The sequence below is a fragment of the Arthrobacter sp. KNU40 genome (genome assembly GCF_051515115.1).
Taxonomy (GTDB): domain Bacteria; phylum Actinomycetota; class Actinomycetes; order Actinomycetales; family Micrococcaceae; genus Arthrobacter.
The window spans coordinates 3,363,223-3,473,100 of the sequence record NZ_CP195850.1; the positions used below are offsets into that span (position 1 = coordinate 3,363,223).

Annotated in this window: 127 protein-coding genes, 3 tRNA genes, 3 pseudogenes and 1 riboswitch (1 of these 134 only partly in view); of the genes and pseudogenes, 43 read left to right on the forward strand and 90 right to left on the reverse strand. The window is 58.7% G+C overall.

Translation table 11 applies throughout. The features are described 5' to 3' along the window. The 3 genes from ACSKT0_RS15485 to fabF form a co-directional block, all read left to right on the forward strand. Positions 1 to 78, forward strand: partial view of a beta-ketoacyl-ACP synthase III gene (locus ACSKT0_RS15485; protein WP_437770587.1) — the 3' portion only. It extends 984 nt beyond the left edge of the window; 78 of the gene's 1,062 nt are visible here — the last part of the coding sequence; the start codon falls outside the window, past its left edge; the stop codon is at positions 76 to 78. Positions 79 to 188: 110 nt separating this feature from the next. Beyond that, entirely contained in the window at positions 189 to 434 is a 246-nt protein-coding gene (locus tag ACSKT0_RS15490; RefSeq protein ID WP_028267518.1) for an acyl carrier protein, read from the forward strand. 140 nt (positions 435 to 574) lie between these two features. Next, positions 575 to 1,810, forward strand: coding sequence for a beta-ketoacyl-ACP synthase II (fabF, locus tag ACSKT0_RS15495; protein WP_241710849.1), 1,236 nt, complete (start codon positions 575 to 577; stop codon positions 1,808 to 1,810). A gap of 110 nt (positions 1,811 to 1,920) precedes the next feature. Here fabF and ACSKT0_RS15500 read toward each other — a convergent pair whose 3' ends face one another. From ACSKT0_RS15500 to ACSKT0_RS15520, 5 genes and pseudogenes are all read right to left on the reverse strand, one after another. Next, positions 1,921 to 2,424, reverse strand: coding sequence for a DUF3145 domain-containing protein (locus ACSKT0_RS15500; RefSeq protein ID WP_078108617.1), 504 nt, complete (start codon positions 2,422 to 2,424; stop codon positions 1,921 to 1,923). 260 nt (positions 2,425 to 2,684) lie between these two features. Then, on the reverse strand, positions 2,685 to 3,611 hold the full coding sequence (locus ACSKT0_RS15505; RefSeq protein ID WP_437770588.1) for a tyrosine recombinase XerC: 927 nt from the start codon (positions 3,609 to 3,611) through the stop codon (positions 2,685 to 2,687). 56 nt (positions 3,612 to 3,667) lie between these two features. Continuing rightward, positions 3,668 to 3,859 (reverse strand): hypothetical protein, encoded by a 192-nt coding sequence (locus tag ACSKT0_RS15510; RefSeq protein WP_437770589.1) that lies wholly within the window; start codon positions 3,857 to 3,859, stop codon positions 3,668 to 3,670. A gap of 63 nt (positions 3,860 to 3,922) precedes the next feature. Then, a complete protein-coding gene (dprA, locus tag ACSKT0_RS15515; protein ID WP_437770590.1) occupies positions 3,923 to 5,149 on the reverse strand; it encodes a DNA-processing protein DprA in 1,227 nt (408 codons plus the stop codon). Between the two features lie 11 nt (positions 5,150 to 5,160). Next, positions 5,161 to 5,772 (reverse strand): annotated as a pseudogene (locus ACSKT0_RS15520) (ATP-binding protein); the annotation flags it as partial. Positions 5,773 to 5,892: 120 nt separating this feature from the next. Here ACSKT0_RS15520 and ACSKT0_RS15525 point away from each other — a divergent pair. Beyond that, on the forward strand, positions 5,893 to 7,263 hold the full coding sequence (locus tag ACSKT0_RS15525) for a recombinase family protein (RefSeq protein WP_437770591.1): 1,371 nt from the start codon (positions 5,893 to 5,895) through the stop codon (positions 7,261 to 7,263). On the opposite strand, the gene ACSKT0_RS15530 is transcribed toward ACSKT0_RS15525, so the two are convergent. Next, a complete protein-coding gene (locus tag ACSKT0_RS15530; RefSeq protein WP_437770592.1) occupies positions 7,226 to 7,804 on the reverse strand; it encodes a hypothetical protein in 579 nt (192 codons plus the stop codon). The two genes, ACSKT0_RS15525 and ACSKT0_RS15530, sit on opposite strands and share 38 nt — an antisense overlap. 239 nt (positions 7,805 to 8,043) lie before the next feature. Here ACSKT0_RS15530 and ACSKT0_RS15535 point away from each other — a divergent pair, with 239 nt between their 5' ends. The 6 genes from ACSKT0_RS15535 to ACSKT0_RS15560 all read left to right on the forward strand — a co-directional run bounded on the left by ACSKT0_RS15535 (position 8,044) and on the right by ACSKT0_RS15560 (position 11,471). Continuing rightward, positions 8,044 to 8,217: a hypothetical protein gene (locus tag ACSKT0_RS15535; protein WP_437770593.1), complete on the forward strand. Its 174-nt coding sequence runs from the start codon at positions 8,044 to 8,046 to the stop codon at positions 8,215 to 8,217. A 2-nt stretch (positions 8,218 to 8,219) separates the two neighbouring features. Then, complete coding sequence (locus ACSKT0_RS15540) at positions 8,220 to 8,420, forward strand: hypothetical protein (protein WP_437770594.1); 201 nt, start codon at positions 8,220 to 8,222, stop codon at positions 8,418 to 8,420. Then, on the forward strand, positions 8,413 to 8,715 hold the full coding sequence (locus tag ACSKT0_RS15545; RefSeq protein ID WP_437770595.1) for a hypothetical protein: 303 nt from the start codon (positions 8,413 to 8,415) through the stop codon (positions 8,713 to 8,715). Before ACSKT0_RS15540 ends, ACSKT0_RS15545 begins: the two co-directional genes overlap by 8 nt. Next, entirely contained in the window at positions 8,699 to 8,890 is a 192-nt protein-coding gene (locus ACSKT0_RS15550) for a hypothetical protein (RefSeq protein ID WP_437770596.1), read from the forward strand. The genes ACSKT0_RS15545 and ACSKT0_RS15550 overlap by 17 nt, the downstream gene beginning before the upstream one ends. A 90-nt stretch (positions 8,891 to 8,980) precedes the next feature. After that, the gene (locus ACSKT0_RS15555) at positions 8,981 to 11,185 is read left to right on the forward strand and encodes a type IV secretory system conjugative DNA transfer family protein (RefSeq protein WP_437770597.1); all 2,205 of its coding nucleotides are present in this window, start codon (positions 8,981 to 8,983) and stop codon (positions 11,183 to 11,185) included. A 16-nt stretch (positions 11,186 to 11,201) separates the two neighbouring features. Beyond that, positions 11,202 to 11,471, forward strand: a complete 270-nt coding sequence (locus tag ACSKT0_RS15560) for a hypothetical protein (RefSeq protein ID WP_437770598.1) — start codon at positions 11,202 to 11,204, stop codon at positions 11,469 to 11,471. Between the two features lie 63 nt (positions 11,472 to 11,534). Here the strand turns inward: ACSKT0_RS15560 and ACSKT0_RS15565 are convergent, their stop codons facing one another. From ACSKT0_RS15565 to ACSKT0_RS15650, 18 genes are all read right to left on the reverse strand, one after another. After that, positions 11,535 to 11,864 (reverse strand): histone-like nucleoid-structuring protein Lsr2, encoded by a 330-nt coding sequence (locus ACSKT0_RS15565; RefSeq protein ID WP_437770599.1) that lies wholly within the window; start codon positions 11,862 to 11,864, stop codon positions 11,535 to 11,537. Positions 11,865 to 11,978: 114 nt separating this feature from the next. Continuing rightward, on the reverse strand, positions 11,979 to 12,188 hold the full coding sequence (locus ACSKT0_RS15570) for a hypothetical protein (RefSeq protein WP_437770600.1): 210 nt from the start codon (positions 12,186 to 12,188) through the stop codon (positions 11,979 to 11,981). Positions 12,189 to 12,199: 11 nt separating this feature from the next. Further along, positions 12,200 to 12,688, reverse strand: coding sequence for a hypothetical protein (locus tag ACSKT0_RS15575; protein WP_437770601.1), 489 nt, complete (start codon positions 12,686 to 12,688; stop codon positions 12,200 to 12,202). 102 nt (positions 12,689 to 12,790) lie between these two features. Then, a complete protein-coding gene (locus tag ACSKT0_RS15580) occupies positions 12,791 to 13,702 on the reverse strand; it encodes a M23 family metallopeptidase (protein ID WP_437770602.1) in 912 nt (303 codons plus the stop codon). Continuing rightward, entirely contained in the window at positions 13,702 to 14,058 is a 357-nt protein-coding gene (locus ACSKT0_RS15585) for a hypothetical protein (RefSeq protein ID WP_437770603.1), read from the reverse strand. Before ACSKT0_RS15585 ends, ACSKT0_RS15580 begins: the two co-directional genes overlap by 1 nt. A 43-nt stretch (positions 14,059 to 14,101) precedes the next feature. Further along, positions 14,102 to 15,430, reverse strand: coding sequence for a hypothetical protein (locus ACSKT0_RS15590; protein WP_437770604.1), 1,329 nt, complete (start codon positions 15,428 to 15,430; stop codon positions 14,102 to 14,104). 19 nt (positions 15,431 to 15,449) lie between these two features. Next, positions 15,450 to 15,875, reverse strand: a complete 426-nt coding sequence (locus tag ACSKT0_RS15595) for a hypothetical protein (RefSeq protein ID WP_437770605.1) — start codon at positions 15,873 to 15,875, stop codon at positions 15,450 to 15,452. Next, entirely contained in the window at positions 15,876 to 16,370 is a 495-nt protein-coding gene (locus ACSKT0_RS15600; protein WP_437770606.1) for a hypothetical protein, read from the reverse strand. It abuts the gene before it with no gap. Beyond that, complete coding sequence (locus tag ACSKT0_RS15605) at positions 16,370 to 16,891, reverse strand: hypothetical protein (RefSeq protein WP_437770607.1); 522 nt, start codon at positions 16,889 to 16,891, stop codon at positions 16,370 to 16,372. Before ACSKT0_RS15605 ends, ACSKT0_RS15600 begins: the two co-directional genes overlap by 1 nt. Continuing rightward, positions 16,891 to 18,003, reverse strand: coding sequence for a hypothetical protein (locus ACSKT0_RS15610; protein ID WP_437770608.1), 1,113 nt, complete (start codon positions 18,001 to 18,003; stop codon positions 16,891 to 16,893). Before ACSKT0_RS15610 ends, ACSKT0_RS15605 begins: the two co-directional genes overlap by 1 nt. A 2-nt stretch (positions 18,004 to 18,005) precedes the next feature. Beyond that, positions 18,006 to 18,854: a phage distal tail protein gene (locus ACSKT0_RS15615; RefSeq protein ID WP_437770609.1), complete on the reverse strand. Its 849-nt coding sequence runs from the start codon at positions 18,852 to 18,854 to the stop codon at positions 18,006 to 18,008. After that, positions 18,851 to 21,127, reverse strand: a complete 2,277-nt coding sequence (locus ACSKT0_RS15620; protein WP_437770610.1) for a phage tail tape measure protein — start codon at positions 21,125 to 21,127, stop codon at positions 18,851 to 18,853. The genes ACSKT0_RS15615 and ACSKT0_RS15620 overlap by 4 nt, the downstream gene beginning before the upstream one ends. A 319-nt stretch (positions 21,128 to 21,446) precedes the next feature. Then, on the reverse strand, positions 21,447 to 21,797 hold the full coding sequence (locus ACSKT0_RS15625) for a hypothetical protein (RefSeq protein ID WP_437770611.1): 351 nt from the start codon (positions 21,795 to 21,797) through the stop codon (positions 21,447 to 21,449). A 75-nt stretch (positions 21,798 to 21,872) separates the two neighbouring features. Further along, positions 21,873 to 22,847, reverse strand: a complete 975-nt coding sequence (locus ACSKT0_RS15630; RefSeq protein ID WP_437770612.1) for a phage tail tube protein — start codon at positions 22,845 to 22,847, stop codon at positions 21,873 to 21,875. Continuing rightward, entirely contained in the window at positions 22,834 to 23,004 is a 171-nt protein-coding gene (locus ACSKT0_RS15635; RefSeq protein WP_437770613.1) for a hypothetical protein, read from the reverse strand. The genes ACSKT0_RS15630 and ACSKT0_RS15635 overlap by 14 nt, the downstream gene beginning before the upstream one ends. 14 nt (positions 23,005 to 23,018) lie before the next feature. Next, positions 23,019 to 23,519, reverse strand: a complete 501-nt coding sequence (locus ACSKT0_RS15640; RefSeq protein WP_437770614.1) for a hypothetical protein — start codon at positions 23,517 to 23,519, stop codon at positions 23,019 to 23,021. Positions 23,520 to 23,556: 37 nt separating this feature from the next. After that, positions 23,557 to 24,009, reverse strand: a complete 453-nt coding sequence (locus tag ACSKT0_RS15645; protein ID WP_437770615.1) for a hypothetical protein — start codon at positions 24,007 to 24,009, stop codon at positions 23,557 to 23,559. 2 nt (positions 24,010 to 24,011) lie between these two features. After that, entirely contained in the window at positions 24,012 to 24,905 is an 894-nt protein-coding gene (locus ACSKT0_RS15650; RefSeq protein WP_437770616.1) for a hypothetical protein, read from the reverse strand. Between the two features lie 67 nt (positions 24,906 to 24,972). Between ACSKT0_RS15650 and ACSKT0_RS15655 the strand changes: the two genes are divergently transcribed. Next, positions 24,973 to 25,908 carry a hypothetical protein gene (locus tag ACSKT0_RS15655; RefSeq protein WP_437770617.1) on the forward strand — a complete coding sequence of 312 codons (936 nt, stop codon included), beginning with the start codon at positions 24,973 to 24,975 and terminating at the stop codon, positions 25,906 to 25,908. A 47-nt stretch (positions 25,909 to 25,955) separates the two neighbouring features. Then, complete coding sequence (locus tag ACSKT0_RS15660) at positions 25,956 to 26,666, forward strand: hypothetical protein (RefSeq protein WP_437770618.1); 711 nt, start codon at positions 25,956 to 25,958, stop codon at positions 26,664 to 26,666. Positions 26,667 to 26,765: 99 nt separating this feature from the next. Here the strand turns inward: ACSKT0_RS15660 and ACSKT0_RS15665 are convergent, their stop codons facing one another. The 14 genes from ACSKT0_RS15665 to ACSKT0_RS15730 form a co-directional block, all read right to left on the reverse strand. Next, complete coding sequence (locus tag ACSKT0_RS15665) at positions 26,766 to 27,182, reverse strand: hypothetical protein (RefSeq protein ID WP_437770619.1); 417 nt, start codon at positions 27,180 to 27,182, stop codon at positions 26,766 to 26,768. Then, positions 27,182 to 27,496: a hypothetical protein gene (locus ACSKT0_RS15670; RefSeq protein ID WP_437770620.1), complete on the reverse strand. Its 315-nt coding sequence runs from the start codon at positions 27,494 to 27,496 to the stop codon at positions 27,182 to 27,184. Before ACSKT0_RS15670 ends, ACSKT0_RS15665 begins: the two co-directional genes overlap by 1 nt. Before the next feature lie 109 nt (positions 27,497 to 27,605). Then, positions 27,606 to 28,070 carry a hypothetical protein gene (locus tag ACSKT0_RS15675; RefSeq protein WP_437770621.1) on the reverse strand — a complete coding sequence of 155 codons (465 nt, stop codon included), beginning with the start codon at positions 28,068 to 28,070 and terminating at the stop codon, positions 27,606 to 27,608. A 2-nt stretch (positions 28,071 to 28,072) separates the two neighbouring features. Further along, positions 28,073 to 28,339 (reverse strand): hypothetical protein, encoded by a 267-nt coding sequence (locus ACSKT0_RS15680; RefSeq protein WP_437770622.1) that lies wholly within the window; start codon positions 28,337 to 28,339, stop codon positions 28,073 to 28,075. A 4-nt stretch (positions 28,340 to 28,343) separates the two neighbouring features. Beyond that, entirely contained in the window at positions 28,344 to 29,282 is a 939-nt protein-coding gene (locus ACSKT0_RS15685) for a hypothetical protein (RefSeq protein WP_437770623.1), read from the reverse strand. Between the two features lie 17 nt (positions 29,283 to 29,299). After that, positions 29,300 to 29,674: a hypothetical protein gene (locus ACSKT0_RS15690; protein WP_437770624.1), complete on the reverse strand. Its 375-nt coding sequence runs from the start codon at positions 29,672 to 29,674 to the stop codon at positions 29,300 to 29,302. Positions 29,675 to 29,676: 2 nt separating this feature from the next. Next, complete coding sequence (locus tag ACSKT0_RS15695; protein WP_437770625.1) at positions 29,677 to 30,891, reverse strand: phage protease; 1,215 nt, start codon at positions 30,889 to 30,891, stop codon at positions 29,677 to 29,679. Between the two features lie 414 nt (positions 30,892 to 31,305). Next, positions 31,306 to 32,115 (reverse strand): hypothetical protein, encoded by an 810-nt coding sequence (locus ACSKT0_RS15700; RefSeq protein WP_437770626.1) that lies wholly within the window; start codon positions 32,113 to 32,115, stop codon positions 31,306 to 31,308. Beyond that, positions 32,090 to 33,496, reverse strand: coding sequence for a phage portal protein family protein (locus tag ACSKT0_RS15705; RefSeq protein WP_437770627.1), 1,407 nt, complete (start codon positions 33,494 to 33,496; stop codon positions 32,090 to 32,092). Before ACSKT0_RS15705 ends, ACSKT0_RS15700 begins: the two co-directional genes overlap by 26 nt. 16 nt (positions 33,497 to 33,512) lie before the next feature. Beyond that, complete coding sequence (locus tag ACSKT0_RS15710; RefSeq protein ID WP_437770628.1) at positions 33,513 to 34,823, reverse strand: PBSX family phage terminase large subunit; 1,311 nt, start codon at positions 34,821 to 34,823, stop codon at positions 33,513 to 33,515. After that, positions 34,798 to 35,283, reverse strand: a complete 486-nt coding sequence (locus tag ACSKT0_RS15715; RefSeq protein ID WP_437770629.1) for a hypothetical protein — start codon at positions 35,281 to 35,283, stop codon at positions 34,798 to 34,800. The genes ACSKT0_RS15710 and ACSKT0_RS15715 overlap by 26 nt, the downstream gene beginning before the upstream one ends. 124 nt (positions 35,284 to 35,407) lie before the next feature. Next, a complete protein-coding gene (locus ACSKT0_RS15720; protein WP_437770630.1) occupies positions 35,408 to 35,950 on the reverse strand; it encodes a hypothetical protein in 543 nt (180 codons plus the stop codon). Positions 35,951 to 35,963: 13 nt separating this feature from the next. After that, complete coding sequence (locus tag ACSKT0_RS15725) at positions 35,964 to 36,104, reverse strand: hypothetical protein (RefSeq protein WP_437770631.1); 141 nt, start codon at positions 36,102 to 36,104, stop codon at positions 35,964 to 35,966. Between the two features lie 318 nt (positions 36,105 to 36,422). Further along, positions 36,423 to 36,935 (reverse strand): hypothetical protein, encoded by a 513-nt coding sequence (locus ACSKT0_RS15730; protein ID WP_437770632.1) that lies wholly within the window; start codon positions 36,933 to 36,935, stop codon positions 36,423 to 36,425. Here ACSKT0_RS15730 and ACSKT0_RS15735 point away from each other — a divergent pair. Then, complete coding sequence (locus ACSKT0_RS15735) at positions 36,934 to 37,056, forward strand: hypothetical protein (protein WP_437770633.1); 123 nt, start codon at positions 36,934 to 36,936, stop codon at positions 37,054 to 37,056. The genes ACSKT0_RS15730 and ACSKT0_RS15735 overlap by 2 nt on opposite strands. Positions 37,057 to 37,704: 648 nt before the next feature. Beyond that, the gene (locus ACSKT0_RS15740) at positions 37,705 to 37,887 is read left to right on the forward strand and encodes a hypothetical protein (RefSeq protein WP_437770634.1); all 183 of its coding nucleotides are present in this window, start codon (positions 37,705 to 37,707) and stop codon (positions 37,885 to 37,887) included. A gap of 635 nt (positions 37,888 to 38,522) precedes the next feature. On the opposite strand, the gene ACSKT0_RS15745 is transcribed toward ACSKT0_RS15740, so the two are convergent. Continuing rightward, the gene (locus ACSKT0_RS15745; RefSeq protein WP_437770635.1) at positions 38,523 to 38,969 is read right to left on the reverse strand and encodes a DUF7255 family protein; all 447 of its coding nucleotides are present in this window, start codon (positions 38,967 to 38,969) and stop codon (positions 38,523 to 38,525) included. Between the two features lie 226 nt (positions 38,970 to 39,195). Here ACSKT0_RS15745 and ACSKT0_RS15750 point away from each other — a divergent pair, with 226 nt between their 5' ends. Together ACSKT0_RS15750 and ACSKT0_RS15755 are read left to right on the forward strand one after the other, a co-directional pair. Next, positions 39,196 to 39,822: a DUF6932 family protein gene (locus ACSKT0_RS15750; protein WP_437770636.1), complete on the forward strand. Its 627-nt coding sequence runs from the start codon at positions 39,196 to 39,198 to the stop codon at positions 39,820 to 39,822. Further along, a complete protein-coding gene (locus tag ACSKT0_RS15755; protein ID WP_437770637.1) occupies positions 39,819 to 40,754 on the forward strand; it encodes a hypothetical protein in 936 nt (311 codons plus the stop codon). Before ACSKT0_RS15750 ends, ACSKT0_RS15755 begins: the two co-directional genes overlap by 4 nt. A gap of 60 nt (positions 40,755 to 40,814) precedes the next feature. On the opposite strand, the gene ACSKT0_RS15760 is transcribed toward ACSKT0_RS15755, so the two are convergent. The 3 genes from ACSKT0_RS15760 to ACSKT0_RS15770 form a co-directional block, all read right to left on the reverse strand. Then, positions 40,815 to 41,537, reverse strand: coding sequence for a PaeR7I family type II restriction endonuclease (locus ACSKT0_RS15760; RefSeq protein WP_437770638.1), 723 nt, complete (start codon positions 41,535 to 41,537; stop codon positions 40,815 to 40,817). A 12-nt stretch (positions 41,538 to 41,549) separates the two neighbouring features. Beyond that, the gene (locus tag ACSKT0_RS15765) at positions 41,550 to 43,244 is read right to left on the reverse strand and encodes an Eco57I restriction-modification methylase domain-containing protein (RefSeq protein WP_437770639.1); all 1,695 of its coding nucleotides are present in this window, start codon (positions 43,242 to 43,244) and stop codon (positions 41,550 to 41,552) included. A gap of 116 nt (positions 43,245 to 43,360) precedes the next feature. After that, positions 43,361 to 44,308: a hypothetical protein gene (locus tag ACSKT0_RS15770; protein ID WP_437770640.1), complete on the reverse strand. Its 948-nt coding sequence runs from the start codon at positions 44,306 to 44,308 to the stop codon at positions 43,361 to 43,363. A gap of 125 nt (positions 44,309 to 44,433) precedes the next feature. On the opposite strand from ACSKT0_RS15770, the gene ACSKT0_RS15775 reads away from it, so the two are divergent. From ACSKT0_RS15775 to ACSKT0_RS15785, 3 genes are all read left to right on the forward strand, one after another. Beyond that, entirely contained in the window at positions 44,434 to 45,360 is a 927-nt protein-coding gene (locus tag ACSKT0_RS15775; protein ID WP_437770641.1) for a hypothetical protein, read from the forward strand. A gap of 177 nt (positions 45,361 to 45,537) precedes the next feature. After that, a complete protein-coding gene (locus ACSKT0_RS15780; protein ID WP_437770642.1) occupies positions 45,538 to 45,822 on the forward strand; it encodes a hypothetical protein in 285 nt (94 codons plus the stop codon). 87 nt (positions 45,823 to 45,909) lie between these two features. Beyond that, positions 45,910 to 46,908: a hypothetical protein gene (locus ACSKT0_RS15785; protein WP_437770643.1), complete on the forward strand. Its 999-nt coding sequence runs from the start codon at positions 45,910 to 45,912 to the stop codon at positions 46,906 to 46,908. Here ACSKT0_RS15785 and ACSKT0_RS15790 read toward each other — a convergent pair. Both ACSKT0_RS15790 and ACSKT0_RS15795 read right to left on the reverse strand, forming a co-directional pair. Next, the gene (locus ACSKT0_RS15790) at positions 46,846 to 47,259 is read right to left on the reverse strand and encodes a YopX family protein (protein ID WP_437770644.1); all 414 of its coding nucleotides are present in this window, start codon (positions 47,257 to 47,259) and stop codon (positions 46,846 to 46,848) included. The genes ACSKT0_RS15785 and ACSKT0_RS15790 overlap by 63 nt on opposite strands. A gap of 474 nt (positions 47,260 to 47,733) precedes the next feature. Continuing rightward, entirely contained in the window at positions 47,734 to 47,895 is a 162-nt protein-coding gene (locus tag ACSKT0_RS15795; protein WP_437770645.1) for a hypothetical protein, read from the reverse strand. A 927-nt stretch (positions 47,896 to 48,822) separates the two neighbouring features. Here ACSKT0_RS15795 and ACSKT0_RS15800 point away from each other — a divergent pair. Beyond that, the gene (locus ACSKT0_RS15800) at positions 48,823 to 49,629 is read left to right on the forward strand and encodes a hypothetical protein (protein ID WP_437770646.1); all 807 of its coding nucleotides are present in this window, start codon (positions 48,823 to 48,825) and stop codon (positions 49,627 to 49,629) included. Between the two features lie 388 nt (positions 49,630 to 50,017). Further along, positions 50,018 to 50,533: a hypothetical protein gene (locus ACSKT0_RS15805; RefSeq protein WP_437770647.1), complete on the forward strand. Its 516-nt coding sequence runs from the start codon at positions 50,018 to 50,020 to the stop codon at positions 50,531 to 50,533. A 352-nt stretch (positions 50,534 to 50,885) separates the two neighbouring features. On the opposite strand, the gene ACSKT0_RS15810 is transcribed toward ACSKT0_RS15805, so the two are convergent. Both ACSKT0_RS15810 and ACSKT0_RS15815 read right to left on the reverse strand, forming a co-directional pair. Then, positions 50,886 to 50,958 (reverse strand) — tRNA-Cys (locus tag ACSKT0_RS15810). 1,051 nt (positions 50,959 to 52,009) lie between these two features. Beyond that, on the reverse strand, positions 52,010 to 52,723 hold the full coding sequence (locus tag ACSKT0_RS15815) for a replication-relaxation family protein (RefSeq protein WP_437770648.1): 714 nt from the start codon (positions 52,721 to 52,723) through the stop codon (positions 52,010 to 52,012). A 294-nt stretch (positions 52,724 to 53,017) separates the two neighbouring features. Here ACSKT0_RS15815 and ACSKT0_RS15820 point away from each other — a divergent pair, with 294 nt between their 5' ends. The 14 genes from ACSKT0_RS15820 (at position 53,018) to ACSKT0_RS15885 (ending at position 61,073) form a co-directional block, all read left to right on the forward strand. After that, a complete protein-coding gene (locus ACSKT0_RS15820) occupies positions 53,018 to 53,335 on the forward strand; it encodes a hypothetical protein (protein WP_437770649.1) in 318 nt (105 codons plus the stop codon). A 114-nt stretch (positions 53,336 to 53,449) separates the two neighbouring features. Continuing rightward, the gene (locus tag ACSKT0_RS15825; protein ID WP_437770650.1) at positions 53,450 to 54,370 is read left to right on the forward strand and encodes an ERF family protein; all 921 of its coding nucleotides are present in this window, start codon (positions 53,450 to 53,452) and stop codon (positions 54,368 to 54,370) included. Next, a complete protein-coding gene (locus ACSKT0_RS15830; RefSeq protein ID WP_437770651.1) occupies positions 54,367 to 54,828 on the forward strand; it encodes a hypothetical protein in 462 nt (153 codons plus the stop codon). The genes ACSKT0_RS15825 and ACSKT0_RS15830 overlap by 4 nt, the downstream gene beginning before the upstream one ends. Positions 54,829 to 54,885: 57 nt before the next feature. Beyond that, positions 54,886 to 55,539 carry a recombinase family protein gene (locus tag ACSKT0_RS15835; protein ID WP_437770652.1) on the forward strand — a complete coding sequence of 218 codons (654 nt, stop codon included), beginning with the start codon at positions 54,886 to 54,888 and terminating at the stop codon, positions 55,537 to 55,539. Positions 55,540 to 55,849: 310 nt separating this feature from the next. Then, entirely contained in the window at positions 55,850 to 56,671 is an 822-nt protein-coding gene (locus ACSKT0_RS15840; protein WP_437770653.1) for a prohibitin family protein, read from the forward strand. 81 nt (positions 56,672 to 56,752) lie between these two features. Further along, a complete protein-coding gene (locus ACSKT0_RS15845; protein ID WP_437770654.1) occupies positions 56,753 to 56,962 on the forward strand; it encodes a hypothetical protein in 210 nt (69 codons plus the stop codon). Next, a complete protein-coding gene (locus ACSKT0_RS15850; protein WP_437770655.1) occupies positions 56,959 to 57,099 on the forward strand; it encodes a hypothetical protein in 141 nt (46 codons plus the stop codon). Before ACSKT0_RS15845 ends, ACSKT0_RS15850 begins: the two co-directional genes overlap by 4 nt. 211 nt (positions 57,100 to 57,310) lie before the next feature. After that, positions 57,311 to 57,628 (forward strand): hypothetical protein, encoded by a 318-nt coding sequence (locus ACSKT0_RS15855; protein ID WP_437770656.1) that lies wholly within the window; start codon positions 57,311 to 57,313, stop codon positions 57,626 to 57,628. After that, positions 57,618 to 58,115: a WhiB family transcriptional regulator gene (locus tag ACSKT0_RS15860; protein WP_437770657.1), complete on the forward strand. Its 498-nt coding sequence runs from the start codon at positions 57,618 to 57,620 to the stop codon at positions 58,113 to 58,115. Before ACSKT0_RS15855 ends, ACSKT0_RS15860 begins: the two co-directional genes overlap by 11 nt. 191 nt (positions 58,116 to 58,306) lie before the next feature. Beyond that, positions 58,307 to 58,759: a hypothetical protein gene (locus tag ACSKT0_RS15865; RefSeq protein ID WP_437770658.1), complete on the forward strand. Its 453-nt coding sequence runs from the start codon at positions 58,307 to 58,309 to the stop codon at positions 58,757 to 58,759. A gap of 80 nt (positions 58,760 to 58,839) precedes the next feature. Next, a complete protein-coding gene (locus ACSKT0_RS15870) occupies positions 58,840 to 58,965 on the forward strand; it encodes a hypothetical protein (RefSeq protein WP_437770659.1) in 126 nt (41 codons plus the stop codon). A gap of 329 nt (positions 58,966 to 59,294) precedes the next feature. Next, the gene (locus tag ACSKT0_RS15875) at positions 59,295 to 59,696 is read left to right on the forward strand and encodes a VRR-NUC domain-containing protein (protein WP_437770660.1); all 402 of its coding nucleotides are present in this window, start codon (positions 59,295 to 59,297) and stop codon (positions 59,694 to 59,696) included. A gap of 55 nt (positions 59,697 to 59,751) precedes the next feature. Further along, entirely contained in the window at positions 59,752 to 60,252 is a 501-nt protein-coding gene (locus ACSKT0_RS15880) for a DUF3846 domain-containing protein (protein WP_437770661.1), read from the forward strand. Between the two features lie 140 nt (positions 60,253 to 60,392). Then, entirely contained in the window at positions 60,393 to 61,073 is a 681-nt protein-coding gene (locus ACSKT0_RS15885) for a hypothetical protein (RefSeq protein WP_437774048.1), read from the forward strand. A gap of 45 nt (positions 61,074 to 61,118) precedes the next feature. Here ACSKT0_RS15885 and ACSKT0_RS15890 read toward each other — a convergent pair whose 3' ends face one another. The 21 genes and pseudogenes from ACSKT0_RS15890 to ACSKT0_RS15990 form a co-directional block, all read right to left on the reverse strand. Then, positions 61,119 to 61,256 (reverse strand): hypothetical protein, encoded by a 138-nt coding sequence (locus ACSKT0_RS15890; RefSeq protein ID WP_437774112.1) that lies wholly within the window; start codon positions 61,254 to 61,256, stop codon positions 61,119 to 61,121. Positions 61,257 to 61,394: 138 nt separating this feature from the next. Further along, a pseudogene (locus ACSKT0_RS15895) lies at positions 61,395 to 61,610 on the reverse strand (hypothetical protein); the annotation flags it as partial. Between the two features lie 180 nt (positions 61,611 to 61,790). Next, a complete protein-coding gene (locus ACSKT0_RS15900) occupies positions 61,791 to 62,081 on the reverse strand; it encodes a hypothetical protein (protein WP_437770662.1) in 291 nt (96 codons plus the stop codon). Positions 62,082 to 62,312: 231 nt separating this feature from the next. Continuing rightward, positions 62,313 to 63,050 (reverse strand): DUF349 domain-containing protein, encoded by a 738-nt coding sequence (locus ACSKT0_RS15905; RefSeq protein WP_437770663.1) that lies wholly within the window; start codon positions 63,048 to 63,050, stop codon positions 62,313 to 62,315. 185 nt (positions 63,051 to 63,235) lie between these two features. Continuing rightward, positions 63,236 to 64,171: a toll/interleukin-1 receptor domain-containing protein gene (locus tag ACSKT0_RS15910; RefSeq protein ID WP_437770664.1), complete on the reverse strand. Its 936-nt coding sequence runs from the start codon at positions 64,169 to 64,171 to the stop codon at positions 63,236 to 63,238. Between the two features lie 47 nt (positions 64,172 to 64,218). Beyond that, positions 64,219 to 64,944, reverse strand: coding sequence for a hypothetical protein (locus ACSKT0_RS15915; protein WP_437770665.1), 726 nt, complete (start codon positions 64,942 to 64,944; stop codon positions 64,219 to 64,221). 51 nt (positions 64,945 to 64,995) lie between these two features. After that, positions 64,996 to 65,811, reverse strand: coding sequence for an ETEC_3214 domain-containing protein (locus ACSKT0_RS15920; protein WP_437770666.1), 816 nt, complete (start codon positions 65,809 to 65,811; stop codon positions 64,996 to 64,998). 106 nt (positions 65,812 to 65,917) lie between these two features. After that, a pseudogene (locus ACSKT0_RS15925) lies at positions 65,918 to 66,856 on the reverse strand (YifB family Mg chelatase-like AAA ATPase); the annotation flags it as partial. Beyond that, entirely contained in the window at positions 66,857 to 67,213 is a 357-nt protein-coding gene (locus ACSKT0_RS15930) for a YraN family protein (RefSeq protein ID WP_437770667.1), read from the reverse strand. 113 nt (positions 67,214 to 67,326) lie between these two features. Further along, positions 67,327 to 67,671 (reverse strand): DUF2469 domain-containing protein, encoded by a 345-nt coding sequence (locus tag ACSKT0_RS15935; RefSeq protein ID WP_028267525.1) that lies wholly within the window; start codon positions 67,669 to 67,671, stop codon positions 67,327 to 67,329. A gap of 78 nt (positions 67,672 to 67,749) precedes the next feature. Further along, entirely contained in the window at positions 67,750 to 68,487 is a 738-nt protein-coding gene (locus tag ACSKT0_RS15940; RefSeq protein ID WP_437770668.1) for a ribonuclease HII, read from the reverse strand. After that, complete coding sequence (gene lepB / locus ACSKT0_RS15945; protein WP_437770669.1) at positions 68,487 to 69,434, reverse strand: signal peptidase I; 948 nt, start codon at positions 69,432 to 69,434, stop codon at positions 68,487 to 68,489. The genes ACSKT0_RS15940 and lepB (ACSKT0_RS15945) overlap by 1 nt, the downstream gene beginning before the upstream one ends. After that, a complete protein-coding gene (gene lepB / locus ACSKT0_RS15950; RefSeq protein ID WP_437770670.1) occupies positions 69,435 to 70,112 on the reverse strand; it encodes a signal peptidase I in 678 nt (225 codons plus the stop codon). It abuts the gene before it with no gap. A gap of 78 nt (positions 70,113 to 70,190) precedes the next feature. Further along, positions 70,191 to 70,550, reverse strand: a complete 360-nt coding sequence (gene rplS, locus ACSKT0_RS15955) for a 50S ribosomal protein L19 (RefSeq protein ID WP_234752061.1) — start codon at positions 70,548 to 70,550, stop codon at positions 70,191 to 70,193. A gap of 287 nt (positions 70,551 to 70,837) precedes the next feature. Continuing rightward, the gene (gene trmD / locus ACSKT0_RS15960; RefSeq protein WP_437770671.1) at positions 70,838 to 71,683 is read right to left on the reverse strand and encodes a tRNA (guanosine(37)-N1)-methyltransferase TrmD; all 846 of its coding nucleotides are present in this window, start codon (positions 71,681 to 71,683) and stop codon (positions 70,838 to 70,840) included. 1 nt (position 71,684) lies between these two features. After that, positions 71,685 to 72,248, reverse strand: a complete 564-nt coding sequence (gene rimM, locus ACSKT0_RS15965; RefSeq protein WP_437770672.1) for a ribosome maturation factor RimM — start codon at positions 72,246 to 72,248, stop codon at positions 71,685 to 71,687. A gap of 129 nt (positions 72,249 to 72,377) precedes the next feature. Continuing rightward, positions 72,378 to 72,620 carry an RNA-binding protein gene (locus ACSKT0_RS15970; RefSeq protein ID WP_028267532.1) on the reverse strand — a complete coding sequence of 81 codons (243 nt, stop codon included), beginning with the start codon at positions 72,618 to 72,620 and terminating at the stop codon, positions 72,378 to 72,380. Position 72,621: 1 nt separating this feature from the next. Next, positions 72,622 to 73,044, reverse strand: coding sequence for a 30S ribosomal protein S16 (gene rpsP / locus ACSKT0_RS15975; RefSeq protein WP_059387673.1), 423 nt, complete (start codon positions 73,042 to 73,044; stop codon positions 72,622 to 72,624). A 195-nt stretch (positions 73,045 to 73,239) separates the two neighbouring features. Further along, positions 73,240 to 73,683 carry a hypothetical protein gene (locus ACSKT0_RS15980; protein ID WP_437770673.1) on the reverse strand — a complete coding sequence of 148 codons (444 nt, stop codon included), beginning with the start codon at positions 73,681 to 73,683 and terminating at the stop codon, positions 73,240 to 73,242. A gap of 70 nt (positions 73,684 to 73,753) precedes the next feature. Beyond that, positions 73,754 to 74,632 (reverse strand): VOC family protein, encoded by an 879-nt coding sequence (locus ACSKT0_RS15985; protein WP_437770674.1) that lies wholly within the window; start codon positions 74,630 to 74,632, stop codon positions 73,754 to 73,756. A gap of 78 nt (positions 74,633 to 74,710) precedes the next feature. Beyond that, a complete protein-coding gene (locus tag ACSKT0_RS15990; protein WP_437770675.1) occupies positions 74,711 to 75,805 on the reverse strand; it encodes an amidohydrolase family protein in 1,095 nt (364 codons plus the stop codon). A gap of 92 nt (positions 75,806 to 75,897) precedes the next feature. Continuing rightward, a riboswitch (TPP riboswitch) is annotated at positions 75,898 to 76,005 on the forward strand. Between ACSKT0_RS15990 and thiC the strand changes: the two genes are divergently transcribed. Further along, positions 76,001 to 77,806: a phosphomethylpyrimidine synthase ThiC gene (thiC, locus tag ACSKT0_RS15995; protein WP_437770676.1), complete on the forward strand. Its 1,806-nt coding sequence runs from the start codon at positions 76,001 to 76,003 to the stop codon at positions 77,804 to 77,806. Its footprint overlaps the riboswitch before it by 5 nt. 24 nt (positions 77,807 to 77,830) lie before the next feature. Here the strand turns inward: thiC and ACSKT0_RS16000 are convergent, their stop codons facing one another. Together ACSKT0_RS16000 and ffh are read right to left on the reverse strand one after the other, a co-directional pair. Then, on the reverse strand, positions 77,831 to 78,580 hold the full coding sequence (locus ACSKT0_RS16000) for an alpha/beta fold hydrolase (RefSeq protein ID WP_345449956.1): 750 nt from the start codon (positions 78,578 to 78,580) through the stop codon (positions 77,831 to 77,833). A gap of 103 nt (positions 78,581 to 78,683) precedes the next feature. Then, the gene (gene ffh, locus ACSKT0_RS16005) at positions 78,684 to 80,249 is read right to left on the reverse strand and encodes a signal recognition particle protein (protein ID WP_437770677.1); all 1,566 of its coding nucleotides are present in this window, start codon (positions 80,247 to 80,249) and stop codon (positions 78,684 to 78,686) included. 151 nt (positions 80,250 to 80,400) lie between these two features. Here ffh and ACSKT0_RS16010 point away from each other — a divergent pair, with 151 nt between their 5' ends. Then, positions 80,401 to 81,801 (forward strand): glucose-6-phosphate dehydrogenase, encoded by a 1,401-nt coding sequence (locus ACSKT0_RS16010; RefSeq protein WP_437770678.1) that lies wholly within the window; start codon positions 80,401 to 80,403, stop codon positions 81,799 to 81,801. Between the two features lie 87 nt (positions 81,802 to 81,888). On the opposite strand, the gene ACSKT0_RS16015 is transcribed toward ACSKT0_RS16010, so the two are convergent. Both ACSKT0_RS16015 and ACSKT0_RS16020 read right to left on the reverse strand, forming a co-directional pair. Then, entirely contained in the window at positions 81,889 to 82,227 is a 339-nt protein-coding gene (locus ACSKT0_RS16015) for a P-II family nitrogen regulator (protein WP_028264639.1), read from the reverse strand. Next, positions 82,224 to 83,558 carry an ammonium transporter gene (locus ACSKT0_RS16020; protein WP_345449953.1) on the reverse strand — a complete coding sequence of 445 codons (1,335 nt, stop codon included), beginning with the start codon at positions 83,556 to 83,558 and terminating at the stop codon, positions 82,224 to 82,226. Before ACSKT0_RS16020 ends, ACSKT0_RS16015 begins: the two co-directional genes overlap by 4 nt. A gap of 225 nt (positions 83,559 to 83,783) precedes the next feature. Here ACSKT0_RS16020 and ACSKT0_RS16025 point away from each other — a divergent pair, with 225 nt between their 5' ends. Further along, the gene (locus tag ACSKT0_RS16025) at positions 83,784 to 85,019 is read left to right on the forward strand and encodes an MFS transporter (protein WP_437770679.1); all 1,236 of its coding nucleotides are present in this window, start codon (positions 83,784 to 83,786) and stop codon (positions 85,017 to 85,019) included. Between the two features lie 76 nt (positions 85,020 to 85,095). Here ACSKT0_RS16025 and ftsY read toward each other — a convergent pair whose 3' ends face one another. The 7 genes from ftsY to coaD form a co-directional block, all read right to left on the reverse strand. Next, positions 85,096 to 86,319, reverse strand: a complete 1,224-nt coding sequence (gene ftsY / locus ACSKT0_RS16030; protein ID WP_437770680.1) for a signal recognition particle-docking protein FtsY — start codon at positions 86,317 to 86,319, stop codon at positions 85,096 to 85,098. Positions 86,320 to 86,339: 20 nt separating this feature from the next. After that, complete coding sequence (gene smc / locus ACSKT0_RS16035; RefSeq protein ID WP_437770681.1) at positions 86,340 to 89,933, reverse strand: chromosome segregation protein SMC; 3,594 nt, start codon at positions 89,931 to 89,933, stop codon at positions 86,340 to 86,342. Between the two features lie 97 nt (positions 89,934 to 90,030). After that, positions 90,031 to 91,023, reverse strand: a complete 993-nt coding sequence (mutM, locus tag ACSKT0_RS16040; RefSeq protein WP_437770682.1) for a bifunctional DNA-formamidopyrimidine glycosylase/DNA-(apurinic or apyrimidinic site) lyase — start codon at positions 91,021 to 91,023, stop codon at positions 90,031 to 90,033. 6 nt (positions 91,024 to 91,029) lie between these two features. Continuing rightward, positions 91,030 to 91,761, reverse strand: a complete 732-nt coding sequence (gene rnc / locus ACSKT0_RS16045) for a ribonuclease III (protein ID WP_437770683.1) — start codon at positions 91,759 to 91,761, stop codon at positions 91,030 to 91,032. Positions 91,762 to 91,784: 23 nt separating this feature from the next. Further along, on the reverse strand, positions 91,785 to 91,988 hold the full coding sequence (gene rpmF, locus ACSKT0_RS16050; protein WP_028264646.1) for a 50S ribosomal protein L32: 204 nt from the start codon (positions 91,986 to 91,988) through the stop codon (positions 91,785 to 91,787). A gap of 32 nt (positions 91,989 to 92,020) precedes the next feature. Next, positions 92,021 to 92,548, reverse strand: a complete 528-nt coding sequence (locus ACSKT0_RS16055; protein ID WP_059387665.1) for a YceD family protein — start codon at positions 92,546 to 92,548, stop codon at positions 92,021 to 92,023. A gap of 146 nt (positions 92,549 to 92,694) precedes the next feature. Beyond that, positions 92,695 to 93,180, reverse strand: coding sequence for a pantetheine-phosphate adenylyltransferase (gene coaD / locus ACSKT0_RS16060; RefSeq protein ID WP_284984588.1), 486 nt, complete (start codon positions 93,178 to 93,180; stop codon positions 92,695 to 92,697). Between the two features lie 105 nt (positions 93,181 to 93,285). Between coaD and ACSKT0_RS16065 the strand changes: the two genes are divergently transcribed. After that, positions 93,286 to 94,515, forward strand: a complete 1,230-nt coding sequence (locus ACSKT0_RS16065; protein WP_437770684.1) for an aminotransferase class I/II-fold pyridoxal phosphate-dependent enzyme — start codon at positions 93,286 to 93,288, stop codon at positions 94,513 to 94,515. Between the two features lie 2 nt (positions 94,516 to 94,517). After that, the gene (locus tag ACSKT0_RS16070; RefSeq protein ID WP_437770685.1) at positions 94,518 to 95,306 is read left to right on the forward strand and encodes a spermidine synthase; all 789 of its coding nucleotides are present in this window, start codon (positions 94,518 to 94,520) and stop codon (positions 95,304 to 95,306) included. A 20-nt stretch (positions 95,307 to 95,326) separates the two neighbouring features. Here the strand turns inward: ACSKT0_RS16070 and rsmD are convergent, their stop codons facing one another. The 4 genes from rsmD to thiL are packed head-to-tail and all read right to left on the reverse strand — an operon-like array spanning position 95,327 to position 100,296. Beyond that, a complete protein-coding gene (rsmD, locus tag ACSKT0_RS16075; protein WP_437770686.1) occupies positions 95,327 to 95,893 on the reverse strand; it encodes a 16S rRNA (guanine(966)-N(2))-methyltransferase RsmD in 567 nt (188 codons plus the stop codon). Positions 95,894 to 95,944: 51 nt separating this feature from the next. Beyond that, positions 95,945 to 98,224 carry an ATP-dependent DNA helicase RecG gene (locus ACSKT0_RS16080; RefSeq protein WP_437770687.1) on the reverse strand — a complete coding sequence of 760 codons (2,280 nt, stop codon included), beginning with the start codon at positions 98,222 to 98,224 and terminating at the stop codon, positions 95,945 to 95,947. Then, entirely contained in the window at positions 98,214 to 99,260 is a 1,047-nt protein-coding gene (locus ACSKT0_RS16085; RefSeq protein ID WP_437774049.1) for a DAK2 domain-containing protein, read from the reverse strand. Before ACSKT0_RS16085 ends, ACSKT0_RS16080 begins: the two co-directional genes overlap by 11 nt. A gap of 22 nt (positions 99,261 to 99,282) precedes the next feature. Beyond that, the gene (gene thiL, locus ACSKT0_RS16090; protein WP_437770688.1) at positions 99,283 to 100,296 is read right to left on the reverse strand and encodes a thiamine-phosphate kinase; all 1,014 of its coding nucleotides are present in this window, start codon (positions 100,294 to 100,296) and stop codon (positions 99,283 to 99,285) included. A gap of 97 nt (positions 100,297 to 100,393) precedes the next feature. Between thiL and ACSKT0_RS16095 the strand changes: the two genes are divergently transcribed. Then, on the forward strand, positions 100,394 to 100,909 hold the full coding sequence (locus tag ACSKT0_RS16095; protein ID WP_437770689.1) for a DUF3515 family protein: 516 nt from the start codon (positions 100,394 to 100,396) through the stop codon (positions 100,907 to 100,909). A gap of 54 nt (positions 100,910 to 100,963) precedes the next feature. Here the strand turns inward: ACSKT0_RS16095 and ACSKT0_RS16100 are convergent, their stop codons facing one another. The 6 genes from ACSKT0_RS16100 to leuC form a co-directional block, all read right to left on the reverse strand. Continuing rightward, positions 100,964 to 102,130: a D-alanine--D-alanine ligase family protein gene (locus ACSKT0_RS16100; RefSeq protein ID WP_437774050.1), complete on the reverse strand. Its 1,167-nt coding sequence runs from the start codon at positions 102,128 to 102,130 to the stop codon at positions 100,964 to 100,966. A 17-nt stretch (positions 102,131 to 102,147) separates the two neighbouring features. Continuing rightward, the gene (locus ACSKT0_RS16105) at positions 102,148 to 103,200 is read right to left on the reverse strand and encodes an NAD(P)H-dependent glycerol-3-phosphate dehydrogenase (RefSeq protein ID WP_437770690.1); all 1,053 of its coding nucleotides are present in this window, start codon (positions 103,198 to 103,200) and stop codon (positions 102,148 to 102,150) included. Then, entirely contained in the window at positions 103,197 to 103,973 is a 777-nt protein-coding gene (locus tag ACSKT0_RS16110) for a lysophospholipid acyltransferase family protein (protein ID WP_437770691.1), read from the reverse strand. Before ACSKT0_RS16110 ends, ACSKT0_RS16105 begins: the two co-directional genes overlap by 4 nt. Positions 103,974 to 103,984: 11 nt before the next feature. After that, positions 103,985 to 105,310 carry a UDP-N-acetylglucosamine 1-carboxyvinyltransferase gene (gene murA, locus ACSKT0_RS16115; RefSeq protein WP_437770692.1) on the reverse strand — a complete coding sequence of 442 codons (1,326 nt, stop codon included), beginning with the start codon at positions 105,308 to 105,310 and terminating at the stop codon, positions 103,985 to 103,987. A gap of 380 nt (positions 105,311 to 105,690) precedes the next feature. Then, positions 105,691 to 106,293: a 3-isopropylmalate dehydratase small subunit gene (gene leuD, locus ACSKT0_RS16120; RefSeq protein ID WP_078108589.1), complete on the reverse strand. Its 603-nt coding sequence runs from the start codon at positions 106,291 to 106,293 to the stop codon at positions 105,691 to 105,693. A 9-nt stretch (positions 106,294 to 106,302) separates the two neighbouring features. Further along, a complete protein-coding gene (leuC, locus tag ACSKT0_RS16125) occupies positions 106,303 to 107,757 on the reverse strand; it encodes a 3-isopropylmalate dehydratase large subunit (RefSeq protein WP_437770693.1) in 1,455 nt (484 codons plus the stop codon). A 112-nt stretch (positions 107,758 to 107,869) separates the two neighbouring features. Between leuC and ACSKT0_RS16130 the strand changes: the two genes are divergently transcribed. After that, positions 107,870 to 108,589, forward strand: a complete 720-nt coding sequence (locus tag ACSKT0_RS16130) for an IclR family transcriptional regulator (protein ID WP_437770694.1) — start codon at positions 107,870 to 107,872, stop codon at positions 108,587 to 108,589. A 58-nt stretch (positions 108,590 to 108,647) separates the two neighbouring features. Beyond that, on the forward strand, positions 108,648 to 109,205 hold the full coding sequence (locus ACSKT0_RS16135; RefSeq protein WP_437770695.1) for a DUF1697 domain-containing protein: 558 nt from the start codon (positions 108,648 to 108,650) through the stop codon (positions 109,203 to 109,205). Positions 109,206 to 109,398: 193 nt separating this feature from the next. On the opposite strand, the gene ACSKT0_RS16140 is transcribed toward ACSKT0_RS16135, so the two are convergent. Then, a tRNA-Glu gene (locus ACSKT0_RS16140) sits at positions 109,399 to 109,471 on the reverse strand. A gap of 139 nt (positions 109,472 to 109,610) precedes the next feature. Next, positions 109,611 to 109,682 (reverse strand) — tRNA-Gln (locus ACSKT0_RS16145). Positions 109,683 to 109,878 lie beyond the last annotated feature (196 nt).

Consider the following 109,878-nt stretch of genomic DNA (forward strand, 5'->3'; position numbering starts at 1 on the left):
CTCAGCGGTGGCCTCTCCTTGCAGATCGGCTTCGGTGCCGGTCTTGTGTTTGGTGCCCAGGTAATCGTTCTTCCGTAGTTTCGGACCGCGCCTACCTTCCAATTGAATAGTGCTTTGAAACCCAAGCCGTAACCGCGGTTTGCCCCCATTTCCGGCAATAGCCGGCACAACAAGAAAAGGAGCCAACAATGGCTAGCAACGAAGAAATCCTGGCCGGCCTGGCTGAAATCGTGAACGAAGAGACCGGCCTCGCCACCGAAGCCGTGGAGCTGGACAAGTCCTTCACCGAGGACCTGGACATCGACTCCATCTCCATGATGACCATCGTCGTCAACGCTGAAGAGAAGTTCGGCGTGCGCATCCCGGACGAAGAGGTCAAGAACCTCAAGACCGTCGGCGACGCCGTCAACTTCATCTCGAACGCACAGGCCTAGCCTGGCCTCAACTGTGCCGGACTTCGGGTGCGCCCTGTTGCATCCGAAGCCCGGCACAGCTGCTATATCTCCCAGAGTTTTTTCCTGCCTCCCCAGTGAGAACAGCACGTGGGTTGGCTGATCCGACAGAGAGTGATCTCATGGCACGCAAAGTAGTCATAACCGGTCTGGGCGCCACAACGCCCATCGGCGGCGACGTCCCCACGATGTGGAAGAACGCGCTCAAAGGGGTCTCCGGTGCCCACACACTCGAGGACGAGTGGGTTGCCAAGTATGACCTTCCGGTCCACTTTGCCGCCCGGTGCTCGACGCCGGCCCTCGAGGTTCTGAGCCGCGTTGAAGCCAAGCGCATGGACCCGTCCACGCAGTTCGGTGTCATCGCCGCCCGCGAGGCCTGGGCGGATTCCGGTATCACCGAAATCGACCACGACCGCCTTGCGGTGGCTTTCGCCACGGGCATAGGTGGCGTCTGGACGCTCTTGGACGCTTGGGACACGCTGAGGGAAAAGGGCCCCCGTCGGGTTCTTCCCATGACGGTCCCGATGCTCATGCCGAACGGCGTCGCCGCCGCGGTCAGCCTTGACCTCGGCGCCCGCGCCGGTGCACACACTCCGGTTTCTGCTTGCGCTTCCGGCACCGAAGCGATGCACCTCGGCCTGGATCTCATCCGCTCGGGCAAGGCCGACGTCGTCGTGTGCGGTGGTGCCGAAGCCGCCATCCACCCGATGCCCCTCGCCGCGTTTTCCTCGATGCAGGCCCTCTCCCGCCGCAATGACGATCCCGAGCACGCTTCGCGGCCGTATGACCGCGACCGAGACGGCTTCGTCATGGGTGAAGGCGCCGGCGCCCTGGTCCTGGAAGCCGAAGAGCACGCGATCGCCCGCGGTGCGCGCATCTATGCTGAGCTCGCCGGTACTTCGGTCACAGCCGACGCCTACCACATCACGGCACCGGACCCGGAAGGCCTGGGCGCTACCCGCGCTTTGAAGGCTGCCATGTTCGATGGCCGCATCCAGGCCGAGGACGTTGTGCACGTCAATGCCCACGCCACCTCGACGCCTGTCGGTGACAAGCCCGAGTACACGGCGCTCCGTGCCGCACTGGGTGCCCACGTCGACAATGTGGCGGTCTCCGCCACGAAGTCGCAGATGGGCCACCTGTTGGGCGCTTCAGGGGCCGTAGAAGCAGTGCTGACTGTTCTTGCCGTCTACGAACGCCAGGCTCCGTTGACCATCAACCTTGAGAACCAGGATCCGGAGATCCCGCTCGACGTCGTCACTTCGGCACGCACTTTGCCTGCCGGCGACATCGTCGCTTTGAGCAACTCCTTCGGTTTCGGCGGCCACAACGCCGTCATCGCCATCCGCAACGTCTGACAGTCGCTGCAGGTTCGAGGCACAAGAGGAGGGCCCCACCGTGGTGGGGCCCTCCTCTTTGCTATGGAAAACAGTCTCGGTACTTTGTTCCCTGTCCGAGATGGTGTTGCCTAACCGACCTGGTGGAGCCAGCGCACAGGGGCGCCTTCAGCGGCGTGGCGGAACGGCTCGAGCTCTTCGTCCCAGGCTTCACCGAGCGCCAAGGATAGTTCGTGGTAGACGGCGGCAGGATCTCCAGCACCCGACTCGTAGGCGTAGCGGATTCGGTCCTCTGTCACCATGATGTTGCCATGGACATCCGTGACGGCATGGAAAATTCCCAGCTCCGGTGTGTGCGACCAACGCGCGCCGTCCACGCCCTGGCTCGGCTCCTCGGTCACTTCGTAACGAAGGTGCGCCCACCCACGCAGAGCCGAAGCCAGCTGCGCGCCCGTTCCAGGGACTCCCGCCCAGGAGAGCTCAGCGCGGAACATTCCGGGCGCGGCAGGTTGAGGGGTCCACTCAAGATCGGTCCGCTTGTCAACGACCGATCCGATGGCCCACTCAACGTGAGGGCACAACGCGGTAGGGGCCGAATGCACAAACAAGACACCGCGGGTTATTGCAACAGACATTCCATCCTCCATAGCTGTAGGTACGTCTTCCCCAACGACCTCTGCCTGGATGAAATTTTGCTGCGCGGGTGCCGCGCTGTTCTGGTTTCCCTACCTATCTATGATTTTTTCCGCAACGGAAGAACATTCAAGTTTTGGTTGAAAGTTTCCCCACAGTGCTTTCATTTTGCCGTACAGACCGGAATTACGCCAGTGCGATTCCCGGACAGACGGATTTCCTTCCTTGGGACTCCTCGAAGTGTTGCACGGTTTCCAGGTCTCTAAGCGCGGGGATGGGCCTGCTGATAGCTCTTGCGAAGCCGGTCCACTGACACATGGGTGTAGATCTGGGTTGTTGCGAGGCTGCTGTGTCCCAGAATTTCCTGCACGGCACGCAGGTCCGCCCCGCCGTCGAGCAAATGGGTTGCGGCAGTGTGACGAAGGGCGTGGGGTCCGGTTGCCGCGGTATCCCCGAGGGCCGCCAGGAGGTCGTTGACGACGCTGCGGGCCTGGCGCTGATCGATGCGGTTACCCCTGGAACTGAGGAAGAGTGCCGGTCCGCTACGCTCTGTTGCGAGCCGTGGACGGCCGCGACGGAGCCAGTCGTCGACGGCGAGGGCGGCCGGGACCCCATAGGGCACCGTCCGTTCCTTGTTGCCCTTGCCGAGGACGCGGAGAGTCCGGCGGTCCGCATCGAGATCGTCGATGTCCAGGCCGGCGAGCTCGCCGACGCGGATCCCCGTGGCGTAGAGCAGTTCGACGAGGGCGCGGTTTCTCAACGGCATCGGAAAGCCGTCCGCGGCTGACTCTGACAGGTTTTCGAAGATCCTGGCGACCTGCTGCTGGTGAAGGACTCCAGGGAGCGTGTGGTCCCGCTTGGGGGCCTGAAGGCGAAGAGCAGGGTCTGAGGCGATGAGTTCTTCGCGCAGGGCCCAGGAGGTGAATGCGCGGGCCGTCGCGGCATGCCGGGCGAGTGTTGCCCTGGACTTGCCGGATTCGCTTTGCGCCCCCAGCCAGCGCCGGAGGGTGCCGAGTTCCAGTTCTGCGAGCTGCCCTACGCCCTCCGCCACAGCGAAGCGCAGCAGGCTCTCGACGTCTGCGATGTACGCCCGCACCGTGTGGGCGGACCTGGCCCGTTCACTTTCGAGGTAACGCCGGAAGTCCCGAACGGACCCGGCGAGTGCTTCGGGGAGCGGATTCTCTTGCACACTTCCACTGTGCCAGCCGCGGGGCCCGGTGGCTGGCATTGCCACGTCGGCCACGTTCACCTATGAGCGATGGACCTGTACATCCTGTAGTACTGCCACAGGAGCAACCCCTGCCAGACGGCGAAAAGAACCCAAAGCCACACCGGACCACGGCCGCCTTGGACGAACAAGACTGCTCCCACGATCAGCAAGAGCCCGATTTGCTGTCCAATCACGAACTTCGCGGGTTGCGCCATTGACTTCATCATGTCCACATCATCCTCATCGAAGCTACGTCAACCTGCGCTAACTGATAGTCGACTATCTATAGTTTATTCCTGTTTCCCCGCCCTCTTCCAGGCGCCGCTCACTGATACCGCCAAGCCCAACAAACTGAGGCGCCCAAGACCTGCCCTGACAGACTCGGGGCTGAGTCCCGCAACGATCGCGAGCTTCTCCACCGAGCTCGTCGAGCGGACGGGCAACGCGTCGAGCAGGATCAGGTCCTCGAGGGTGAGCCCGTCGTGGTCCGAGGCTGCCGTTTCCTTGTCCCCGACGAGCCCCTCACCGCTCGACCCCGCCAGTTCAGCGATCTCCCCGACGTCCGTGACGCAAACAGCCCCGCCATCCCGGAGGAGCCGATGGCAGCCGGCAGAGTTGGCGCTGTGGATGGACCCCGGGACCGCGGCGACCGACCTGCCGATGGATTCAGCATGATGGGCCGTATTCAGTGCACCCGAACGCCATCGCGCTTCCACTACCACTGTCACGGATGCCAAGGCCGCGATAATCCTGTTCCGCTGGAGGAACCTGTAACGGGTGGGTGCCGAGCCCGGAGGAACCTCGGCGATGACCGCACCTTGGTTTGCCACGGCACGCAACAGATCCTCATTTCCGGATGGATAGTATCGGTCCACTCCCCCGGCCATCACCGCGATGGTCGGCATGTCGTTTGTGCCCCCGGCCAAGGCCCCGCGGTGTGCGTGGGCGTCGATCCCGTAGGCCCCTCCGGACACGACCGTGCAGCCACGCTGACCCAGCCCATAGGCGAAATCACCCGTGACGGAGGCCCCGTAGCTCGTACTGTCCCGCGAGCCGACAAGCGCCACGACCCGACGTACGGGTGGGAACTCCAATTCGTGTCCCCGCCACCACAAGCACAGCGGTTCATGAAGGCCCAGGTCTGCCAACTGCGCGGGCCACAGCGGGTCCCCAGGGATGATCATGCGGCCACCGAGGCGTTGCATCGTGGCAAGATCGCGTTCCGGGGCAAGGTCCGGGATCCGGGGCGCCCACCGGAGCAACGCAGCGGCCAATCCGGCCCCGGCGGAAGAAACCCCGCTGTCCACCAACAAGGAAGCCACTTCCTGCTCAAGCCCGGGTCCGGGAGCGAGCTCGCCGATCGCGATTCTGAGGCCATCAACGGCCCCGGCGGCCTGCACCAGCGCGAGTCCGGCGGCATCCTGCGGTTCCATCAGCCGCGATAGCGCTGCCCGGGCAAATCGCTCCCTGCTCCGGTCTGGAACATCAGAGGTGAGCTGCTGGCCGAGTTCAGTCATGGCGTGTCCTTTCATGCGGCCGCAACCGCCTGCCGCAAGCCGAGGGCCTGTCCTATGTCGTCGCTGTGAGGTTGGTCCCTGTGGCCCAGATCAGCAAGGGTCCAGGCGAGACGCAAGACGCGGTCATAGCCTCTGGCCGTGAGGATTCCACGTTCCAGGGAAGTATCCAGAATCTTCGTGGTCGCGGAAGGGAGTCGCAGTTCGCCGCGCAGTACACGCCCGGGAACCTGCGAGTTGGTCTCCATCCCTAAACTCCCCAAGCGTTCGCGTTGCCGCGACCGGGCGGCATGGACCCTCCCGGCGACAGTAGCTGTGTCCTCCTCCGCACCGGATTGCCCAAAGTCCGCGAGGGAAACACGTTCCACCTGGAGCTGGATGTCTACCCTGTCCAGCAACGGCCCGGACATGCGCCCGAAGTAGCGGCGACGCATCACCGGGGTGCAGGTGCAATCGACTCCCTTGCCGGTGGCCTTCCCGCACGGGCAAGGATTCGCCGCGAGGACCAGCTGGAAACGGGCCGGATATGCGGCCGTGCCTGCGGAGCGATGGATGACGAGTTCTCCGCTTTCCAGAGGTTGCCGCAGGGCGTCCAGGACCCGGCGTTCGTACTCGGGTGCCTCATCGAAGTCTTGACGACACACCCCACTAGGCGCATAATCATGCACAGTAACGCATATATGAATAGTCCACGTTTTGCCATCTACGCCAGAATCAGCCGCGACCGAGTAGGAGCGGGCTTAGGCGTGGACCGTCAGACCAGGGATTGCACAGACCTCGCAGACCGCCTTGGCGGCACCATCGTTGCGACCTTCACAGACAACGACATTTCGGCATATTCCGGGAAGCACCGGCCCGGATACAAGTCCCTTCTTGAGACTATGCAGTCGGGGGAGATCGACGGCGTTATTGCCTGGCACACCGACCGCCTCCACCGTTCCATGGTTGAGCTGGAGAGCTACGTGTTGGCCTCCGAGGTGCATAGTGTTGCAACTCATACCGTCAAGGCCGGCGTGATTGACCTGTCCACACCAAGCGGCCGTCTGGTAGCTCGCCAGTTAGGGGCAGTGGCTCGTTACGAGGTCGAACATGCTATCGAGCGACAGAAAGCGGCCAAGCTTCAAGCTGCCAAGGCGGGCCTTCCAAGCGGTGGCAACCGCGCCTACGGCTACGAACAGAACGGCATGGTCATCATCGAGCATGAGGCTGCCGTGGTCCGCGAGGCCATCGATCGCTACGTAGCAGGTGATTCATGGCGCACCATTGCCCTTGATCTAAACCAGCGCGGCATCCGGACGGCCAAGGGGAACCTCTGGACTCCTATCAACGTGCACAACGTCGCTAACAGGAAACGCAATATCTCCATCAGGGTCCACAACAAGGATGAGTACCCGGCTCAATGGCCAGCACTCGTCAGCCTTGAGACATGGGAAGAATTGCAGCTCGCCATAAGGAGAGGTCAGGCCCTCTACGGACGGCGCACCTATGCTCGCAAGCACCTGCTAACTGGATTCGTCTTCTGTGGGCTCTGCGGCAACCGCATGACCATCGTCAACGCTCAGCAGCGAGACGGCAGCTACTCCCCTGCTTTTAATTGCCGGAAGAAGGACGTGCACGGTCGGCCAACCGGCTGTGGCAAGGTCAAGCGCAAGCAAGCTCCGGTTGAAAGCTTGGTCACGGAATGCCTGCTCTACCGCCTGGATACGCCGGACCTGACTGAGCTGATCAATCACAAGGACTCGTCTCCAAAGCTCAAGCAACTGCTCCACGACCAAGAGGCTCAAACCATTCGGCTTACTGAGATTCTGAACCTCTATTCAACCGGCGCAATGGACCTAGCTGAATACCAGACCGCCAAGACCATTGCGAAGGGCCACCTAGACTCCCTCAATAAGCAGGTCGATGCACTCACGTCAAAGGCGATCTTGGCTGGCGTGCCGGTTGGCAAGACTGTCGAAGATACGTGGAACAAGGCTGACCTTGAGTGGAAGCGTCATCTTCTAGACACGGTTATCGAGGGCGTCTACATCTACCCGAAGCAACCCGGCGACGGCAAGGCTCGCTACAAACAGTGGATTTTCAATCCTGATCGGGTGGAGATCCGATGGAAGTCATGAACGCCTTCTTGAGCCAATCTAGCTCGCTCCTAAGTTCCTTCACTTCCTTGTCGGTCTGATACAACCGGTCATTCAACTCCGACTGAAGGTGTCGTGCTAGCGCATCAAACTTCTCGTCAGTTGAACCGTACTCGTCCGCAAACAACTTATTGCGAAGAAGCAAGTTCTCCTCTCGCGACTGTTTGATGATGTGGCGCGCGAACGTCTTCATTGCGCGACGCTCCCAGCGACGCAGCGTGTCCTCCGAAACCGCGAAACCATCCACCGTCATGAGCTGCGCCCGACGCTCAGTCAAAGTCGAGGTGTTTGATGTTGGGCTGTAGACGCTAAGGGCATACTGCAAGGCAGTCGTGTACTTGTCTTTTGGCATATCAAGCATGGCGTACTTGACCTCTTGGTCGACGAAGCTGGCGCTCTTTACGCCGAACAGCATGATGATGTTCTTTCCGTACGCTTCAAGCCGCGTTGGCGTAAGGCCTTCGTCCTGGATCAGCCCAGCTAGATCTTCCTCAATGAGTTCAAGTTTCTCTTCGTCATTCATGCGTTCAGTGTAGAAGCCCGAACTGCAAAAATGCTACCTAGTTGCAACCTTGCTGCAAGGTGGCTACGATCTTGCTAGTAGCAAGGATCACCCGGGAGTAACCAGATCATATGCGCGGAACTTGATAACTAAACAGAGGCACCAAGCAGGACACCACGGGATCGGTAACCAACGCACCATCCAGCGAAAGGCACTCAGTGGACGCCAAGAAGCAGAGAAGTAGCTAGGGCGCGCGTCAAATGGACAGCGAACGCATCGCCTACGAACTCGGGTATCAATTCGCCGAGTTTCTTGAGCAGAAGATAGCCGCAACTCAGCGGTCCGACACCGCGCAATTGAAGCGCACAATCTACCGGCGTCACCCCAACGGCGACGTCGAGGTCATTGAAATCATCATGCAAAGCGGGAGGTAATTATGTCTATTCAGGAGCAATTGGAAGTTCTAAAATCAGCGCTCAACATCGTTCTGTTCGTTTCGTTGCCGGCCATCATTATCGGCTGGTACACCGTAGCGAAGTGGGTCCTGGGTAAGGCCGACCTCATCGCTGAAGATGCCAGGGCCACGCGGCGCTTCAAGGAGATCTACAGGTACGAGCGCGGTGATGATCGTGTCTGATTCCCTCTACACAGCATGGGGAGCCTTCCTCTTCATGATGATCGTCGCCACTCCGTTCGTGATCCTCATCTTGACATTCGTGATCGTCAATCGCCGTCGGATGAGGCTTCAGTACGGACGGGACAAGGCGTCCGCCAAAACGGCAATCATGCAAGGCATGTATGACCAGCAGGTCAACCGTGAAGCCATTGAAGAGCTCCTGGCAGAAGGATCTGTCTATATGGAAGAGGAGCTACGCATTCAGCAAATAGCGAAGCACCTCAAAAGGAAGCAAGGCGGTGAGCTCGATGCTTAAGAAGGTCTGGGAGCTCATGCTGGTGATCGTTCTTTTGGTCGTCGGCTTGACGATCGCATCAGAAGCAATCAAACCGTACCTGCCACTACTCGGCATCGGGATCGTGCTAGTAATCCTCGCCGGATCTATTTGGGCAGTCATAAGGATGCTGAACGGTCGCGGTATCAAGGGCTAGTCGAAAAGGCCGTGTCGTGTCACAGTAATAGTGATATGGCACGGCCTTTTCATTGCATCCAACTTTTCATTCTCAAGTGGAGGCTTTGAAATGGCGCTATTCAAACAGAAATCCTACGATCAAGACCGGGTAACCTACCGCCTGATCTTCCCTGCCGGTCTGGCCGAAGAACGTGTTCAGGCTTGGCTATCCTCTATTACCGGCACGATGAGCATCGACCATTCGCGCTTGCGGGGCGTCCCCTCGATCGTGTTTGAAACTGTGGCGACTGACGCCATCATCGAACACTATGTACGACTGCCAAAGAAGGACGCTTCGTTCATCGTTGGTCACCTTGAGAGCCTGGTGCCCGGCATTCACGCCGAAAGCGTGAGCGCCCGGGATCAGTTCGAGTACAAGGTCGGCATTGAACTCGGCATGACGACCGCTTCGCGCCAGTTGCTTATTCCTAATGGAAAGGATTTGTCGGCCAGCATCTTGGCGTCCATGCAAGGACTCCGTGAGGAAGAAGCAATTGTCACGCAGTGGTTGATCACGCCCGCACCACATAAGCCGAAACCTCATCACCAGGCTCCCCCGAAGTCGGATGACTGGAAAGCTTGGCGCGTGATGACGGCCAAGGACCAGGCGACCGCCGATGAAGTTGATGACCGCCGTAAGAAGCTTGAACTACCGAACATGCAGGCCATCGGGCGCATCGCGGTCGCGGCACCTCACGAAATTCGCGCTCAACAGATTATCCGTTCCGTCTACCAGGCTTTTACGGCCATCGGCAGCGCTGCAAACAGGCTGAAGGGTAACCACATAGATACGAAAACTCTTGCGGAAACCATGAACTCGGCAACGACTCCATTCTTCTTCAAAGCGCAGGTTAACATCGCTGAGCTGGCGCCTCTTGTTAACTGGCCGCTGGGTAGTCCATACATCGCTGGGCTTCCCCAGTCGCGCACCCGCCACATGCACGTAACCAATAGCGTGCCGCGCGAAGGGACAGTCATAGGGACGTCAACAGTGCCGGGGAGCACGCGCAATATCGCCATCGATCACGTAAGCCGGCTGCAACACACGCACATCATCGGACCTACGAAGTCAGGGAAGACGTGGCTTGCTACGAACGAAGCAGTGCAGGACATGAAGGACGGATTCGGTGTTGTGCTCATTGACCCGAAGGGTGATCTTTTCAGGCGCGTTCTTGAGCGTGTCCCGCCTGACCGAATTCAGGACGTCATCGTGTGGGATCTTGCAGACCTAGATCACCCCATCGGCTTCAACGTCCTACGCCAGGGGTCAAGCAAAGCGGCTATCGACGAGCTGAACAATCTCGTCACAAACCTATTCCCAGAGACGCTTTCAGTACCTCAGTTGATGTATCACGGTCTCCATGCCCTGGCAGAAACGGGCACGCTCGTTGATCTACCGAGCTTCATCAAGCCGAATGAAGATGAAGTTCAGTGGCGCAAAAAACTTATCCAGGGAATCGCAGACCCGCACATCAAAAAGTTCTGGGTCGACTACTTGGAATCTTCGACCAAGAAAGACAACCGTGTCGACATCGACTTGGCTACCCTTGTGCGCCGCATCTGGCCCTTTGTTTCGCGAGCCGAAATCCGGAACTCGCTTGGCCAGGCCGAGTCCACGTTCACCATGCCGGATCTCGTGGCCTCCGGGAAGATCCTCTTAGTCAACTTGAACGGTGTGCGCATCGGCAAGCAGGCATCCAGTCTCATGGGAACGCTCATTCTCAACGCCCTCTGGAGCGCCGTACGCACGGTGCCCAACCACAAGCCAGTGATGTTGTACATGGACGAATTTCAAAATTTTGTGACGATGCCCACAGATCCTGGCGACATGCTCGCTGAGAGCCGCTCATTCGGGTTGGGAATGACTCTCATTCATCAGAATCTCGATCAACTAACTGACCGCGGATTGCGAGCGGCGATTTCAGCTAACTGCCGGAGCAAGATCGCATTCCAGCTGTCGAACGATGCAGCCGCAATGGCGCGTGAGTTCGGAGACAAAGTAGGTGCATCGGACCTGCAGAACCTCCAGGCTCGCGAGGCTATCGCCATGGTTGCAACAGAGAGCGGAGTATCAAGCCCCTTCACGATGCGAACCATCGAGGGTTACGGGGAAGCCAAGACCATCCAGGCAGTGCTGGCTCAATCACGAGCGAAATATGGGCGACCCGTCAGCGAGGTTGAACGCGAAATCGAGCTTCGAAGGACCGGCTCCATCGATGCAAAGGATCGCTCGCCGTACGGCAAACGCCCGCACGTAAATTCAGACAACCAGTAGGAAAGCAGGGTAAGCAATGTTTCGCAACCCAGATGGAGTCGAAGACATGCGGCTCCACGCAGTCAACATCCACACGTCAGCATCCCTGGCCATGAACGAGGCGGAGAATCTATCCAACGCCGTCGAGCACTACCGCACCACGATGTACCAGCTACTCAATACACACGATGTTCTTGACCGGCAGGACAAGCTTGCCGCGGTCAACCGGAAGCTTAACGCTCTCAACCTGAAGATATGCGAGGCGGTAGATGACCTCTCAGAGATAGTTGCCGAAATCCAGTCGTAGATCTTTCAACAGAAGAAGCCCCGACTCTCTCATATAGGGTCGGGGCTTCTTCACAGTTGAACTCTAGTGAGCGGCTTCGTAAGCCTTAATCACATCACCGCTGATTCGGCCGCGCGGCGAGACGTTGAGTCCCTGCCCCAGCGCCCATGAACGGATTTTCTGAAGTTCTTCTCTGTTGCTCTTAGGAGCAGGTGATCCAGCTGAGCGAGGGAGGCGTGCCGTTACCTTAGCGGCAACACCGATGTACTTGCCAAGAAAGTCCTGCAGTTCCTTAGCGTTCTTTTCACTCAGATCGATCTCGTACTGGTTGTCTCCCCAGCCAAACTTGTACGACTTCGCGTTTTCGGAGCCATCAAGGTCATCACGAATTATGGTGATCGTTTCTTTTGCCATGAAAAAAGACTATAGCCTAAAAAGCTCTCTGACAACGCAGAGAGCTTTGAGTGGTTAAATCGCTCGTCTATGAGTCCAGGACGCGTCAGAACGGCTCTCAAACAGCCCTAAGGGCTATTTTCCAAGCTTGTTGTAGACGTAAGTGACTATCGCGATCGTTGGGGCGAGCAGCGGAAGAATCCATCCTACGTTGTTTGCGATATACTGCTGGACTTCCGGCAGGGCGACGATACCCAAAAACAGCGGAGCTATCACGATGAACGCCTGCTTGAATGTTCGCACTGCCTTGCCGAGTGGTGTGTCTTTGAATTGAGTTGTTTCCATATGCCTCCTTCTTAGTTATTTGCCGTCTGCCAGTTGGTAGCGATTCGCTGCTGAGCTGTCGCTAGCGACATGGCTCCCGAACAAACCTTGGCTCTCAGCTGGCCTTCAACAGCATCTTTTGGGTTCGGAGCTGCATCCGGTTGGGGCCACAGGTTCTTCGGGTCGGTCGGGTGTCCCCCAATGGACAAGGGGATGAGATGGTCTTCTTCGTGAGCGTTGATGCTATCGGTGAAGCCGTACTCTTTCATCTGTTTCTGCTTCAAAGCGTTGGTGTAGCTCACTAGAGGACGAATCGTTGTTGTCCACCCGCTCACGCAGATCGTCGAGTGGATATTTGACTGGGTGACGTTGGGATTGGTCACGCCTTGTGTGCAGAGCGGGTCCGGTAAAAGACCACGCATCTGGCAAACACCCCCGGTTGAGGCGGGTACTGGCTGGATAAACAGAACCAGCAGGAGCAGTGCGCAGCTCGCCAGTCCAATGATGATGAGCGCTCTCATGAGCATCTATAAGTGTTCGCTAGCACGACCGGTACATCGATAGCCTGCGCGCACTTTCCTGCATAGCCCTAGTTTGTGTAGAAAATTCTGCATTGATCCCTCCTATTTGATTAGTCCCAACAACTGCCCCAGCCTTCGCAACAAGCTCTGCCCGGCTGCTTGATCGGCTTGTTGCTGTTTGATGAGCTGCTGGTTCTCACTCATAGCCGCATCGAGCTTCGTCTTGGCCTCGCTTGCCTGCTTGACCGCCTCGTCGGCCGCGACTTGTAAGGCGGCCAGCGTTTCGGCGGTTGGTCGCTTTCCAAGGGCCTCAATCTGGGCCTGAAGCTCCCCGATCACCCGATTGGCATTGTTCAAGTCATTAGAGAGCTGATCAAAATAGACGACAGCGTGATTTTGGTGCAGCCACTCCTCGGAACCTCGGACGTTGGCCAGGGCTTCGCCGGCCTTCAAACCAACGTTGCCTTGAATGACCGAATCTGATTCTGGTTCTCGGTGTAGTCCAGTTCTATACAGTTCGCGTACGTCGTTTGGGTCCATTTTGTCCTTAGCTCCTGGTGCCTTTGCACCTCCTACATTGAAATTGTTTGGGTTGACTCTTCCGGCGTATCCGTTGCTCCAAGCCGGTGGTTTGCTGATGAATTCGAAGTGTGTGTGGGGTCCACTGGCGTCACCGCTTGATCCGACGTGGCCAATGAGATCGCCCTGCTTCACCTTGTCGCCAGCACTGACAACGGTGTCTAACTGATGTGCGTAGCCGGTGTAGCAATCACCGTGATCTATGAGTGTCCAGATCCCAGCCGGATCGCCTGCCCAGCCTGGGTAGCCACTGCCGAATTTGCCCCAGCCTTCAAAGATGACCGTGCCGTCCGCTGTTGCGTAGATCGGCGTACCCTCCGCTGCAGCAATGTCCCAGCCGTTGTGTCCAAGTTGACCGTACTGCCGGTAGTAGTCAGGATTGCTCCCAAAGCCTTGAGAAACCGAGCCTTGTACTGGCAGGTTGAAGCGGGCCACTACTGACCCTCCTGAGTCACCACCGTCTGGTGCTCGACGTGTTGCTCTCGAACAGTTTGCTTGTTGACGATGGCATCATGATTTCGATCTGCCTTCGCACCAAGCTCATCCAACTTTTTGATGACAAGCTCTTCGAATTTGCGTTGCTTGCTGGCCTGATCACGTGACTGCTTTATCTGTTCGTTTGATGCTTCAGCAAGCTTATCGATGGACGCTGCGAGCTTGAGGTTGACTTTGTTTCCTTCTTTGACTGTTGTGTCGTTCTGCGTAAAAAGCTTCTTCAAAAGCCAGACCAGGGCGCCGACGATAGTTGCCATGATGCCAAGGGCAGCAAGGATAACGGCGCTGTCGTTCATCCTTCTGTCTCCTTGATGATTGTTTTCGTTCTCTGACTCATGGTTATGCCGCTTCGTAGAACCCTTCCGCTACGAACATGTCACCAGATCCCCACGTGAATGGTTGGGTGGCATTCGCAGTTGCCTGTGCGACAAACGTTGCTGCTGCACCCTCGGCGATCAAGAATGCACTCGTGGCGTTGTTGACCTGTACGCGACCTTGATATGCGTTCGTGAACTGATCAAGTAGCTTCGCTAGGCCTATTTCGTAACCTTCAGTGATCGAGTTGGCCAGCTCAGCATTAGCAGTGACAGGCAAGGAAAATGTGATTGTCCCGCTCACAGACTGCCCGGAAGTTCCGAGGGTGCTACGGATACGGTAGAAGACCGTTTTTCCGATTTGCTTGTACGTCGCGACCGTCCCTGCGCTACCGCCCGTTCCAGTGTTCCAGTTGGTGAAGGTTGGATTCCAAGGGCGCCAGGCTCCTTGGCCGTTATCTGGGTAGATGGGTACTCCCACGGCAGCCTCGCCCCACTGCTTGACAGAGGTAATAGCGCTCGCGCCACTAATAGCGACATTGATCCAGACTGAGTTAGCGGGCAACGTTGGCGCTGCACCACCATTGGAGGCATCTGTCGCAGCCTGAATTGTGTTGTTGCCCAGGGTCACGTAGAAGTAGCGATCCTTGCTGGCAGCCATCGTGAAGTTGAGGCTATTGAATGGCTGGGGTACCAGGACGCCTCCGACGCTGATCCAAGCCAGGCCAGCAGCAATAGCACCGTTCAAGGTACTCGCAGTGAAGCTCGCAACGCCACCGCTTTCGATGAAACTGCCTTGGCCTAGAGCTCGTGGATTAGTTGGAGCCGCGAAGACGCGTGTATCGGTGCATTTATCCTGCGACAGTGCGGTGACACCGGCATTGACGCGCCAGTTGGAGATGATTGTATACGGGTAACTTGTCGACCCAATGGCCGTTTGAATCGCTGCTATGGATGGAGCCGTTGGACTCGCGTTCGGCGTTCCCGAAACGTATTTGACCTTGAAGACCCCCAGGCCGTCCAGGTTGGCAGCGGTCGGGGTCCCACTTGGAAGAGAGACACTCGTATCCACATAGAGCACGATGGCGTCGATACGTGGGTTACTAGCGTCTGCTGTAGCGAGCGTACTGGTGAAGTCCGCTATCAAAGAGGCGATATGAGCACTGGCATTGCCGCCTGAGCCGTTCCTGATGATTGTATTGCCTGGCTTGACTGTAACTTGAAGACCAGTTCCGATAACTGTTTCAAACCCATTGATGATGTCTCCACTGAGAAAGAAACTTTCATGCCTTCCATATCCTTCAGGAGAGACGAGTGACTTTGAGTAGTTATAGAGTTTGAAGTTATCGTACATGCATTTTTGTTCCTACTTCCTAAGTTACAAGACTTGCCGTAAATGTGCCAGAGCCAATGCAGAGAAATAGGAACTTTAGGTTTATGGCAGTGCCACCCGACCCATTGAAATACTGAATTCGCCACTTCTGCACGTTATCGGAGCCCACTCTTAGCCGCTGAGAGACATTTATCTCGTTGAAGTTCAAGCCGCCATTTGTGCTCTGATAAGCCCGATAGACAAGTCCGCCACCAAACGCGGTATCTGCTGGCGTGTATGAGAGCAATACATCCCGCGCGTCACCAGCTGGCACAGTGACGTCGATCGGGTTCCCGCTCGTGACGATACCCATCATGACGCCGCTACTGCCGATAGGCTGCGGTGACTTTATCTCTCGCTGCGACGCGTCAAGCTCTCGGGTGAGCCGCTGCAGTTCTCCTTCAGGTAGCTGATCCAGGACCGACATTCAGAGCGTCCTCGTCAGACTGATCGAGACTGGATCACTGGTGAGCGCTTGGATCTTGAAGCGTCGGTAAGCGTTGAGCGGGCCACGCAAGAATAGGTCGTACTTGGCATTGAAGGCCTCAGTGTTCACAACGCCGGCATCCTGAACTTGCCAGTCGAAGCCTCCAACAGGAGAGGTTGACCAAGGTAGTGGCGTCCACGTCACGCCGTCAGTACTCTGCTCTACCTCAACGACAATTGAGGACATGAAGGCCTCGTTAGCTGATGACGTGAAGTTCACCAGGAAGCGAGCAAGCCCGGTGGTCGAACTTTGGGCCGACACAGTGTCGAGCCGACCGGACCAGGCATAGGAACCCGCGTTATTTGTCCGGTAATAGCGAAGACTCGAACCGCCGATGCGCTGCATCGCCTTACGTTCACTTGCCGTCTGAGCCGCTTCACGCAGCGTGTGAGCCGCCTGATTCTCCAAAAGGGAGTCGTAGTTGGTTACGCCCATCAAAGCGTCCTCATGAGCGTCATGTTGCCCCCACACGACGATCGAATGGTTGCCTTGGCGTAATACGTGATCGTGCCCTTGTAGAAGAAATCCATCGTCCAGGTGAACGTCTTCGTGTTCGGGTTGTAGGCGCGAGTCATGTTGCCGTGTGTGATGCGGTTGGTCCCGTCACTCCAGCCGAGAGCGCCGGCGTAAGTAGTTCCTGCGTACATGCCATTGAGGTAGGTGAACTTGTTGGCGTCGGCTGTTCCATTTGCCCGTATGTCGAGAGAGAGCAGCGCCTCAGGCCAGTCTTGCGTGCCATCGCATGGCATCGTCACCACGAGCGTCATCTGTGTTGTGACTGCAGCGGTAACGGTCTCGGTTCTGTCCCATGTGTTAGTCGAACTGATCTCATAGTTGAGCTGGCCACTGGCGCCACTGATGCGTTGGGCCGCTTTGAATTCGCTATTCTTCTGCTGGACCTGGCGTAGGGCTGTCTCTAAGCCCCGCTCTGGAAGCAGGCTTATGAGATCGCCCATCAGCCGGTGTACTCCCCTGTCTTCTCGAAGAAGAGTGTCATCTCCGTTATGAAGTGGTTTTCATCGACATGGACCTCTTTGCGTTCGACGCGGTGGAGCCCCGTCATGTCCTGGATCAACTTTCGGCCGGTAAACCTGACCGGCAAGATGTCCCCGACCTCAATTCGAGTGGCCGGAAGGTCAGCGCCGCTAAGGGTGATCTGTGGCATTCGAAGCAGTGACTTCACCTTATTGAGTCGGGCCAGAGTGCCGTCATCGAGGTTCGCTTGATCCTTCACTTCATTGAACTGAACTGTGGCTTGTCGAAGGCCGAACTCAAGCTGTGATGCTGAGTCGTTCTTTACGGCGGGCAGATAGTCCGCGCCAAAGCCACTTCCTTGCCCAATGACCTGATTAAACAGATTGTTGGCACCGCGAGCCAGAGTTGCCCTGCTGAAGGTGGAACGCTTCTTACTGCGGTCGTAGTCGATCAAGAAGTCAGTACGCGGTGAGCCGATCTGAGCGTAGGTCATCAACGTCTTGTCCGCTAAGAACTTGAAGTCAAAATTGCCGTCAGTCAGATTCGTGAGCCGCTGCATGTTGAGCTTGGTCGAGCTGGTGTAAAAATCGTAGGTACGGTCGCGCAGCTTTCCGGTGACGTAGTAGCCGCTGCCAGGAATGACGACGCCGTAGTTGCCGTAGGTCACGGTCTGGGCCCTGCGTACGAGGTCATAGAAGATCTCCACGCTCTCGGTGTTGCCATAGCTGATCGTTGGGTCTGGATATCGGGAGTTGAAGAAGTTCAAGTAGCCCTGGGCCGTTACCGTGATGGTGGCCGAGCCATCCATGTTGAGGTCAATCGGCGCGTAGTAGAGCTGTGTCCCAAACAGATACTCACCGTTCTCTTTGATCTTGATCTCTGTCTGTCCCTCACGGAAGTTGGAGAGAACGTCTGCTTTGACGTTGCTCTCCATGTAGCTCTCAAAGGCATCGAGGTCCATGCTGAACTGAAGCACCTCAGCTTCGTTGCGCTCCTCAGACCAGTAGAGATTGCGGACCAAATGAGTGATCTCACAGATGCGGACACCTGCGGCGCTCCAAAGCTCGACGGCGTATGTGGTCTTGTACGCCATCCTTAGATACCCCTATAGCCAGGTCGCCAGGTCATCACCCCTGAAGTGACGTCTGAGCCGCTGCCTGATGTGAAATCAATCGTGTTGTCGCCCGGTTGCAAGCCCCACCACTGAGCGGTCAGGGGCACGTAGCCAAAGGCATTGCCGCCGTTCAAAGTGACGGTGTGGTTTGCCATGTCGATGACAGTGACCGCGCTGCTGTCTACCGCGTACCCAGTAAGACTGAAGCTCTCCCCCGTTGCCTTGTTGGTGATGACCGGGTTGGTTAGCTTGCCCGTGATCGTGATGACTGGGTATGCGACGTTTGGACTCGAGTTGTTGATCACGCTGATCGCCTGAGCATCGGTGAAGTAGAAACTGCCGAACTGTGGCGTCGTGGTGGTGAATTGGAAACCGCCAGGGATGGCCTTCTGGATGATGCCGTTCAGCGCTGAGCCGGCGGTGGTGTCATAGATGATCGGATCAGGTGCTTCGAGGTCGATCTTGAAGATGTGCTTGAAGCGCGAACCCTCGATCGGCATCTTGAAGTCCACATATTGAGCCGCCAGCTCATAAGTGCGCCCATCATCGTCCTGAATTCGAACCGTGATCGTTTCCGGGTAAAGAGGCAGCGCCTCTTGGATGTCGCGCCGCTTCTGCTTTGCCTCGGTGACGCTAGAGCTGTAGATGTGACCGTTAAGCGTGATGAAGCGAGCATCATCAATCTGAGCGCCAATGTAGCTCCCTGCCTGGCCTGAGCGAGTACCGCGACTGGTCCGAACGCCAGGCAACTCCAGGCCGGTGGTCGGCTCATTCAAGTAGACCCGATTGGTCGAGTCGTTCAAGAGAAAGTCGTTGAGCCAGATCCTCATGAGGCCAACCTCAGAGCGAAGCCGAAATCGCTCAGCATCTTCTTGTAGTCGGTCTCGGTGTAATTGTTGACCGTCACGTTAAACACCGGGCTATTCCCACGGTTGGTGAGCTCGTTACGAGTCCTGTAGGCAGGAGTTACCTGCGATCCACGCGGCAGATTGACGATTTCCGGTCCGTGCTCATTGAGGATCGTCGGACCACCGGGAGCGTAAGTAGTGCCGAGCGCATGCCGTGGAACATTGAAGAGGGCGTTGGTCTGGTTCTTGCCACCAAAGCCAGCATTCACCCCTGTCTTCTTATCCTCGTCTGCAGCTTTGCGAATGTTGTCTGCGAGCAAGGCATATCCACCGGCAGCACGATAGGCGGACTCCTTGACGGCATCATTCGCTTTGACTACTTCGGCGGCTGCATCCTTCTTATCTTGTTCTGCCTTCTTAGCGTCATTCGTTCGATCCGTGACCTCTTGGTTGGCGCGGGCAAGATCGTCATTCGCCCGCTTCAAATTGAACGCCGCTTCTCGCGCTTCGAGTGAGTTGGCTCCGTACGTCGACACAGCATCGTTGTAGGTACGCTGAGCCCGCTCCACTGCGAGTGCTGCACCCTCTTGAGTCAGATATGCACCGCTCAGACGATCCTGAGCATCCTTAGCCGCGTTGGTTGTGGCAGTAAGTCGTTCCTGGGCGGCGCGGAGTGCATCCGTTGCGATAGTCGTTCGATCAGAAGTTGAAACAACCTGCACATAGGCAGCGACGATGCCTACGGCAGCACTAGCGGCTAAGACGAAGGGGTTAAGTCTCATCGCCGCGTTGAGGGCGAGTTGAGCAGTCGTCATAGCGGCTGTTTTGAGTGCGGCACCGCCCATAATCAGGTTGTAAGCCACAATCGCGGTTGTAGCAGCGACGACTATGGACGTGGCAGAACTTAGTTGGCTTGCCAGGCTGCTGACAAAACGGATGGCTCCCTCGATGACGCGAATGGCGGCATAAACGGCGACGACTAGGGCACCACCGATGTACTTCACGATGTCGCTCTTAGCCACATCCTTCAGAGCGGGAATGAGTGCGTTTTTGACGGCATCACCGAGCCCTTCAAATGCAGGCTTCAGGAAGTCCCGGACCTGGCGTCCCACATTGAGTAGCGTCTCAAAAGCTGGCTCTACTTTGCTCCCTAGCGTCGTCGCCAAAGAGGTCAGCGTTGGAAGCATCTTCGTCCCAACGTCGATGGCCACGGTTTCAAGCGAACTCTTGAGCGCATCTACAGCGCCCTTGAATCCGGCGTTTTGGGCAGCGGCTAGCTCGACGGCTGCGCCTTGCTTATTGACGGAGGCAGACATCTTGTCGTAACCGGCAACGCCTTCTTTGATGAGGATATTTGCGGCACGAGACGAGTCAGTTCCGAAGATAGTTTGGATCGCAAGCGCCTTTTGCTCGTCCGTTAGGTTCTTCGTCCCGTCCTCGAGTTGCCGGATCGCCTCGCGAACCCCGACGAAGTTGCCCTTGGCGTCATAGAAGTCCAGGTTGAGTTGCTTCATTGCAGCTCTGGCGTTGTCGGTAGTTGGGATCAGGTTCATGAACATCGTCTTGAGCGACGTACCTGCATCCGAGCCTTTGATGCCGTTGTTGGCCATCTCGGCGATCATCGTGGTCAAGTCCTCGATCGGGACCTTTACAGCGGCGGCACTGGCGCTCGACATTTGGAGGCTGTAGGCCATGTCTTTGACGTCGGCACTTGATGCGTTGGCAGCAGCGGCTAGCAGGTCCGCAACTCGTCCAGCTTCGCCGCCAGCTAGCCCGAATGAGTTAAGTGCGTTTGCGGCAACCTCGGCTGCGGCAGCCGTATCCATCTGACCGGCTTTCGCCAGGCTCAGCACACCCTTCGAAGCGGCCATGGTGTCGTTGACCGACAAGCCGGCCTTTGCTAGCTCAACCATCGCCAAGGCAGCATCCTTAGCGCTGACGCCGGGGAGTGAGATGTCCTTGCCGAGGGCGCGGGCGGTAGTAGCGACCATCAGCATCTGGTCGCTTGTGGCGCTTGAGACGGACTTGAAGATGTTTAGCGACTGCTCATAGTCGGCAGCGCTTGTAACGGCGAACTTCGCGGCCAAGACACCGGCTGCACCTGTGGCGAGTGCAGCAACCTTGGCGGTGGAGAGTAGCGAGTCACGGAATTTGTTCGCTTTTGAGCTGGCCGAATCCATTTCATCAGCAACACCTCGAATAGGCCCTCTAGCCTTTTCTTCTGCGGTGATGACGATATTTATCTTGTTGGCCACGCGGTATTGCTCAATGACAGGATTTTAGCGTCTGTCTATATTTTCAATTTAACATCAAAAACGACTGACTCCTATAGCCAGTCGTCCTCGCTGTGTTGTTCAGTTTTGTTGGCGTCGTCTTGCTCTCTTTGAGCATTGAGTGACCAGATCAGCTTTGCTTGAGCTAATGCCTCCCACGGTTCTTTCTCAAACTCTTCGACACTGAGCCCAAACTTCAGGCGATACTCATAGGAGAAGATTTCGTCCTGTATATCCTGAGGAAGGCTCTGCAGGCTCAGTCCGAACCGGTAGTAGGCCTCATAGGCTTCCTCGTACTCTTCTACCTCAGCGTCGCTTTTAAACGGTCAGTTCCCGTTGCGATGGACACGACTTCCTGTCGCCAAGCCAAGTTGAGAGCTTCGACTACTTCAGGCACATCAGTGAGATTCAGCGTGACAGGTCGTGTGGAACCATCCTCATCTGTTGTGATGACCTGGCCGCCGACGATTACTTCAAGGCAAAGATTTTGCATAAGATCGGCCGCTTCCTGATCGCTGGCGCTATCGAGCTTTGCAAGAAGTTCTTGGCGTCGAGCTTCATTCACCCCACGGACCAGGAGATAGCAATTATCCCATCCTTCAGCGAAATCTTGTAGTGGCAGTCTTCGGTTAACAACAATGTTTAGACCCATATATTCCTTTCGATACTAAATACGCCCCTATTTAAGCACGGGGCGCATATTGCATCAATGATGAGAGTCTGAATATTAGGCGTTGTAGTTTGGCACATCGTTGGTAACAGTCACTTCGATGTCCTTACCAGCGTTCGCGTCATCTGCCTCAAAGTAGAAGCTGACCTCTTGAGTCACCACATCGTCCCGACTGTCAGAGTCAGTCAGCTCGCGGAAGCGTACCTTCGTTCCCAAGAACTCGATCTTTGACGTCCCGTTGGTAGCCACGATCTTCAACGCGTGAACAGCGTTGGCAAAATAGTCGTCTTCAAAGTCCGTCTTGCGGTACTTGATCACCATCGAACCCTTGACCTCAGCGGGTGCGCTGTCGAACTCTGGATCGTCGTTGGTCTCACCAAGAGAGTGGTCTACCGTGGTGCTCTCTTCCATCTTGAGAGTGATCTTCCTCGGCTTGATCTTGCCGGCTGTCAGACCCGCCACGTCAGAGGCTAGAAACACTTCGACCTGGCGACTGGTGAACTCTTTCTCCCCGACCTTGAAAGCCGGAGTGACACCGGTAGCCGTGGTGCGCTTCCAACCCTTGAGTGCCGTCTTGGCCTCAAGCCATGCGCCCTTCTCCCCCACTTCGATGCTGACCTCGAGGTTGTCCATGTAGACAGACTTGTAGAGACGGATATCTACGGGCCGAACGTCCCAGACGGAGAGTGTGCGGCGGGCGAACGACTTGTCTCGCGTAAAGACGTGCTTGAACTGCGCACCAGCTGCGGTCGTAGTGACCTTGTTCAACATTGCAGTCATCAGCCAGCCAATGCCGTCTTCAGTTACCTTGCCGCCGAGCGGACCTTCACTGTGCCAAACATCGATGGCACTGTCGTTGATCTTGACGTCTGATCCCATTGCGCTCTCGTTCTCCAGGATCATCGGAATCGATTTCAGTCCTTTATCAAGCCACCTGAAGGCGTACTGCTTCGTTGCAGTCGTACCTGGGGAGCTTTCAGGACCAATGACGATCGCCTCGCGTCGTTTCTTGTATGAATTAAATGCTGTCATCACCTACCTCTACGTCTTTCCGAGCTTCTACTGCCTCCGCCGCAAGGGATCGTGCCTCTTCAAGGTCTTTAGCCTCGACAGTTACACCCTCAACGGGGAGATAGAAAAGCTGCTTATCCTGAGATTCTTCTTTAGTGGAATTATTAGCTTTTGCCATATTTTCAATGTATATCAATCGCCTTGCTTATTAAAGGCTAATTCCGTGTCGAGAGAATATTGGATGGAGAAAGTCACATGGCCTTCCGCAGTGATATCCGCATAGTTCGTGTTCTCAGCCGGCCGTGGATTGATTCCGTACTCAATGGCTAGACTCGGGGCAACCGCTGTGATCCCTTCATCCTGGCGTATACCATCGATACCGAACTTACGGATAGCTCCTACGACAGTCCTCTCGTCGTACTGGCCTGTTGCGGTGTCTCGCTGGATCACCAGATCACGAATCCTCTTATCGGTGAGATTCAGTGGGTCGACCTTGTCGCCGGTGAAGTCGTCGCGCTTGTTGAGCACAACTTTCACGGTGATCGAGTCGGTGACATCGTCCTCGTTCATGGCTGATTCCACGATCTCGGCACTGGACTGCGTCACGATGATGCAGGGCAAGTTGAAGGTTGGGATCGACTCCGGGTCACCGTCGTAGTAGGTACTGAACCGGTCACCAAAGGTATCCCGCATTAGGCGCAGGATACGACTCGTGGTTGGCTCAAACTGGCTAGACATTTAGTGCCCTCTGCTTGCCTGTCAGGTCATCCTCTATGAACGTGACGATGCGCCTTTCACGCTGAGTATCCACCTTCATCATCATGCGCTGAGGGACGCCGAGGCCCTCTTGGTGGTAGTCGAAGTAGGCTGCTTCGTTCCAGAGTGATGTGGTCAAGCGAGTGGACTTGTGCTTGAATCCACGCTGCATCAGGCCGGTACGGACCAAAGGAATAGCGCCGGGCCAACGCCCGGCTTTCCAGACCGCATAGTTCTCGTTCAGTCGTGGCCATCTCTCAGAGATTACGGAACCTCGAGAGGCAAAGACTTCACCTGAGAAGAATGCCGTGAGGTAATCACCGATGTTGCCCATCGACTTACTGAGGTCGAGGATGGATGCCCCATACTTGCGCAGCTTGTCCGCCAGTTCCTTGTCGCCCTCAATGGTGATCGAGTAACTGGCCATACCTAGAACCTCTGCCCGATGTAGAACGATCGTGGCTCGGAGTCGTCAGGCCAACCCGTGACGGAGTTTGATGTCGACAGAGGCTGACCGTTCTCATCGGTGACAACGGCGGTCCGGTTGCCGTATTCAGTAACCTTTGCCCGGGCGTCAGCCAGGCGCCTTTCATAGACTCGCCCGCCGTATGCATCCACCAAGAGGAGCGCTGCCGCGAGTTCTAGGGTCAGGCTCTTAACGATGGCCGGCACAGGATTGAACGGCACCGTATATGCTCCCGCGAGGGCACTATTGATCTCTGTTTCAGCCACACCTCGCCACAGTTCAACGGTCCTGTCGGCAAGGTTGTACGCGTTTTGGAACCCGGCGGCTTGGCGGATGTCCCCTAAGGATGCGTAGTGAGGGAAGTCCTGGCCGCGCACTGGATCAAGGGCTCCCAATGGCGTCTCGTCCATGGTGAACTCGTTGAAATAGGTGAAACGGTACCAGTACCCAGATGAGCCAGCCGAATCCGCAAAGTAGGTCGACGGTTGATCGGCGTCGATTTCCCGAGTAGCCAGGACCGAGAAGCTCTCATCATCTGGCACCGCATCTATTACGTTCACTGCGCGGTAGACGTGGATCTTGTCGCCCAGGACTGCTGTGACCGACTCAGAGGCTCTGTGTGGGAGCTTTAGTTGTGCAGTCAGTGTCATTGTCGTTTCGTCAGCTACGGACGCAACGACGACTTTCTCAATGCCCTCACGAGACAACGATCCAATATAGACGGTCTGGCCGGTCAAAAACCCTCGGGTGCTTCGAAGGGAAAGCTCTGTCGTCCCAATCGCAGCATCACCGACAAGCTCACCGCGCTCAACGATGTTGATTTCATGAAATGAGTCGACGCGGAGGGTTACTGCCATATGTTCCTATTTAAGCACTGCCCAGAGACAATTAAAAGCGCTTTCTAGCACATGATATGATGCCCCAATGAAATCGCCCTCTGATAGTACCCGGCAAGAAGATGATAATGAAGCGCGGGGTCAGGGCTCTGATGGACCAGCCACTAATAGCGCGCAAAGCCAACGAACGGCCTGGCGTCGGTCCAAGGAGTTCGCCGCTTTCAAGCGCTCCACTATCATCATGGGCACCATGATCGCGATGCTCACGGCCGCACTAATCGTTTACTTCACCGTATTTAACAAGAGATTGATGGATCTATACGGCACCCAGTACGTAAGGATCAGCGGTGGTGGTGGCTACGAACAGAGCACCGGCCTGGACCTCCTTCTAGTCGCGATCAGCTTCGCTATTGGAATGATAATCGTTAGTCTGCTCGCCGCCATATACTATCAGTACGGCGAGCAGCAACGTCGTTATGAAAATTCTATGATAATCACCGAGATCACTAAGGACGACGTCATTGATGGCGCTATGGATCTCAAAACGCTGTGGATGGGCAATCGTAGACATCTAAAGAACTACCACCAGATTGTGATGAACTACGCCGACTCAACGAAGAAGAGCACCGGCCTCTACATCATGATTGGATTCATCTTCATCCTTGTCACCGCCGCGTTTGCTCTCTTTGCGCAGTCGACAAGCGCAGCAATTTCGTCCGCAATAGTCGCGACTGCCGCGTCGGTCCTCACAGGTTTCATTGCGCGAGCGGTGCTCAACAACTCTGCGGCGTCATCAAAAGAGCTCCAAACCTTCTTCAACCATCCGATTGAGGTCGAGCGAGCCTTGGCAGCCGAAAGGCTCGTCGGAACGTTTGAAACGCCTGAGAGGCGCGACGACGCGAAGCTGTTGATCGTCCAGTCGTTGACAAGACAGCACCGTACCGAAGGCACCGTCTTTTCTCCGCAAACCCAGGCCGATGATCAAGCCCCTTCACAACAGGGCTCACCTGAGGAAACCAGCTAGGCGCACATTTGAGGCCCCTGCTGTTTCGAGCATGAGAGGATCACTTCGTGCTTCCAAGTCCTCCCCCTGTCATCATCAACATGCCCGACACTGGCGCGCCCTGGTGGGGCGTTCCCCTTTTGGCCGGCATATTCGTGCTCATTGGTGCCTTGGCGGCCTTCCTCTCTACAAGAGCCAGCGATAGACGCAAGTCCAAGAACGAGGATGCCCGTCGGTATGACGAAGAGATCAAAAATCTGGGTGGAAAGTTCCTAACTAATGCGGACGAGTACAAGAAGAAATCCCAGGATTACGCCCGGCTCTCAAAGTCTTCTACGATCAGGTCCGTGACCGATCCGAAAACAGGCAAGATGATGAGGCAAACTGACATAGCTTTAAGGGATAAGTCCAAAGCTCAGCACAAGGCCAACGAAGCCCTCAACCAGCTCTCCTTCGTAGCTCCAGAGAGACTTCACGCTGCATGTCGGGCGATGCTCGTTTCAGCCCTGAGAATCGACATGCACGAAAAGAACGATCCTGAAACCGATGAGGAGTTCAGACGCAGGCGGCATCTCGTCCTAAACGAGCTGAGGCGCACAATAAAACTCAGGCCCCTCCCGCGCAAGGCTCCCCTTCGAGCCAGGATGATGCGCCGAATCAGGAATCCAAAGAGCTTCTGGACCGATTTCCAGAAGCTGCGGAGGTCCCGCCGCGAAAACAAGGCGGAGAAGAAGCTGACGAAGAATCTTGCGACGGACCCCAAAAAGGAGACGGTCTAGGATTGATTACCAAATTACGGTGGTGGTCAGCTAGCTCCGAGGAGCATTTAGCCAGCTTTTGATTCGTTTTGCACTGAGCGTTGTTGCCTCTTTAAAGCATCAGGTCTGCCAAGCGGCAATGCACAGCAGCACGGCCGCGCCTAGACCGAGCACTATCGCAATCCAGTAGCATACAAAAGACACTTGCGGATACTTGAACCAGGGGTCATCCGGCACAGGTTCGACATCCTTCAAGCCATCGTTTTGTTGCTTCTTCGTCAGTTCCGACGACGCAAACACGTAGCCGAAGAAAGCTCTACCAAGCAAGATACCGGCAACCAGTATGAGAGTAATGAACAGCGCTCTCATCCAGTGTGGAGCAGCCTGAAATGAGTCCTTGGCTAAGTCGCCGAACAAGACAAGCGCGGCGATGCCACCACCGAGATAGGCACAGAACTGCTTCCACCGGTCATAGCTCGCTAGCCTGAGCCCTATCGTCTCCGGCTTCCCTTGGCCCGCTCGCTCGGAAGTACTCATCACCGATATATCAAGCCGTCGAACACCTCACGCAAGATCTCCTTGATGCGCATCAACAGCTCCTGACCTAGGTTCCGATCTCCGCTAATTTCTCGAGCCATAGCTGCGAACGCCACCGTTTCAGCAAGATACTCAACATATTGAGGGGGTTCGTCGCCGTTTAGGTGCTTCAAGGCTTCTTCGATCGCTGCGTCAACCACGTCTGACTTCATGAGCTGATCTTCATCGTGGTCAATCTGGTAGTGCTGCAGCCTCTGAATCGCCAGAATTTTCCCAGCCGTTCTTGGGTCATATTCGGTGGCCTGCTCTGTCATGGCGACTCCTTTGGCTACAGGTGCGGCTAGCGGAAAGCATGTACGCAAATCGTTGCACAGCGAAAGAGCACCGACAATGGGTGCTCTTCAATCGCTGCTAGACAATGGTCTACTTGGTAGCTGCTGCCTTTTTAGTGTTCTCCTTCGCAGCGTCAGTGATCTTCTGCGCCTCTGCCTTAGCTGCTTCAACAAGCTTCGCGGCTTGCGCCTCAGCTTCAGCGATTACCTCCGCGGCGCTAGCCTTAGCAGCTGCAACTACTTCTTCAGCAGCAGCTCCCGCTTGGCCAGCAATATCTTCAGCTTTCGTCTCTGCTTCAGCTACGATCTCCGATGCCTTCGCCGCTGCTTCCGCGGTGGCTTCGTCCGTGATCGCTTTAGCCTTAGCTTCAGCTGCTTCGGTCTCGGCTTTGGCAGCCTCTTCTGCCGCTGACTTGACTGCTGGATCTTCGACAACACCGATACGGATCAGTCGCTTGATCGTCACCTTCGGGGCTTCGAGGGTATCCCCTACCTTGTATACGACGCCGTCAAGCTTGATCTCGCTCTTGGCGATTCCTTTTACTGTGTCTGCCATGGCTATACCTCCAGTACCGTTACGTTGAATTGGTTCGCTCCGGTCGCCGCAGCGCTCAGGGTCACCGTGAGGGTTGTGCCGCTGATGGCTACGTTGTCGACGAACTGATCCTGATTACCTGCTGGCAGGATTCCAAGGATCTTGGCGCCGGCCCTCACTGTTGCTGTGCCGCTGGTTGCAGCCGCGTTTACAGTTACGGTTACGGTCTTCAGGTTGGTGGGAGCGATTGCCCCCACCACGTACTTGATCTTGCTAATTCCACTAGCCATACGACTAAGCTCCAGTCGCGAACGCGTCCTTCAAGAGGTACCAAGCGTCGGCCATGATCATCTCGTAGTTGTAGTAGTCGGTGACCACGATTTCTGTGTGAGATGGGTTGTTGAAGCTTTCCTTTGTCGTCTGTCGGGCGTTCTGGAGTTGGAACTTATAACCACCGTTGACGCTCTTGCGGCTTGGCTTGTCAGTTACGTAGCCGAAGAGAACGTCGTCGCCCCAGATGGTCTGGATGTCTTCGTCGAGACCTTCTTCGCCGAAGTTGGCGCGAGCTTGGCCGACGTATATGTTCTTGATACCGAACGGACCAAACAGTTGCTTGAGCTGGTCAAGACTTACAGCACCGCCCTGGGCCCATTTGAGACGGTCGAGAATGTCTGGGTGACTGATCAGTGAGAGGTAACCTTCACGGCTCAAGGCCATGGTGTTGTACTTCAGGAACTTGCTTGAAGTGACAGCTGCCTTGATGTCTTCGAACGGATTCGAGTTCGCGTAGTCAGACCAACGGCTTGTACCCGTAAGGATGCGGTTGTTGGTGATGATCGCTGGGTCAGTTAGCTTGTCTGCAAGCGCCTTCTCATCGATGAGAGCCATGACGGACAAGATGTTCTCAGTCTCGTCAGACTCAGGGACGAACGGATCGTCAGTGAGGTTGTAGTCATCTTTAGTGACGTAGCCAGAGAGAGCGTGCTCTTCGAGTGGCTGAGCGTTCTTGTATGAACGAGTCTGCGAGATGCTCTTAGCCTTTGAGAGCCCGGTGCGCACAGAGTTAGCTGGCAGTTGGAGATTCTCCTTGCCGAACTCTGGGATCAAAAATGTTGGTTTGGTGACTGGCACCACTGGGAACAGCTTCTCAGCGATGAAGTCTTCCTGATCGTTGAACCATGCGTTAGCGACATTTGTCAGCGCTTGATCCACATAGGTAGGTTGATTGGCCATATTCAGTTATGCCTTCCTTAGAACTTTTCGTTTAGTTTGATGTATTCGCCGATCGCGCCAGCTGAGCCCGCACGGACCAGACGGCCGATAACGCGGTGGCCCCCGGTCGATGCAACAACTGCCTGGCCACTGCCATTCGTTGTTAGGTAGGCGTCTTTGGCGGTGTTGGCTGCGAGCTTCACCTTAAAGGTGCCTGCGCCGTTGAGTAGGACAACATCAGCTGTGCGGCCTGCGACCGGAGCGTTGTCCAGGACACCCAGAATGGCGTCCGTAGCTGCTGTGGCGAGTACGACCTTGCCGCTAGCATCGAGCTTTACTAGGTGGTATTTCTTGCCGGTTAGGTCCGCACCTGCCGTAGCGCTGTAGCGTTCACCTGGTTGGAATGCTGTCATTGTTACTGCTCCTCCTTGAGCTGATCTCTTAGTGTTTCGTCGGCGTCGAGCACCTCCTTACGGGCGTCGGCGTATGACTTTGATTTGCCTGCTGAGCGAGCATCCGCCTGTACTTTCTGCACCCGCTCATGCACAACCTGGCCAGCATCCGCCACGATTGCAGCTCCGCCGTCACCGATCTCGCCGCTAGTGACGAGCTTGTTCTCTGGCAGCGCTTCGAGGAACGTCTCCAGGGTCTTTCGATCGTCGCCGCGTGAGGCGAGAAGGATCTTGACGAGGTCACCCTTCTGGCCACTCTTGATTTGGCCAGCTTTAATGCGGGCAGATGCAAAAGCCTCTGCCTCACTAGTGGCGAGTTTCTGAGATGCTTCTCGGCCAGCGGCTGCATCGGCTTCGAGCTTCGCTAGACGAGCGGCATCGATCGTAACTGGCTTGGCGCTTGCTTCAACCGTTGTTTGAGTGGCCGTCTCAGTCGTCGTCTCCTCAGTCTGAGTCTCTTCCTCAGCAGTTTCGGCCGCCTCAGTCGTTTCCTCGTGAGTCGCCTCTGCCAGTCCGAACGTAGTCAGCTCTTCAGCTGTCAGCTCGGCTTTGTGCTCGGCCAGGAATGACTTCTCGTCTTCCGTAAGGTCGGCAACTTGCTTGGCGCGAATTTCTTCTAACGTCATGTGTTCTCCTTTACTGTTATCACTGTTGCCAGCGGCACTCGCCTTCACTTTCTTGTTAGGCAAACGCGATGCCGTAATTGGCTTCAGTTTCTTGAATAGAGGAATGTTGGTAAGTGCAGCACCCGTGAGCACGTTGCTGACGAAGTTGTATTCCTGCTCAGGGTCTTCCCATGGGTAGGAACGAGGGTTGAACTCTGGTGAGATGTACTTCCACTCACCGTCTTTGATCGCCTGGGCAGCAGCTGGGGTCCATTCCGGATCTCCGAGAAGGGCATTACCGTCTTCGCTGGCGTAGAGCTTAGGAATCCAGGCGGCGGCCTTGTCCCAGGACTCATGGCCGTAGTTCACTGGAACTTTAGGATCTGCTTCTACAAGGCCAATGCCGCTAGCAGCGTTGATGACGAACTGCTGGATGTCGTCAGGAGTGATTTCGAATTCTCCATGCCACGGAGTGTTCCATGTGCCGGTCCGCAGTAACTCAATCGTCTTTGGAGGATTACCGCTTACATCGGCGCTGATTTTGACTAAGTTGTGAAATGCCTTTATTGCCATATATCCTTAATGTCTTAAATAAGGCTGGCTATGTCAATAGGGAAAATAAACGGCAAACAAAAAGAGCCCCTAGCTTAGGGGCTCTTTTATGACTCTTCGCAGTTGAGGGCGTAGTGCTTACGACGGCGTAATAAGTGTCGCAGCCATTCAGTCTCGCGGCGGCTTCTTCGGTTCCCGCTTCTCGATGCCCTTCCAGGGGCCAGGCGACGACTTCGACGCCAAGTAGTTGGCATCGCCGTCGTACTTGTCGAAGCGATCGGTCCGATCGTTGTACTGCTGGTATCAGTCCTTTTGCTGGCCAACCCGCCAGCCTTCGCCGGTGTTCTTCGCCACCGCGCACCCCCTGAAGTCGTGTCTCGTTCTCAAAGAAAATCATATCTGGTCGCCGGGCATGGGCATGTGTGAAGTTCGACATCAGTAGTCATAGATCAGAGAGCATCTACATCTTGGATGGCCTGCGGGCCGGTCCAATTCCCTACCGTTTGCCAATTGAAAGAGATCATCAATGGGTATCGTCCTGCCAATAAGCGGCGAACAAATCTGGCACGCTCCGCTGAGCCCATCCCACGTCTTGGTTTTGGCACCAGTTTGCTTAGCGTAGTGCTTGAGCCCAGTTTGGTAGGCGTTGACTGGTTCGGTCTCGGAGATAAGGCGAGCACGGATCGGATTATCAATGACGTTCATCAAACGCTCCGTTGCCTGGTTGACGTCCTCCCCCATCGCAATGCTCTTGGCTACTGATTCGCGAATCAGCTTTCGGGTCGTTTCCGTCGCATGAGAGACAAGCTGAGCCGTGTGCTTCCTTGCTGCGTCCATGATCGCTTCATCTAGGTTTGCGTATTCAATGGCTGCATAACCAGCCGGATAGCCGTAGAGGGCCTCTCCAGCTACAGCCCCTGTAGCAACCAGGTCGGTGATTATATCGATGACTGCAGAAGTAAGAAGGGCTGCCTCGTCGCGCCAAACTGGATCATCGTTGTTCAGCACAGGTCCGTTGTCAGCTTTAACCGGATCGGGCAGCTTGGACCAATCAACGTAGCCCGGCGCTCGGATAGCAAGCTCATGCAAGTATTCCGCTGTGGCTGTTTCTAAGCGTGCCTCTAGCGCGAGAAGCTGCCGAAACGTATCTGGGTTCGCCTTATAGCTTTCCTGCCACTCCTCGGCTGCATGAATGGCTATGTGCAGCTCTTCGCGTGCTCTAAGCAGCTCTGCTCTTGTCGCCATAGAGAAGCCTCGTTAGTGATGCTGAGACTTTACCGGCCATCGTCTTGAGCTTGCTGGGTTCAGTCGGGATCGGCACGTCCGCAGGATCGCCGTCGGCTACCTCCTGACGTTGAGCGTCTGATGTATCAGCCGCTACCTTCGCTTTGGCAGCTGTTTCCAGGTTCTTTGCGCGGACGGCCTTGGCCTCATCCGTGAGCTTCGGGAACTCCACTAACTGGCGCACATGGTCTTCGTCAGCCTCAGTTGGCGTGAGTAGGCCGGAGCTCACGAACTTCTCCACAGCGGCGGCAAGTGCCGTGACATCCTTCTGATTCACGTCGCCATGTTTGATCGTCGGGTACTTATCGACATTGAAGTTGAGGTCCACCAGAGTCTTCACCACATAGCCGAGCGTGTCGGCAATGTAGTCAAGCACGGACTCAATCGATTGGTTGAGCAAGATGTGTTGGTCTTCGCTCACTGCGCGTGCACCGCTGGCACCGCCTGTTCCAAGCTCCAGGAACTGCGCCAAGACGTTCTTAGTGATCTGCCGGTCATGCCGATCGCGGCTTGGTCCGATGTCCTTGAGGCTATGGGCCTGCATGTCCATGAAGCTGATGTCCCAGCCCTCAGGTTCCTCGACATATCCCTCTTCATTCGCACGAAGGTTGCGAACGACGTTTCGTGCCGCCTCACGCTCAGGGTCAGTTGCCGTCCGTGGGTACTTGATCTTCGGGACGCCAAGGGAGTGTCGCTCATGTCCAATAGCATCGATCTGATCGAACTTGTCCACGTAGAACCAGTGTTTGTAGGCAGTACGAAGGATACTGACACCCTCATAGTTGTCGCCCTCTTGCTCGTTGGTGAACACAATTAGCTTTTCGAGAGGGATGGACACGCTCTGACCATTTGATTTACGGAAAGTGATACCCGGCAAATCGGGACCAGCCTGCCAAGATTCGAGACCTGTCTGTTTGCGGAAGCCGAGCTTTGTGAGGACGATACGTTCGACGCCGTCAACGATTTCAACTTCGAAGACCATCTCAAAGATGGCGTAGCCCATCTCCAGGTACGTCAGGATCTCGCCGAGGACCTTCTTCCACTTGAGCCGGCTGAACAGATTCCAGTGAACGAAGTCGGACACCTCAACGTCAGCAGCATCATCGGACGCTGGAGCAGCAAAGAACTTAGTAGCCTTGATTGGGTACTTGATTGCTTTGAGCGATGCCCCAACACTGGCGTCCGAGCGCCGCATCTCTTCCCAAACCTTGAGGGCTCTGCGGCCCACCAAGTTGAAGTTGTACTCTTCACCAGTAATAACACCAGCGAAAATATGAGTTCCAGAGTCTCCCATTTCTGGGGTGACTAATTGACTTCGCTTTCTGTTGGAATTACTGGCCATCTACTTGAAATATAAACTAGAAGCGAGTGTTTAACAATCCCGATGTGATGCCTCCACCGAAGGCATTTGACTTCGTATCAGGTGAAGATTCAAAGGGTCCAATAGCGTTGTTGTAGAAACACATGATCAGTGCATCAGCCTTGTCAGGTGATCTGAAGCCTCGCTTCTTGTAGTCGTCCTTGCTCTCAACAGCTCGACGTCCTTTCGAATCCATCTTCCATTGACGGCTTGATAGTTCCATGAGCAGATCGTCATCCAACTCAATGTGAATCGTGTCGATGATGCTGGCCAGGTAGAACCAGGCCTCGCTGATGAGGTTCGGGTACTTGTCGGGGTCGGAGGCCTTGGCCCCAAAGTTGATAGCCATGACGCGATATCCGCGGGCGATCATTTCGTCCGTCACTCCCCCACCAACGCCTGTGTCATCCACCTTGATCAGGACGGATTTGTCGTAGTCCAGGAACAGCTCGAGCTTGTCGCATACTTCGGTGGTTCGGAGCTTCGTGTAGGTCATGGTAGCCAAGTCCCGAAGACCCTTGCGCTTCTTGAAGACCGTGCGGTCCCCGCCCATGCGGGCCACGTCAACGCCAACTTCAAGAGCCCCCTCATCGTCAACCGTACGCTCCATGGAAGCCAGAATGGCTCCACGACTAATGATGGAGTTATCACCCTGTGCTACCGGCTCGCCCAGCCACACGTGGGCGTACAGATCTAGAGACGCCGCTTTGTCCGCTTCCATCTCCTCGCGAAGTTCAACAGGAAAAAGACCAGCACGATCCAATACGTCGTAGTTCACTTTGCGGACGTAGGTTCGGGCGCGCTCAGTCTTGCAGTAGCGGACGTAGACAGGGTCCAACTCGTTCATGCGGTTGAACGTGTAGATCAGCTGGCTGCCCGGCTTTCGCACTGTTGGCACCAAGAGCTTCAGACTGGACTCACTAATGCTTTGGGCTTCTTCGACCCAGGCAATGTCGATACCCTCAGTTGACTTGATCTCAGTGGAGTTGTGCCGCAGCCCTTTGAAGAAGAACTCGGTCCCCGTGAGCGTGTTCCGAATGGCCTTCTCGGTGATCTCGTAGTCCGTGAAGCCGTACTTGTTGATGATGTCGGACAATAGCTTGTGCACTGAGTCGGCGATGGTGTTCTGCAGCTCGCGGGTGCACAGGATACGCAGCTGCTTCTGCCGGCCACGCAGGATCAAAGCCAGAGCAACATGTTGGGATTTACCTGAGCCGCGGCCACCGTAGAAGACGATGTTGCGCCAGGATTCGTTGAAGAGCTCTCGAAACTCTTCGACGAACTTAATCGTTACTTTGTTCGGGTCCACCGCCTACGAACTCCACGACGGCCGTCGTCACTTGGCCGCTGTGCTCAATCTTTTGCTTGAGCTTCCCCTTTAGCTTGTACGCCATGTCTACGGCATTCGCGCGGGCCTTCTGATCCGGCGACCAGAACCAGACATGAATTGCCGACTCGCCGTGCTTTATCTTCCGCGGGGTCGACCCCACTGAGTTGAGTAGCTTCTTGATGTCCACTTCGTCCATACCAAGTGGAAACACCATGTGCTCAAGCTTCTGTGCGTTGAGAATCTTCTTGTGCGCTGACAGGAGCTTCTTGTCGGGCAAAGCCTTCTCTAAGAGCTCCTGCCAAGTGTCTGACCGAGTCAGGTTCTTAGGATTTTTGGCGGTAGCTTCAGAGTAACCAGCCTCACGCATCGCTGCGCTGACTGACTTTCCATGATTTTCAACGAAGAGTTGAACTGCTTTCTCTTGTCGCTTGGTTGACATATGTGTCTCTATTTATGCACAACGGACGAAAAAATAGAAGTGACGACAAAAGATTCAGTCGCGGCGCATAAACGACGAAAGCGCAACCCGATACTATCGGGTAGCGCTAGTAGGTCGCTCGATCTTACTCGTCGGAGTCGTAAATTTGCCAAATCCCAGTATCTTTTCCTAGAGGCGTAAAGACGACTCGTGCTGTGTGCGGATGGGTTGATAGGTTGGTGAATTTGATAGTTCTATATTCAATTGTCTTGCCATTTTGATCGACAAGCGTCTGAGGAGTGCCAATCTCCTGTATATCGCCATAGCGATCCTTAATAGGCCCTCGCTGTTGAGTGTTGTTGACAACATCGAGCGACTGTTTAAAGAGCATTGAAGTCTTACCGCTGGTTTCATAGAACATACCACTCATGGCTTTCTTTGCGGTGTCTTTGTTGAGTCGAAGATCGTCGGCTTGATTCGTAACACCCTGATTGTAAATCATTTGTGCCTCGAACTGGATCTGCTTCATGATTTCTTGAGGCGAATTGTCTTTTGCTGCAACATCTAGTGGGTTGTGCTCATATACATCACCATAGGACAGCGAAACGTTCCTTGCTTGCTCAAGCATGGATTTAATAAGCACCATGCGATCTACATGCGGTAAGGCAATGAACTTCTCGACACTCATGGCCTTGAGCTCATCAACCGAATAAGCCGAGGTAGAGCCTAATGAACTGCTTTGCGAAGGTGTAGCTGTCGGACTCGGAGACGCACTCGTCGGTGCTGGCGATGTTATGGGCAGCGTTGAGCCCGGAGGGCTGGCCGACGACTGTGCTGCGCACGACGACAGTGCAATTCCTATTGGCAAGAGAACTGCCAGAACGCGGCTTCGGCGGATAGACATGCTAATACTGCTCCCCATTTCAGTTTTCTGCATTTTGGAAACATGGTAACCGACAGACCGAACACGGTCGACGAATGTGAAGCGCATTTGCCGTTTCGTTTCCGGCGGAGCAATCGCACGAAGGGCGGAGTCCGGCGGCACTCGGCATGCAGGCCCACTAAACCTAATACCTGCAGCATGCTTAGCCCAGGATGCCGCAGTCGCCAAAAAGCTCTGGTCTGACGTTCAGCGTCCTTTGCAAACTTCCCGAGATCGACTAGTCACGAATCCAGGTGTGAGTTTCCTTGCCCGTTTGGGCATCGGTGTACGTCTCGTAGTAGCAGGTAGCGCGACCTTGTCCATCGACCGACTCTATTGTTTGTGACGGTTGGCCGGCATATGTCTGTAAGGGGCCAACAGCAACAACGTTCGCCCTCTTGACGACATTCTTTGAAAACAACGGAATCTTTAGTGTACCGCCAGGAATATCTTGGAGGTAGTGGTTCCAGATCGGATATGCATCCGAGTTGATGCCATTCCGCAAAACAGTTAAAAGCGCCTTCTTTCTCTCAGCCTCATCTTCAATGCTAAAGATGAAGCTAATGTTGAAACCCATGATTGTATCGATTTCCTGCGGAGTGTTCTTAAGTGATGTCCCAGGCAGCTTATCTCGTGGGTCCTTTGTGACGCTGTAATATTCATCCGCGAAGGCCGATAAGTCTCGTGACTGCCATGACCAGTAAGTAAGCTGCTCTTGTTTTGGCAATTTGGCAAACTCATCTGTTGTCATGTTCTTGTACTTTTCGAGTGAAGAAGGCATTACTTCAGAGCCCGGTTTTGCTACCGGCGCCACCGACGCCGCCGTATACGAGGGAGACTTTGAAGGCGTCGGAGAAGCCGTCGTCGTTTGAGCCAAGGACGAAGTAGGGCTAACCGACGCCGTCTGTGATCCTCCTGCACAAGCCGCTAGGGCAATCCCAATGGGTAGCATTGCTGCCAGGACACGGTTTCGACGGATAGACATGCTAGTTCTGCTCCCCAATCCAGCTTCCTGCATTTTGGTGACATAGTAACCGACAGGCTGAACACTGCCGTCGAATGTGAAGCTTGTTTTACTGCCCGCTTCTCGACCTGCGATCCACGAAGGGGGCAGAGACCCGGCACCGCGCATCTGAAACAATTACTCCACCCATTCGGGCTCTAGACACCCAAAGAACCTGTATGTACCCTTGCGCTTGCAAGCGATCGTTCAAATGATGGGGTACAACGTGGGCATTGACATTCCTCCGAATCTAGTCGGTCAGGCCGCCGCGGCTATCGTACGGCAGGCTGAAAAGGCTAACCAAACACCAACTACCCAACAGACCGATGCACGCCGGAAAGAAGAGAAGAAGGATGCCGGCAATCACCGGAATGTGAAATAGCAACGTTTGAGAGAGAAGTGCCAACGCTGAATCGGCACTTCTCTCTTTCGCAACCTAGTCCATGGGCTCAAAACGAGCAAACCGCCAGGCTAAAAGTTCACACTGCCTGTGCGCAATCGATTCAAAGGGGGAATCATGTCGGATAAGGCACGAATCACGGAACAGCTTCGCAGTCTCAAGGCCATTGTGGTTGAACAAGAGAAGGCCGAGAGAGAAGCGAAGACAGACCACGAGCGGTCGCAGCAGAAGAAGTTTCTGGAGCTCAATAGAAACGAAATTAGAAACCTGGAGACGGCACTGAGGAACGCGAAGAACTAGCGAGCCATGGCACCCCGTCCTGATCTAGCGCAATATGAGGCGTCCACTGCCGACTGGCCTCGACTTCTCGCCTTTGCGAAGCGGGTAGCCAGAGAAACAAAAGCCCAACCGTCGCAGCGCTATGAATCTGTCACTGTTAAGAAGATCCGTGAGGTTCCGTTAAAGAGGCTGTTTCGAACAGCGATCGTCAAGGAGTCCTATGACGTCGTTGAGCAACGTCCGTACGGCCCCGCATTTTGGACTCTAGAGCGCCGATATTGGACTAGGAAAGACACCACCCGAGACCTCATCGATGAGTCACACTCAAGAATTGAGTATCTATTACACTCTGACGGGTCTCTTGTCGTGTCATACGAATCGTGGGAGGAACACATTCTTACGCCGGGAGGCTGGTCTCGATTCCCGTCGACTTGGCGCGATCGGCCTTTCCAGGACGATGATCTTGCAATCTTCGACTTCGAGCATCAGTACCACCTGAGTCATGGGCGAACCTCTGTAGAAACCAACGCTAATCCCGACCGCAAGAAGCTCAAGCACCATGCCAAAGGGATTGGGCTGTCTTTGGCATTGAAGAAACTACTCGAAGGTCGGTAGCGGCTTAGTAGTCAAACGAAGTCCGCCCTTGCCGTGCAGGCTTATCCCCAACGATCTATGGCGGCGAAGATGCTATCGCGACTGCGCTTCCAAGCGGATACAACATCCCGATCTGTGACTGGAATCCTCATGACCGGTGGTAAGCCTGCAGCCGGAATAGATAGATCCCTCAATGCGTCGTAAAAGGCACGCTGTCTCCCCCGGCTTCTCGGGCCAAAGGTCGCGGTGTCCTTGCGTGCGAAGGCGAGATCAGCACGTAGGTGGTGCACTCGGCAAAGTTCACGATACTCATCGATGTCGAAACCAAGGTCGGAGCCCGAGGGGTAGCTTTCAAACGTCGTCAGCCGATGAGAAGTGAAGTGCTGAATCTCATCGATCTCGATGATCACACCTGATTCATTGTGTATCAGGTCGGTTCGTGGCCTGGATATTCTTTTAGCCAAACGCATCGCGTCGAGGTCAGCACCAAGGGCGACCGCGATGGCCATTACGGGATCATAGACACTGGAGGTCTCTTCAGCGAGCCCATACGGCCCTTTGGTACCAATCCACTCAAAGCTAACTCCCGGAGACAGGTAAAGACCGTCTTTCGCAGCCTCGACAGCGATGCCAACTTCGCACTCACAAGACACCTTGACTCCTACGTCCGCCACCCGTGGCCGAAACTGTGCGTTTCAAATTCTCGCTTCGGGATATTTATGGCAGTCTAAGGCAATGGGGCAGACAACAGACGAGCGGGTACCGGACGTCAGCATGGCGGGTATCCTGCACGCGATACCCCCACTTGATTCAGTCACCGGGCATCTGCCACCTGGTCGTTACAGAACCACACTCGGCCACATCCGGCATCGGTTCGTTGATCACTCTCAGTTCAGCGGTTCCACCACAAGACCAGAGATCTGGGATGGCTTCCTCAGCTACCTGACTGCTTGGGACGAAACATCAGCACCCTTTGGGCAACCGATCCTGCATACGCTCTGGGTAGCCGGCAGTTTCATTTCGGATGAACTGAACCCAGGAGATATTGACGTATCCCCCGTCTACGATGAGGGCAGAGTCAGCGACCTGGCCAGCACCCAGGGAATTGGCAAAGTGAAGGCCCTTGTTGGTCACCGCAAGAAACTGGTCGAGAAGTACAAAGTGGAGCCCTTCCCGATCCCCTGGCGAAGCCTTGAAACCACGCTCCTACCGACAACCCTGCTGGATCATGAACAGGACTATCTCGCGAAGCGTGGTGGCTTGGATGATTGGTGGCAGAGAGTCAGGCCAGCTGGTCCGAGAGCGGCGTCGCTGGCACCGGATGTTTCGTCTGCGCGTGGATATTTGGAGGTGACGTGGTGAGCGAGAGCGTTCGTAGTTACCTGGCGCAGCACGTCACTCGTGAAAAGACGGAAAGTGTTCGCGCCTTCCTATCTGAGCTGCCGGAGCCTGATGGCGATGTGTTTGAGGTGCTTGAGGAAGCCGAAGATGCCGCTGCTCGCAGAATGCAGCCTGATCTTCCTCCTTTCTCGTACTTAGTCATCAAGCTTTCCGGCGAGGCTGTTGCAAACGGTGGAGTTAATCACGACATCGCCAATGACCTTCTTGGGCCAATCGGCGCAGAGATACAAGCCGCCGCTGATCGACCCGCTCAATCCGAGATGACTTTGGTGCGCATTACCCGAGGCAGCCTGGTGCTCCATTACAAACCGAAGCTACCCCTCGCACCTTCCACTGAGGGACAAGTTGAAGTTGATGTCTCACCTGTTGACCAGGCTGTGCGCGACACTTTCGACCTCCACAACATGCTGGAGCAAGGAGCTTTGGCGTCTGTTATTGCCAGCCGCTTCGGAGACAACAAGCGTCTACTGAAGACTGCTCGAAAGCTGACAGAGGCGCTCGATAAGCACGACCTAAACATGAGCGGGAAATGGCGTTCACCCACAGGTGGACGAGTGCAGTCGAACCTGACTGAGCGAGGTCGCACCTATGCAAAAGGCCTATTCCAGCAGATAGACAAGCCAAAAGAAACCATCGTGACAGGCAGAATCACCGGCCTCGATCTCGATGGCATCGTGACCGTTCAGCAGGTCCGTAACCGCAAGCGCAAAGTGCATTTGGAAGATCCGGCAGACATCACCGGAAGCGGATTCGTCTTGGGTGCGGAAGTCAGCCTGCGGGTTGAAGTCGTTGAGGCTCAAGATCAAGTTGGTCTTAGTGGCCGCGAGCATCTGAAGTACATAGAGCATGTCCACCAAGGCGTGCTCGACTTCCCCGACGAAGCTACGGACTGAACAAACCCCCCACGTCCAACAGAACGAGGGGGTTTGTTTTGCCTTGAATCTCGACGGAAATCAGACGGTTGCTAGGTACTCCCAAAACCGCCGTACAAAGCGTTCAAAGCTAGTGTCATCGGACATGTTTGAATATTCTCCCCAAGCCGTCCCGTCGTCTTTAGGAGTAGCGATTACTGCTGCGGACGAGTAGAAGTCTTCCTCCTCCAACTGCCGGCAAAAGATCTCGTACCTATCGAGGTAGCTTGCACCGGCAAACTCCTTCATCGGGTCAAAGTGAGGAGCGCTCATCCTGACTGGACTGCGAGATCCGTATGCGTCCTCTACCAAAATGCACCAACCGAGATACGGCATCCTGTGGGATTCGCCGTAGACGCCCCTCTTCACGGCAGTACGGATGTCGATCGAAGAGCCCATGGCTTCTTCGTTCCGGTTATTGAAGTTGTTACCGAAGGACGGTCCGACATGGCTCTTGAACTCAAAGACGGCCAGTAGTTCGCCGTGCCTGGTCAGCACGAGATCCCAGTCCTTCACGGGTCGCAAATACCCCGGCAGAGTGACATACCTCTTCTCGATGCCGGCAACGAGTCCTTCGATCCTTGCCTCGGCAATCAAATCAGCAATGATCTGCACGAAGCCGTCGAGGTTCTTGCCGGCGGTAGCGCCCGCACGACCGCCGCGGTCCCCGGCTGCACCCTTGGCTTCTGCTCGCCCCCTGGTCTCCCAGAAGAGCTGTACTGCCTGCTTGGTGAGCTTGTCTATATCCCCAGTATTTAGATGCACCCACGCAGTCTGCTAGATGACGGCCTTTAAGTCACTTTCCGACACGTCATAAATTCGCGCCAACAAGTCGACTGTCAGTTTCGCCCCGGTTTCGCCAGCTTTAATCATGATTTCTTGATCGTCTGGTGTGATGGCGTTCCATTCGGGCAACCTGATTCGTTTGAGATTCTGTGCTTGAAAGCGCAGATAACCTCCACCGATCTTGACGGAATAGGCCTTCACGAAAAGGTGAGCGATGCCCGAGCGGAGAAGCGCCTGCAAAGCGCGCAGGTTCCACTCTTTTGAAGTGATGTAGTAAAGGTTGTGGTGTGGGTACAGCTTGCCCTCGTCATAGCCGATGGCGTCTCCGTTGCCCTTGATATCCGGGATCAGAAGCTTCCGCTCGAACGTCAGACTCGGCGTAATGCGGTCGATCGTCTTGTACCACTTCGACGGGTTGGCCTTGGCAGTGTGGCGCTTCAACAGAACCTCACGATGGGCATTGATTAGCGCGGCTAGCTTTGGGTGTTCGTCCAGATCAACCAGCGCGGCCTTAGTGGTGTCTGCCCAGGGATTCAGAACTCCCTTACCCGTCCAGTTGACCTCACCGTGGTTGAGATCCCTGTTCGTAGCAAGAGGCAAAAGCCGGCCAGGTTCGACGTCGGTCTTGGCATAGTCGACGATGAAGGCAGCGTCAGCTCCGGTCGCAACGCCTATACCTACACGGCATCCAACTTCCTGAATCGTCTTGAAGTGCTTCTCCATGTGATGGAGAACCTTCAGCTCGTCGCCAATGCCTAGCAGCCAGGGAGACTCGCCCTTAGTAGCCCGATCAATCACTCGAACGGCCGCGTTTTCTAGCTGCAGCTTCTTGTCGGTCAGAGACGCCTTTAGTTCGGTCAGGTACTCTCTGCTTGCGGCCTCGGCCTTAGCTACGACCGTCGGACCACGCTTGGCTCGCTCTAGAACGGTGATCGAGGTGTACGCACCAACGTTGATGTCGAACGCATCGACGCCGTACATATCGACGTAGTACTGCAGGTGGTAATGAGCATCGACAAGGGCACGAAGGGCGCGTCCATAGTCATTGCGAGTCCAGGCGTCTGAGCAGATGAAACTGAACTTGCCGCCCTCAGCGAGCAGCCCCAGGGACTTCTGAATGAAAGGGACGTAGAGATCAGCACGGCCGATCATTGTCGAGAAAGCCTGCCGATACTGGGCAAGCATCACTGGATCAACGAGCTCCTGGCGCACATAGGGAGGGTTGCCAATGACGTAATTGAACCGTTCATCAAACTCCGCCCAGAGGAAGTCAGCTTGGACTATCCAGGTCTCGGCGAGCTCGTGGGCTTCAGACCTTGCAAAACCACGCTCGACGAGTCGATCCTCAAGCGTCTGCCGGAAGCCCTTGAAGGTAGCTTCATCCAACTCAACGGCGCGAATTGCTGACAGCAGCTCTCGATAGTCGGTTCCGCCATTCTGTCGCCAAGCGATAAGCACGCGCTCAATCGCAGAGGTGACAAACCGGCCATCCCCGAATGATGGTTCGAGCAGGCGCTGCTGGTGGAGCGGCTTGTCCGTGGTGTAGCCGATGAGGTCAAGCATGAAGTCGACGACTTCTTGACGGGTTGGGACCGCGCCGCGGCTCTTCTCCTCGTGCCCGTACACCTGCTCGACCAGCGTACGTTCCGGCAAACCTAGCTCTGTTTCGTTGAGCAAAGAAGTCATTGAGGGGAGCCGATCTTTCGGTTGGGGACGGTCGACAGCACAAGGAGCCTCACCCGTGGTGAACGTAGGTGTCTAGTTTAGTCGATGAGGCACCGGCACCTGGCGGTGCTCTAGTGCTACATTCCGGCGACGCCCTGCTGCATCATCGCGTTCAAGGCATCAACGCCGCCTTGAACGGTTCCGGTGGCGGCCAGCTCCATCAGTTTCAGCAGGAGTGCCCTTACTTTGCCAGTTTGGGGAGCCTGTGACTGGATCTCTTTGTCCACCTGACCCGCGACAGCCACCGCTTCAGCCGCTACTTCTTCAGTAACACCGATAACCGCTGGATTCAGCATGGCCCGGACAGAACCGAGAATGCGCTCGGCCTGCTCAATCTGGCCCTGGGTCAACGTGTTGGACTGTGTGACGTTTGAGCTAGCAACCGCGACGTTAACCCCCTGCGATCCGGAGATGTTCACCTTGTTCACGGTCACTCCTGCCGACGAAAGTATGTCGTTTACTGAGTTGCCTGTTTCAACGAGTCGGATGCCCTCGGTCGTAATCCGTGGCCTCAGGACTTCAGCTCCCCAAGTACGTTGCCCCGTCATGTACTGCTGATCAACGAGCCACTCGCCAGCCCTCTCAAGCTCAACGACGGTGTATGGCTCACCTAGGAAGTTGGCGTTTTGGCTCGCCAGAAAATCGCCGAGAGCCTGCACACCGTTGGTGGTTAGGTGCATGTCATAAAGCCAGTTCAAGACTGCGTCACGGATCTCCTGAGCGCGACGCCGAGGGTTCGTCCGCAGTTGCCGGAACTCATGAGCTGCATCAAGACCAGCTTGTTCGATGAACGCGGTGTTGATGCCGGCCAAGGACCGGAAGTAGTTCACCATGCCCAGAGACTTCAGGGCATCCAAGTCGCTGTCGATGGCAGCAGATTCAATTCCCCACCGTTCGCCGTCCTCGCGGAGTAGATCAAGCGATACTTGGTGGTCGTTGTCCAAAGGCTCCTGTTCCGTTAGTGCTTGGATAAGGCGAAGTTGCCTCTGGCCGACGCGAGTTTGAGCGAGTGATTCAACAGTCAACAACGGTTCCCCCTAGGACTTGAACGTGATGCCCTTACCCTAGTCGGAAGATCAGCCATGATAGGGCAGAAACTGGGCCCAGACTGATACGATGCCGCGGTTGCCCCGCTCAGACTTGAGGTTAGATGCTCGCTCAAATACTTCCCGGTTTCCGTGATTTCAGGACACCACTGATCACAGGTGCTCTGTGGCTTACGGCGCTTTGGGTCTTCCTAGGCACCCCTGTTCCCAAGAAGGACGATAGGGAAGGAATATTCGGGCTCCTCAATCAGATATCGGAGTACTTGTCACCTGCGTTGGTTCTGGGCGTTCTCAGCTTTTCGGCGTATCTATTGGGCGTTTTGTTAATGCCGAACCTCCAGCGCAAGCTCCGACGAGGTGCGGTCCGCATCCACTGGACACTGACTCAAATAAGCAAGTACTACAGCAAGCGCAAGAACAAGACGATCAGACGCCTCATGCGAAAGGCCGATCTCCACTTCAAGCAACCTGAGTACGCATTGCCAGGGGGCCACACCTCAAAAAGCGCCGAACTACTCGACGCCCTCGCAACTGATGCCGTCTACACGGCAGGCAAGCTGGGCCTGGATCTCGTTCCGCTCAAGAAGCACTACGACTGGCTGGCTCCAGAAGAAGAGCGTGACACCGACAGCGAGAAGCTCGCCGACTTCGTGAAGAGGGACCTCATGGAAGAAGCGGCCACCATCGCCGCAGCTCTCCAAGCAGGTAGTGAGCGCGTCTTCAACAACTACGACCGCGCGCGGTCAGAGGCCGAGTTCCGGTTCAGCGTTCACATGCCAGTCTTTTTCATTGCTGCCGGTATCGCTTGGAACCTGTGGAACCACGACACCGCACTAGCCGTCGTAGCCGTCACGGCCGGCGTCATCGTGAGCGGAATGCTCTTTGTAAAAGGAATCCACAAGATGAACGAAGCGACGGAGATCGGTTCTGAAGCTATCAAAGCGGCCGTCGTCCCGAGCAAGGCGTTGGACCGCGTGCCCGGCTGGAACAAGAACAACGAAAAGACCAAGGCCAAACCTGCAAGGGCATGAAGCAGGGACAGAGCCCCCGGACTCGAACGACGGCGCGATTTGTCGAACTGTCACCCGTAGTAGTTGTAGTAGCTGCAGTGCAATATGCTCGGTCTTGGCCCGTCGGCACGTGCCCCCAATCGCTGTCGGCGGGCCTCTTGCATGTTGAGTGTCGGACGCAGCTGCCACACTTTCCTTATGAGTGGCCTCAACGAAAGCGACGGCAACATCCCGCAGCCAGTGTCCGTCGAGGCTGATCTGATCGACCTGGCTCATGTGACCCACCCTAAGAAGTCCATTCCTATCTGGGTGCGCGTCGCAGTTGATGACGGTAGCGAGCGCACAGAGTCAGGCTTTGCGCTTGGGTGGACAAAGACACACGTCTTAGTACAGGTGCAATGGCCTGCCGAGTACTACAAGGGAGCTCGTGAGTTCTGGGTTGACGCGGAGCGTGTAAAGCGGCGTGTTTTAAAGAGCAAGTAGTGCACGTGAGCGCCGAGTAATTCGACGTCTTATCCCGCGTAGCTGGCTCTCTAGTATTTCGAAGGGCTCAAGGCCTTAATCGCTGCCATGGGTAGGATCAAAAGTGCCATCGAGCTACTCGACGGCTGGTCAGAGGGGGAAAAGCCCACCACTGATGATGCGCGACACATGATCGGCGCATGGGCTTCCAAGGCCATGCTTGGATTCATTGTCTTCGAGTGGGTGGTTCAGCTCGCTTGGCAGAGCTATGGCTCAAGTCACTATAACTATTTCTCAAACTACGTAAGCGATCTCGGTGCGACGACTTGCGGCTACCAGAATCTCGATAAGCCCGGTGAACGCTGGGTTTGCTCACCATCATTTGTCGCTATCGACCTTGCACTTGTCTTCATCGGTATCAGCGTGGTCGTCGCCGCCTGCCTGATCACGTCGCCCGTCCTGTGGATAGCTGCACATCCAGGCGACCTGTATAGCGAATACCAGGGATGGCGACGGAAACCTCCAGACAAGGACGCAGAAACGAACGCTAAAACAAACGCCAAAGCGCCAGTGGGCCCAGGTATGTTTGCTCGCGTCATGACCATCACAGTCAGAGTTGTTATGGCAGTGACTGGTCTAGCCATCGCGACCATTGGCGCGATCCCAGAAGACTTCAACCCACTGCTGCACGACACCGCCGTCAGAGTACTCCTCGTCGGCATATGCGTCACGCTGGTCTCGATAGGCATTTTGTGGTTCAAGCGCACTAACTGGGCGCTTTTCTTTATCTTCTTAACTGTCGTTTCGGCTGCCTCAGGCATAACAATGGGTGCAACCAATGGCGCCTCTGGGCTCTCCGGTTTGTGGGAGCGTGGAGTTATCTACTCCTTCATCGTCGGCCTCGCGACCATCGGATTCATGGTCACCGTTGGAGCACGCCAGGAACGTCGCGGTAAGAGTGACAAGAGAAGACAAAATCCATGGGTGGTTCGCAAACTGGGAATTCGACCAATCGCCCCTCGCGCCACGGTACTGCCAGACGGTTTAAGACCTGGCCCCAAGCAGTTCAGGAGTCTCATGGATGTTGCCGATGAGTTCTATATCTAGGTGTGAGTCATTCAGACCATCGTTGTCTTTGTTCTTCAGTTCTGGATCGCGCTCCCAAGCGGCTACAAAGCCATGGTTGTGCCACTTCACCTCATAGCGATCCCATCTTTCCTCCGGGTCGTAGTCGCTAGGTCGGTGTTCTAGGATATCCCCTTCGTAGATCTCCGCGCCGTTCTTGTCCTTGACGCCGGTGAGCTGTCCGATAGTCCCCTTTACAAAAGGGATAATGCTCGCGCCTTGCCCCCGGCCTGGAAGGTAAGCGAACTCACCCACGAAGTTGAACATAACCTCCGGTGAGGTGTAGACCCATGAACCATCGAGCGTCTGTGCTCTAAACTTGATCTCTCTCATATCACCTCCTTTTTATTGGTTCGGAGCAGCGCCCTCGCAGTGGCGCTGCTCTAGTTGATTACCACCAGTGCCCCACGTCCCGTCCGTTGATAGGGACGCGAGCTAGCCAGTGTGCTTTCGCTGCTACCCAGCTGCCGTATCTCGATGCTGCGTAGCGATCCCAATACGAGTCCTGGCAAGCTCGGTCCGTCTGCCAGTTCGGGCACTCAACCACGAGCCGGCCATTGCAGTCCTGCCCGAGTCCTCTACAGCCTGAGCTATTCTCAGCATCCAGGCGGTTGGTGCTCTCCTTGAAGTAGATGAAGGCTTTAGCTTCCGCTTCTACATCAGCCGGCACTTGCTCTGTGGGCTCTTTTCGCACGCTCTGGGGCATCTCTACGGCTTGAGCTGGTTCATTGGTCGTCTTGGCAACTTCGATGTTGCTGACGGGCATTAGGTGCTCCGCGTTGGTCTGAGTAGCGTCCGCGGATTTCGCTACTTGGCTTCTTTTGACACCATCTGGATGTCCTGGTGCACATCAGCTCGTGCTTGGTTATGGATGTTGGTGTACGCGAACCAGTTAGCGACGGTTACCACAACGATCGTTGCGGAGATGGCCAGAGCGATGGACAGCTTCATGACTGTCTTGCTAACCATGTTTTCGTTGATGTCCTGTTGTCGTACGTGTTGTTCTGTTGTTTTCACGTCTTTGTGTTCCTTGCCCAAGAGGGCGCTATTTTGTTTGTCTTCGGCTCAATGGGCCGCTTCCGTCCAGGTAAGGGTGGGCATCACCATGGACGGAAGTGGACTATCGAACTGTTGAAGGTAGATGAGAGGACACACGTCAGCCTTGAACCTAGTGCCATACATTGGAGAACACCGGAACAAGTTCCTGCTACGTTCGGCGGCTTACAGGGGGTTCCGCGCCCATGACCTCACAACTAGCTTCAATGTTGTGCAGGAGCATGGCCGTACCGGTAGTTGTAAATAAACTCGCAATTGAATGCTCTAATTTATAAGACGATACGGTCAGTTGAACATATAAGGCAGGGATACGAGCCCGCGGCGAATCAGTCTTATCGCATATCCAACTGCAATCCGACACGTCTAGTTGGTGTGGACGGCTTCTAACCGTATATCAACCTTGAGCCTTACTCAGTCACTTATATGCCCATGTTCCTGCACAACCGAGTTGTCAATGTTCTCTCGTACGCACTTACCAGATGAACTAAGGATTCTTACCGTTGCATCGGTGAGCGGGCTTTCACCGCCAGCTTTCGCCTTATCCTGTTTCACCTAGTAGGTGCGTATGAGATGGGTTAGCCTCTTATGCTGTCCAGCCTGTTTTCTTACGCTGCGCCTTTGGCTGTCTGTATTTAAGCAGTTTGTATATACAAAAGTCAATAATCCCGTGGCTAAAAAGTCGACTTTCAGGCCGTTTCTTATCTGATAGTTCTTCCAAAATGATTAGTGTGCAATTAACAACATCGGGCCAGCCAACCGTGCTCTTCAAGCTGAAAGAGCTGGCTCACTGGACACACGGACGGGCCGAAAATGTCGGTGATGGTCAGTAGGCTGCAACATATGAGCAAGCGAACGTCTTTGGACGCCTTCAACTACGAGAACTCCGCCTTGGCCAAGGCCATGAAGCAGATGCAGGGACCGCCAATGATGGACACCTCTTGGATCACCAGGAGCGTGCTTGGTGCCAGCGCCATCCAGAAGGCACACGACGACGCCATGCGGATCTTCAACATGTCCAAGTTGCCTTCGAGTTGGGACACCGTGATGAATGCTGCTGCCGTGGCTGGCGCAACGGACAATGCGGCGGAATCGGCGGTCAAGTCCATCGAACGGCTCGGCCTCAACTATGAGAGCGTCATGCAAAGTGCTGGCTTCACGGCTTCCAAATTGATGAGCGCAATGGATATGCCAGGCATATCCAGTTACGTCCAGGAAATAGCAAGCACCCAAAACGCATTCGGCGCCATCACGATGCCGTACGTCGATGTGCTCCGGTCATCAATCGTGGAGCAGGTGATGGCTAGCACTGACGCACTTCGCGAGGAGTTCAGAGGTACGCAAGTCCAAGAACTTGCCAACGATCTGCTCGAAAACAAAGACATTGCCCAGGCAGTTGAAAGGTCGATAGCCTTCCTGGACCTCTCGGACGCCCAGACGAAGGCCACAATCGCCTGGTTCATTGGGATCGTCGTTGGACTGATGGTCTTGGCTCTAATGCTGGAGCTCAAAGAAGCCAGTGGGCAGTTCGCCGAACTCCTGAGCCTGATGGGTTTCGACGCGCCGGGGGCTGAAGGCTTGGCCGCCGGCACCTACGCGGGCAAGAAGACAAAAGACGGGCTCGACAGACGGTTCCCATCCGAGAAATAACCGTCCGGTCTGGGGTTTTATCCGTCAGCCTGCACCATTTGCTAATGCTGTGCCAAAACAGTCTTCGATCGACACAACGTCGCCTATCATTCAAGTTGTGGCCAGGTGGACAGACAAACAAAGGACGACTCTCGTCATTTGTATCGCGGTGGGCAGCCTCGCGTGCATGCTTGCCATCGGCGTTTTGGCCGCCCAGTTCGGTCCAACGGTCATGAGTTTGGTATCTGGCCACTCGGTGAGAATCCCGACAACTTCAGCCAAACCGAGTCAAAGCGATGTGCCCCAAGCTGCTGACACTCCCAGCTCGAAAGCACCTGACAAGACACTACCGAGTGCTGCTACAACGTACTCGTCACCGCCTCTGCCGAGTACACAACCGAGCCGCCCTGTGGAGCAGACTGCTCCCGCGCCAGCTGCCCCACAGCCTGCCGCCCCTATTAACTGCCCATCGGGGCTTCTGAACGCCACGCTTTCGTCCGTCTCCTTTGCTCCTTATAAGTACGACGCCAACGAATCAACGATTATCGCACGGGGCGTCTTGCGTAACGACACGACAGCCGAAGTGCTCCTCGGCGACAATGATGTACCCAATTTCCTTGGCTTGGATGCTCAGGGCAAGCCAGTAGTAATCGAGCTCTTCGGGGAATGGGATTGGGCCCCGCCTCCTGGCACACCTCGCATGGGTTTCTTGACGATCAAGCCGGGTCAGAGCTTGGCGTATACAGTGACAAAAACCTTTCCGAACGAAATGATCGCGCAGGTGAAGTTCTGGTATTCCGCGGCCGAAGTCGGGTCCTTGGATGCGACATTCAATAACGGCCAGTTCCTCAGATGCCGCAACCCGCTTGCTCCCGCCGGTCAAGGACAGTCGATTCCTGCGACGAATCTTCCTCCGACCAAATGAAGTTTCGCTGACGCAGAACGGACAAGCGCTGCGACATGCCCAACCCTTAGACGCTCGGACCCAGGCATACACGCGCTTCACCGGCTTGGTTCTGTGGATTGCGGATCAAGCGACGGGCGCGGGAGGGATGGGAAGGGAGTCGGTGGCTGTAGACATTCGTTTACGTGCATGCTAAGTACTCCCTTCTTCTACGACGTGAATCGCGGGGAGTTGTTACTGAAGCATTCCCTGAGTGGGGGTGCAGGTCTTTCGGTTCATCAGGGATAGCTTGATTGACTAACTCCCCTACCAGTCGATTACGTCGATTGATCCCCCGTAACCTACTGGGCACGTCTTGATTGAAGGCAGGTGTAGGCCCAGGCCGGATTCGAACCGGCGGCCCCCTGCTTTGCAGGCAGGTGACGTAACCACTTGTCTACCGGGCCATACAGCTACCTTCAAGTGTTATAGACGGAAAAGTGGCCACCTATGGAAGCGCTGATCCATAGCGACGTTCATACTGACTGTGCAAGCAAGTAGTCGCCACCGTCGTTCCAGAGGCCAAGCTTCAGATATCACTCCACCTGGCGTACTTGCACCCTGCGGGCGACCACATCACCGTCCATAACTTAGACTGTGAACCGGATTGTAAAGGTGCGCATGGATATTTCTCTTTGGTCCATCAGTACAAAGCAGGCTTTACGATAGCCTAAAACGTTGAGCTGTTTTACCGGCTATTTTTGAGTTACGCCGGAAGCCAACAGTCAGGGACTCCCCATAACTATTGATATAAGTTTCGACTTTGCTACAATAAAGGTAGCTAGAGAGCCGGCCCGTTATCGAAAGATAGCGGGTTATTCTTATATCCCCTATCCGACTTTCGCTAGAGAGCCGAGTAGGCACTTCTGATTATAGGTGAAATATCTAACATTTCAATCTTAGCCAAACTCCAGCAGTGCAGGCTGGGGAAAAACCTGTGGAAAAGTTCTAGACAAATCAGAAGCTCTCCCCCACAATCAGCAGCATGACTTTATCAACACTCCTAAACAAAAAGATCATCGTGCCGGTACTCAACGTGAAGCACTACGGGCCGACCCTTCAAGAACGCAGAAACGGTAAGAAGAATAGCAAGCCGTTTTTCTTACCACAGCGGAACCCAAAGACCATCAAGGCATGAAAAGAGCCCCCGGCGGATACCGTGGGCTTAGTTGTATCTGACGAATATTTAGAGGAGAACGCCGCCAAGTAAGAACATGGCGAGCCCAACGGCTAGAAGCCGACCTTGTTCGGTAGCTAGGAATCGCTCAAGCCAGGTTGTGCTCTTAGTTCGATAGACGCGACGCCTAGATTGCCTGTATGGCTGTAGGTCAAATATTTCGCCAGTTAGCGTGTTCGTGTACTTCATATAGGCAGTTCCTGTTTACTTATCTACCACCATTTTCTCTTAACTCGACACCTTAAGCAACACTTTGTATATACAAAAGGTTGTAGAATAGTCTACGCGATCTTCTCGGCAAAGCCCTTGGCAAGATGCACCTCAAACATCTTCGCCCTTTCCCCCGCCTCCCGACGTATAACGCCTTCTATATTGTGTTTGCGCTGTTCATCTGGGACCAGGAACCAAACGAGCGGGAAGGCCTCAAAATCGCTAGTAGTCGAACTATCGTGCGCTTTCAAATAGCGAATGACCATATCTCCAATAGTGCTCAGGCTCTCAAATCCGCGGTCCACCTCTATCCAGTAGCCGGCAGCAAGGCCCTGATCTACGAACTCAACATCCACAAAGAGGTCAGGCCGTATGGTGATGCCGCTCAGGGTCATGTGCGTATTCGGCTCTGTCAGATAGTTGAGTAGCTTCAATCTCCCACTACGCACCTCAGCCAACACCTCGATAAAGGCATCAGCTATCTCTATGTGGTGATGCTTCACCGTCCTATGCGGCGGAACATACTTGCCGCGCTTACCGAGGAAATCCCAGCCGCTAGGGCCGATCTGGTACACGTACTGGCCTGAGCCCCCGCCGTTTCCACCAACGAGGCGGCGCTCAACCCGTGACAGGAACTTATCTCTCACCAGTCTTTGAAGAACTCGGTCAATCGAGTTCTTCCACTGGTTGTTGTAAAAATGTAGATCCCAAATATGACCAGCTGCAAGCTGCCCGAATTGGTCTACGGAGCGAATAATGTCAGCGTCGCGGGTCGTTAGGCGCATGTCCGCAGTATAGAGCAGAGCAGTATGGACGTCGATCCCAGCAACCACGGGGTGTTTCGGCCTAACAGGCGTGGGGCGAGTCGGTCAGTAGACACACATCGAAACACACACCCGAAAACGTTTCATTTGTCCACATCTTTTGTCGTCCTTTCTACATCACGTTTTGTATTTACAAACGTCGCGTTTGGTTCATAATGAAACACAGCAAAGCGAGCTACAAAAACTGCGAGGTGACCATTAACAACTCATACACAAACTACAAACAGGAGAAACACTAATAGAAAGGATTCATCCATGAATACAACACCAGAGCAGAGTCCGTATCCGAGCAGGAGCGAAGTTACCGGCACGCGGCCCCAGCTAACCACTATCCGAACTGACCCACTGCTGATGGTCGCGGTGGCGGCCTACCAGAAGCACCACAAGGCCCTCTATGGATTCGAACCATCACGCGGCTCGATCCTGAGCACTTCGGTGCTTCAGCACAACGACTACATCCGGCGCGAATACAACAAGCTAAAAAGGGAGAACATCTATGAGAAAAAGAAATATCTTGACGGCATCAAGACGCCGAAGCATTCAGTCTTCACAGAAGACTTCGACAACTTTTAGCCAGCGCCGCAGGGACCAGGAAGCCGCCAAAGTTGCCGCTTTCAAGCCGCGTCGCCGTGACTTCAGTGCGAAGAATAAGAGCCTTGGCCTCAGCCTGGGCAAAGGACTACTTGTATGGACGAGCCTGTAGAGACTCCCGCCAACGGCGTGGATCAACTGTTCGTTGGTATCCCTGCAAGTATCGCCAAGGCCATCATCGCCATCCAAGCGAAAGTTCAGGCCCTTGAAAAGACCGCCAAGAACGACCATTTCAAGAACGCCTATGCGCCGCTGGAAGAAGTCATGGAGGCGGCTTTACCGCTAATCACGAAGCACAAACTTGGATTGATGCAGTGGCCAGTGACGAAGGATGGAAAGCACTACCTGCACACTGTTCTTCTCCACGAAACAGGAGCGAACCTTCAGGCAGACATAGAGCTTCTCTTGGTCAAACAAGATCCACAGGGCCTGGGATCAGCGATTACCTACACCCGTCGGCAAACAGTAATGGCCATCCTCGGTTTATCTGCCAAGGGCGAAGATGACGACGGTAACAAGGCGAGCAACCACCTACCGCAGCCCACAAGTGAGCAAATCACTCAGATCATCACGATCTGTAAGGATCTCAAGTATCCAGAGGAAGAAGTGCAGAAGCGTCTGAGGACAATCAAGACTTTTGATCACGCCGTGCTGGCTATCAGTAGGCTCGAACGAGTCATTTCTGGACGCGCAAGAGCACTCAAATCAGGTGAGGGCAGCCCGATCGAGGTAGCGACTGATTCAGAGCCACCTGTCGAGGACCGTCACAACGAAACTTACGTCAAGAAGCGCCTGGCAGGATTCGGATTCAAAGACAATAAGACCATCACTGCGTTCATCAGAGCTACGACAGGCAAACCACTGTTGGGCAACTGCAAGTCGGCCGAGTTACAGCTACTGAATGAAGCGATGGACCGCATTGAAAGCGGTGAGGAATCCTTGCCACCTGACTGGCGTGAATCCGACCAGACTGAAGAAAAATCTAAGGAGGTTACGGCCTCGGAGAACAAGCAATGACCAAGACAAGAGTCACCAAGCAACGGTTCAGTACTATCAAGCGCCAGCTGGCGCACCCCGGCAATGACCTTGAGCGCTTAGCGCAGGCCCACGGCTTGAAGCCAAGTACTATCCGCTTCATCCGCGGTTGCAAGGACTACGAGACCTATCTCCGCCGAACCAGAAAGAAGGCGCGAGACGCTGCAAAACCGGTGAATTCGCTGCTCGACAGCAATCTGACACCTGAACAGGCTCAGGCCTATCTAGACCTGGGAACCAATTTACAACTAGCGAACGACACGATCAGGCGCCTAGAAGATACGGTTCGACAAAAAGACGGGGTGATCAAGTCTAAGGACGGATTGATCAAGTCTCTTAGGACCGAGCTCGCAGACTGCGATCGCCGCTTGACTGCGACCATCATCGAGAGTGCACGCCGCAAACGTACACTGTGGGCTCGTATAGGGAGATCTGTGTAGGTGGCAGGAACTGTGATCGGCGGTCAGAAAGCCTCGGCTTCAAGATGGACTAGCCCTGTGCCGAAGGTCATCGCCTACATCCGCGTGAGCACCAGTCACCAAGACGTCGATAACCAAAGATTTGAGATCAACCGCTATGCAGAGCGTAGCGGGGTCCTGATCGACGAGTTCATTGGGGAAACGGCATCCGGCTACAAGACGCAGCTGGTTGATCGCAAGCTCAGCGATGTCATGGCGGACCTGGAGAGAGGCGACACACTCGTTGTGAGTGAAACAAGCCGTATCTCCCGACGCCTCATGGACATCCTGAACACCATCCAGGGGCTGCTGGACCGAGGCATCAACGTCATCGCCGTCAAGGAGGGGATCGTCTTCAAAGATGACATCAACTCCAAGGTCCTGGCATTTGCGTTCGGGCTGGCCGCGGAAATTGAGCGCAACCTGATTTCAGCGCGTACACGCGAAGCCCTGGCCAAGAAGAAGGCAGATGGAGTGCAACTGGGCCGGCCAGCTGGCTCAGCAGACCCGAAGAACCTCAAGCTCTATGGCAAGGACGAGGAGTACATCGCGCTGCGCATGAAAAAGGTGCCCAAAGCTGCGATCGCCCGCATGTTTGACGTGAACATCGAAACGTTGCGGCGCTACGTTTCACGCCAGGAATTGGACAAGGAAGTCGTTTGGAGACTCCACAAGAAAACCACCAATTTCTAGATATGTACTGAAACCACCGCACTCGCTCAGCGAAGACACAAGCTTGCGTCTCTTGCAAACTTACTCGCTCGCTGCTCGCACTCCCCCATCGCAACTAAATAAATGTAGAACATCATAGAAAGCATTATTAGTTCTTACAAACGATGGCGGGGTGTGGGCAGTGAGACGCACCGTCCCATTTACATAAAACAAGGAGGTCTATGACCGTAACAGCAACTATTTTCGGACTGATTGTGGTCGTGGTGGCGTGCATCGTCATCATCGCCCAGACCAACCGAGCAGACAACAACCCTAAACGGAGAAAGAAGTAATGGATTGGAAAGAACAACAACGAGCTGCGCAGCAGAGGCTACGCGTAAACATCATCAGAGGCAGTGTCGCGGGAGTCCTGGCGCTCTGCGGCATCATCACCCTGTTCAGCTCCATGGAAGCGGTTGGTACCGGTGAAGTCGGTGTTGTGACTAGCTACGGGCGCGTAACCGGCCGGGAGCTTGACGAGGGATTCTCTTGGATCGCTCCGTGGGGTGTGAACAGCGCAACCATTTACGACGTGAAGACCCAGAAGGATCAGATCGACGCCACTGGAGCGACCGCCGATCTACAGGACGTGCAAGCGACGCTCGTGCTCAACTACGCACTCAACCGGGGCGAGGTGAGCAACATTCACAAGACGGTGGGTAAGGAATACAAGGACAAGCTGGTCATCCCTGCCCTAAACGAGACGTTCAAGGCTGCAGCCGCGAGGTATGTTGCTGGTGATCTCATCACCAAACGTGCCGAGGTGAAGAACGACGTTACTAAGCAGCTGTCGGATCGACTGAAGAAGTACGGCATCAGCATTCAGGACGTCAGTATCACCAATTTCTCATTCAGCCCGGAGTTCTCAGCCGCCATCGAGGCGAAGCAAGTAGCTCAGCAGAATGCGGAGAAGGCCGAACAAGACCTGGCAAGGATCAAAGTCGAAGCTGACCAGGCCATTACCAAGGCCCGAGGTGAGGCAGAGGCCCAGCGTCTCCAGCAAGAGACATTGACTCAAGAGCTTCTCCAGAAGCTGGCTATCGAGAAGTGGGACGGCAAGTTGCCGACGACCAGCGCCGGCACTGGGACGCTGTTCACGCTCCCCCTCAAATAGCCTGAACGCCGCCTCCGAAGGAACCGGAGGCGGGACAGAAAGATTGGATAAGGACGCCGTTTGCGTCAAGGACAACTGAATATGAGTTCACAGAAATCGACTTCATCGAGTACCGACATCGGGTCCGTTGCCTTTCCAGTGGCAATCACTTTCGTTGCGCTGAAGTTAACCAACATCATCGACTGGTCTTGGTGGTGGGTGCTCTCTCCCTTGTGGATCGGAGCAGGCCTCGCGATATTGGTCTTCTTGATTACGCTACTGGTCATAATCGTGGCGGATCACAAGTCATGAGTAACGCACGCCTCTACACCTGGCTACTCGGCGCAGCTTCCATCATCATCGGCATGACGGTGACACCGTACGCATTCGTCGGCTTGCCGCTTGCATTCCTGTTTTGGCAGCTCTACGGCAAAAGGCACGACGCATGAGTGCCAACGAGAACCCAACTCAGAAAGAGCGCATTCTCAAGTACCTGCAGAGCAAAGGACGTGCGACCAACTACGAGCTGTCACACATCTGCCTTCGATACAGCGCAAGACTCAAGAACCTACGCGACGACGGATGGCGCATTGAGAGCGTCCATCTAAAGGGAGGTCGGTGGCTGTTCGTCCTCCACGGCAAGGATGGGGGGACGGCAGCATGACCACACAGACAACCGCCCACGCAGACCTAAGAGCACGCAAACGACTCGGCGTCTCGGATGTATCTGGGGTCTTTCGAGAAGCACTGGCCAAAGGAATTCGACGTAAAGAGCTCAGGGGAAGCTTCGCCCGGTTCATGGACAGACAAGCAATGACCCACAGAAGCAACTTCGTGATCTACAAGAACGTCGTCTACTGGTTTGGGAAAGATGAAGTCCTAAGAACCGTGATTCCACTCCACCAAAAGTGGCACAAGTACGTGAAGCCTAAAGCAGTCAATCACGCTGCTGCTGTTGAGGCCGGTGATGAGTCTTGAGCGCCTTCCTGATCTCACGGGCGGCGCTTGCACAGACCTCGCCCCGGGTGTCGCTGAGAAGTACTTCGGCGCCAACGCACACCTAGAACCGTTCCTAGCAAAGACCGCGAAGGCCATATGTGCCCGCTGTGTCGTCCAGCCTCAGTGTTTAGAAGCAGCGCTCAAGCGCACCTATCCAGATCGCGGCGTGGTCGGCGGCATGACAGCCAGCTCCATCAGGGCAGCTAAGGAGTGGGACGCCTACGACAAAGGCACCAGGCCAACACCACCAAAGTATTCGCGACCCGAGATGCCGAACTACTACCAGCCGTCGCCGGCAAGTGAAGTAGCTGAGGAATACCGCGAGAAACGTTCCCTGTCCTTTGGTGAGCAGGTCTACGGCATCTTCCTGGATGTGAAGCAGGGCAAGTACCAAACACTCAACCAAGCCATCGGCGAGATCGCGCTGATACACAGCCAGATCCTCGGGGACGTTGGCCGCGGGTAAACATCGATGCTTCACGACTACATCGATATCCCCGCACAGCCGCAGCCACTCCAAGAGAGGCTCTGGAAGCGCCAGGAGATCGCCCAGCGCATCGGAGAGGCCGCAACCAGGCTATGTGCGGCGACAACGGAATACAACGAGCTGGTAGCTCAACTAATACAAGTGAATGAAGAGATAAGGAGGGAAGAAGAATGAAATCACGAAGCTATAGGGGTGACGGCGAGCCCATTGTCGATAATTTGAGCGGCGATAACTCCGATGAAGGCGAGCGGAATGCAGCGGCTTTGGCCTTGCTGTCCAAAGCAATTGGGCTCGGGTACACAATCGAGTGCCAGAGACTCATGATCTCTGTGAATGAGCCACACAAGCTGGTAACGCTAGAACCTAACGTCGAATTCATAGACCAGCTGGTAAGGGAAGCTCGGATGGATCTGTGCAAGTGTGCGATTTTGGCCGGTTCACCGCATCTTGACCCAATACAGACGGCCGCTGCGACAGCCGGATACATCGTCAACGAGCTAAAGTCGCTCGAACTCCAACCGCCAACTGAAACACCGAATGACGAGAATGCACCTCCCTCATTCACTGAAGCCGACATTCACGGCCACGGCAGTGACCTATGGCCCGAGAAGACCATTGACTAAAAAGTCCCAATGAATCAAAATCTGGGGCAGGAGAACTCGCTATTAGCAAACTCACCGACATTACACTGAACTTTGAAAAATTGGATTCAGAGCAAGTGCTCGAAGACCTACGGCAGCAAGCCCTAATAGGCCGCCGCGTCGAGTACAACAAGCTCAGAGTGGAACTAGCCAGCCTGTACGCTGCAAGCGTCCTGGTGAAGCTCTAGCACTCCCCTGGTTGCCCTAATGACCGCGTCCGTTGCTCCACCCAACCGACGGCAACCACTTGGCAGTGCTCCATCTCGCCTTACAAATCATTCGTGCCAGTTGAGAGACGTCAGGAGCTGTAGAGCGTGATGGGTAGACGATCTCGCATCGCCTACTTCGCACATTCCACTCAATTCAAAAAGTGCAAGGAAATTCTCCTTGAACCAAATGTGGATGCACCAGAGAACACGGATACACTCTCAACTTTGGTGCACTTAGTCCTGTCCATGACTCTTTTCGTTCCTGTTTGTGGTCGTAGATGGAACTGGGTAAAGGAGCCCACACGTGAATGAACAACCAAGTAGCGGTTCCTTTAGAGGACGCCGAACAAATAGCTTTCGTCCAGTGGCTTGACCTTCAGGGTCTACGGCATACCGCCGTTCCGAACTCGACCTACACCACCAGCTGGAAGCAGAAGACCAAGAACAAGGCCATGGGTCTACACGCCGGCTTCCCTGACCTAATCGTGCTCATCTCCCCCAGCCAGGCATCGGACAACCGAGGCCGGCTCCTGGGCATCGAGATGAAGCGTCAGCGTGGCGGCACAGTCTCTCCAGACCAACGCGCCTGGATCGCAGCACTCAACGGTCTGGGGACACCCCACATCGATTCCGTAGTGGCACACGGCGCGGCTGAAGCCATCGAATACGTCAGCACCTTCCTAAAACAAGTCCATCAAGTCCAGTTCTGATCGCGGGCTGAATCTTGGAGCCAATCGGCTTCAAGTACATTCCACGATTTAGGCAGTGATTGAAGTGTTTCACGCAATCCAAATCCCCCAAGACGAAGATCGGCCACTCTACAAGGTGACGATTGAAGACCTGGCAGGTATGCAGGCAGCAGTCGGCGGCTACATCGAGATCCTTGATCTTGGGCCGCTTGTCGCCTCACTGGTAGTCCACGAAGAGGGCAAGCTGGAACGGAAGCCCATCAACCGCCGGGCAACTCTGCTGTTTTGGTTGCTCTTTCCGAGCATCCGCCACCATGACGTGATCGTCGGTGACGTCCTGATTGTCGGCCACCCCGACAAAGACGGAAACACCACCGACGCGCCGGCCAACGTGATTAAGCTCCTGTTTGAAACGAAGTCTTACAAGGCTGAGTTCCAAACCTACGACGATGCCAACAAGTTCAACGGCAACAGGATGCGCTTCGAGGACTACTTTGTAGCGATCAACTACGCGCTCGGCAAGGCTGAGTCTTGGTCCGCCGTTCAACGAGTCCGCGTCGTCGCGGCTGGAGACTGATTCCGATGACTGGCGAACGGCTTACAACGCCCCCTCACTGGTCAGAATTGCTCAGGACGGCACTAGAGCTGCCTGGACAAGCTGGGAGCACCTACAACCGCTTCAGGAGGTTCTCACTGGGCAACCAGGCACTACTGATGATGCAGGGTCTTAGGGAGCCAGTGAACACCTACAAGGGTTGGGCCGCGCTAAATAGGCAAGTCAAGAAGGGCAGCAAGGCCAAGGTCATCTACGTCCCCATGTTCCGGAAGGAGCTGACAGAGAAAGGCGAGGAAGAGAAACGACTCTCCGGTTTCAAACTGGTGCCGTCCATCTTCGGCGTCTCTGAGACTGAAGGTGACGATCTGCCGGCGTACGAGCCGCCTCACTGGAGCAAGGAACGGGCAATGCAGAAGCTGGGGATAACGCAAGTGCCGTTCAGTTCAATCGACGGGAACGTGCAGGGTTGGTCCCAAGGCTTCAACTATGCTCTGAACCCCGTCGCCGCGTACCCGTTTAAGACGACGATTCACGAGTGGGGACATATCACCCACGGTCACACGTCGGATGAAGGGTTGCAGGAGTATCGGACCCACCGTGGCCTGTACGAGTTCCAAGCAGAATCCACCGCGTACCTCGTGCTCAACGAGTTAGGATCGGCCGACCAGTTTAATGCAGCCGAGAGTAGGAATTATCTGCAATCTTGGCTGCAAGGCGAAAAGCCCGACGACAAATCGACCAAACAGGTATTTGTCGTCGCTGATCGCATCATCAAGGCTGGGCTGGAAGAACCTGAACCCGACGAGCCAGCGGAGCAGCAGCAAGAGCTCGCCGCAGCATGACCGCAGATCGTGGAAGAGCCTCAGTTCAAAAGACTGAGGCTACTTTCATTGGTACTCGAAGTTTAGAAAGGCGAAGTCTCCATGAAGAACCGCTGCCCATTGGTCGTACATCCAGGCGGCCTCTTCCTCAGTGTAATAGCGCCCGAGGTAGTACCGCTTCCCATCCACATTGACATAAGACATCCAGCATTTCATTCGTTTATCGCCAGAATGGGCGACGCCCTTATATCTAGACCTAGCTCCACGCTGCACCGGACGGTTCATACTGTTCTGTCCTTTTGTGGCTATCCGGAGGTTAGCGCGCGTGTTATCCAGCTTGTCCCCGTTAACATGATCAACGTACTCACCAGCAGCCAGAGGTCGCCCCAAGGCTCGCTCCATGATGAGCCGATGCATTTTACGTGGCGCACCTCCAGGCGTTCCCGAATAGCATCTCGCATAGCCAGTATCACCAAGGTGCCAAGGTCGGCCTAACACCCGCTCCCCGTCAAGCTCATCAAACTGAACCATGGTATTTCCTATTTTGATTGTCGGCATAATCTCCTTTCCTGCTCGGAGATCATGCTCTATAATCTAGAGACAATGACCCTGTTGCCGCAGGGTTATTTTCATGTCCGTATTTAAGCATCATTAGGCACAATTTAAAAGACCCGTCATCCAGAGAGTAAAACTCGAATCTGGATGACGGGTCGCTTTAGATGGTGGATCAACTCCACGTTATTCGCCGTTCGACGGCTTCCAACCATTGCGACGACCCCTGATCGAATCAGCGTTCGCCAGGAGTTCCGGCGTTGCTATCTTCTCGAAGTCCGCCTTGTTGACGATGATCTCTTCCGAGTTTCCGTCAGGGTGACGAAGCTCCAGCTCAACCACGTTGGTGACTCGCTTGAGTGGTGCCAGCTCTTCAGCCGTTGCGTCGAACAGCTTTCCGAGGCTGCGAACAACCACGGTAATAACTTTGTCGTCCTCAACAATCTGACCGCTGACATCACTTGTGCGCTTTGACACGTATCCCATCTTTTATTCACCCCCTCGGGGCTCGGTGCTAGTAATCGCCTTTTGCAATCACTTCTGCGCCGTATTATGAGGGAATGCTATTTATTGTCAATGGGATAATTGATATAATAATGGCGTAAATGAATAACTTTGATCTGACCGCTTATGTGAAGAAATCAACTGCCGAAAGTGGCGTTCCCCTTCTCGTGCAAGATCAAACCGTCTTATCAGTCATCGCCAGGGCTACCTAATACCGCGGAGCCTACGTTCAAGATCACTGATACTCGCGCTGATACTGTCAACCTTGTCTTGCCAACCGGAGACCTTATCGTAGTGTCGCCTCTCGCGCTCGCGACGCCTGGTCATGATGTCTGAGTAGTGCGGGTGGTTATACGACGGCTCCTTGAAGTCCGAGTACTGCCAATTCAAATTCTCTTCGTATATTCTCGACTGATAATTGGACCGCGCACTCTCCGCTTTTGAGATTCTCTCTCGGAGCTGATCAGCGTAGTTCTGCTGATTGGCTTCCCTCAAGCGGCGCAGTTCGTCGTCAACTTGCTTCTTCGCTTTGCTGAACTCATACCAAAGTTGCTCTTCATTGGCTTTTGGACCGCGCGCAGCGGCCTTCCAGCGAGCCATGAGAGCATTTGCTGCTTCACCCGCACTCTTGTCTAACACTCGCCCTGAGAGCTTCTGCATCTCGTAGACCAGGTGCTTCTTTTCGGCGATGGCGCTGTCTCGCGCATCACTGCGCCTCTTGTAGAAGTCATCGCAAGCGCTCTTGAAGCGCTGCCAGAGGACCGCCTCGTGGTCGTTACCGTCAGCATCTCTACCAACGCGCCCCGCCTGTTTCCACTGCTCGCGAAGGCTCTGTATTCGGTCATGTCCGGTACGAAGATCGCCGCTGAAAGCAATCGACTGAGCCTCCTGTATGAGCTTGTTCTTGATGTAGGTAGCTCCCTCTTCTTCCTGAGTTGTCACTTCGCAATTCCCCTCTCGCTCATGACCGCTCCCTCCCAGTGAAGGAAGTTTAGCGAGAACGGAGGGTGACAAGAAGGCGACGGGCTACCCCCTTTTTCAGGAGGGTTTCCGCATGTTAACTACCCTCCAAGCTGGGGAGTACGACGTTGAGCGTAACTAGCCCCGCGGCTCACTTCGGATCAGAGTCAGCCATGCAAGCTATCAACCGGCGGCTCGCTGTCCTTTAGTGACGTATCGACGGCGTACGGGTCTACCTCGATGCTCGTCGCATTCACGATGCTCAAGTAGTTCAGAGCCGTTTCCTGTACGTCATTGGTTTGCTCACCAGTCAGCGGCGTCGTAGTTATTACCTTCAGATGACCGACATCGAGCACAACTGTCCCATCGATGCCAAACTCATGGAGTAGTCGACTGACGTCTCTAAGTAGGTGACTGGTCAGTTCGTTGCGCATGTGGTCATCCTGCGGAGATCGCATCGCTCGTATGGAATCCTCAACGGTACGTCCGAACGTTCCCACCCTCAATCCAGAAGTGCTCCGCGACCTGGACTGTCGCTGGATGTCCCTAACTGTGTCCAGGATTTCAGCGACCATTTGTGGTTGGGTGAGAGGCTTGGCGGCCGTGAGGGCTCCTTCCTCTCTGAGCTTGTCAACCTTGGCCTTGAGTTGGGGCCAAAAACTGTCGAAGAGCGTGCGAAGACCAGAATCATCCAACTTGTTTGGCAACTGGGAATTTATCGATGAAACCAGTTTCCGCATGCCTTCGTCGTTGAAGAGAACGTTGTTAAAAACATCGAGCGGGCTGCTCTGCAACTCGTTTCTGTCATTGAAGCCGATGAGAAGTGGAATCACCTTTCTATCGATGTCGTTCAAGGCAATCGACAGCGCACCAGCTTCAAACTGAATCCAGGCAGCATTCTGATTCTCAGGAGTGACACAGATGATTCCGATATCAGACTTCTTCAGTTCGCTGGCTATGTCCTGCGACCATCGAGAGCCTGGGTCAATGTCGAGATCGCTCATCCACGGCTCAGTGGCTTGAAGGATCATTTTCAGCCATGGCTTGAGCAGCAGCGCCACAGCCTTGCTCTCGGGACCGGACCAGCTAATAAAGACCTTCAAGATGCTCCCCGTGTCGATGCTGACTATCTAGGTAAGACTATGGGCTTTCAGCTCAACTCTTCCGCTCGGAAGATCTCTCTGCCTGAAACGTGTCGCCAGATCACGTGATCGAGCCTTCTGGGCTGTGTCGGATAGAGCTCTGCGACCTGCATTATTAGGTCGGCAGTCTCCATGGGCGTCAACTTTTTTGCGTCGAGTCCCGCAAGCTTGGCGACGAAGCGGATAACCATCCGGTCGGGCTTCACAGACTGGAAGCCGGCGAGGATAAGCAGGTAGTTGTAAGTCACCCCCGACCTTTGGCTGGGCAGCCCCAGCCAGGCATCCTTCAGCTTCTTTCGGGTCTCTTTACCAGAGTAGGCTGCACGCAGTTCGTCTTGCGTAGTCACGCCAAGGTCCTTATGTTGCAGCAGCTCGGCAGCACGCCGAATGACTTCAGCCTTCAGCGGAGCATTTTTCTTCGTGTGAGCCGGTTTCCGGTTATTGACTAGCTCAGCCCACTCTGCACTACCGCCAGCATCCTTGAACGTCTCGAGCAGTTCTCTAGTGCCGTCTCGGTCGGCATCGCCGCCACGAGCCTTTCTATACGCCCGATATTCGTTCACTACGTTGGTTACCGCTTTGTACTTGGACCCCGTGGAGTAGATGGAATCGATCATGGAGAGGGCCAGGCTCTTCGGATATCCGTCGGCGGTTATCCACCGGGATTCGTCACCAAAAATCGAGCGGCATACCTCGGTCAGCTTGATCGCTTCTGGGAAGTACTCATTCGTCATTTCTGGACTCTAACAAGCTTCCGTCGCCATCATAGGGGTCCGAGGTCATTACTACCCATCGCTGCCTCCAACAGCCCGCTTCTTCCGCCATCCGCTTTTCCTTTGAAATCTATGCAGCAGGCGCGTTTGATCAGACGCTGCGATAGGCCACAACTGCCAGGTCTTCTTGGTGAAATCAAGCTTGTGTGTGGTTACGATGACGGTGTTCGCGACCGTCTCAGCCCGGGTGGTCTCCGCAGCTGGAACGGAGAATTCAGGAGGATCGCCGGGGCGTTGAAAGTCCCCTACGCGTACATCGGCCCTGCCACTATGTTTGAACGTCCCGACTCCCTCTTGGTTATGCATGAAGATGAACGTCTGATATCCCGCCGGATTGCCGAATCGCACCGACTCCGCGTAAACAAAAGACCGAGCGCCACTTGACTCATATTGACCAGACCGCCGATCTAGGAGTTCGCTGAACACCGAGCGACCGAGCCTTCCCCTGACCTGTTTGAAGGTCATATCCTCGATATCCCACCAAAAGTATGGATCTGTGATCGTGACTGACCAGCCCTCAACCCGTTCGCCTATGCTCCGCGTCACTACCCAGGCATGAGGTGTTGAGAAGATGCGGTCAACCCACTCCTCTTCTTCGTCTAGCCACATGCTTTCGGGCGGCTCATTTATGAAGATCGGTGTCCCAAGTAGGTTCTCCATGTAAGCCGCTGTGGCCCCGTTGGCCAGAAGATTCAGTTTCCTCCGCCACACGCGGCGACTCCCCCAGCCCTTGCGGTACCAGGTCCTAAATCCAGACCCAATGGTGCGCGACGCAATCAGGGCAGCCAATACGGCACCGACCAGCTTCAAGGTTTCGACAAAGTCCACTCTGCAATGATCCGTGGCCATCGGCTGATTACCTGAAACGGCGCTCCGAACTGGACCTACCAGGGTAGTTTCGTTGACGATCCGGCGTGGTATGCCCTAGATTTGACGCCTCGTCCAGGAACAAAACGCCACGGTGCGCCCGTGATGCCGCCCCGGGCCGCGGCAGGCCGGATCCACCGCCGATGATTGCCGCGGCGGTCGCGCTGTGATGGGGATTCTCAAAAGGCGGCCGGCGCAAGAGCTGTACCGAGTCGACATGGACAGCCGAAAGCGAATGGATCGCGGTGACCTCCATGGCTTCCCGGTCCCCTAAATCCGGCAAGAGCCCCGGGAGCCGCTCGGCAAGCATCGTCTTGCCCGCACCGGGCGGACCGCAAAGCAGCACATGATGCGCCCCGGCCGCCGCAACCTCCAAGGCGCGCCGGGCATCCCCCTGCCCCGAGACATCACAAAGATCCGGAACAACCGCGGCTCCGACGTCCTGATCCCCCGGAACGTCACCGTCGGCCGGGTCATAATCCAGGGCCAGGTCCTGCGGATCGGCCCCGAAATCAAACGCAAGTCGGGCCAGGGTCTTGTAGCCACGAACCACCGCCCCGGGAACCAACTCTGCCTCGGCGACGTTGGCCTGGGCCACAACAATCTCGGGGTGGCCTGCCTGAACAGCCGCCATGACCGCCGGCAAGATGCCGCGCACCGGCCTCAACCGGCCATCCAGTCCCAACTCGGAGATGAAGACCGTGCCTTCGGTGGAACGGATATCACCAGCAGCGCGCAACACAGCCATGGTGATCGCGAGGTCGAAACCCGAGCCACGCTTCGGCAGCGAGGCCGGAATCAGGTTTGCGGTGATCTTCCGACGACTCAGCGGGATGCCGGAATTCTGTGCGGCGGAGCGGATGCGCTCCTTGGCTTCGTTCAGGGAAGCATCCGGCAGCCCAAGGATCACGAAACTTGGGAGGGTTTGGCCGATATCCGCCTCGACCTCCACGATGTAGCCGTTCAGGCCCAACAGCGCCACCGAGTAGCTCCGGCCGACTCCCATCTAGCCCACACCCCTGAGGTGTTCGAGCTGCGGCTCCCCCACCCCGTCGTCGATGATTCCCACCACGTCCACCCGGCGGCGCAGCGCGCGAAGCTCGTGATCGCGGCACCAGGAAAGGGCCAGCCGATGGAGCCGGGCAAGTTTCGCGGCGCCGACCGCTTCGAATGGGTGCCCGTAGGCCAGGTTCTTCCGGGTCTTGACCTCGGCAATCACCAAGGTGTCGCCGTCGAGCGCAACGATGTCGATCTCGCCCTCGGAACATCTCCAATTGCGGTCCACAATCCGCATTCCCTGCGTTTCAAGGAAGGCTACGGCCAACGTTTCACCGTGCCGGCCCAGCAAGTCTTTGGCTTTCATGACCACCTCCGCTTCCAGCCTGGAGGAGCGGAGAATCCGAAGACAGGGGGCAGTTTGGCTATGTGGGAAACTCCGTCAGCCAGACGGTGTGGAGGAGAAGTTGGCGGGCTTTCCTAGTTGCCCAGGTTGCCCAGATCGCCTAGGTCGCCGTCCTTGGGCAGGGAAAGTTCCTCGTTACGAGGCAGTTCTTCGACGTTGACGTCCTTGAAGGTAATGACCCGGACATTCTTCACGAAACGCGCCGAACGGTAGACGTCCCAAACCCAGGCATCCTGGAGGGTGAGGTCGAAATAGACCTCGCCGTCGGCACTGCGCGCCTGCAGGTCAACGTGGTTTGCAAGATAGAACCGGCGTTCGGTCTCGACAACGTAGCTGAACAAACCAACGACGTCGCGGTATTCGCGGTAGAGCTGGAGCTCCATGTCGGTTTCGTAGTTCTCAAGATCCTCGGCACTCATAGATCCATCTTGCACCATAGAGGCCGCGCACGCCGCCACGGCTGGGCGGACGGCAGCCAAGTCAAGGAAAAGCAGAGGCTAGACCAGGTTCCAGCTGGTCCGGTGGTACGGCGTGGGACCCAACGACCTGATGGCATCGCGGTGGAAAGAGGTCGCGTATCCCTTGTTCTCGTTCCAGCCGAAAGCTGGATATTCCTCGTGCAGCTCAATCATGATGCGATCCCTGGCAACCTTGGCCAGCACGCTGGCGGCCGCCACGCTGAGGCAGCTCATGTCCGCCTTCACCCGGGTGTGCACCGGCGCCTCACAAGCAGGACCAGATGGCTCGACGTCGAACAAGGAACCCTGGGTCTGGGGCGAGAGCCAGTTGTGGCTCCCATCCAGCAAGACGAGGTCCGGATGCACGCCCGAGGCGAGAATCTCGAACCAGGCGCGTGTTCCGGCAAGGCGCAGGGCCCCCACAATGCCCAGCGCATCGATCTCCGCTGAACTTGCGTGGCCCACTGCGGAGCCAACCGCCCATTCGCGTACCAGCGGTTCCAACCGCTCGCGGTCCTCGGGCTTGAGAAGCTTGCTGTCGCGGACATCGGCGAGCAGGCCGTGGTCACGGAGATCGACAACGGCGATCCCCACCGACACCGGTCCGGCGAGGGCTCCGCGGCCCACTTCGTCGACACCGGCCAGAAGCGTGACCCCCGGAGACAGGAACCCCCGTTCGACCTCCAGGGTCGGAAAATCAGGAGCGTGCTTGGTCCTCGCGGCGGGTTTCCGCTGCGTCCGAACCGGAGTTTCCGCTCCTGTCCCGCCCGGAACCATCACTTGCTCGCTGGGGCCGTAGGTGAAGCCGTGTTCTGGGGCGACGGCGAAGGAACGTTGCGGAAGACCTCGGAGTGGTTGTCAAGGATCTGCCAACGGTTGATCGGCCAGGCAATAACCGTGGCTTTGCCCTCGACGTCGGAGATGTCGATAAAACCACCATTGACGGACTGGTGTTCACGGGAGTCGGCGGAGTTGTTACGGTTGTCGCCCATAACCCAAATTTTGCCCGCAGGGACCACCACATCGAAAGACTTGGCCATGGGAACTTGGGCAGGATTGATATAGCTCTCGTTGAGGACCGTTCCATTGACGCTGACCCGCGCTGAGCTGTCGCAGCAGGAAACCCTGTCCCCCGGCAGGCCGATCACGCGCTTGACGAGGTGCTGATTGGTCTCGTCCGGAAGCAGTCCGACGAAGACGAGACCGTCCTGGAACCATTTGAAGGGCCCGGGCGTCGCCTTCTGCGTGGGCGGCAGCCATCCTTGTGCGTCCTTGAAGACCACGACGTCACCGCGCTCCAACGCGAAGGGTTGCGGCACCAGCAGATTGACGAAGATCCTGTCGTCGACGTCAAGGGTGTTGACCATGGACTCCGAGGGAATGAAGAAAGCACGGAACAGGAAGGTCTTGATCAGGAAGGACAAGACGATCGCGATGACCACCACGGTGCCGATCTCCCTGAGCCAGCCGAGGAACGGACTGCCGTGGGTTTTGGCAGCAGTTTCGGACCGATCGCTTTCGCCCGGTTCCAGCCTCGAATTCCGCCGTGCAGCGCGGCGCGGAGACTCCTGTTCCGCGGGCTGGACCGCCGTCGAGCCGGTCGCGCTCCCCGGTGCCGGATCGGCCTCGTCCGCTGAAAGTTCCGTGGCGGGAGCAGACGGTCCGTCCAGGGGCCTGGCGTCACCGTCGTGCCGTTCCGGCTTCCCGGGAGTTGTCTCGGGCATCTATTGTCCGTTCTTCGAGGTTGTACCGGCCTGCGCAGGGCGAGGCAGTTCTGCAAATCTATCAAGCGGCCAGATAATCCGGACCGGACGCCCGATGACACGCTCCAGCGGCACCATTCCTCCGCCGGGTGCACCCAGAAGGCTGCGCGAATCGGCCGATCGTGAACGGTGGTCCCCCATGAGCCACAATCGGTCGCTCGGAACGATGACGTCGAACCTCTGCTCGCTCGGCGTGTCGCCGGGATACAGATAGGGTTCCTCAAGCGGCTGACCGTTGACTGTGAGTTTGCCATCGGTGCCACAACAAACGACGTGGTCGCCGGGAAGCCCGATGACGCGTTTGACGTATGTCGTGTCACTTCCAGTCAGGCCCAGCCAGTGGCCGGCGGCGGCCACTGCGTCGGCAAACGGCCCTTTGCCGCTGTTCAGCGGAGCAAAGGTTCCCCTGCCGTCGAAGACCACGATGTCTCCACGGCGAATAGGTCCTGCGGCGAAATCAGTCCGGGACACAAGGATGCGGTCTCCGGTGCCCAGGATCGGTTCCATGGACTCAGAGGGGATGAAGTAGACGTCGAGCCACAACGACCGGACAAGCCCACTGATAGCCACGGCCAGGACAAGTGCGAGCAAAACAAAACGCCAGCCCTGTTTCCGGGGCTGGCGTTTTGCGTGGTCCATGATTCGTTTCCTGTTGCGTTGCGGATTTCTCCGGCGCAGGCCGGACACGAATCCAGGACCCGCTGTTGGTCGAAAGACCTACTTGCCGGTGGCGAAGTCGCGCTTTTCCTTGATCTTCGCAGCCTTGCCGCGCAGTGCGCGCATGTAGTAGAGCTTGGCGCGGCGGACGTCACCCTTGGTGACGACCTCGATCTTGTCGATGATCGGGGAGTGCACCGGGAAGGTACGCTCTACGCCGACACCGAAGGAGACCTTGCGGACCGTGAAGGTTTCGCGAACGCCGTCACCCTGGCGGCCCAGGACGAAGCCCTGGAAAACCTGGACACGGGAGTTCTTGCCTTCGATGATGTTCACGTGAACCTTGATGGTGTCACCCGCGCGGAACTCGGGAACATCGTTACGCAGCGAAGCTGCATCTACGTTATCGAGGATATGCATTAATCCACTCCTGGTGAACGCCACAGGTCATCCACTTTGGGTCACGGCGGGCAAGCCCGGGGCGCAAGGCCGTCCGGAAATCACCGCCGAAGATTTTCAAGTCCGGTACCGCCACTGATTGGCGGTTCCGGGTTGTCAGGCTGTTGGTGACGCTCCCCCTGTGGCAGGCGCGAACCCAGTAGACACAAGGGTTAATTCTGCCACACCCCGGGAGTTCCGGCCAATCCCGCGGATGCGGGCCGGTTGTTGCGCTCGGGCGGTGGACAAACCGCCCGACGACGACGGGCTCAGTCCGGGAGGTCGGCGTCCGGGCGGCGCCGCAACCGGCCGTCGACGACGTCGTACCCGAGGTCCCCGAAAACGGTGCGGTCCGCACGTGTCAGGCGGCCGGCGTCGAACTCTGCGAGAAGGTCCGGGCGGCGTTCGGCCGTGCGTCGGAACTGTTCGTGGCGGCGCCACTGGGCGATCTTGCCGTGGTTGCCGCTTAAAAGGACGGCGGGCACGTCACGATCGCGCCATGACGACGGCTTCGTGTAGACCGGGTACTCCAGCAAGCCGTCCGAATGGGATTCCTCCACCAACGATTCCGGATTGCCGACGACGCCTGGAAGCAATCGCCCAATGGCTTCGACCATGGCCAGGACTGCAACCTCGCCGCCGTTGAGGACGTAGTCGCCCAGACTGACCGGGCGGACGGTGAAGTGGCCTGCCGCCCATTCCATGACGCGCTCGTCGATGCCTTCATAGCGGCCGCAGGCGAAAACGAGCCGATCTTCCTCGGCGAGCTCATACGCAAGGGCCTGGTTGAAGCGCTCCCCCGCAGGCGACGGGACGATCAGGACCGGCTTCGTCGTCGGGCCCTCCGATGAGCCCTCGGCTTCGGGACGTCCGGCTTCGGCACTTGCTTCGGAGGCAATTGATTCCAGGGCCTGGGCCCAGGGCTCGGGTTTCATGACCATGCCAGCACCGCCGCCATACGGAGTATCGTCCACGGTGCGGTGCTTGTCCATGGTGAAGGTCCTCAAGTCATGGACATTCAGCTCCAGGAGCCCATCCTGACGGGCCTTGCCTATGAGGGAAAGCTCGAGTGGCGCCAGGTACTCCGGAAAGATGCTGACGACGTCGATGCGCATTTTAGGCGTCATCCTTGGTTTCAGCGTCGTCCTCTTCAGAGTCAGAGCCGGAAGCATCGGTGTTCAGTTCGAAGAGGCCCGGCGGAGGGGTGAGCAGAACGTAGCCGTCCTCGACGTTGACCTCGGGCACGATCTCTTCGACGAAAGGCACCAGGACTTCCTTGCCGTCAGCGTCTTCAATGACCAGCAGATCCTGGACGGGCATAGTGTTGAGTGCAGTCACTTTACCTACGACCTGCGAGCCGACACGGACCTCAAGACCGACAAGCTCGTGCTCGTACCAGCCTTCGTCGTCGTTCTCTTCCAGCTCTTCGGTCTCGATGAACAGCTTCGCGCCGCGGATTTCCTCCGCCTGGTTGCGCGTGGAGATCTCTTCGAAACCGAGCAACAGGATGTCCTTGTTCCACCGCGCGCTGGTGATGGTCAAGGGACCGGCCTTTGCGGGCTCCACCACAAATTCGGTTCCCGGGACGAAACGATCGCCGGGGGCATCGGTGAGCACCTGGACGGTGACTTCGCCGCGGATTCCGTGGGGCTTGCCGATTCGGGCAACCTGGAGCTGCATGGGGTTCCTCTGATTTCTTCGCTGGGCCGGCTTAGGGACCAAGGCTGGGGGTTTGCTCGTAAAACAATCCGGCCCCTCCACCATAATCTGGTGAAGGGGCCGGATTTAAGACAAGTATTGCTGAGCGCGTTACCGGCGACGGTCGGTGTCGACGACGTCGACCCGGACCTGCTCGCCACCCGCCAATGCCGCAATCACAGTGCGCAAAGCGCGTGCGGTGCGACCTTGGCGGCCGATCACCCGTCCGAGGTCGTCCTGGTGAACACGCACCTCGAGGGATTCCCCGCGGCGGTTGTTCTTGGCACTGACCTTGACGTCCTCAGGGCTGTCAACGATCCCACGGACCAAGTGCTCGAGCGCTTCTGCCAGCAATTTACTCAGCCTCGGTGGTCTCTGCTTCAGCGTCAGCGGGAGCTTCAGTTGCTTCCGACTGCTTGGCCTTCTTGGTGATGGCTTCCGGGATGATGACGGAACCCTTCTCCGGTGCAACGAAAGCAGGCTTGGCGACCTTGGTCTTCAGCGTGCCTTCCTGGCCCGGGAGACCCTTGAACTTCTGCCAGTCACCGGTGATCTTGAGGATCGCGGCAACCTGCTCGGTCGGCTGGGCGCCGACGGACAGCCAGTACTGTGCACGCTCGGAGACGACCTCGATGTACGAGGGCTCTTCGGTGGGGTGGTACTTGCCGATTTCTTCAATCGCACGGCCATCGCGCTTGGCGCGGGAGTCCATGACGACGATGCGGTAGTACGGTGCGCGCATCTTACCGAAGCGCTTAAGGCGAATCTTTACGGCCACTTTTGTGGTCACTCCTGTTTCTGAAACGGGGTTGAGCCCGTCGTTCTGCACCCGTGGGGCGGGCCATACTTGAGGGTTCCAAGGACAAGATGCACACACGGAGAGAGGGGCCGTGCGGATCGAGTACCTGTCCATTGTGCCAGATGGCGGACAGTATTTCGAACGCGCAGTCCGTGCGGCCGGTTTACTGCGGGGTTACTCGCCTGCGGACCAGACGTAAAGACCGGCCCGCTCCGCCTTTTCGACGTCGCTCGCGAGGGCCGCCAACTGCTGGACGTACAGACGGGACTGTTGGGCATCAAAGGGCATGTCCTCTTGGGCCGCCCAGCTTTCGGCGACGTCGTCGAGGACGTTTCCCTCCCCTTCGGTCTCGTAGCTGAGGAGCTCGGACAGGGCGCGCACCATGGCTTCGGGGACGCCCAGCAAGGCGTCGCTGGTGACGTCCACCAAAGAAAGCTCATAGTCGGCCCCGCTTGCATGCACGGCGGTCCCGGCGAGGTCGCCGAGCTGTTCTACTTCGAAATCGCTGATTCCCGGGATCCGTACTGCGGCGCCGGATACGTCGCTGCCCTTCTCCAGGGCAGCGGCCCTCTTGAGTGCTTCATCGTGGGTGGCAACAAAGATTTCAGCAAAGCCCATGGAAAGTACTCTCATTCGTTCGTGCCAACGGAGCTGCGGCGCGGCGGCCGAAATGCGCCACGTCGTCGGATCAAGCGTAGCGGACGGCGACCCGCAGCCGGTTGCGCCACGGGTCCTCGAAGCGCAACTCCTGGCCCGTGTGGTGGGACGCGATACCGGCAACCTTGAGGCGGTCGGCGAGCGCGCCGACGTCGTCTCCTGACGGAACCTCGATGACCACCTCGCCGAGGCCGAGTGTGTCCTTGCGCGGACCTGCACCGCGGCTGTTCCAGACATTCATGGCCATGTGGTGGTGGTAGCCGCCCGCGGAGACAAACAAGGCCTGACCGTGCCAGCCGGCGGTCTGCTCGAAGCCCAGGGTGTCGACGTAGAAATCATGGGCGGTCCGCACGTCGCCCACCTGGAGGTGGACATGCCCGACGCCGGCGCCGGCCTCGTGCTGGCCCGCGACCGCGGCTTCGCTCAGGTATTGCTGGAGGTAGCGCTGCGGCGGGAGCGGCAGGCTGTCCATGACGACCGAACTGCCGTTCCACTCCCAGCCTTCGCGGGGTTTGTCGTAGTAGAGCTCAATGCCGTTGCCCTCAGGGTCGGTGAAGTAGAAGGCCTCGCTGACCAGGTGGTCCGCACTGCCGACGAAAGCGTGGGGCTCGTATTGCGCGGCGGAGGCAACAGTCGCGGCGAGCGAGGATTGGTCTTCGAACAGCAGAGCCGTGTGGAACAGTCCGGCCTCCCCGCGACCCGGAATCTGGAGCCCGGACGCCGGCGCGAGGTGCACCAACGGCTTGCCGAGCCTGCCGAAATAGAGCCCGCCATCCTGTTCGGCGACCACGTCCAGCCCCAGCGCCCGCTGGTAGTAGTCGCCCATGAGCTTCATGTCCCCCACTTTGAGCATGACAGTACCCATGGTGAGTTCGGCAGGAAGGAGATCCTGGCTGGATGCGATGGTCATGTTAAACTCCCGGCTTTTTGTGGCGCCGCCCTTCGGCTACCTCTATCTATCTAAATTACTTGAAGCTTCAATTTATTCCTAATGCCCGGCGTTCCCTGAAATATGTCCCCTCAGCACGGTGCATCGCGGATTCAGCACCACCTCAAGGGACGCGCGGGGATCGTTTGCGTAGAGCACGACGTCGGCACTGGCACCTTCGCTGATGGCGTCGGCCCCCAGCCACTCGCGTGCGGACCAGCAGGCGGCATCGAGGGCGGCGGCCGCCGGAAGGCCCGCGCGATGCAATTCCAGGATTTCCTCACCGATCCGGCCGTGCTTGATGACGCTGCCGGCATCTGTCCCGGCGTACACCCGCACTCCGGCGTCGAATGCCTCGGCGACGCGTTCATGCCTGCGCTCCCACAGCATGGTCATGTGGGCGGCGTATCGCGGGAACTTCGCTTCCGCCTGCTTCGAGATGTCCGGAAAGGTCGCAATGTTGATGAGGGTGGGGACAATCGGCAAATCCTGGTCCAACAGCCGGGGAATATGGTGCGGCAGGAGGCCGGTGGCGTGCTCGATGCAGTCGATGCCGGCGTCGAGCATGTCGTCGATAGTCCCTTCGGCGAAGCAATGGGCAGTTACCCTGGCTCCCTCGTCGTGTGCCGCGGCGACGGCGTCCTTGACGATGGCGGCCGGAAAGGACGGGCCGAGATCCCCGGCGGAGCGGTCGATCCAGTCCCCGACGATCTTGACCCAGCCGTCTCCGGACTGCGCCTGCTTGCGCACCGCCTCCGCCAGATCCTCCGGCTCGACTTCTTCGGCCAGCCCGGGGATATAACGGCGTTGCCTCGCGATATGCCTGCCCGCGCGGATGATTCTCGGCATGTCCGTGCGGCGCTGCAGCCACCGCGTGTCGCTTGCGGATCCGGCGTCGCGGATCAAGAGCGTCCCGGCGTCCCGGTCCGCCGTCGCCTGCAGGCGCGCAGTCTCGTCGTCGACGGCCCCGCCCTTGCCCAAGCCAACATGGCAGTGCGCATCGACAAGGCCGGGCAGCACCCATCCGGCCAGGACGACGTCCGGTGCGGCAGCAGGCCGCAGAAAGGTCAACCGTCCGTTGACCGACCAGAGGCCGCGACGTTCCTCCTCCGGCCCGGTGAGGACGGTGCCGCTGAATTCGATGATTTCCGCCATGATTCCACCCTAGACTCCGACGCCGTCGCCGGCCCCGTCACAGCTGTCCTGGTCACATCTGTCTCAGGAGCTCTCTGCTGTGGTAGCTTCGTCTACGACCACACGGGGGCCCTTGCAAGGGCTGAGATCAGGCTGACGCAGCCTGCGACCGTTGAACCTGTCCGGGTAATGCCGGCGAAGGAAGTGAGTAATCCTTTGAGCACCAAAGAATCACAGCTGAGCCCTATCCAAAACGGATCGCCGCAAGAGGTGACACAATCCCTCAAGTCGCATTCCCTCGCGTTCCTGGAGGATGCCGAGACGGGAATCCGGGTTCCGGTGACTGAAATCGCCCTGGAGCCGTCCCCCAACGGCGAGGCCAACACGCCTTTCCAGGTGTACCGGACTGCAGGGCCCGGGAGTGATCCTGTGGTCGGCCTCGAGCCGTTCCGGAGCGAGTGGATCGAAGCCCGCGGTGACACCGAGGCCTACAGCGGCCGCGAACGGAACCTGCTCGACGACGGCAAGTCGGCCGTGCGCCGCGGCGCCGCCTCCGCAGAGTGGAAGGGCGCACAACCGGTGCCCCGCCGCGCCGTCGACGGCAAGACCGTGACACAGATGCACTACGCCAAGCAGGGCATCGTGACGCCCGAAATGCAGTTCGTTGCACTTCGCGAAAACTGCGATGTGGAACTCGTCCGCAGCGAAGTCGCCGCCGGCCGGGCCATCATCCCCAACAACATCAACCACCCCGAATCCGAACCGATGATCATCGGCAAGGCCTTCTTGGTGAAGATCAATGCCAATATCGGCAACTCGGCTGTCACCAGCTCCATCGCCGAAGAAGTGGACAAGTTGCAGTGGGCCACGCAATGGGGCGCCGACACAGTGATGGACCTGTCCACGGGCGACGACATCCACACCACCCGCGAATGGATCATCCGCAACTCCCCCGTGCCGATCGGCACCGTGCCCATCTACCAGGCCCTCGAGAAGGTCAACGGCGAAGCCAACAAGCTCACGTGGGAGATCTTCCGCGACACCGTCATTGAACAGTGCGAGCAGGGCGTGGACTACATGACCATCCACGCCGGCGTGTTGCTGCGCTACGTTCCGCTGACAGCCAACCGCGTGACGGGCATCGTTTCCCGCGGCGGCTCCATCATGGCCGGCTGGTGCCTGGCCCACCACGAGGAAAACTTCCTCTACACGCACTTCGACGAACTCTGCGAAATATTCGCCAAGTACGACGTCGCGTTCTCGCTGGGTGACGGCTTGCGTCCGGGAGCGACGGCGGACGCCAACGACGCCGCGCAGTTCGCCGAGCTCGACACGCTCGGGGAGCTCACGAAGCGGGCGTGGAAGTACGACGTGCAGGTCATGGTGGAGGGCCCCGGGCACATCCCGTTCCACCTCGTCCGCGAGAACGTCGAGCGGCAGCAGGAGTTGTGCGACGGCGCACCGTTCTACACCCTCGGCCCGCTCGTGACCGACGTTGCACCGGGCTACGACCACATCACTTCGGCTATCGGCGCCACGGAGATCGCGCGCTACGGAACCGCGATGCTCTGCTACGTCACCCCGAAGGAACACTTGGGCCTGCCCAACAAGGACGACGTCAAGACGGGCGTGATCACCTACAAAATCGCCGCCCACGCAGCCGACCTTGCGAAGGGACACCCCGGCGCCCACGAACGCGACGATGCCCTGTCCAAGGCCCGCTTCGAGTTCCGCTGGCGTGACCAGTTTGCGCTGTCGTTGGATCCGGTCACGGCCGAAGCGTTCCACGACGAGACGCTCCCGGCGGAACCGGCCAAGACGGCGCATTTCTGCTCCATGTGCGGACCGAAATTCTGCTCCATGCGCATCAGCCAGGACATCCGCGACGAATACGGCTCGGCGGATTCCCAGGCGGCCATCGCGGAAATGTACAGCGGGATGCGCGAAAAGAGCGAGGAATTCCTGGCATCCGGCGGCAAGGTCTACTTGCCCGAGCTCGAGGTTCCCGCAGGAAAACGTTGAGCGACGTCGGAAAGCCTGAACTAATCAGGAAGCTTGCACTGATCCGGCGCGGCTGACATCCGCGATGAAGGACCGGATCATCCGGTCTCCTTCAACTGAATCATGAGGCCGGTGTCCTCCAGCCGCAACGCGGTGGAGGGCACCGGTTTCCTGCAAGTAGCCGGCGATCTCTTCGTAAAGGGGTTCCCAACCACCGGTCAGGACAAGTGTGGGGACACCGGGCACGATATGCAGGGGCGCTTCCCAAGGCGGGGCCTGGAGCCGCAGGCGTCGGGCGGTACGACGGGCCTCCGGGGTACTGAGAACGGCCGCCTCGGAGGAAAACGCCCTCCGGACGAATTCGCGTTGGTAATCGTCATCGCTGAGTTCGTGCCGGATCCGGAACAACGGCTCCATGAGTGCCCGGTAAGCCGCGGTAGCGGGCAACTCAGCCGTCAATGAAAGACAAGCCGGTTCCACCAGCACGAGGGACCGGACTAGGTCGGGCCGCTCCACCGCGGCCAACATGGCTGAAATCGCGCCTTGGGAGTGCGCTACGATATGGCCTCCACGTGCGGGGCCGGAACCTGACGCGGCCTCCCGCCCTCCGAGGCACTCCAGGATAATGTCCACGTCGGCGGCAACATCGGATTCCAGAGGCTCGGCCTGCGCATCAAAGCCGTGGCGTTTCAGGAACAGTGCATCGTACGCCAGCGCCATGCCGTGCTGTTTCGGCCACGCGGCAGCGCCGAATGTGCCTGCTCCATGGACGAACACAACGCGCTGCTTTTGCATTCCCCCAGCCTATGGCACGGGGCTGACAACCCAACTCACTAGCAGTTGATGCCGTTCTGAGCCGTCAAAACGACACCTACTGCTAGCTAGTTGGGTGGGATAGCTACTTACCGAGGAACTTGTCGAAGCCCTTGGGCAGGTTCAGCTGGGAGGGGTCGAAGTCGCCGGTACCCTGGCCGAAAGCCGCGCCGGTGCGAACGGCGTTCGCCCGCTTGTTCTCGGCGTCGCGCAATTCCTGGGCCGCCTTGGCGGGGTTTCCGGAACGGGCCTTCTTCTTGGGTGCGTTCTTGCTCGCCTTGCGGGAACCACCACCGAGTCCGGGCATGCCAGGCATCCCGGGCATTCCGCCGCCTTGGGCCAGCTTCTTCATCATCTTCTGGGCTTGCGCGAAACGCTCCAGGAGGCCGTTGACCTCGGAGACGTGGACACCGGAACCACGGGCGATGCGGGCACGACGGGAACCGTTGATGATCTTCGGAGCCAAACGCTCATGCGGGGTCATGGAGCGGACAATTGCCTCCACGCGATCGATTTCACGCTCGTCGAACTGCTCCAGCTGCTGGCGGATGTTTTGCGCACCCGGCATCATCATGAGCATCTTCTTCATGGAACCCATGTTGCGGATCTGCTGCATCTGGGCGAGGAAGTCGTCCAGGGTGAAGTCTTCCTGGTCGGCGAACTTCTTCGCCATCCGGGCCGCTTCATCCTTGTCCCAGTTCTTCTCGGCCTGCTCGATCAGGGTGAGAACGTCACCCATATCGAGGATGCGGGAAGCCATGCGGTCCGGGTGGAACAGTTCGAAGTCGTCGAGGCCTTCGCCGGTGGACGCGAACATGACCGGCTTTCCGGTGACCGACGCAACCGAGAGGGCGGCACCACCGCGCGCGTCGCCGTCGAGCTTTGACAGCACGACACCCGTGAAGTTGACGCCTTCATCGAAGGCAACCGCCGTGTTGACGGCGTCCTGGCCGATCATGGAGTCGATCACGAACAGCACTTCGTTCGGGATGATCGCCTGGCGGATGCGGCGCGCCTGGTCCATCATTTCGGCGTCGACGCCGAGGCGTCCCGCGGTGTCGACAATCACGACATCGTGCAGCTTCTGGCGGGCCTCGTCGACGCCGGAGCGCGCGACGGCGACCGGGTCGCCGGTGGGAACATCCAGATCCGAGGTGGTCCCCGGGTGCGGCGCGAAGACGGGAACTCCGGCGCGTTCACCGACAATCTGGAGCTGGGTCACGGCGTTGGGACGCTGGAGGTCGGCGGCAACCAGCACGGGGCTGTGGCCTTGGGCCTTGAGCCACTTGGCAAGCTTGCCCGCGAGGGTGGTCTTACCCGCACCCTGCAAACCGGCGAGCATGATGATTGTGGGGCCGGTCTTCGCCATTCGGATACGGCGGGTCTCGCCGCCCAGGATCTCCTGGAGCTCCTCGTTGACGATCTTGACGATCTGCTGGCTCGGGTTCAGGGCCGCGGAAACCTCGGCGCCCAGGGCGCGTTCACGGATGCGGGCTGTGAACTCGCGGACCACGGGAACGGCAACGTCGGCGTCCAACAGGGCACGCCGGATCTCCCGGACGGTGGCGTCGACGTCGGCCTCGGTGAGGCGGCCCTTGCCACGGAGATTCTTGAAGGTTGCTGTCAACCGGTCAGAGAGTGAATTGAACACGCGCCGTGCACTTCTTTCAATGGTCTACGAATGGCGGCCGTTCCGACGCACCAATATCTTGACGATTCCTGCCCCAAACAAATCTGACTCAACTGAGGGACTCGACTATCTAGGGTACCAAGACGCGCCTGCAAGATGGCATGCTGGCACAGTGACCAGCAAAACAAGAGTAAATACGTTGCTCATCCTAGGTGCCTCCGGAGATCTGACGGGCCGATTGCTGTTGCCGGGCCTGGCCAGGCTCGTGGCCGGCGGCCTCGCAGACGGGCTGAAGCTTGTCGGAGCCGGCTCCGATCCGTGGACGCCCCAGCAATGGAGCCAACGCGTCAGTGCTGCGTTCGAGGAGGCCGCCAGCGGCGCAGGCGCCGCGGGCAAGAAAGCAATCGCGGCCCTGGAGAAAAGCACTGATTACCATCAACTGGATGTCACGGCCGACGGCCAGCTCGCGACACTCCTGGCCGGGCTTGAAGCACCAATCGCCGTCTATTTCGCTTTGCCCCCGCACATCAGCCAGAAGGCCTGCGAGGTCCTCACCGCCAAGGAACTTCCTCCCGAGACAAGCTTGGTGCTGGAGAAACCCTTCGGATCCAGCTCCGAATCCGCCCGGGACCTCAACAAGACGCTGGCCGCTTTGGTCCCGGAGGACCACATTCACCGCGTGGACCACTTCCTTGGCAAGGCCACCGTGTTCAACATCCTGGGCTTGCGCTTCGCCAACAGGTTCTTGGAGCCTGTGTGGAACCGGGACCACATCGAGAAGGTGGAGATCATCTTCGACGAAGACCTCGCACTCGAAGGACGGGCCCGCTATTACGACGGAGCCGGCGCCCTCAAGGACATGATCCAGAGCCATTTGCTCCACATCATGGCATTGCTTGCCATCGATGCCCCTTCAAGCATCGGCGAGCGCGATCTCCGCGACGCGATTTCAACGGTGCTGCGTGCGAGCAGCATCACCGCACCGTACAAGAAGTCCACCCGTCGGGCGCGCTACACCGCCGGCCGGATCGGCGACCGGGACGTGCCGGACTATGCCGCGGAAGCGGGCGTGGATCCGGCCCGGGAAACCGAGACGCTCGCAGAAGTCGAAGTGGGAATAGACACGTGGCGCTGGAAAGGTGTCCCCTTCATCCTGCGGTCTGGAAAGGCGTTGGGTGCCGCGCGGAAGGAGGCGATCGTCACCTTCCGTCCTGTCCCGCACCTGCCGACCGGATTCGAGGGCGTGGGCTCTCCTAACCGGCTGCGCATCGGCTTCGGCCCCGACACCCTGGAGCTCGATGTCGAAGTCAATGGTCCCGGAAACATCTTCACGCTGGATCGCGTGACTCTCAACGCGGAATTGAATGCGTCCGATCTGCTGCCCTACGGAGAAGTGCTGGAGGGCGTCATCACCGGAGATCCCCTGCTTTCAGTCCGCGGCGACACCGCCGTTGACTGCTGGCGGATCATCGAGCCCGTGATCAAGGCCTGGGCCAAGGATTCCGTCCCGCTCGAAAAATACGACGCCGGCGGGCCCGGTCCCGTGGACTGGCCAACCGCCGTCGGGGACTAACCAGGCGGCCACGCTCCTTCGAAAGCGCACACGCAAAGAGGGGCCGGGTACCTTTCCAGGTATCCGGCCCCTCTTTGCGTTGGTGCCTTAGATGGCTGCTGCGCCTCGCTCGCCCGTGCGGACACGGACAGCTTCGTAGACGTCTACGGTCCAGACTTTGCCGTCACCGGCACGGCCGGTGTTGGAGGAAGCAATCAGGACATCGAGGATGTCGTCTGCCTGCTCATCCGTGGCCAGGACCTCCACGCGTATCTTGGGAAGCAGATCCACGTTGTACTCAGCCCCGCGGTACACCTCGGTGTAACCCCGCTGCCGGCCGTAGCCGCTGGCCGCGCTGACCGTCAGTCCCTGTACCCCGTAGGCTTCGAGCCCCTCGCGGATGGCGTCGAGCTTCTCCGGGCGGACGATCGCCGTGATGAGTTTCATGCCTGGACACTCTCCTTGCCTGATACGGATGCTTCGTCGGTTGCTTCGGACGATACCTTGCCGGTGATGAGGTCGTGAAGGGGCTGGAAGCTTCCGCCATGGCCTCCGACGCCGAACTCGTATGCCGTTTCGGCGTGCAGGCTGAGGTCTGCACCGGCGATCTCCTGGCGTTCGGAGATGCGGAAGCCCATGAGCTTGTGGATCGGGTAGGCGATGATGAAGGTCATGACGCCGGTGAAGACGATCGAGCAGAGTGCCGCCAGCGACTGTGCGACCAGCTGTGTGGTACCTCCGCCGTAGAACAGGCCTGCGGGACCCTGGGTCGGAGTGGCGAGGAAGCCGATAGCCACGGTGCCGATGATGCCGGACACGAGGTGGACGCCGACGACATCGAGCGAATCGTCGTAGCCGAGCTTGAACTTGAGGCCGACCGCGAGGGCCGAGGCAACGCCGGCGGCAACACCGAGGGCGATGGCGCCGAGCGGGGAAACGTTGGCACAAGCCGGGGTGATGGCAACCAGGCCGGCGACGACGCCCGATGCCGCACCGAGCGAGGTGGGGTGGCCGTCACGGATGCGTTCCACGATAAGCCAGCCGAGCATGGCGGCTGCCGGGGCGACGAGAGTGTTGATCCAGATCAGGCCGGCCTGCTGCACGTTTGCCGCAGCACCGGCGTTGAACCCGAACCAACCGAACCAGAGGATGGCTGCACCGAGCATGACCAAGGGCACGTTGTGCGGGCGGTGGTTCGGGTCCTTGCCGAAGCCTTTGCGGTTGCCGATGATCAGGACGAGGATCAGGCCTGCCACACCGGCGTTGATGTGCACCACGGTGCCGCCGGCGAAGTCGATGACGGGAGCGAAGGTCTGGCCGAACCAGCCGGTTGCCGAGAAGAGGCCGCCGCCCCAGACCATGTAGGCCAAGGGCGCGTAGACGAGGGTGGCCCAGATCGGGGTGAACAGCGTCCATGCCGAGAACTTGGCGCGGTCCGCGATGGCACCGGAGATGAGGGCGACGGTGATGATCGCGAAGGTAGCGGCGTATCCGACGTGGAGGAGGTCTGCCGGATCCGTGAAGTTGTGCAAGCCGAAGTGGCTGAACGGGTTCGCAAAGAGCTCGAAGAAGTTGTCCGTGTTGCTCGTGGACATCGAGGCGCCCCATAGAACCCATACAAGGGTCACTGTGCCGATGGCGATGAAGCTCATCATCATCATGTTCAAGGCGGCCTTGGCACGGGTCATGCCGCCATAGAAGAATGCCAGGCCCGGGGTCATGAACAGCACGAAGGCTGATGCGACCAGGAGCCAAACGAGACCGGCGGTGAAGTCCATGTCTGCGTCCTCTCTGCTTTTAGATGCGGGCTGAGCCGCCTGTCCCAACGCATTTGCGTTCTATGTAAGAGTTTTGCGGGGCCGTGTTTCACCTGCGAAGGTTTTAGATTGCGGGGCTGTTACAAGAACTTCTCGAACGTAAATGGTGCATATCACTCGTGTTACCGATATGTTTCGTCAGTTCCACTTCCCCCGCGTTCCCACTACCCAGAGGACTCCGACACCATGACCGCAAGCCCGAAGTCCCCCGCCAATCAAGGAGCGAGGGCCCCAAAGGCTGCAATGCCGCGGGACATCAAGGTGATGTTGGCGGCAGCGTTCCTGATCGCACTGGGTTTTGGCCTCGTGGCGCCCGTGCTCCCCCAGTTCGCCACGACTTTCGACGTCGGGGCGACGGCAGCCGCGGTGATCGTGAGTATTTTTGCCTTCATGCGCTTGGTGTTTGCTCCGGCCGGGGGTGCCCTGATGGGCCGCTTCGGCGAACGTCCGGTGTACATTGCAGGGCTGCTGATTGTGGCGGCTTCGACGGCGGCCTGCGCCTTCGCCCAGAACTATTGGCAGCTGCTGGTCTTCCGGGGCCTTGGCGGAGCCGGGTCCGTGATGTTCACCGTTGCGGCGATGGGCCTGTTGATCAGGCTCGCCCCTCCGGAAAGCCGTGGACGGGTCTCCGGCGCGTACGCCTCCGCCTTCCTGATCGGCAGCGTCCTGGGGCCCGTGGTTGGCGGTTTGCTGGCCGGCTTCGGCCTGCGCGTCCCGTTCCTCGCCTACGCGGCGGCCCTGGTCCTTGCGGCCCTGGTGGTACGCACGCAGCTGACGGGCAGTTCAGGTGCAGCGAAGCAAGGCGGCGCGGCGGGGCCGGCGATGCGCATGAAGGAGGCCCTGGGCGATTCTGCCTACCGGGCCGCCCTGTTCTCCAGTTTCAGCAACGGCTGGGCGACCTTCGGCGTGCGCATGGCCACTGTGCCACTTTTCGCGGTGGTCGTGCTGGCCGGAGGATCGGCCTCGGCGGGGTGGGCGCTGGCGGTGTTTGCAGGGGGAAACGCGCTGGCGCTGACCTTCTCCGGCCGCATGGCTGACAGTTTCGGCCGCAAGCCCATGATGCTGCTGGGCTTGGTCGTCACTGGCCTGGCCACCGCCACCATCGGGTTGACCGGCAATCTACCGGCGTTTTTCGCGGCGTCTGCCGCGGCCGGCTTCGGCTCCGGCTTGCTGAACCCGGCCCAGCAGGCCGCCGTCGGGGACATCATCGGTCGTGGCCGCTCCGGCGGCAAGGTGCTGGCGGTCTTCCAGATGGCCTCCGATGCCGGAGCCATCGTGGGTCCGGTCCTGGTCGGCCTCCTGGCCGATGGGCTTGGCTACGGTTGGGCCTTCGGCGCAACGGGCGGAATCCTCCTGCTCGCCGCCGTCGGCTGGTCCGCGGCACGCGAGCCGATGCAGCGCGTCCCCGAAAGCGTCGACTAGCCCAACTAGCTCGCAGTTGTTGTCGTTTTGAAGGCTCATAACGACAACAACTGCGAGCTAGTTGGGCTGGACGCGGCTAGTTGAGCAGGGCGTCGACGAAGGCTTCGGCCTCGAATGGCGCGAGGTCGTCGGGTCCTTCGCCGAGGCCGACGAGCTTGACCGGCACGCCAAGGGCCTTTTGGATGGCGACGACGATCCCGCCCTTCGCGGTGCCGTCCAGCTTCGTGAGGACGATTCCCGTGATGTTGACTACTTCGGAGAAGACCTTTGCCTGGTTCAGGCCGTTTTGGCCTGTGGTCGCGTCCAGTACCAGAAGGACTTCGTCCACTTCGGCCAGCTTCTCGATCACGCGCTTGACCTTGCTGAGCTCGTCCATGAGGCCCACCTTGTTTTGCAGGCGACCGGCAGTGTCGATCATGACGACATCCACTTCCTGCTCAATGCCGGCCTTGACTGCTTCATAGGCGACAGAGGCGGGGTCCGCGCCGACGACGTGCGACCTGACGGTTGCGACGCCGACACGCTGGCCCCACGTGGCGAGCTGCTCCGCAGCCGCCGCACGGAAGGTGTCGGCCGCGCCCAGCAGGACGTCCTTGTCTTCGGCGACGAGAACGCGCGCGAGCTTGCCGACGGTGGTGGTCTTACCGACCCCGTTGACGCCGACGACGATCATGATGGCCGGGTGGGCTCCCTTGCGTTCCACGTTCAGGCTGCGGTCCATCGTCGGGTCCACGAGCTTGATGAGTTCCTCGCGCAGGAGTGCCTTGACGTCCTCTGGACTGCGGGTGCCTTGCACTTTTACCCGTGCACGCAGGGCATCGACCAGCTGCATGGTGGGCTCGGTGCCGAGGTCGGCAAGGAGCAGCGTTTCTTCGACTTCGTCCCAGACGTTTTCGTCGATCTTGTCGCTCGAAAGCAGGGCCAGGAGCCCCTTGCCGAGGATGCTGTTGGATTTGACCAGTCGCGCCCGAAGCCGGTTGAGGCGGCCCTCGACAGGCGCAGGGGTCTCCACCTGGATGAGTTCCAGGCCCGCGGCGTCATCCGGAACGTCGGTCTCCGGCACAGCGAGGTCGGCGGGTTCGACGACGGGTCCCGGCGCCGTGCGATCCGGCGCGTTCCCGGGGGCGTCGTCGACGATCGTTCCGCCGCCTGCCCGCGCCTTGTCAGCGGGGTCGTTGGCGTCGCGCGTTCCAGCGTAAGTCGAGGAGGACTTCCGCGCCTTGAGCAGGACAGGAATCAGCCCTCCGACCACCACGATGGCAGCGACAATGGACAAAATAATGGGGAGGAGATCGTTCACTCCCCTAGCTTCTCACAAAGCTAGACCTCGGCACCGAGCCTCTGGCTGATGACGGTGGACACGCCATCGCCCCGCATTGTCACTCCGTAGAGGGCGTCCGCGACTTCCATGGTCCGCTTCTGGTGCGTAATGACAATCAGCTGGCTGGACTCGCGCAGCTCTTCGAAAATCGTGATGAGCCTGCCAAGGTTCGTATCGTCCAGCGCGGCTTCCACTTCGTCCATGACATAGAACGGCGAAGGCCGCGCCTTGAAAATCGCCACGAGCAACGCGACAGCCGTCAGCGATCGTTCGCCACCGGAAAGCAAGGACAACCGCTTGATCTTCTTGCCGGCAGGCCTTGCCTCCACCTCGATGCCGGTGGTCAGCATGTCATCGGGATCCGTCAGCACCAATTTGCCTTCCCCGCCCGGGAAGAGCCGCGCGAAGACGTGGTCGAACTGCTTGGAAGTATCGGCGAAGGCTTCAGCAAAGACCTGCTGGACGCGGTTGTCCACTTCCTTGATGATGTCCAAAAGGTCTTTGCGACTGGACTTGAGGTCTTCCAACTGCGTGCTCAGGAATTGGTGGCGTTCCTCAAGTGCGGCAAATTCCTCAAGCGCCAAGGGGTTCACTTTGCCAAGGGCGGCGAGGTCCCGCTCAGCCTTGCGGAGCCGTTTCTCCTGCTCGGCGCGGACGAAGGGAACACCCTCGACGATGGCGTTTCCGTCTTCGTCCACGGGTGCGCGGAGTTCGGCCCATTTGTCCACGGTCGCGGCGGGCACGGGAACGAGCTGCTCCGGACCGAAGTCGGCCACGAGTTGCTCCGCCGACAGGCCCAGCTCCTCGATGGCGCGGGTTTCCAACGCTTCGATCCTGAGCCTTTGCGGGGCCCGGGCGAGTTCGTCGCGGTGCACGGAATCCGTCAGTCCCGCCAGCTCCTGCGCCAACTTCTCGTTGCTGCTCCGGACATCAGCGAGTTCCTTTTCGCGCTGCTCCCGGACTGCCTCGGCGACATCGCGGTCGCGGGCGGCGAGGTCCACTGATACGTCAACGAAACGTACAGTCTGTTCGACGGCGGAAGCAACGGCCGAGGCCCGCTCGGCTTGGGCTTTGCGTCGCAAAGCCCGGCGCGCGGCTTCCTCACGTGCCCGCCGTTCGCTCGCGGCGGCCCGTTCCAGGGAAGCGGCCCGGTTGCTGGTCGCGGCGAGCTGTTCCTCGGCACTTCGCAAGCCCAGCCTGACCTCCATCTCACGGGACCGGGCGTCGCTGGCAGCCCTGGCCAAGGCATCGCGGTGCTCCGTGGAAGGCTCTTCCTCCTGGGGGGCTTCTTCTGCCGCGGCCAGCCGTTCCGCCGCAAGCTCAAGGGATTCCTCTGCCACGGCGATGTTCAGTTCGGCTTTGGCCAGGGACTCCGCCATTCGATCGCGTTCCGCGACCGCGCTGCGCAACTGGGAATTCAGGTGGCCAAGCCGTTCCGCGACGGCGGCCAGGCGGGCATCCGAGTCGTGGAGATTGTCCAGCGCGGCGTTCGCACGTTCCCGGGCATCGGCCCGGCGCGCTTCGGCTCCAGCAAGGGCGAACTTTCCCCGCTCGAGACGCGTGGTGAGCTCCAGGAGCCGGGCGTCGGCGTCGTCCACTGCGGCTTGGACCTCAAGAAGCGACGGCGCCGTCGCCGAGCCGCCGTCCACCGTCAAGGCACTGAAGAAGTCGCCTTCGAGGGTCACCGCGGTAAGCTCCGGGTTGCCGGCAATGAGGCTTGCCGCCGCGTGCAAGTCGTCGACGACGGCGGTGGACGCGAGAATGGTCCTTGCGCCACTCGCTTCGGGGGCGTCAGTCGCCACCAACCCGGCGGCCCAGCGCGCACCGTCAGGCAGTACCGGCAATTCCCGCAGGCCAGGCTCGGGATCCGCTGAGGGTGCAGCGCCTGCCACCAAAAGCGAGGCGCGTCCGGCGTCGGCGTCCTTCAATAGTTGCAGCGCGGCGACGGCCCCCGCGCTGTCTGCCACCACGACGGCGTCGGAAGCAGTGCCAAGTGCTGCGGCCACGGCCGTCTCATACCCGGGCTCCACCGTCAGGAGGGAAGCAAGCGAACCCAGGACTCCAGGGTGGTCCGAGGACAGAAGCCGTGAAGAACCATCCTTGCGGTTGAGTCCAAGCTGCAAAGCATCGCGGCGGGCGGTGAGGGCATCGCGTTCGCGGACTTCTTCGCGTTCGGCAGTTTTCAACGCTTCGATCTCGGCGTTGATCTCGTCAAGAAGGGCGCTGGCGTCCTCGTATTCGGCGTCGAGGCTTTCTTCGCCGTCTTCGACACCGGCCACCTGCGACTCGAGGGCCGTGAACTCGCTTTGCGCGTGCCGACGCCGTTCCTCACCGGCTGCCAGCGAGTCCCTGAGCCTGCCCCGCTCAGCCTCGGCCGCCTCGGCCCGGGAGCGTGCGGCAGCCAATTGGCCTACGAGCTTCGCGAGGCCTTCACGGCGATCAGCTGCTGCCCGCAACACGGCCGTCAGGCGTTTGTCCTCGGCCGCGGCCAGGTTCTCGGCTTCCTGTTTGGCCGCCGTGGCCTCGAGAAGGCCTGCTTGCTTCGCCAAGATGTCGTGCTCCAGCTCCGACTGTTCCTGCCGGACCCGGGCGGCCTGGCGGTCCAGGTGGTCCGGGTCGCGGCCCGAATCCGGGGCAGCATCGGAGGCACCGAGGAGGCGGCGGCGCTCGGTTGCAAGCGATCCCAGGGCGCGGAGCCGGTCCCTGGTTGCCGACAACTGGTACCAGTTGTCCCTGGCCGCATTGAGTCTGGGCGTGGCCTCAGCCGCGAGTTGCTCAAGGCGGATCTGGCGTTGACGGCCTGCCCCAAGCTCCGCTTCGACTACCTCACGGCGCTCCTTCAACGCGGCCTCGTCGGCGACGTCCTTCTCCAACGTCCGGGTGAGCTGGACGAGATCATCGGCCAGGAGCCTGGACTTGGCGTCGCGGACGTCGAACTGCACGGTTTGGGCACGGCGGGCGACTTCGGCCTGTTTGCCGAGCGGCGTAAGTTGACGGCGGATTTCCGCCGTGAGGTCACCAAGGCGTTGCAGGTTCGCCTGCATGGCTTCCAGCTTGCGGACGGTCTTTTCCTTGCGACGCCGGTGCTTGAGGATGCCTGCGGCTTCTTCAATGAATCCCCTGCGGTCCTCGGGGGTGGCGTGCAGGACCCGGTCCAACTGCCCCTGCCCCACGATCACGTGCATCTCCCGACCAAGACCTGAATCCGAGAGCAGCTCCTGGATGTCCAGGAGACGGCATGGCGAGCCGTTGATGGCGTACTCGGATCCTCCCGTCCGGAACAATGTGCGGGAAATGGTGACTTCGCTGTATTCGATCGGCAGGGCGCCATCGGAATTGTCGATCGTCAGGGCAACGTGCGCTCGGCCCAGGGGCGGCCGCCCCGATGTGCCGGCGAAGATGACGTCTTCCATTTTGCCGCCGCGCAGGGTCTTGGCACCTTGTTCGCCCATGACCCAGGCCAACGCGTCAACCACATTGGACTTGCCCGAACCGTTGGGGCCGACAACGGCGGTGACGCCCGGCTCGAAGTCGAACGTCGTGGCCGACGCGAACGACTTGAATCCCCGGACAGTCAAACTTTTCAGATGCAAGGTGTTTCGGATCTCCTGAGTGGCTGAATTCCCGTTCTCAATCTACTGCCCGACGGCGGAAATGCCCGGATTTGCGGGGCAAACCGGCGAATCCGTGCTACCAGCGGCCGTTGCGCGGCTTCGGCTGGCAGATCGGGCAAGTGTACGAGGAGCGGTTCATGAATTGCTCCCGTTTAATCACACCGGGAAGTCCAACGGCGGAACAACGCCTGCACGGCTCGCCCTCCCGGCCGTAGGCATCCAAGGACCGCGCGAAGTATCCCGAAGCTCCGTTGACATTGACATAGAGCGAATCAAAGCTCGTCCCACCGGCGGCGAGGGCGTCGCTCATGACTTCCTTCGCCGCGTCGACGAGCCTCACGGCATCGGCCCGCTTGAGGGTGTCTGTCGGCTTGGCATAGTGGAGCCTGGCCCGCCAGAGGGCTTCATCGGCGTAGATGTTGCCTATCCCGGAGATGACACCCTGATCCAACAGGGCACGCTTGAGACCGGTCTTGCGGGCTTTGACCTTGCGGTAGAACGCGTCAAAGGAAAAGTGCGGGTCCAGCGGATCGCGGGCGATGTGCGAGGCTTCTTCGGCAATTTCAGGAAGGGGGGTCTCACCCTGGCCGCCGGGGCCGCCGTCGGACGTCGGTACAAGGGAAGTGATAAACAGTCCGCCGAAGATCCGCTGGTCCACAAACCGCAACTCCTCGGGCATGCCGTCGGAGCTGCTAAGACGGAGACGTACTTTGAGGTGCTTCTCATCGGGGACCGCAGGGTCCTGCATGAGGAGCTGCCCGCTCATACCAAGGTGCGCCATCAGCGCGACGCCGGGCATTGTTTCGACGGACGCGGCCCCGCCTGGCAGTTCGGCGGCGTTGCCCGCACTGCGGGGTTCCTCGGTTCGCAGGGGCATCCACAGGAACTTACCGCGGCGGACGACATCCAAAACCGTGGTGTTCTCAAGGTTGCCGATAAAGTCCTCCGTGCCCAAAGCGTGGCGGCGGATGGAACGGGGATCCAGGACCTCCACGGCCGTGATGGTCCGGCCGCGCACCCAACGTGCCAGGCCGCGGCGGACCACTTCGACTTCGGGCAGTTCCGGCATGTGGAGTCAGTCGCTGTGCGCAGGATCAGCCGGAGAGTCGGCTTTGCTGTTCAGCGTGACCTTGCTGTTGAGGGTGCGCCACGCATCTGCGGCTGCTTCCTGTTCGGCTTCCTTTTTGGAGTGTCCCGTGCCTTTGCCGTAGGCGGTGCCGCCGATCTGGAGCACTGCCTCAAAGCTGCGCGCGTGGTCCGGGCCGGAGCCTTCGACTGCATAGTAGATGGACCCGAGCTGACGGCTGGCGGCAAGCTCCTGCATGCTGGTCTTCCAGTCGGTGCCGGCACCGAGGGCTGCGGCGTCCTTGAGCAAGGGCCCAACGAGCCGCATGACGAGCTGCCGGGCAGTCTCAATGTCGTTGGAAAGATAGGTTGCGCCGATGAGCGCTTCCATGGTGTCCGCAAGGATAGAAGACTTGTTCTTACCGTCGGTGAGCCTTTCGCCCTGCCCGAGGTAGATGAATTCGCCGATGCCAAGGTCCCGGCCGATACCCGCCAACGCGCGGGTGCTCACGACGGCGGAGCGTCGCTTCGCTAGGTCGCCTTCCGGCAGCGCCGGGTTGTCGCGGTACAGCGAATCGGTCACGGAGAAGCCCAGGATGGAGTCGCCCAGGAACTCGAGGCGCTCATTGGTGGGAATCCCGCCATTTTCATACGCGTATGAACGATGTGTCAGAGCAAGACGAAGCGTCTCGGCGTCAATGGAGACACCGAGACGCTTCAGAAGCTCTTCAGTTGAAGACATCCTTTGTCAGCCTTTTGGCGGATTTAGACGTCAGCGACCTTGCGGCCCTTGTATTCAAGGAACAGCGCGGTCCCGGCAGAGTCGGTTACGACCTTTGCCTGGTGCGGCAGGCTGTAAACAACCTGGCCGTTTTCGATGGTCTTGACCAAGTTGGGGGCAGTTGCCTTCCACTGGGCACGGCGGGCGCGTGTATTTGCGCGAGACATTTTCCGCTTGGGAACAGCCACGGCTATCTCATTTCTCTTTTAGTCAGCACTTACTAATCAGTTTGCCGGTCGGTCTTAGCCAGTTCAGCTAGGGCAGCCCAGCGAGGATCCAGGTCCTCGTGGTGGTGCCCCGGCTCGTCTTCCAGACGCACTCCGCATATTGAGCAGAGGCCCTGGCAGTCTTCCCGGCACACCGGCTGGAACGGCAGCATGGTTACAACCGCGTCCCGCAACACCGGTTCAAGATCGATTAGATCGTGCTCGACTCGACGTTGCTCTTCATCGTCTTCTTCGTCCGAAAGCTCGACGCCCTCATAGAAGAAAAGTTCTTGCACATTGACCTCAAGGTCATACGCAAGGGGATCCAGGCATCGTCCGCATTCGCCCTTGACTTCAGCGAATACGGTTCCAGATACCAGAATTCCTTCGTGTACGGCCTCAAGCCTCAGGTCGAGCTCGATATCCGAGCCTTCCTGAACGCCAATGAGTGCCACGCCAAGGTCACTTGGCGCGGGTACATGTTCCGTGAGCGTCCGCATGCTTCCTGGACTACGTCCGAGGTCCTTGACGTCCAGCGTCAAGGGCGAACTTGCATCTCGCTTAATGAGAACTCCTGTAGAACATATGACCGACGTACCATCTTAGCCTGAACGCGTGAGCGGACTCAAACCGGGTCAATTACAACGCGTTCTGCCCGAGGTACCGATCCAGCTTACCCGTTGCGGAGCTACTCCGCTGCCGACCCGCCAGCGAGGAGCCGCTTGAGCACCGATTTAGGCACGAAATCGGACACATCGCCGCCCAAGAGGGAGATTTCCTTGATGAGCGTGGAGGATAAATGGAGGTAGTGGGCCTCAGCCGGCAGAAAGACAGTCTCGACGCCGGACAATTGGCGGTTCATGGTGGCCATGGGAAGTTCGTAGTCGAAATCCGAGGACGAGCGCAGGCCCTTGACGATCGCTGAAATTCCCCGGTGCCTGCAGTATTCGGCCAGCAATCCCTCGCCCATGGGCTCCACGATGATGCCCCGCAAGGAAGCAAGTGTCTGCCTAGCCATGTCCATGCGTTCTTCCAGGCTGAAGCGGTACTTCTTCGCATAGTTGGTGGACACGGCGACGACGACTTCATCGAACAGGCCGGCGGCCCTCGCAATGACTTCCAGATGTCCGTTGTGGATGGGGTCGAAGGAGCCAGGGCACACAGCGCGTCTCATGGTTCGAACCTACCGCATCCGGGGCCGCAGGCACTATGGCGATACCATGGCTGAAACGGCGGGCCGGACGAGCCGGAAGCCAGCACCCAGGAAGGCATCCCCACAGTGACGAGCCCGGCCTCTCCCAGCCAGAACACGTCCGCCGCACCTTGGCAACGTGCCGCAAGCGGCGCCAACCTGCTCGCGGCCGACGGCAGCCTCGGAGTGACCATCTTCGAAGAGATGACCACCCTGGCAATGTCCACCGGAGCCATCAACCTGGGCCAAGGATTCCCTGACGAGGACGGGCCGGCGGAAATCAAGGCAGCAGCGCAGGCAGCCATCACGGCGGGAGCCAACCAGTACGCGCCAGGCAAAGGGATCCCCGAACTTCGCGAGGCCATCGCCGCACATCAGGAACGCTTCTACGGACTGACCCCGGACCCGCAGACCGAGGTCATTGTGACCACCGGGGCCACTGAAGCCATCGCCGCCGCATTGCTCGCATTCATCGAACCCGGCGACGAGGTCCTGACCTTCGAGCCCTTCTACGACTCCTATGGCGCCATCATCGGACTCGCCGGGGCCAGGCATGTGACCGCTCCCTTGCTGGCGCCGGACTTCCTTCCGGACGTGGACGCGATGGAATCGGCATTCAGCGAGCGCACGAAGGTTGTGCTCCTCAACAATCCGCACAATCCCACGGGCGCGGTTTTCCCTCGCGAGGTGCTGGAACGAGTCGTCGAGCTCGCGCGGAAATACGATGCCTTGATCCTCAGCGATGAAGTCTACGAGCACCTCACCTTCGGTGTGCAGCACCTTCCGGTCGCCGGCATCCCGGGAGCGGCCGAACGAACTGTCACGATTTCCTCGGCCGGCAAGACGTTCTCGTTCACCGGCTGGAAGATCGGCTGGCTCAGCGGACCGGCGCACCTTGTGGCGGCGATCCGCACGGTCAAACAATTCCTCAGCTACAGTTCCGGGACCCCGTTCCAAAGTGCGATCGCGGTAGGCCTTGCCCTTCCCGATGAGTTCTACACCGGCATCGCGTCCATTCTCCAGCACAAGCGGGACACCCTGGCCGAGGGACTGCGGGCCGCCGGCTTCGGCGTCTACACGCCGCAGGGAACATACTTCATCAACGTCGACACTGCGCCCCTCGGCATCAACGACTCCGTGGACTTGGCCCGACGACTGCCGGAGCTCGTAGGAGTGGCGGCCATCCCCGTCCCCGTGTTTTGCCACCCGGAAGGGGCGGAAAGGACGCGCAGCCTTCTCCGGTTCGCGTTCTGCAAGAAGACCGAAGTACTGGAAGAAGCGGCCGCCAGGCTGGCCACCCTGCGGGACAAGCTCTGACTGTGTCAGCCGGCCAAAACCACGAGGGACGGCGCTTCCTGCGAGCCACCGGCCAACATGCCGCGATCGAGGCCGACACACTGATTGACGGAGCCTACATCCTGCGCATCGGCGACGCAGAGCAATCCCATGTCAATCTCGCGGAGCCCACGGAAATCTTCTACGAGTACCTGCGCAGGATCGGCCATGTAGTGGATCTGCTCGCGCCAGGAGGGCAAGCCATTACTGCCCTCCATCTCGGCGCGGGGGCCTTGACCCTGGCCCGCTACATCGGGGCGACGAGGCCCGGTTCGGAACAACACGCCGTCGAACTCGAACGTGAATTGCTCGACTTCGTGCTGCAGAAGTTGCCCATGCCGGACGGCACCCGCTTGGAGACGCATATCGGCGACGCACGCGAAACCCTCGCCGAACTGCCCACGGAACTCAAGTTCGACGTCGTGATCCTGGACATCTTCTCCGGTCCCGAGGCTCCGGCACATATCGCCTGCCGGGAGTTCTATGAAGAGGCCGCGGCGCGGCTCCGGCCCGATGGGGTGCTCATCGTCAATGTCGGGGACGAAGCGGCCCTGACCTTGGTGCGCAGCCAGGCCGCCGCGATGCGACGGGCGATGCCCGACGTCGCGGCCTTCGCCGAGAGCGGCATGTTCGCCGGCCGGTACCCCGGCAACATCATCCTGGCGGGGACGCGCCGGCCGTGGCCGGCCGAGTGGACGGCCGAACTCCTGGCCCGTGGGCCGCACCCCGCGGCGGTGCTGAGCGGAGTGGAGTTGGACCGGCTATCGGGCTAGCCCCGCCTTTCGGGCTCGCGCTAGACGGGTTCGGCGAACCAGAGCTTGGTTTCGCCATACTTCTTGTCCGCAAACCGTTCGAGGGTGTCCGGCCAGTCCGGTTCCGGGGACCGTGAGGAACGCTCGACGACGACCACGGCGCCTTCATCGAGGTGGAAGGCGAGCTTGGCGAGGACAGACTTCAGGGAAGGCTCATCCAAGGGATAGGGCGGATCCAGGAACACAAGGTCCCAGAGAACGTCATCCGCCGCGCGTTCGAGGAAGGACTCCACTTTGGAACGAGTGACGGAGACAATCCTCCGTCCCAGCACCTGGTTGGCCATGTCGGCGTTTCGCTGGCAGACCTCGGAGGCGCGTGCATCGGATTCCACGAGTTCGGCCGAGCGCGCGCCCCGGCTGGCACTTTCGATGCCGAGGGACCCAGAACCCGCATAAAGATCCAGCACCCGGGCATCGTCGATGGCGTCTAGTGCCTCGAGCCGCGAGAACAACGCCTCCTTGACGCGGTCCGTCGTCGGCCTGGTGGCGTTTCCAGGGACGCTGACCAGCGGATTGCCGCCGACCACGCCGGCAATGATCCGGCTCACAGGCCAATTCCCGGGACGGAGCACACAGGCGTGCGTTCAAGCGTGGATTCCTTAGCCGCGTTCAAGGAACGCCTCCTTTTCGGGGTTCAGATATTCGTCAATCGCGGCTGCCAGGGCCTGTTGGCCGTCCAGCCCGGGATCGTCCGCGACGAGCCGCTGGGCATCGGTGCGGGCGCGGGCGATCACGTCCTCATGCTCCAGGACGCGCAACAGCTTCAGGGTGGAGCGCCCACCGGATTGCGAGGCGCCAAGGATATCGCCTTCGCGGCGCAGCTTGAGGTCTTCCTGGGAAAGTTCGAAGCCGTCGGTAGTCGACGCAACGGCATCAAGGCGCCTGCGGCTCGGATGGCCGGGCTCGAGCGTCGTGACCAGCAGGCACGTGCCTGGAAGGCCGCCTCGGCCCACCCTCCCGCGTAGCTGGTGGAGTTGCGAAATGCCGAAACGGTCAGCATCAAGGATCACCATCAGCGTGGCGTTATGGACATCCACCCCCACCTCGATCACGGTCGTGGACACCAGCAGCTGGGTCTGGTTGGCGGTGAACGAGGCCATGGTTTCGGACTTGAGTGCCGGATCCTGCCGTCCGTGGAGAGGCTCCACCCGGACACCGCGCAGGGCAGGCTCCTGGCTGAGCGTTTCGACGACGGCGTTCACCGAAGCGAGCTCGCGGGCGGGGCCCTCCTCCGAAAGTTCGGCGTCGCTTGGTTCCGCTTCGCCCGGGCTGAAGTCGCCGTCGTCGTCGTCTCCGATCTTGGGACACACGACGTACACCTGGTGGCCGGCGTCGATCTCTTCCCGCGAGCGTTTCCAGATCCTGGCCGCCCACCCCGGGTTTTCCGCGAGCCCGACAACGTGGGTGGAGATGGGCGCGCGGCCTGCAGGGAGTTCGTCCAGCACGGACGTTTCGAGGTCGCCGAAGACGGTCATGGCAACAGTGCGTGGAATCGGAGTAGCGGTCATCACCAGCAGGTGGGGCGGCCGGTTGGCCTTGGCACGCAGGGCGTCACGCTGCTCCACCCCAAAGCGGTGCTGCTCGTCCACCACGATCAGCCCGAGGTCCTGGAACGAGGTTTTGTCACTCAGCAGCGCATGGGTGCCGATCACGATGCCGGCATTGCCCGAGGCCGCGTCCAGCATGGCTTGCTTGCGGGCAGCCGTCGGCATGGAGCCTGTCAGCAAGGCGACCTGGACCGACCCGGGGCCATTCCCGGGGTCGGTGCCCAACAATCCGGCCCCGCCCAGCATCCCGGCGCCTCCGAACAAACCGTCCCGGGCCAGCGGGCCCAGGGTCCTCCGGATGGAATCGAAATGCTGTGCCGCGAGGACCTCCGTGGGGGCGAGAAGTGCGGCCTGCCCGCCGGCATCCACCACTTGCAGCATGGCCCTCAAGGCCACGATCGTTTTTCCGGAACCAACCTCGCCCTGCAGCAAGCGGTTCATCGGCGAGTCCTGTGCCAGCTCGTGGGATAGCGTCTTTCCGACGGCAGCCTGGCCGGCAGTCAGCGTGAACGGCAGCCGCCGGTCGAAGGCGGCAAGGAGCCCTTCAGGCACGGGCCGACGAGCGGTGGCCTCTTCTGCAGCCAGCTGGGCCCGGCGCCGCGCCAGGGCAGTCTGCAGAACCAGTGCTTCCTGGTAGCGGAACCGGTCACGGGCGCGCTGCCAATCCGCCGCCGTTACCGGCGAATGGATCAGCCGGTACGCTTCCCCTACCCCCAGGAATTTCTCCCGGGACGCAATTTCGGCAGGCAGCGGGTCCTCGATGCTGTCCACGTCGATCGTGTCCAGCAGCGTGGTGATGACCTTGTGGATGGACCAACTGGTGAGCTTCGCGGTGGCCGGATACACGGGAATGGGCATGGCCGCCAGCTTTTCCGGATCGACGGAACCGGCCAGCTCCGGGTCCTCGTCGAGCAGCATGAAGTCCGGATTGGTCATGCCCAAGGATCCACCGTAGCGGCTGACCTTGCCGGAGAACATCACGCGGCGGCCCGGCTGAAGCTCACTGCGGGCGCGGAAACCGTTGAAGAAACTGATTTTCAAGGTTCCGGGAATCTGCTCGCCGCTGGCCTCGTCCGTGACCACGACGTCCGTCAACGATCCGCGCCTTGCCCGCATTTGCCGGGTGGAATTGGACAGGACCCTGGCAATGAGGGTGGCCTCTTCATCCAGCGGCAGTTTACTGATGGGCGTGAGTTCCCCGCGGCTCAGGTAGCGGCGGGGAAAGTAGTTAAGCAGCTCCCCGACAGTGTCCAGGCCAAGGTGCTTCTCGATGACGGACGCCGACCGTTTGCCGATCCTCCGCTCGAGGGGAAGGTGAAGCTCAGTATTCATGCCCGTGCTGGCCTGCCGGAAGGCCTGGGTCGCGCGGCATCGAGAGCTGGCTGATGGAGATGTCGGTGGGCTCGCCGAGTGCGCGGATGACTGCCACAGCTGGTTCAGCGTCCGGAACGTGGACATGCACGCGCCACCGGTAGCTGGCTTCCGCCGAGTCCTCATCGTCATCGTCGTCGTCCCCGGAATCATTCGGTCCAGACGGGCTGCCCACCGGGTTCGCGCTGCCCACCTGGCTCATGATGACGGAGTCGCCGAGTTCGTCCAACCGCTGACGGAGCGTGGCGGCGGCTAGCGGTGAAAGGCTGATGGTGCACATGACCTCGACGCCGTCGTCGTCGGGCATTCCCGCATGGATGTGCGGATCCTGCAGGTCATAGCCGTGCAGCCCGTCCAGGAGTTCATCCTGGAGTTCTTCGCCGAGCACAGCCGAGCGGAGGCAATCCAGGATCAACAACATGCCCACCCCACCCGCGTCCACTACATGGGCCGCATGCAGCGGGGCCAGTTGGTCCTCGGTTAGCACTACTGCGTCCAGCGCTGCATTGACGGCGGCATCGAGGGCCAGGCCCAACGCCTGGTTGCTGTCGTCGCCGTTGTGGGCACTATCGCATTCGCCCGCTGCCCTGGCGGCAGCTTCGAGAACGGAGAGCATGGTACCCGGTACCGGCTCGCTCAAGGCAGACCAAGCCCGGATCTGGGCCCGGTTCAGTGCGGCGGCGAGCAGGGGCGCGCTGAGGCGCGTGTGCCCGGCCAGCGGCTCGGCCATTGCGCACAAGAAGACAGCGAAGAGTGTTCCTGAGTTACCCCTGGCCTGCTCCATGGCCGCGCGTCCTGCCGTGGCCAGAACGGCTCCGACGTCGTTCACCGGTTCGTCCGCGGTGGACCGATCGGCGAATGCCGCGGCAGCAGCGCGGACTGTGAGGTAGAGGTTGGTGCCCGTGTCGCCATCTGCCACCGGGAAGATGTTGATGGCGTTGAGCCGGTCGCTGTGGTTCCCGAGCGTCGTCTCCGCTTTGCCCAGCCACCGCTTCATGGCGTGCGTATTGGCGGCAATCTTAGTCTGCAAAGTGATCCCATCCCACGGTGTCAGCGGGGATTCCCGCTATCCGGACGCCGCTGTGCTGTCCTTCGGCAACGGCCTGGATCGAGCCTATCGCAGTGAAGCCGGAAGGTAGCTGAACATTCGCTGGAAATGTCGCCAACAGGCCGTGGTCCTCTCCGCCCCCCAGGATCCAGTCCATGGGATCGCGGCCAAGAGGAGCCGATGCAGCTTCCAAGGCAGTGGCGAGGGCCTTGAGTGCGATGGGGTCGAGGTCGAGTGCCACGCCACTGGCTTCGGCGAGACGGGCGCCGTCGCGCAAAAGCCCGTCCGAGACATCCATCATGGCCGTGGCTCCTGCCTTCGCCCCCAGCGGTCCTGCGGTAAGAGGCGGCAGCGGCCGGCACTGGCTATCCATGAGTCCGCGCTGGGCAGCGTTCAGCTCGCCTACGGGTATGGTGCTTTCGAGCAGGGCCAGGCCGGCTGCGGCGCGTCCAACAGTTCCGGCAAGGGCCACGGTGTCTCCCGGACTTGCCCCGGAGCGCAGGACCGCAGGGAGCCCGTGCATTGTCCCGACGACGGCGACCGTCACCGCTATTTCGCGGCCACGGCCCAGGTCTCCCCCGGCAACCGAGCAGTCGGCAGCCCCCAAGCCGACAATGCCGGCCGTCAGGCCGTCCGCGAAGTCCTCGACCCACTGGACGCTAGTGTCGGGCGGCATGGTCAAGCTGACGACGAGGGACACCGCGGTACCGCCCATCGCGTTGATGTCGCTGAGATTCTGCGCTGCCGATTTCCAGCCGACGTCATACCCCGTGGTCCGGTATCCGTTGTTCCATTCCAGGCGGAAGTCCTGGTCCTGGGTCTGGGTGTCGATGGAAATGAGGGTCCGGCCATCCGGCGCGGCGACGATGGCGGCATCGTCCCCCGGCCCGAGCAGCACGCTGCTGCTGGGGTTCAGGCGCGGAAAGATGCGCGCGAGGAGCTCGCCTTCGGACAGCTCGCCGACAGTCTGTTGTTCTATGGACACAGCTCTACGCTATCGCGAACCGCCGACAACAATGGGCTGTCCCTTCGCGTCCGTTGCCCCGATCCTCGGTTTGCCGCAGCCGCGATAGGCTTGATCAATGCAACAAACGAAAGCCGCTGTGTACGTCCGCGCCTTCTGTGCTTTGACAGCCGCGGCGGTTTCGGTCCTTACGCTTGCAGCCTGCTCTCCCGTCGCCGACGTGAAGCCTGCCGCTGATGCCGCGAATGCTGCCTGCGCACCCATGATGGTGTCGCTCCCGGACACCATCGGCGACGCCGCCCTGCGGAAGACCAACAGCCAGGCTACGGCGGCATGGGGCGACCCGTCTGTGTTGATTCTGCGGTGCGGCGTCAATGTGCCCGGCCCCACGACGGACCGTTGCGTCACCGTCAACGACGTTGACTGGGTCATCAAGGAAGGCGACCCGGTATGGACCCTGACTACCTACGGGCGCGAGCCCGCAACTGAAATCCTCATGGACCCCAACAAGATCAGCTCCGCCACGGTCCTTGCCGATCTGGCACCCGCCGCGGCGAAAATCAAGGCCGTCCGCAAGTGCGTCGGCCAGCCGGAGCTGCTGCAGAACCTGCCCACGACTACTCCTGGCAAGTAGCCGGCGCCGCCCTGCCAGCTATTAGCGCAGGCCTGTTATTAGCCGGGCCGGCTATCAGCGCAGGCCGGTTTTCCGGTTGAGTGCCAGGTAGATGAGTTCGTCGATCAACTCGGCGTAGCCCAGGCCGGAAGCCGCCCACATTTGCGGATACATGCTCTTCGGTGTGAAACCGGGCATCGTGTTGATCTCGTTGATGATGAGTTCGCCGTCCGGAGTGTAGAAGAAGTCCACGCGGCTCAGGCCTTCCGCACCCACAGCGTCGAACGCAGCCGCCGCGAGCTCGCGGACGCGCGCAATGGCCTCGTCCGGAATATCGGCGGGACAGCTAAGGGCCGCGGCGCCGTCCTCCACATATTTGGCGTTGAAGTCGTAGAATTCGTGTTCGCCGGGAGCGACGGCGATTTCCCCCGGCATGGAGGTTCGAGGAGCCGCCGTGCCACGTCCTTCAAGGACGGCGCACTCGATCTCACGGCCGACAATGCCGGCCTCGATCACCAGCTTGAGGTCGTGCCGCCGTGCTTCTTCAATAGCTGCGTCCAGCTCATCCATAGAGTCGACTTTGGAAATTCCCATCGAGGAACCGGCGCGGGCGGGCTTCACGAAAACCGGGAACCCGAGGCGGTCCACGCGCTTGCGCACGGCTTCGGCGTCGTTGATCCATTCACGGTCAGTGACGGCGACATACGGTCCCACCGTCAGTCCGGCGGCTTCGAAAACGACCTTCATGAAATGCTTGTCCATGCCGACGGCGGATGCGAGGACTCCGGCTCCCACGTAACGGGTGTCGGACAGCTCCAAGAGGCCCTGGATGGTGCCATCCTCGCCCCAAGGGCCGTGCAGGAGCGGAAACACGACATCCACGGAGCCCAGTTCCTCAGGCACCGCATTCGGTGCCGTGACGATCAATTGGTGGGCCCCACCTACCTCAGCGAGGGTTACGGTCCTCCCGGAGGGCAGCACCTCAGGCAGGGCCGACGCGCTCAGCGACCACTGGCTGATGTCAGCGGAAGGGATCACCCACTGCCCCGACTTGGCTATCCCGATGGGGACGACGTCGTACTTGTTCTTGTCGATAGCGCCCATGACCCCGGCCGCCGTCACGCAACTGACGGCGTGCTCGCTGGATCGGCCGCCAAAGAGTACGGCGACGCGAGGCCGCCTGTGTTCGGCCGGCTTCGCGGACTCGGCAGCTCCAGCAGGAGCGGCAGTTCCGGCGGACAGGGATTCTTCGGTCACAGTCAGTAATCGCCTTCGGACTTCAGGGAGCGGGCCAGGAGTCTGGGCCCAAGTTCATCAACGGACAGTTTGCCTTCGAGGACGGCTACCACGGCCGCGGTGATCGGCATGTCGACGCCGAGTTTTCCGGCTAGTTCGTAGACAGCGTACCCGGATTTAATGCCTTCCGCCGTCTGCGTCATACGCTCGGTGACCTGGTCCAGGGTCAAACCTTCGCCGAGCAACCGTCCCGCCGTGTGGTTCCGGGACAGTGGCGAAGAGCAGGTAGCCACGAGGTCACCCAGCCCGGCAAGGCCTGCCATAGTGCGGGCCTCGCCGCCCAAGGCAAGGGCCAGTCGGGAGGTCTCCGCGAGGCCCCGCGTGATCACTGAGGCCTTGGTGTTGTCGCCCATTTGCTTGCCTTCGCAGATACCGACGGCCAAGGCGATCACGTTCTTCACGATCCCCCCGATTTCGACACCGACCACGTCATTGCTCGTGTAAGGGCGGAAGTACGGTGCGGTGCAATACAGCGCGAACGATGCAGCCGTAGCTTCGTCGCTGCAGGCCACGACGGAAGCCGTCGGTTCTTGGCGAGCGATCTCCATTGCCAGGTTTGGCCCCGAAACAACGGCCACCCGCTCCTGCGGAATGTCGAGTTCCTCGGAAATGACCTGGCTCATGCGGGAATCCGTACCGAGTTCGAGGCCCTTCATGAGGGAAACGACCACGGCGCCCGGGGCAACGAGTGGTTTCCATTTGCGCAGTTGAAGCCGCAGCGACTGCGCCGGCACGGCCAAAATCACGATTCCGGCACCCGCGAGGACCTCTGCCACATCTGTAGACGCCGTGATGGAACCAGGCAGCTCTATGTCCTTCAAGTACTGGACGTTGCGGTGCTCCACATTGATTTGCGCAACCACTTCATCCCGCCGGCCCCAAATGCGGATACTGCGCTCCGCGCCGGTGGCAATTGCGGCATCCGCCAGGACCTTTGCGAACGTCGTACCCCAGGATCCGGCGCCAAGCACGGCGACAACACCTTTGTCGCCTGTTAGTTCTACCCCTGAGGTCACTTCTGTCCGTCCGTGCCGTCGGCGCCCGTGGTTCCTTCAGTCGCTTGGAAGCGACCGTGCTTCGACTGGTTGTGGGCGGCAGGGTCCCAGCGTTCCTTGGGCGGTTCTTCCCCGCGCAAGGTTGCAAGGAGCTCCGTGATGGCGTCCATGATGACGTCCGTAGCCTCAACCAGGGTGGCTCGGTCCAGCGGCCGGCCTTGGAAAGCACTGAGATCCACGGGATCGCCGACCAAGATGCGGGAAGTCTTCCGCGGGAAGACATGCAGGCGCTTGGCGTACCGGGGGAACACCTCTTGGGCACCCCAATGGGCAATGGGAACCACGGGAGCACCGGTCTGGAGTGCCAGGCGCGCCGCTCCCGTGTGCCCCTTCATCGGCCACAAATCCGGATCGCGGGTCAGGGTGCCCTCCGGATAGATGATGATCGCGCCACCGGCATCCACCACTTCCTGGGCGGCTTGCAACGAGCGGTTCGCCCCCGTCGTCGAACGCTCTACAGGAATCTGGTTCGCGGCGCGCAACAGGCTACCCAGGACGGGGGCCTTGAAGAGGCCCGCTTTCGCGAGGAAATGCGGTGGACGCTTCATGTTGTAGAGCATGTGCCCCACGACAATGGGGTCGATCTCGGTGCAGTGGTTCGGCGCAGCGATGAAGCCACCCGCGGGGAGCTTTTCGGTCCCCTCCCACTTCTTCGCCATGAGGATGTTCATGATCGGTCGCGCAATTCCCGCAAGAACAGCGAACATGGCACGGCTCTGGGCCGATTCCTTCAAGGTGTCCCCCGTTACTTGGATTCGGTGAGGTCGAAATCGGCGCCCAGCCCGGCGAGCTTTTCAGTGAAGCGCTCGTAGCCGCGGTTGATGATGTCGATCCCGGTCACCCTGGACGTGCCGTTCGCGGCGAGCGCCGCAATAAGGTGGCTGAATCCGCCACGGAGATCAGGGATGTCGATGTCGGTGCCCCTCAGCGGAGTGGGTCCCGAGACGACGGCGGAATGCAGGAAATTGCGCTGGCCGAAGCGGCATGGCACGCTCCCAAGGCATTCGCGGTGGACCTGGATGGTTGCGCCCATGCGGGTCAGTGCATCGGTGAAGCCGAAGCGGTTTTCGTACACGGTTTCGTGGACAATCGACACGCCCTCAGCCTGGGTCAAGGCGACCACCAGTGGCTGTTGCCAATCGGTCATGAAGCCCGGGTGCACATCGGTTTCAAGGACGAGCGGGCTCAGCTTTCCGCCGGGGTGGTAGAAACGGATGCCGTCCTCACGGATATCCATGCCGCCGCCCACCTTGCGGTAGGTGTTGAGGAAAGTCATCATGTCCCGCTGGGAAGCACCTTCCACGAAGATGTCTCCGCGGGTCACCAGGGCAGCCGAAGCCCACGACGCTGATTCATTGCGGTCTGCCAGTGCGCGGTGGTCGTAGCCACCCAGGTCCCGAACACCCTCGATCCTGATGGTGCGATCGGTCTGGACGCTGATGATGGCACCCATCTTCTGCAGCACGGCGATAAGGTCGATGATTTCCGGTTCGGTAGCGGCACCGCTCAGTTCGGTGATGCCCTCGGCCCGTGTGGCACTCAGAAGGACTTGCTCCGTGGCTCCCACCGACGGGTACGGGAGTGAGATCTTGGCGCCGTGGAGTCCCTTGGGAGCGGAGATGTGGATGCCGCCCGGGCGCTTTTCGACGACGGCGCCAAACTGGCGGAGGACGTTCAAGTGGTAATCGATCGGCCGGTCGCCGATCTTGCAACCGCCGAGATCGGGAATGAACGCTTCGCCGATGGCGTGGATCAACGGACCGCACAGCAGGATCGGGATACGGGAGTCCCCGGCGTGGGCGTCGATCGCCGTGCTGGACGCGGTCTTCGCGTTCTTGGGATCCAGGGTGAGATCACCGGTGACGGGATCCTTCTGAACAGTCACGCCATGGAGCTGCAACAGGCTGGTGACTACCTCTACGTCCTTGATTTCCGGGACGTTCCGCAGCACCGAGGGTTCGTTGCCGAGGAGGGAAGCCACCATGGCCTTGGGAACAAGGTTCTTGGCACCTCTGACGGTGACGCGGCCGGTCAAAGGGACGCCGCCGCGGATTGTCAGAACACTACTCATCTATACCGGTTTCCTCACGAGTTGATGCCCCCACACTTACGAAGGCTCCAGCTAAGCATAAAAGCTGACGTTACCGATTCGAAATGGAGGGGCGTGGCGAAGGCGGGTTTGCTGGTGCTGCTTGTGCCCCCAAGGCTGGATTTCAGCGACGCGGGGTCACTTACGGCCCATGTTGCCGCCCGGCATGGGCCGTAAGTGACCCCGCGTTCGTGCCCGATCCATGGATAACTCCCCATTCCAACCCGAACGACGACCACGGGCTGGCCACCAGATGCGGTGCCACGCACACGAAAAGGACCGGCGCACCCGTTCATTCGGGTGCGCCGGTCCTTTCAGGGTGCAAAAGCTACTCAGGCAGCCTCAGGTCCTCTTCGGCTGATCTACTGGATTCGCGCGGGGAGGGTTTTCGGCTTGAAGGAAGGCCTTGTGGCCTCGTAGGCCGTGATGTCTTCCTCGTGCTGGAGCGTCAGTCCGATGTCATCCAGGCCTTCCAGGAGTCGCCAACGAGTGTAGTCATCGATCTCGAAGGGTGCCACGACGTTTCCGCACTCAACGGTCTTGGACACGAGGTCCACCTTGACTTCGGTGCCGGGCGCGTTTTCGAGGACTTTCCAGATGAGCTCGATGTCGTCCTGGGCGAGCTCCGCCGCCAGGAGGCCTTGCTTTCCCGAGTTGCCGCGGAAAATATCCGCGAACCGCGAGGACAGCACGGCTTTGAACCCGTAGTCCTTCAGTGCCCAGACTGCGTGCTCGCGGGATGAGCCGGTACCGAAATCGGGTCCAGCCACAAGCACGGAGCCGGCGTTGAACGGTTCCTGGTTCAGGATGAAGGACGGGTCCTTGCGCCATGCTGAGAACAGCGCGTCTTCGAAACCGGTACGCGTGATCCGCTTCAGGTAGACCGCTGGAATGATCTGGTCCGTGTCCACATTGCTCTGGCGCAGCGGGACACCGATGCCGGTGTGGGTGGTGAACTTTTCCATGGGGTCCTCCTAGGCGGCGTCGGTGGTGGTGGATGCGGAAACAGAGGCGGGCTCCAGGTCCGAAGGCGAGCTCAGCGTTCCGCGTACTGCGGTGGCTGCGGCGACGACCGGCGAAACCAAGTGGGTGCGGCCGCCCTTGCCCTGGCGTCCTTCGAAGTTGCGGTTCGAGGTGGATGCGCAGCGCTCCCCCGGTTCCAGCTGGTCCGGATTCATGCCCAGGCACATGGAGCAGCCGGCAAAGCGCCATTCAGCGCCGAATTCCTTGAACACCTTGTCCAGGCCCTCTGCTTCGGCCTCGAGGCGGACGCGTGCCGAGCCGGGAACCACCAGCATCCGAACCTTCGGGTCCTTTTCCCGACCGCGGATGACATCGGCGGCGGCACGGAGATCCTCGATGCGGGAGTTGGTGCAGGATCCGAGGAAGACAGTGTCCACCCGAATGTCCTTCATGGGCGTGCCGGCTTCGAGGCCCATGTACTGCAGCGCGCGCTCGGCCGCCAGTTTGGCGTTCTCGTCACCGAAATCTTCGGGGAACGGTACCGCTTCATTGAGCGAAATACCCTGTCCCGGGTTGGTCCCCCAGGTCACGAACGGCTCCAAGGTATCGGCGTCGAGGTCCACCTCGACGTCGAAAGCAGCGTCGTCGTCGGTGTGCAGCGTGTTCCAGTATTCGACGGCGGCATCCCACTCTTCCCCCTGCGGGGCGTGCGGCCGGCCGTACATGTAGTCGTAGGTCGTCTGGTCCGGAGCCACGAGGCCGGCGCGGGCACCGGCTTCGATTGACATGTTGCAGATAGTCATGCGGGCATCCATGGAGAGCGCCCGGATGGCCGATCCACGGTATTCCAGGACGTAGCCCTGGCCGCCGCCGGTACCGATCTTGGCGATGACGGCCAGGATGATGTCCTTCGCTGAAACGCCCGGGCGCAGGGTGCCTTCAACGTTGATGGCCATGGTCTTGAACGGCTTGAGGGACAGCGTCTGGGTGGCCATGACGTGTTCCACCTCGGAGGTGCCGATACCCATGGCGAGCGCTCCGAAAGCGCCGTGGGTCGAGGTGTGCGAATCGCCGCAGACTACCGTCATGCCGGGCTGGGTGAGGCCCAGCTGCGGGCCGACGACGTGCACAATGCCTTGTTCGGCGTCGCCGAGCGAGTGCAGGCGGACTCCGAACTCCTTGCAGTTGTTGCGCAGAGTCTGGATCTGCGTACGGCTGGTCAGATCGGCGATCGGCTTGTCGATGTCCAGGGTCGGCGTGTTGTGGTCTTCCGTGGCGATGGTGAGGTCGGGGCGGCGCAAGGGGCGCCCGGCCAGCCGCAAACCCTCGAAGGCCTGCGGGGAGGTCACCTCATGCACGAGGTGCAGGTCGATGAACAGAAGATCGGGCTGGGCGTTGGCACCTTCGCCTTCGCCCTTGCGCACCACGTGCGCATCCCAAACTTTCTCGGCCAGTGTCTTTCCCACGGCCTGCTCCCTTCACTGCGGTTGGCTTGACTACTTCCACTGAACATCAGCGATCCGAACTGCGCCAGTGAAACAACTTGCATCTCAGATATTGAGACGGCAATATCATTACATGGACAATTCTAGTGGAGTCGGCGTCATCGATAAAGCGGCCCAGGTGCTCGACGCACTTGAGGCGGGGCCAACCACCTTGGCTCAACTTGTGGCAGCAACAGGCTTGGCCCGCCCCACGGTGCACCGGCTCGCGCTGGCGCTCGTCCACCACCGCCTCGTGAGCCGTGATATCCAAGGCCGCTTCGTCCTCGGCAGCCGCCTTGTTGAGCTTGCTTCGGCGGCCGGCGAAGACCGGCTCATCGCTTCTGCGGGCCCGGTCTTGATCCAGTTGCGCGACGCCACGGGAGAGAGCGCCCAGATCTTCCGACGCCAGGGCGACTGGCGCGTCTGCGTTGCCTCTGCCGAACGTCCCATCGGCCTGCGGGACACTATTCCCGTGGGCACCCAACTCTCCATGAAGGCCGGCTCCGCCGCCCAGATCCTGCTGGCGTGGGAAGACCACGACCGCCTCCTGGACGGACTTCAGAACGCCCGGTTCACGCCGACCGTCCTGGCAGGAGTACGACGCCGGGGCTGGGCCCAGAGCCTCGGCGAACGCGAGCCTGGAGTCGCCTCGGTCTCCGCACCCGTGCGCGGCCCTTCCGGCCGCGTCATTGCCGCGGTGTCCATCTCCGGCCCCATCGAGCGCCTGACCCGCCAGCCGGGACGTCTGCATGCCGAAGTCGTCTGCAACGCCGCCCGGGTATTGACTGAAGCCCTGCGTAAGAACAGCGACTAGGCGCTTCCCGTTTTGCCGTCGGGGCCTCCCTGGAGACGGGCGAAGGTAGGGTAGGCGCATGAACAGCTTTGCCGTGTTCCTGCGTGGAATCAACGTGGGCGGGATCAACATCAAGATGGCCGACCTCAAAGCAGCCCTCAAGGCGTACCCCTTCGCCGACGTCAAGACCCTGCTGGCCAGTGGCAACGTGGTGCTCCAGAGCGAGCTCGACGCCTCGGGAGTCAAGGATGAGTTTGAAAAGTGCTTGAGGGAAGCATTTGGCTATGACGCCTGGGTAGTGGTCCTGACCGCCGAGCGGGTTGCCGAACTGGTGGAAACCTGCCCCTATCCGGCCGACGACAAAACGACGCACAGCTACATCACCCTCGCTTCCGACGCGGCAATGTTGGACGAACTATTCGACGCCGGTACAGCCCTCGGCGCTGCCGGGGAGGGCGGCGTCGATCAAGTCCGGCTGGGTCCCGAAGCCTCGGCTTGGCTTGCCCCGGCGGGAGGGACCTTGGACAGCCCCTTCAGCAAGCTCTCGGCAAAGGCCCGCTACAAGGCGAGCACCACCACCCGGAACCTGCGCACGCTCATCAAGGTCAGGGACGCCGCAAAGGCCCTCCAGAAGTAAGAATGAGCTGCCACGAGTAGCGTTCTCCCCTGTTTTGAAATAGGAAAGCGCTTCCGACGCGGCGAGTTGCATCATTCCCGGGCTTTCGCTCCTCGAACAAGGGGAGAAAGGTACGGCGCACGAAGGTTCTGGGGTCTTCCTTGAGGCAAAGAAAAATCCCCCGGAACCTGTTGGTTCCGGGGGACTCGATTTGTGACCCCAGCGGGATTCGAACCCGCGTTACCGCCGTGAGAGGGCAGCGTACTAGGCCGCTATACGATGGGGCCTTGCACTCTAATTACAGCATTTTGAACGCCGTTTCCGGCATTCAAGCTGAATGAGTATTTCATACATTCAACTTTGTTTCAAATCGGCGAACCGTTCCGAAAGCCCGAATTTCCGCACTAATGTGTGGATTATTCGGAGCTGGGATACCAGGACTCGAACCTAGAATGACGGTACCAGAAACCGTAGTGTTGCCAATTACACCATATCCCATTGGTGCTTTTAGGCCGGATTCGAAGGCGTAAACCTTCGCTCCGTGCCCCTCAGCACGAGTAATTACTTTACCCGAGACTTTCGATGGGCACAAATCGAGAACATGCGCCCGTGTCCACGTTGGTGCACACCTCAGCGATCCGCCGATGTGGATGCCGGCATGAAAAAACCCTTGCAATCGAGGGGAGCTTAGGTT

Excerpts from the sequence above, each read along its gene's own strand:
- ACSKT0_RS15595 (WP_437770605.1), bottom strand. The coding sequence starts at position 15,875 with ATGTCGGTCCTGGATCAGCTACCTGAAGGAGAACTGCAGCGGCTCACC.
- trmD (WP_437770671.1), bottom strand. The coding sequence starts at position 71,683 with ATGCGCATCGACGTCGTCAGCATCTTTCCGGAGTACCTGGCGCCACTC.
- ACSKT0_RS15795 (WP_437770645.1), bottom strand. The coding sequence starts at position 47,895 with ATGGTTAGCAAGACAGTCATGAAGCTGTCCATCGCTCTGGCCATCTCC.
- rplS (WP_234752061.1), bottom strand. The coding sequence starts at position 70,550 with ATGCATATCCTCGATAACGTAGATGCAGCTTCGCTGCGTAACGATGTT.
- ACSKT0_RS15630 (WP_437770612.1), bottom strand. The coding sequence starts at position 22,847 with ATGACAGCATTTAATTCATACAAGAAACGACGCGAGGCGATCGTCATT.
- ACSKT0_RS15840 (WP_437770653.1), top strand. The coding sequence starts at position 55,850 with ATGGATTGGAAAGAACAACAACGAGCTGCGCAGCAGAGGCTACGCGTA.
- ACSKT0_RS16130 (WP_437770694.1), top strand. The coding sequence starts at position 107,870 with ATGGACAATTCTAGTGGAGTCGGCGTCATCGATAAAGCGGCCCAGGTG.
- ACSKT0_RS15530 (WP_437770592.1), bottom strand. The coding sequence starts at position 7,804 with ATGAATGACGAAGAGAAACTTGAACTCATTGAGGAAGATCTAGCTGGG.
- ACSKT0_RS15850 (WP_437770655.1), top strand. The coding sequence starts at position 56,959 with ATGAGTAACGCACGCCTCTACACCTGGCTACTCGGCGCAGCTTCCATC.
- ACSKT0_RS15685 (WP_437770623.1), bottom strand. The coding sequence starts at position 29,282 with ATGGCCAATCAACCTACCTATGTGGATCAAGCGCTGACAAATGTCGCT.
- ACSKT0_RS15820 (WP_437770649.1), top strand. The coding sequence starts at position 53,018 with ATGAATACAACACCAGAGCAGAGTCCGTATCCGAGCAGGAGCGAAGTT.
- ACSKT0_RS15740 (WP_437770634.1), top strand. The coding sequence starts at position 37,705 with ATGTCGGATAAGGCACGAATCACGGAACAGCTTCGCAGTCTCAAGGCC.
- ACSKT0_RS15625 (WP_437770611.1), bottom strand. The coding sequence starts at position 21,797 with ATGGGTCTAAACATTGTTGTTAACCGAAGACTGCCACTACAAGATTTC.
- fabF (WP_241710849.1), top strand. The coding sequence starts at position 575 with ATGGCACGCAAAGTAGTCATAACCGGTCTGGGCGCCACAACGCCCATC.
- ACSKT0_RS15650 (WP_437770616.1), bottom strand. The coding sequence starts at position 24,905 with ATGGCAGTAACCCTCCGCGTCGACTCATTTCATGAAATCAACATCGTT.
- ACSKT0_RS15990 (WP_437770675.1), bottom strand. The coding sequence starts at position 75,805 with ATGGCGGAAATCATCGAATTCAGCGGCACCGTCCTCACCGGGCCGGAG.
- ACSKT0_RS15690 (WP_437770624.1), bottom strand. The coding sequence starts at position 29,674 with ATGACAGCATTCCAACCAGGTGAACGCTACAGCGCTACGGCAGGTGCG.
- ACSKT0_RS15560 (WP_437770598.1), top strand. The coding sequence starts at position 11,202 with ATGTTTCGCAACCCAGATGGAGTCGAAGACATGCGGCTCCACGCAGTC.
- ACSKT0_RS15610 (WP_437770608.1), bottom strand. The coding sequence starts at position 18,003 with ATGGCGTACAAGACCACATACGCCGTCGAGCTTTGGAGCGCCGCAGGT.
- ACSKT0_RS15720 (WP_437770630.1), bottom strand. The coding sequence starts at position 35,950 with ATGAGTGTCGAGAAGTTCATTGCCTTACCGCATGTAGATCGCATGGTG.
- ACSKT0_RS15590 (WP_437770604.1), bottom strand. The coding sequence starts at position 15,430 with ATGTACGATAACTTCAAACTCTATAACTACTCAAAGTCACTCGTCTCT.
- coaD (WP_284984588.1), bottom strand. The coding sequence starts at position 93,180 with ATGAGACGCGCTGTGTGCCCTGGCTCCTTCGACCCCATCCACAACGGA.
- rimM (WP_437770672.1), bottom strand. The coding sequence starts at position 72,248 with ATGCAGCTCCAGGTTGCCCGAATCGGCAAGCCCCACGGAATCCGCGGC.
- ACSKT0_RS15930 (WP_437770667.1), bottom strand. The coding sequence starts at position 67,213 with ATGAAAGCCAAAGACTTGCTGGGCCGGCACGGTGAAACGTTGGCCGTA.
- ACSKT0_RS15675 (WP_437770621.1), bottom strand. The coding sequence starts at position 28,070 with ATGGCAGACACAGTAAAAGGAATCGCCAAGAGCGAGATCAAGCTTGAC.
- ACSKT0_RS15800 (WP_437770646.1), top strand. The coding sequence starts at position 48,823 with ATGAGCAAGCGAACGTCTTTGGACGCCTTCAACTACGAGAACTCCGCC.
- ACSKT0_RS15535 (WP_437770593.1), top strand. The coding sequence starts at position 8,044 with ATGGACAGCGAACGCATCGCCTACGAACTCGGGTATCAATTCGCCGAG.
- leuD (WP_078108589.1), bottom strand. The coding sequence starts at position 106,293 with ATGGAAAAGTTCACCACCCACACCGGCATCGGTGTCCCGCTGCGCCAG.
- ACSKT0_RS15830 (WP_437770651.1), top strand. The coding sequence starts at position 54,367 with ATGACCAAGACAAGAGTCACCAAGCAACGGTTCAGTACTATCAAGCGC.
- ACSKT0_RS15730 (WP_437770632.1), bottom strand. The coding sequence starts at position 36,935 with ATGACAACAGATGAGTTTGCCAAATTGCCAAAACAAGAGCAGCTTACT.
- ACSKT0_RS15785 (WP_437770643.1), top strand. The coding sequence starts at position 45,910 with ATGGGTAGGATCAAAAGTGCCATCGAGCTACTCGACGGCTGGTCAGAG.
- ACSKT0_RS15935 (WP_028267525.1), bottom strand. The coding sequence starts at position 67,671 with ATGAGTGCCGAGGATCTTGAGAACTACGAAACCGACATGGAGCTCCAG.
- ACSKT0_RS15635 (WP_437770613.1), bottom strand. The coding sequence starts at position 23,004 with ATGGCAAAAGCTAATAATTCCACTAAAGAAGAATCTCAGGATAAGCAG.
- ACSKT0_RS16135 (WP_437770695.1), top strand. The coding sequence starts at position 108,648 with ATGAACAGCTTTGCCGTGTTCCTGCGTGGAATCAACGTGGGCGGGATC.
- ACSKT0_RS15765 (WP_437770639.1), bottom strand. The coding sequence starts at position 43,244 with ATGACTTCTTTGCTCAACGAAACAGAGCTAGGTTTGCCGGAACGTACG.
- ACSKT0_RS16000 (WP_345449956.1), bottom strand. The coding sequence starts at position 78,580 with ATGCAAAAGCAGCGCGTTGTGTTCGTCCATGGAGCAGGCACATTCGGC.
- ACSKT0_RS15565 (WP_437770599.1), bottom strand. The coding sequence starts at position 11,864 with ATGGCAAAAGAAACGATCACCATAATTCGTGATGACCTTGATGGCTCC.
- ACSKT0_RS15745 (WP_437770635.1), bottom strand. The coding sequence starts at position 38,969 with ATGGCCATCGCGGTCGCCCTTGGTGCTGACCTCGACGCGATGCGTTTG.
- ACSKT0_RS15600 (WP_437770606.1), bottom strand. The coding sequence starts at position 16,370 with ATGGGCGTAACCAACTACGACTCCCTTTTGGAGAATCAGGCGGCTCAC.
- mutM (WP_437770682.1), bottom strand. The coding sequence starts at position 91,023 with ATGCCGGAACTGCCCGAAGTCGAAGTGGTCCGCCGCGGCCTGGCACGT.
- ACSKT0_RS15695 (WP_437770625.1), bottom strand. The coding sequence starts at position 30,891 with ATGGCAATAAAGGCATTTCACAACTTAGTCAAAATCAGCGCCGATGTA.
- ACSKT0_RS15885 (WP_437774048.1), top strand. The coding sequence starts at position 60,393 with ATGCAGGGTCTTAGGGAGCCAGTGAACACCTACAAGGGTTGGGCCGCG.
- ACSKT0_RS15555 (WP_437770597.1), top strand. The coding sequence starts at position 8,981 with ATGGCGCTATTCAAACAGAAATCCTACGATCAAGACCGGGTAACCTAC.
- ACSKT0_RS15715 (WP_437770629.1), bottom strand. The coding sequence starts at position 35,283 with ATGTCAACCAAGCGACAAGAGAAAGCAGTTCAACTCTTCGTTGAAAAT.
- ACSKT0_RS15915 (WP_437770665.1), bottom strand. The coding sequence starts at position 64,944 with ATGACGAATGAGTACTTCCCAGAAGCGATCAAGCTGACCGAGGTATGC.
- ACSKT0_RS15700 (WP_437770626.1), bottom strand. The coding sequence starts at position 32,115 with ATGGCGACAAGAGCAGAGCTGCTTAGAGCACGCGAAGAGCTGCACATA.
- lepB (WP_437770670.1), bottom strand. The coding sequence starts at position 70,112 with ATGGACCACGCAAAACGCCAGCCCCGGAAACAGGGCTGGCGTTTTGTT.
- ACSKT0_RS16080 (WP_437770687.1), bottom strand. The coding sequence starts at position 98,224 with ATGAATACTGAGCTTCACCTTCCCCTCGAGCGGAGGATCGGCAAACGG.
- ACSKT0_RS15615 (WP_437770609.1), bottom strand. The coding sequence starts at position 18,854 with ATGAGGATCTGGCTCAACGACTTTCTCTTGAACGACTCGACCAATCGG.
- ACSKT0_RS15510 (WP_437770589.1), bottom strand. The coding sequence starts at position 3,859 with ATGATGAAGTCAATGGCGCAACCCGCGAAGTTCGTGATTGGACAGCAA.
- ACSKT0_RS15890 (WP_437774112.1), bottom strand. The coding sequence starts at position 61,256 with ATGTCTTATGTCAATGTGGATGGGAAGCGGTACTACCTCGGGCGCTAT.
- ACSKT0_RS15790 (WP_437770644.1), bottom strand. The coding sequence starts at position 47,259 with ATGAGAGAGATCAAGTTTAGAGCACAGACGCTCGATGGTTCATGGGTC.
- ACSKT0_RS16025 (WP_437770679.1), top strand. The coding sequence starts at position 83,784 with ATGACCGCAAGCCCGAAGTCCCCCGCCAATCAAGGAGCGAGGGCCCCA.
- ACSKT0_RS15940 (WP_437770668.1), bottom strand. The coding sequence starts at position 68,487 with ATGGTTCCGGGCGGGACAGGAGCGGAAACTCCGGTTCGGACGCAGCGG.
- ACSKT0_RS15985 (WP_437770674.1), bottom strand. The coding sequence starts at position 74,632 with ATGACCATCGCATCCAGCCAGGATCTCCTTCCTGCCGAACTCACCATG.
- ACSKT0_RS15655 (WP_437770617.1), top strand. The coding sequence starts at position 24,973 with ATGAAATCGCCCTCTGATAGTACCCGGCAAGAAGATGATAATGAAGCG.
- murA (WP_437770692.1), bottom strand. The coding sequence starts at position 105,310 with ATGAGTAGTGTTCTGACAATCCGCGGCGGCGTCCCTTTGACCGGCCGC.
- ACSKT0_RS15705 (WP_437770627.1), bottom strand. The coding sequence starts at position 33,496 with ATGGCCAGTAATTCCAACAGAAAGCGAAGTCAATTAGTCACCCCAGAA.
- ACSKT0_RS15490 (WP_028267518.1), top strand. The coding sequence starts at position 189 with ATGGCTAGCAACGAAGAAATCCTGGCCGGCCTGGCTGAAATCGTGAAC.
- lepB (WP_437770669.1), bottom strand. The coding sequence starts at position 69,434 with ATGCCCGAGACAACTCCCGGGAAGCCGGAACGGCACGACGGTGACGCC.
- ACSKT0_RS16015 (WP_028264639.1), bottom strand. The coding sequence starts at position 82,227 with ATGAAACTCATCACGGCGATCGTCCGCCCGGAGAAGCTCGACGCCATC.
- ACSKT0_RS15585 (WP_437770603.1), bottom strand. The coding sequence starts at position 14,058 with ATGAACGACAGCGCCGTTATCCTTGCTGCCCTTGGCATCATGGCAACT.
- ACSKT0_RS15670 (WP_437770620.1), bottom strand. The coding sequence starts at position 27,496 with ATGACAGAGCAGGCCACCGAATATGACCCAAGAACGGCTGGGAAAATT.
- ACSKT0_RS15645 (WP_437770615.1), bottom strand. The coding sequence starts at position 24,009 with ATGGCCAGTTACTCGATCACCATTGAGGGCGACAAGGAACTGGCGGAC.
- ACSKT0_RS15775 (WP_437770641.1), top strand. The coding sequence starts at position 44,434 with ATGCTCGCTCAAATACTTCCCGGTTTCCGTGATTTCAGGACACCACTG.
- ACSKT0_RS15875 (WP_437770660.1), top strand. The coding sequence starts at position 59,295 with ATGAACAACCAAGTAGCGGTTCCTTTAGAGGACGCCGAACAAATAGCT.
- ACSKT0_RS16095 (WP_437770689.1), top strand. The coding sequence starts at position 100,394 with ATGCAACAAACGAAAGCCGCTGTGTACGTCCGCGCCTTCTGTGCTTTG.
- ACSKT0_RS15980 (WP_437770673.1), bottom strand. The coding sequence starts at position 73,683 with ATGGGCTTTGCTGAAATCTTTGTTGCCACCCACGATGAAGCACTCAAG.
- ACSKT0_RS15855 (WP_437770656.1), top strand. The coding sequence starts at position 57,311 with ATGACCACACAGACAACCGCCCACGCAGACCTAAGAGCACGCAAACGA.
- ACSKT0_RS15845 (WP_437770654.1), top strand. The coding sequence starts at position 56,753 with ATGAGTTCACAGAAATCGACTTCATCGAGTACCGACATCGGGTCCGTT.
- ACSKT0_RS15860 (WP_437770657.1), top strand. The coding sequence starts at position 57,618 with ATGAGTCTTGAGCGCCTTCCTGATCTCACGGGCGGCGCTTGCACAGAC.
- ACSKT0_RS15735 (WP_437770633.1), top strand. The coding sequence starts at position 36,934 with ATGTTCTTGTACTTTTCGAGTGAAGAAGGCATTACTTCAGAGCCCGGT.
- ACSKT0_RS15640 (WP_437770614.1), bottom strand. The coding sequence starts at position 23,519 with ATGCGGGATACCTTTGGTGACCGGTTCAGTACCTACTACGACGGTGAC.
- ACSKT0_RS15780 (WP_437770642.1), top strand. The coding sequence starts at position 45,538 with ATGAGTGGCCTCAACGAAAGCGACGGCAACATCCCGCAGCCAGTGTCC.
- ACSKT0_RS15680 (WP_437770622.1), bottom strand. The coding sequence starts at position 28,339 with ATGGCTAGTGGAATTAGCAAGATCAAGTACGTGGTGGGGGCAATCGCT.
- ACSKT0_RS16020 (WP_345449953.1), bottom strand. The coding sequence starts at position 83,558 with ATGGACTTCACCGCCGGTCTCGTTTGGCTCCTGGTCGCATCAGCCTTC.
- ACSKT0_RS15865 (WP_437770658.1), top strand. The coding sequence starts at position 58,307 with ATGAAATCACGAAGCTATAGGGGTGACGGCGAGCCCATTGTCGATAAT.
- ACSKT0_RS15750 (WP_437770636.1), top strand. The coding sequence starts at position 39,196 with ATGGGGCAGACAACAGACGAGCGGGTACCGGACGTCAGCATGGCGGGT.
- rnc (WP_437770683.1), bottom strand. The coding sequence starts at position 91,761 with ATGTCTTCAACTGAAGAGCTTCTGAAGCGTCTCGGTGTCTCCATTGAC.
- ACSKT0_RS15825 (WP_437770650.1), top strand. The coding sequence starts at position 53,450 with ATGGACGAGCCTGTAGAGACTCCCGCCAACGGCGTGGATCAACTGTTC.
- ACSKT0_RS15665 (WP_437770619.1), bottom strand. The coding sequence starts at position 27,182 with ATGAGTACTTCCGAGCGAGCGGGCCAAGGGAAGCCGGAGACGATAGGG.
- ACSKT0_RS15605 (WP_437770607.1), bottom strand. The coding sequence starts at position 16,891 with ATGGGCGATCTCATAAGCCTGCTTCCAGAGCGGGGCTTAGAGACAGCC.
- ACSKT0_RS15570 (WP_437770600.1), bottom strand. The coding sequence starts at position 12,188 with ATGGAAACAACTCAATTCAAAGACACACCACTCGGCAAGGCAGTGCGA.
- ACSKT0_RS16085 (WP_437774049.1), bottom strand. The coding sequence starts at position 99,260 with ATGAAGCGGTGGCTGGGCAAAGCGGAGACGACGCTCGGGAACCACAGC.
- ACSKT0_RS15540 (WP_437770594.1), top strand. The coding sequence starts at position 8,220 with ATGTCTATTCAGGAGCAATTGGAAGTTCTAAAATCAGCGCTCAACATC.
- ACSKT0_RS15815 (WP_437770648.1), bottom strand. The coding sequence starts at position 52,723 with ATGCGCCTAACGACCCGCGACGCTGACATTATTCGCTCCGTAGACCAA.
- ACSKT0_RS15575 (WP_437770601.1), bottom strand. The coding sequence starts at position 12,688 with ATGAGAGCGCTCATCATCATTGGACTGGCGAGCTGCGCACTGCTCCTG.
- ACSKT0_RS15500 (WP_078108617.1), bottom strand. The coding sequence starts at position 2,424 with ATGTCTGTTGCAATAACCCGCGGTGTCTTGTTTGTGCATTCGGCCCCT.
- dprA (WP_437770590.1), bottom strand. The coding sequence starts at position 5,149 with ATGACTGAACTCGGCCAGCAGCTCACCTCTGATGTTCCAGACCGGAGC.